A 114044-nucleotide genomic window follows, 5' to 3' on the forward strand; every position below is an offset into this window, starting at 1 on the left:
GAGCGATCGCACCACTTTACAACTCAAATCAACTTGAGTTGCGGTTCCAGAGATCAACAGCTCCTGTCCCCGGAGAACAATCGTGGCTCCAGTTTGGCGAGCTAGGGTTTTAAGATTTTCTTCTTGTAAACCAGCCAGGGCGATCGCACTCTCAGCCGTGGGTAACTGAATGGATGCAGCCTCTACCATGCGAATATCGGTGCTCCTAAAAAGGTTTTTGCGCCAGCTTGCTTAATCGTGAACCAAAGTGTTACAAAAATCGTTTTTGAATCACAAAAAGACGCCTGAACCGAATGCAATCTTGGTTGGCAGGCGTCTACTCACTTTAATATTTTGCTACCCCTTGAAACCACTGTAAAAGCGTATATTTGCTATCTACATCGGGGTTTAATTTACATCTCATGCACTTAAGGGCGACGCTTACGGGAAGCTTCGGACTTGTGCTTACGACGAAGACTAGGCTTCTCGTAACGTTCGCGACGTTTAACTTCAGATAAAATTCCTGCTTTCTGAATCTTCTTCTTGAAGCGTCTTAACGCTGATTCAATGGATTCATTTTCACCTAGACGCACTTCTGCCACTCGCTGTGCTCACCTCCTTGCTTTGGATTTTAGGATAGGGCTGTGTTTTAGCAACCGCACTTTAAGCAGGCGGAAGCCCTGCTCACGTTCCTAATTTATACCTTATTGAGTCCGTAGTTTAGGAGCAGATTTGGGGGGTGCAGAGCGAGGAGGCTGAGACTTTGAGCTAGACTCCGGCTCCGCTGCTTCGTCTCGGTTACCTACTGGGTCACCGCCAAAAACATCTAAGTAGATGGCTTGGCCCGAAGATTGAGCCGCAGCTTCTAAAACAGTCCGAATGGCCTGGATGTTACGTCCACCGCGACCAAATACACGCCCTTTATCCGAGCTATCAAAAGCTAACCGAATCCAAATTTTGGGTCGGCTAGCAGATAGCTCACAGTCTACTTTTAAGGACTCCGGCGACTCCAGAAAAGGTTGAATGAGGAACCGCACCAATTCAACATAGTTGGGGCTAGCAGAGCGAGGCGGAGTTGAGTGACCCAACCCCTCTCGACTGGATGACTCAGGCATTGACCTGTTCGAAGACATTGGCCTTTCTAAGAATGCTGCGTACCGTTTCGGTAGGCTGAGCTCCTTCTTGGAGCCGCTTGACGATCGCGTCAACTTTTAGACGCACTTCATCCGTTCTGGGATTATAAAAGCCCAACTCTTCCAGGGGACGACCATCCCGGCGAGTGGTGCTATGCATTGCCACAATCCGGTAACTGACTTCACGCTTTTTGCCGTATCGCTTCAACCGCAGTTTGATCATGCTTGAAGGGTTTGCTCCTAGGGAATTACAAGTTTTAAAGCTAATAGCTATGAGCTTTTAGCGATTGCCTATCAGGCTTTACACAATAAGCACTATTGAATTGATCATCATACCATTTGCCTGGACTCACCCGCTACTGCGCTCAAATTATTTGAGACTGTTAAGGACGGCTGGGTGACTTAAGTGCTAACGCGCGAAAGGCTCATCGCTCATAGTTAGTTGCCCAATGCTAATTGCTACAGATTGCCAAAGCCTTTTTTCTTTTTCTCCTTCTTTTTCTTGGTAGGAGCTCCCCCAGGATAGCCACGCCAACCGGGTTGTGGGGGTTGGTTGCCACCATAACCCGGTCCGCCACCGAACGGTCCCCCACCAAACATCCCAGGCATGGGAAGTTGGCCCTGTCCCAGCTGTTGCATCAGCGATCGCATCTTCTGGAAATCGGCCACTAACTTGGCTACATCCGATTCGGCATAACCCGCACCACGAGCAATACGACGACGGCGGCCAGGAGAACCTGCCAACAAATCAGGGTCTTTGCGCTCCTCAGGCGTCATGGAGTTGATCATCGACTCAGCCCGCTTCAGTTGAGTCTCTCCTTGCTGGAGTTGCTCGCTGCTCAGCTTGTTCATGCCTGGGATCAGCTTCATGATGCCACCCAAGGAACCCATGTTTTTCAACAAGCGGGTTTGCTTGAGGAAGTCAGTGAAGTCGAATTTGGCCGAGAGGATTTTCTCCTGCATTTTCTCGGCATCGGCCAGATCCACGGCTTCCTGGGCTTTTTCTACCAGGGTGAGTACGTCTCCCATGCCCAGAATTCGGGAAGCCATCCGGTCTGGATAGAAGGGTTGCAACGCATCAACTTTCTCCCCCACCCCAATAAACTTAATGGGCTGACCAGAGATGCGGCGAACTGAGAGGGCCGCCCCACCCCGGGTGTCGCCATCCATCTTGGTGAGAATTGCCCCAGTAATGCCAATTTGGTCGTGGAAGGTGCGAGTCAAGCTGGCGGCTTCTTGCCCTGTCATGGCATCTACGACCAACAGCGTCTCATGAGGCTGAATGGTTTCTTTGATGCGCGCCAACTCCGACATCATGTTTTGGTCGATTTGCAGACGACCCGCAGTGTCGATAATGACAGTATTAATTCCTTCTGCCCTGGCTCGTTCTACTCCTTGGCGAGCAATTTCAACGGGGTCAGCATCTTTGCCCAGTTCAAACACGGGCACTTCGATCTGTTTACCCAAGGTGACGAGCTGGTCGATCGCGGCAGGGCGGTAAACATCGGTAGCGACCAAGAGAGTGCTGCGATTCTCTTTACGCAGATGCAAAGCCAGTTTAGCGGTCGCAGTGGTTTTACCCGTTCCTTGCAGACCTGCCATCAAAATCACGGTGGGCGCTGGGCTAGCTTCTGCCAGGGGAATATTGGTTTCCCCCATCACGGATACCAACTCGTCGTAAACCAGTTTGATGAACTGCTGGTCAGGCCGAACGCCAGCGACCACCTCTTCGCCTAGGGCTTTGGTCTGCACCTCTGCAACAAAATCTTTCACCACTTGGAGGTTGACGTCCGCCTCCAAGAGAGCGCGACGAACTTCCCGCAGGGCTTCCTGAACGTTCGATTCAGAAATTTTGTCTTGACCCCGCAGGGTTTTCCAGGCAGATTCTAAGCGTTCAGCGAGCGCGTCAAACATAACTTAATGACTGTCAGATAATGAGTCTTCAATCCAGAGGTGCGTTTAGAAGCAAACTGTTGCTTTCCCACTTATCCAGATTAATCGTTTTCGCTCCAGGTCGGGTGGAGAATTCGTCGGAAATACTATTGCCATGCTTTAGACCGGCAATTTTCATCTTTGCATGCGGGGTTCTACAGCCGCGATCGCGGGCTTAATTTGGCAGGATCAGCAACATGGCTGATAAATATCCTTGACTCCGGGCTTATAGCCCTGAATTAAATGGGAAAAACTAGGTATTAGGTCACTAAAAAGCTGGTGGGTTTACGGGAGAACTCAGCGATCGCCAGTGATGCTCTAACCGAGCATGAGCAGCTTGGTGGCCCTACGGTTTATTCAGGTGATCTCCTTGCGTCAAGTTCAAGCCCACTTTCTCAAGCTTCTAAGTTTATTTCTATTGAGTATGCTGCTGTGCGTTGCTTGCTACAGCTCTACTTCAGTCACACCACAGCCGAATCAAACGCCGCTAAAAGTGGGTTATAGTCTGTGGCCTGGGTACTTCCCGATGGTAATTGCCCAAGAGAAAGGGTTTTTTGCTGAGCAAGGCGTGAACGTTGAACCTGTTTATTCTGAAAACTATTTAGAGCCGATCTCTAACTTCAGTGCAGGCCAAACCGATGGGGTGACACTGGCAATGGGTAGCTTAATGGGCATCATCGGGCAAAACCCAGATATTCAAATGGTCATGCTCACCGATCAGTCTGCGGGTTCTGATGCTTTAGTGGTTCAGCCTGAAATTACCAGTGCGAAAGACCTGAAGGGCAAGCGAATTGGAGCCAAGCTGGGGGATTTTGGCGAGTTGTTTGTCAGGCAGTTAATGGAAGCTCACAACCTGACATCCGATGATTTTACTCTGGTGAATATGGAAGGAGAGTCAGTACCCGCTCGACTGCAAAGCGGCGATATTCAAGCAGGACACACCTGGGACCCTTATGCCACCCAAGCCGTTCGAGCGGGTGCTCATACTCTGTTTACTAGTAAGCAAACACCAGGCTTGATTCCCAGTGGCATTGTGTTTCACAGCTCAGTGATTCGCGATCGCCCCCAAGAGCTAAAAGCCTTTATGAAGGCTTGGTTTCAGGCTCAGGACTACTGGCTAACGCATCCTCAAGAAGGAGCGGCCTTAATTGCCCAAGCGCTCAAACTCAAGACAGCAGATGTCTCCACCGCAGGGGTGCAGTTGATGACGCTACCCAAAAATCTCAAAGCACTGACCCCCGGTACCACCACCGAGTCTCTTTACTACACAGCTCAGTTGTATGCTGACTTCTTTATTCGTACTGGTGGATTGAGTACTGCCCCCGAAGTTGAGAAGTTAATTGTTCCCTCATTTGTGCAGGCGCTCAGTCAGGAACAGCCATAATGAACTTCCTCAAATTCTCCACACTGCGTAGCAAACTCATTTTTTCGCTTTTGGGTGTCGCACTATTGCCGATCTTAATCTTGGCCCTGCTGAACCAGCGATCGACCCAAAAAGCTCTAACTAATAATGCTAACTTGGCTCTCTTGGGCGCTGCTTCCCAAACGGCCCTGAGCCTAGATTCGTTCATCAAAACCAATCTTGATGCAGTCCGAGTTGAAGCCCAGCTCCCTATTCTAGCCAAGTACCTGAGTCTGCCTGCTGTACAAAGAACAGCCATGCGGACCGAGGTGGAAACTACCCTGCTCGCCTTAGGCCGTAAAGATACGCTCAACATCTTGTCCTATGCCTTACTCGACGCACAGGGGCAAAATGTGATTGACACCTACACAGTCAATATAGGCAATAGCGAAACAGACCGTCCCTACTTCCAGCAACCATTCAAAACTGGTTTGCCTTACGTTTCGCCCATCCAATATTCAGCCAGTGATAGAGTAGCCAGCTTATATTTCACAAGTCCCATCCGTAATGCGCTAGGCAAGACGATCGGCATTTTACGAGTGCGGTACAACGCCAATGCCATTCAAAGATTAGTCGCGCAAAACAGTGCTCTAGTGGCGGGTGGCAAAGGCTCGTTTGCGATCTTGTTAGACGAAAATCAAGTTCGTTTAGCGCAGGGGTATGCTCCGGAGTTGGTTTTTAAGTCGGTTACGCCGCTGCCTGCGGCAAAAGTCAAAGCGCTACAAGCAGCGGGGCGATTACCCCAGGGAACTCCAGCAGAGCTAGCGACTAATTTGCCAGCGTTTGAGCAGGGACTTAAGAATACTAATCAATCTGCTTTTTTTACAACTCCTTTAGTCGTTAATAGTGATGAGTTAAATTCAGCGGCGGTGACGAAGTTAAAAACTCAACCTTGGTCGGTCGTCTTTGTTGAGTCACAGAGTTTGTTTCTAGGGCCTATCCAAGCTCAAATCCGGGCAACTCTGTTGTTGGCGATCGCGATCGCAGTTTTAGTCGCAGCCGCTGCCATTACCCTCAGCGAATTGCTCACAAAACCCCTAATTGGGCTGACTAGCATCGTTACCAGCTTTACAGCGGGTGACCTGAAAGCTCGTAGTACCATCCAGACCGAAGACGAAATTGGGGTGCTAGCAGGTAGCTTCAACCAAATGGCTGAGCAGGTGGGTAAGCTACTGCAAAATTTGGAGGAACGGACGCAAGAGCTAGAAGTGAGCCAACAGGTGACGGGGGCTGTCACCGAGCTGTCGCGGGTCGTCTTGGACCCCAAACGCTTGTTACGAGAAGCGATCGCTCTGATGCAAAGTCGTTTCAACTTGCACTACATCCAAATCTACTTACTTAACCCTGATAAACAAGTTTTGTATAAGGAAGTTGAGTCTAGCCAGGAAGATATTACAAGACTGGGGCAACCGACTCGAATTGCTTTAGATGATGATGAAAGTTTGATTGCCACTGCCGCTCGCACCCAAGAGATTATTTGTGTGGATCAGGCGCACTCTAACCCTGAGGTAAAAGGCGTCTACTCAGCAACTTTAGGCTCTGAAGTTGTGGTGCCTTTGGTGACTCGTGGCTCTTTGCTAGGCGTGCTCAACATTGAGGATAAGCAGAGCGATCGCTTCAGCCCAATGGATTTAGAAACCTTCAATACCTTGGCGGGCCAAATTGCCACTGCTCTGGATAATGCACGTTTATTTGCGGAAGTGCAGAAGACTAGCACCGAACTGCAGGAGAAGGCGCAAGAGCTAGAACAGACGCTACGAGAACTGCAACAAACCCAAGCCCAAGTGGTACAAAGCGAGAAAATGTCCAGCTTAGGCCAGCTTGTGGCAGGCATAGCCCATGAAATTAACAACCCCGTGAATTTCATCTACGGCAACCTCAACTACGCTGGAGAATACATTCAAGACCTGACTGGGGTATTGAAGCTTTATCAGCGACAGTTCCCGCATCCTACTCCTGAAATTGCTGAGGAAATAGAAGCAATTGACCTTGATTTCTTGCTAGCAGACTTGCCCAAACTTCTCGCTTCCATGAAAGTAGGCGCAGACCGGATTCAGAAGATTGTCTTGTCTCTGCGGAACTTCTCCCGCATGGACGAAGCCGAGATGAAAGCGGTGGACATCCACGAAGGGATTGATAGCACCTTAATGATTTTGCAGAATCGGCTCAAAGCCAAGAGCGATCGCCCTGAGATTGCAGTGGTCAAAGATTATGGGAACTTGCCCTTGGTCGAGTGTTATGCGGGGCAACTCAACCAAGTCTTTATGAACTTGCTCAGCAATGCGATCGATGCTTTAGAGGATAGCCAAACTCCAGCTTCTGAACCTCCGCAAACCCCAACGATTGCAATTCATACCCGCCAGCTAGGCTCCCAATCCGTTGAAATTCGGATTGCTGACAATGGTCCTGGCATTGCTAAAGCTGATCAACGGCGATTATTTGACCCCTTCTTTACGACCAAACCTATCGGCAAAGGAACAGGATTGGGGTTGTCAATTAGTTACCAGATTGTGACTGATAAACATGGGGGAGTACTGCACTGTAACTCTGCCCCAGGAAAAGGCACCGAGTTTTTGATTGAAATTCCTTTGCGCCAAACCTAGGCATGGCTTTTGGTTTGTGGGCGATCGCGATACTACGACCAAGATTTGTCAGACTGCTCTATCTGGTCCTTGGCTTTACTCTCAATGGTCTTGAGGGTCTGTAGGATGAGCATTTCATCCAAATAAGTGGGTGGATTCAGATTATCAGAGGGAGCGCTAACCCGATCTGTAATGGCGCTCTGAACTTTGTCGTCAATATTTTGAGAAACAACTTTGATTTTGTGGGAAAGACGCTCGTAGAGTTTTTTGACTGAAGGGGACTCAGAAAACATAGCAAGTAAGTTTTATTTTTAAATGTAAACTTGCTACTGGTCTAGAGCCCTGTCCCTTTGGTCATAAAGAACACTCAGAAGGCTATGCTGACAGAATTATTTTTAAGTAGTTAACAAAATTCATTGACTAGCAGTTCGCAGCCTTGGAGACCTAAGCTGGGAGTGCTGCGATAAGCCGCGCTAGGAACCCAGATACGTACAGTGCGGTTGGTAGCAATGTAGTAAAGGTAATCAACTTCCGGGCGATAGGTGAGCCCTACGCGTAGATGGGAGAAGTCATCCTCACACATTTCATACCCAAATCTCACGACCAACTGAGCCACTAAACACTCTGGCGTATCACAGTATTCTCCAGAGCTGTCTCTTTCCTGCCAAAATTTTGCTAAGAAAGGCTGAAGCCGAGGCAAAATTTTCGTGGGAGTTCCTTCTCTACTGGCGTAGATGATTGCTGGATTACCTTCTACGATGATGTGACAGGGTGTAGCCATGTGGTTGAACTCCTGATAGTTCGGCGTTGAACTGCTTATATACAGAGCTGCAAATGAACCTAGCATCGCAGTTTTGCCAAGTTCAGTCTGCCCATTGATGAACAATTGGCACCATTACTTACCAAGTTCCTATTGTTTCTCGTCCCTTTGGTATGTCGGAAGGAGTGGTTCAAGTGAACGCAGCCGAACAGGCCCTCGATCTTGAAACCGCCAGCAAAATCGCCACGGTGGTTAATTTATTTAAGCTAAAGTTTCCTGATGCCAGAGCGGATCTCAAGCCTTGGGCGAATGATTCCGATACCAGGGACTTAGTAGACCCGGACTCAATTGACATTGGGTTTCACTTTCCGGGGCGCAGTCGTTTGTTTCAAAGTCGCAGTATTTTGGTGCAAATCCGGTTGTATCAAGACCCGCTGACGAAAATCCGGCGAGCGATCGGGGTGGAAGCAGTCGGGTTCGACCATAAAGGTAAACAGTGGCGGCTTTCGACGATAGAAAACTGGGCGTTTGAAGGAACGACTCAGCCTGTGCCCGAAATTGCTCAAGAACTAAAAGGATTTTGCCGCGAGATCTTAGAACTGTTCAACTATTCCAGCTAAAACTGGTAGCTACAGAAAAAGGCTGAACTACCAAGAATTAGGTAATTCAGCCTCTGATAAGTTATTGAGTTATTGGGTTTAGCTAACTAGAAAAGCCTTAAGCAACGCCAGCAGGGATTCTGTCGGCTGATTTGACTTGACTTAAGAGCTTGTGCAGCGTTTCGCCTTCAATCACTTCTGTTTCGAGGAGTTGAGTGGCGATCGCCTCCAATAAGTCTCGGTTTTGGTTCAAGATGTCGAGGGCATGTTGATGAGCCGTTTCGACAATGTCCTTAACTTCGCGATCGATCTCTTCGGCCACTTTTTCGCTCACCATGCGGCGAGGATTCATGCCCTCGCCCCCTAGGAACATGCCCTGTTGACCTTTGTCATAGGCGAGCGGCCCAAGTACTTTGCTCATACCGTAGGTTGTGACCATGCGCTCTGCCAAATCGGTAGCGCGTTGAAGGTCATTAGAAGCGCCTGTGGTGATGCTGCCAAAGATAATCTCTTCAGCGGAGCGACCTCCCAGCAACGTGGCAATTTGACCGCGCAGTTCTCCTTCATCCATCAAGAACCGATCTTCAGTAGGAAGCTGCAAGGTGTAACCCAGCGCTGCCATACCGCGTGGAATAATCGAGATTTTTTCCACTCGACCACTGCCAGGAATAAGAGCACCGACTAAAGCGTGACCGACTTCGTGGTAGGCCACGATCTTTTTCTCTTTTTCGTTGAGGACGCGGCTCTTTTTCTCTAAGCCTGCTACCACCCGCTCGATCGCTTCTGCAAAATCTTCTTGCGCTACAGCTTGGCGATTTTGGCGAGCCGCGAGGAGAGCAGCTTCGTTGACCAAGTTGGCTAAGTCAGCGCCCGCAAAGCCAGGAGTGCGAGTGGCGATCGCTCGCAAATTCACATCTGGTCCTAGCTTCACTTTCTGGGCGTGGATTCTGAGAATTTCTTCGCGACCCGATAAGTCTGGGCGATCGACCAACACTTGACGGTCGAAACGGCCTGGGCGTAGCAACGCTGGATCTAAGCTCTCAGGACGGTTGGTTGCCGCTAGCACGATCACAGTCGCGCCACCCGCCGCAAAGCCATCCATTTCAGTGAGCAACTGGTTGAGGGTTTGCTCGCGCTCGTCGTTGCCACCGTAGAAACCACCAGAGGCACGGGACTTACCGATCGCGTCTAATTCATCAATAAAGATGATGCAAGGCGCTTGTTTCTTGGCTTGCTCAAACAAGTCGCGGACACGGGAAGATCCGACACCCACAAACATTTCAACAAACTCAGAACCAGAGATGCTGAAGAAAGGCACACCTGCTTCACCTGCAACTGCCTTCGCCAACAGAGTTTTACCCGTACCCGGAGGGCCGACGAGCAACACACCTTTAGGAATTCGAGCACCAATTTGCAGGAAGCGATCGGGAGTCTTGAGGAAGTCCACAATCTCAACCAGTTCAGTTTTGGCTTCTTCTACGCCTGCCACATCCGCAAATGTGATTTTGGCAGACTCACCTTCCACATAAACTTTGGCCTTGCTCTTGCCAATGGACAGCACGCCGCCTTGAGAGCCACCACCACTCCGAGCAATAAAGAACTGCCAGATGCCGATGAAGATTAGCGGGGGAATCACCCAACTGACGAGGGTGCCGATCCAGCCATTCTTAGGTGGTGGAGTCGCACCAAACTCAACTCCTTTTTCTTCTAAAAGCTTAGGTAAGTTGAGGTCAAAGATGGGCGTAGTGCTGAGAACTTGACCCTGTTGGTCACCTTCTCCTTTCAACTGATAGCGAATTTCGTTTTGGCCTACAGAGGCTCTAGCGACTTCTTGTTCATCAACTTGATGAATGAACAAGCTGTATGGAACTCGGGGTACTTGGGAGGCAAATAAAGTCGGGAAAAATAGATTTACCAACAAAAATAAGCCTGATAGCAATAGCAAGATATTGCCAATTTGGCGAGAACGGGGAGCTTGAGGCTGATCTTTTTTAATTGGCATTTCTGAAAGCTCTTGAATTCTCTTAAAGCAATTGCTTGAATTCTAGAAGTCAAAGAGCGTTCGGGTAAACCTGCTGAAGGGGTGGTTATCCGCTATACCGTTTCCATCCAGTCGAATACGCGATTGAGCTGGTCAAGGGTGATCAACCCATACTGCCAAAGAATCATCGGTAGCTGGCTCATATCTTGCTCCCGATGGCGTAACCCAATAGCGATCGCAGCGGCGGGTACTGCCAACTCCTCTCGCAGAAATTTAATCAATCGGGCCAATCTTCTAGTTTCCATAACGGTTTTTGCGATTTTTTGTTAAAGGATGTGAAGAAAAATATTAAGTATTGAAAAGTATTTTTCAGAATTGATGGCTGAATTATACAAGAAACAGTTGCCTTTCAGGAGCACAAAGGCAGAGGGGATCTCCGTACTTCAGCTCCGATATTTGCTTGAACTGCAATGTACTGTAGCAGCTATAGCCCTCGACTCTTCCTCAAGATCAGTCCTATTCCCATCCAAGAGACAGAACTGAGAAATTAAGGTTCCTGTATCAAATTTGTAAACAGGTCTCTCATTTTTCATTAGTGAGGAGTGAGGGGAGCGGAGTGAGGAGATAGAAAGGATGAAGGATGAAAGAGAACAAAAGAATCGAAACGCTCACACTTAGCCTCGTTTGGAGGGGGTCTGGGGGACGCAACCGTCCCTCAGCGGGAGTTTGAGGGCAAGTGCCCTCAAGGGCTTGGTTCTCAAGTGTCTCACTAAGATTTAGCTCGCTTGCTTCGTCAGCAATCCTTCATCCCACAAACCTCACCCCACCATCTAGCCTAGAGATAACCCGACCCGGTGAGGTGCCATTATGGCTCATTTGCAGCAGCGCCACCCCCAAAATATCAACGGTGATTTTTATGTTGATACAACTTGTATTGACTGCGATACCTGCCGTTGGATGACCCCGGAAGTGTTTCATCGCGAAGATGAGCAGTCAGTAGTCTATCACCAGCCTGTTGATGAAACTGAGCGATTGCGGGCCATGCAAGCCCTGCTCTCTTGCCCCACCTCATCCATTGGCACCGTAGAGAAGCCCACAGATATTAAAACCGCTCAGCATAGCTTGCCAATCCAGTTAGAAGACAATGTCTACCACTGTGGCTACCACGCAGAAAGCTCATATGGGGCTGCTAGTTACTTAATTCAGCGACCCGAAGGCAATGTGTTGGTAGACTCTCCCCGGTTTGCGCCGCCATTGGTAAAGCGACTGGAAGAACTCGGTGGCGTGCGTTATCTCTACCTAACCCATCGAGATGATGTGGCCGACCATCGTAAGTTTCATGACCACTTTGGCTGCGATCGCATCTTGCACCAAGATGAAATTAATCATGGGACGCAGGATGTAGAAATCCAGCTCAAGGGTGCGGAACCTGTGCAATTAGCTCCTGATTTGTTGATTATTCCTGTGCCAGGGCATACGAAAGGTCATACCGTTCTGCTCTATGACCATAGGTTTTTGTTCACAGGCGATCATCTAGCTTGGTCTGAGTCCCGGCAGCAGTTAGTAGCCTTTAGAGATGTGTGCTGGTACTCCTGGCCAGAACTGGTGAAATCGATGCACAAGTTAGCTAAATATGACTTTGAGTGGGTGTTGCCTGGGCATGGTCGTCGCTACCACAGCGATCGCGCCACCATGCAGCAGCAGATGCAAAAATGTTTAGCTTGGATGGATACGGTCTAATGCACCATCATTCCTGACATTTCTGGGGCTGGGACAGAGCATAACTGGTCGAGATGAGTGGCAGGCATCGTTAAGTACAGGACATCTCCCGTTTGAAGGCAGGTGTTGAGTAAGTCCCAACCATGCACTCTGCGTTGCCCAGTTTCCAAATACAACGGGACGAAATCCGCATCCATAGCGGCATCTTTAACAACTCGGTGGCAAAAAGGATGTCCAGCCGTAATCAAGGTTGACAACGCTACCCACAGACTATGCCCTGTCATGCCGTTGCCTAGAATTCTGCCTCCCAGCGCCGCAGCGGCAAAGGTGGGAGCTACCAGTTCTGTGGGACTGAGGACGGCTTCAAAGCCAAATACTTGATGGGCCATCCGGGCAAACGTGGGATCTTGGTAACGCACGATCGCAGTACTTTTGGGAGTTAGACCCTTAGCAGTGAGGGCAATTTCTAAATTGGCAGTATCGTTGCTAGTCACGGCTAGTAAGGCAGAGGCATGAGCCAGGTTAGCTGCCTTAAGCGTAGTCGGTAAACTAGCATCGCCTAAAATGACTGGCACCTTCAAGGCTCTAGCAATGCTTAAAAACCGACAGTTGGCATCCTGCTCAATCGCCACTACGTCATAGCCACAACTCCGCAAGTGCTGCACAATCTGAATTCCAACTCCGCCTAAGCCACAGACAATGTAGTGATGATGAGCTGGAACTTGCACCGTATCCCAAAACTGGCGAAAGCGAGTGCCCAACACAAAGTCATTGAGTAGGGCATAGCAAATCCCAATCACTCCCGCTCCTAATAACATCATTAACGCGGTAAAAACTTTAATGCTGTTAGGAGCCTGCTCTATAACTTGCTCTTCACCACCAGCTCCTGTAATCATGCCGACGGAGAAGTAGAGGGCATCAATGATGGAGGTATGGCGATTGAAACAAACATAGGTGAGTGTGGCAATCAAAATCGTCACTAGCAAAACCAAGGTGACGACAACCATTGACTGACCGTAGCGCTGAAATTGGCGTAAGTTATTCACCAGCTTAGTGCCACGCTGCCGCCAGGATCGTCGCACCGCTTGAACGCTAGCATTCGGCTGACTGCCAATAATTAAGCGATCGCCGACTTGCAAAACTTGTCCTCGAATGACCGCAGAGACTAAGTCCATCCGTTTGTCGGCCGGCAGGTAATAGATCAACATGCGCGATCGCTCATCCCACAGCTCGCTGAGTTTGCGGCCTTGCCAAGGATGGTATTCATCAATGTATTCTTCGTGAATCGGCCAAGTCTGGTTAAACAATCGCAACTGCCCGATGGCTCGGCTGCCCAACGCGGCAAAGGCAAACACAGGAGCCGCTAAAGCTGCCACACTGAGGCTGACATGATGCGTAAGCGTGTGGTCAAGGCGATCGCCCAAACTAGTGTTGAACAAGCGATTGATCACGCGAATGTGAGGATTCAAGACTCTAGCTTGCATCAAAATGGCCAGATTCAAAGCATCATCCGAGCTGGCAATTACCAGCGTATGCGCCTGTTCAATGCCCGCAGCCATCAGAGTTGGCGTGGCCTTTAAGTCCCCGACAATCACATCTGGGTCGGCGAAGCTCAGGGGTTGATCATGAATCCCAATAACTGGGATGCCCTGTTGCCGCAACAAAGAGAAAATTTGATAGCCAGTTCGACCCAGACCACAAACAATAATGCGAGATTCCATAGCGAACCCGGAGCTTGGCAAAGCTGTCTGAGTTCCTATTCTTGGCTAGGACCAGCCGTAGGACTGTAGCTGAAAGTACGGGTTTACAAAACGTTGATTTGTCAGCTTCTTGAGGCTTGGAACGTTTCGTCTTGGCACGCTTTATTGAGGTGTGGTAGTGATGTAGCCGTTCTTTTGCAGGAAATCTCTTAAGTCAATGAAATATTGGCGGCGATCATCGTATGGATAAGCCTGCTGCACCAACTGCCACCCCTCTTGTCCTTGACCGAGCAAGTGCTTATCTGCCAAATAAGCCGCTAAAAACCCTCGAGTGGCGCTGGCTCCAAGGTCTTTGCTAAAGGTGTAGTTTTGCCAATGTTGCACGGCATCTTCATAGATCAATTTAGGGTAGCTGCGGGTTACATTCTGCATCTGCGATCGCCGATATTGCCAAATCTGGATCGGCAGCCCAGAAGCCGCGTGAGCGGTAAATTGAGCATCGAAGCGAGGGTCACCACTGACAAACTCAGGCAAATTATCTTGATCTAAATCTTCGAGCCGATAGCTAGGACTGCCCCAAAATTGCTTGACGTTCCGATAGGCGTTTTGGGTGGCATTGTAGCCATAAATATAAGAAGACGTGCAGCAGTAAGCGCCACCACTGAATAAATCCACCACGACTTCTGGTTCCTGATCGCCATCCAGATCCCGCACTTCCAGATTAGAAAAGCGCTGCAATTCTTCGTCTACTGGTATCGCTGCTTCTAGAACTGTCTGACCGCTGCGACTAATTTGAATCCGAAAATTGTCAGCTAAAGGCTCACGGGGTCGATAGGTCAGTTGCACCCGGACATTTCCCTCCTCAGCAGTCTTGGTCTCCGTCGAAAATTGCTGAGTGTTGGCAATATATTGCGTTGGCACCAATCCAGGCTGAAGCGCTTGACATAAAAATGTGGCTATTTCCGCCCGACTAGCGAAGCGGGTAGGCTCTAGCTGCTGAATTTTAGGATAATTAACGACCAAATTCTTCTCGGTGGCGGCTGCTACGGCGTTGCGCGCATAGTCTGGGATTGCTCCCGCATCTGCATAAGCCGCATTTAGAACTGCTGTTGTTGGCTGTGTTGCCGCATATTTTAAGCCACTCGCTAGCGCCACGAGAGCCTGGACACGGGGAATTGATTGAGTCGGGATAAACTTGCGATCGGGATATCCGGAAAGAAACCCCCGGCGATAAGCTTCCTGAATGGCAGCAGCAGCCCAATAGTTGCTTGGGACATCGACAAATCCGATGGCCTCTCTGACTTGCGGTTGATTTGGAAAACCTTGACGCAAGAGCGCTGCAAACTCTGCTCGTGTCACCGGGTCAGCCGGACGAAACCGACCATCTGGATATCCCTTAATGATCTGCCGTTGCGCTAATTCTCCAATGCAAGCAGCAGCCCAATTGTTTGGCTGTACATCACTAAAACCAGTTGTTTGGGCGATCGCACTAGACAGGCCACTAAATGGTGCGATCGCATTTACTGCTACCCCTAAAGCAGCAACTAAACTCAACCCAACTGGCTTTCTTGCAACAACCACACCAATCTCCTTGCCAAGCTAGTCACACAGGTATTCTAGGTTAGGTGGAGACTTTGAAAGTAGCAATTTTCCAGGGAGCAATCTGGGTGGATTGCAGCGTTCCTGATGAGTTCTCCGGTTCGATCGCTTGCTCCAAAAGATTGACGGGATGAGCGATCGCTAAGCCTAAATCACTTTTTAGCCTTAACTCGGCGGGTTGGCCGTGGCACTCGTAGCACCGCAAGATCCACTGTTGCGGATGATCTTCGGATTGCTTGAAAGCGCTCAAAATCAGGTTTTCAGATTGCAGATCTAAAAACTGGCCTTCAGTGGGCAATGTGGTTGCTGGAGAGTTTAGCGATCGCTCAGTTTCTAACCAAATCGCTTGCAAAGGAATGTTTAGCTCATAACCCTGGCGAACGGTTTGGGCAGTTTGCCAAGTTCCCGCATGAGGGTAAAGGGTATAGGTAAACTGATGCTGTCCGCGATCGGCTTCCGGATCGGGCCAAGTTGCCCCCCGCAGCAAGGTGAGTCGGAGTTGATTCGGTTGGGCATCGTAGCCGTATTTGCAATCATTCAGCAGGCTCACCCCATAGTCATCAGTACTCAAATCAGCCCAGTGGAGGGCGGGTACTTCCCACTTGGCTTTATCTCTTGGTTCTGTGGGGTTGGTGGGGCGGGCGATCGCGCCATAAGGGATTTCGTAAGTGGCCTGCTCTGATGCCACGGTCAAGGGAAAAGCGGCTTTCACCATCACATGCCGTTCTTGCCAGTCAACCTGGGTGACAATCTTGACTACCGGAGCGTCGGCTGGCAGCATATAATCTTGGCAAAATTCTGACTGGCCCAGTTGCCGTATCACTCGCACTCGCTGTAATAATGTGCCGCGATCGAGCCACTGGATTGATTTCAGCTTGGTGGATGGTAATAGGTGTTGGGCATAGTTGGGGTCAATATTCCAAGCATCCCAGTATTGCCCCTGGTCCTGAAAAGCCTGGAGTTGATTGCCTGCGCCATCTAGCACTTCTCGCTGCTGAACTTTGTCCCAAACACTCTTTAGATCGCCTGTTTGTGGATTAACGGTTACGCGCAGAGCTGCATTCTCTAAAACCCATTCGTCAGCGGGCAAAGCAGCTATAGAAAGTTCGGCGATGGCTTGCGGACTTAAGTAGAAAACGCAATATCCCACGCTAGGCACTTCTTTCGCCCAGAACAGTAGAGTTGGCGTTGATTCGCCTTGCTCGTTATAGGTTGTGACCTGGCAAGGCACCGCTTTACCCACTGAGTTGTGTACTTGCCATCCTGATTCGGTGCCCGATGGAATTGGAATCGAAACCACTTGCGATCGCGACCAATTCAAGGAATTAAACACCACAATTGGTCGGGCATCAAAGTGCGGCGGTTCAGGTAGTTGAATGGAAGCGGCGATCGCTTGCAAGCTTGCCTGTAGTACCTCTTGCCCAGTCTGCTCTGCTTCCTGCCAAAGCTGGTTAGCATCGACAAATACTTCTGGAATCGACGACCCTGGCAGAATGTCGTGGAATTGATTAAATAGCACTTTCTTCCACGCTGCCTCTATCTCTGCTTTCGGGTACGCAACGCCAGCCGTCAGCGTTGCCAATGAGGCAAACAATTCTGCTTGGTAAAGCAACTGTTCACAGCGCCGATTCCAGTGCTTCTGCTGTGCGTGCGTCGTGTAGCAGCCTCGGTGGAATTCGAGGTAAAGTTCGTCGTTCCAGGTGGGGCTCCTCTCCCCTCTCCCCTCACTCCTCACCTTCACCAAATACTCCTCTGCCGTTGCAAACTTCAACTGCGGCAAGAAGGGTGAGGTTTGCCAGCGTCGGGCCATTTCTAGCATGTCTCGCGTCGGGCCACCGCCATGATCTCCCACCCCTGGTAGCCACAGCGTTTCGAGATTGCCTGTTTTGGCTTCCCACATCGAGGCGTGCTGGGTCATTTTGATCGGGTCCATGCCTTCGCCAATCGAAGCGGACATCAAGCTGAAAATTTCGGTGCCGTCCGGCGATCGCCACCAAAAGGCTTCGTAGGGGAATTGTGTGGTGTCGTTCCAACGCAGCTTTTGGGTGACGAAGTACTCAATCCTGCCTTGCCTTAAGATTTGGGGCAACTGCCAGCAAAAGCCAAAGGTATCGGGTAGCCAAGCAACTGGGCTAGTTTGACCGAACTTTTCTTGGGTGTAGCGCTGTCCGTACAGCACTTGACGCACAATCGATTCCCCACTGACCACATTGAGTTCTGGTTCCACCCATAAGCCACCCAAAGTTTCCCATCGTCCCGCTGCTACTTGCGCTTGAATAGCAGCAAACAACGCAGGGCGGTTGGTTTCGATCCAGTCGTAGAGCGCCGGAGTGGAATGACAGAAAATCAGCTCTGGAAAGTCTTGCTGGAGTTGCAACACCGACTTGAAGGTGCGCTCAGCGGCTTCCCAGGTTTCACTCATAGGCCATAACCAAGCCAAATCTAAATGCGCATGACCCAACAAGCAAATTTGGCGTTGCTTGATCCAATCACTGTACGGCTGCAAGGTTTGGCGGAGTTGCTGCAAGGATGGGTCAAATGGGCTGGGTGAGCGATCGCTCTGGCTAAGAGTGGTCCAATCCAGCTCTGCGATCGCGGTTGCCAAATCTGCTAATTTCTCCGGCGCAAAAGCGGTGAGGTACTGCTGGAGAACTGCAAGTTCATCAGCGACGAAGCTTGGTTCCACGCGATCGCCCAAGGCTGCGGAACTGGATGTTGCTGAGCCAGATGCCACCTCATAGAGGCAAAGCGATCGCACCAAGGCTCCATCATCATGCCCTGGGCTAACCAAGCGCAGAGCTACGGTGATGGTTTCTCCAAGTTGGGCCGCAGCACTTAACAAAATCCGGGCCGAGCAGTCAAACAAATCACCTTCTTGCACCAACTGCCCATTAACAAAAATCTGGGCAGATTCAGCCCACCAAGTCAGGGCCAAACGCAAAACTAGCCCCTCCAACGGGTAGCCTTGCAAGTCAGCAGGAATCACCAAGCTCTGACCTAGCCACAAGACCTGTCGTCCTTGGGACCAAGCAACATGCTCTCTGGCATTGAGAGTTACCGAAGGCCAAGACTGCCAGTACTGCGGTTGATTGGCCTCAGCGATCGCTAAATCCTCCTCGCACAGATGCCAGCCTGTCTGGACGTTAAGCTGCGTGAGTTGCCGAAGTTGAGTAATTGCCTCAGAGATTTGGGCTTGGAGTTTCGCTGGGTCAGCCATCTTTAGATAGAATCAGGTCACTAGCTGTACAGCCTGATTCACGCTGAAGTCGCTACGCCGTGGCAGCCTGTACACCATCCTCACTTTACAGCAGCCGCCCCGCTGACAACTGCCATGTCCTCCGCCTCTTCTGGTCGCTATCAAAGTCGGTTGTTCAACTTTTTCTCTCGGCAATCGCGTGAGCTTGTAGATCAGTGCGATCGCGCCTTCCGACATGCCAAAGTCGCGACGGTTTGGGGAGCGCAAATTTTGCTTTACCCGATCTACGCTATGTTTCAAGCCACCCGCTTGGTGGGTAAGCAGATTCAAACCTCGGTTGAGACTGAACGACCCTCTTTAGATGCAGCCCAGGCAGTGGCAAGCGATGCAAGCTCAGAACCACCGTCAGCGAACCAAGTGGTTTGTAACGTCTTACAGGTGGTCGAAACGTTTGCCTTACCAGAAGTTGTAGTGCCCCCAATCGCAGCTAATGGCAGTTTAGCGGTTTCTCGGGGCCAGGCTGTGGTGCGCTCCAGCCAATCATCCGCTGCTGCAACCCTCGGTGCAACCAAGACTTCAGTCGCACTAGGCCAGCAGTCAGCGATCGCAATTCAAGGGGTGGCTACAGCTCTAGAAACTCGAACCTTGGTTTTAGTCACCTGCCAAAACCAGATTCTGAATATTTTGACGCTGGAGCAACAACAACAGCTCTACCAACGCATTGTTTGGGAAGTCAGCCACTATCAACGCTACTTACAGATATTGGTTCGCCAGCGATCGCGCTCCCCGCTCCCGCTTCCCAGCGACGACTCCAAAGTTTTACCGCCAGTTCAGTTAGTGCGGCAGATGATGGCTTGGGTACAAACTGGGCCTGTGGCGATCGCGCTCAACTGGTTTCAAGAATCGACTGCGGTAGCCCAGCCCATCCACTTAGAGGAGCCATACTTTAGTAGTTCTGCGACTTTCACGGCTGGAATCTTGCCTATTCCACCCATTCCCTACGAAGCGCTAGCGCCTCTCGACCAAGCGATCGCTCAGCTAGAGGCTCACTCCTTACCGCCAGTGCTGACACTGACTGATGCGTTGGTGCAACGAGGGCAAGGGCTACTCAGCACGGTACGAGCCAAGTTAGTCTCGCTCCCCACGTTCAACCGCTCTACTGCGGACCCTGAGATGGCTCCCCAAGTTGCGGGGGCACCCATGCCACTACAAAGTTTGCTGCGGGCGGCAGTTGACTACTTCTTTGGCGATCGTCATCTAGGCTTATCAGGAACAGGCAATCCATCTCACCCAACCCAAATGGCTGGAGATCAGGCCAACCGCGATCGCTTGTTGACGGGCGACTATGACTGGCACCCCGATCCTTGGTTGAGCTATGAGGATGTTTTCGGTCAGACCTCAAGTGCTACCCGCGATCGCCCCCCGGCTGCCCCGAATGCTTTATCAGAAGCTTTACCCGAACAGGCGATCGTTTCCCCCGCTCCTTTGTCACCAGCACTGCAAGTGCCCATGACGACAGCTAAGAATTTATGGGCCAGGCTGATCAACCGATTTTGGCATCGTGATGCACGAGCTGATGGTGGCGCGATCGTGACAACTCTCGGCTCATCCCAGGATTTAGTTCCTCAATCTGCTCAGACAACTGCAGTGACTCCGTTGCAGAACCGTGGTTTTGGGGCAACTTACAGCACCCCTACGTCAGCGGGATTGCCTCATGTAGGCTCTGGCACAACTGCAACCAGGGATCAGCTCACCGCTAGTAACTTAGCTATGTCCGGTGCGGAGCTAGCGGCTCGTTCTGAAGATTACGGCGAACTCAGCAATACCTGGATTGAGGCAGAAGCCACTACACTTGGTTACGTCAAGCATCCTCTAGAGCGGATTCTCGGCTGGCTCGATCGCGCCATGCTTTGGCTCGAAGAAGTCATGCTCTTAGCAGGGCAATGGTTACAACAGTTGTGGCGCAAGTAGTCTTGGCTCTGATGAAAGTAATTACATTTACCTAGTTGTAGGAAGGCCCCAAAAAGACTTAATGTAACCAAGCAGTCCCTGCTGTAAATCGGTTAGTCTCAACCGCTGGGAACGTCTAGTCAGGAATGGCGTCAAAGCTGACTGAAGCCTGGAGCCAGACTGAGGATTACTAAGACGGCTGAGTAGACTCAAAATTGAGGCAGCATTCCGATATGATTAGAGAGACTTGTCTCTCAAGGTCTTGGTATGGCAACCCTCAAGATTGTGGTCTATATCGTCGTTACACTCTTTATCTGCTTATTTGTGTTTGGATTTCTATCCAGCGATCCTACTCGCAACCCTGGTCGGCGGGATTTGGAATAAGCAGCTACTGATTCATTCCTCAGGCCATAGAATTGCCTCTGAGACGGTTGAGGTAACGTGTCCGGGCTGTCTTGTCGGAATCATTCTGCTAAAGTATGCCCTACCCGGTCCTACCCCCTGAGCCGCCCGCTATTATCAATTCCTTGCCGCCTGAGGAACACAAATCCTCAGTGACGGTTGCAGCGACGGTACTTGAGCCTGCATTCCATGCATCAGAAAACGTTTCTGAAGCTGCTCAGTCTGTCGTGGTAGGGACCTTAAGCGCCCCTACCCCACCAGAAACTTTTGCTCCTGAAAATTCTGCCGCTGATGAGCCTTCCGATGAGCTTGCTTTGCCTGCGGTATTAGCAGCCGAACCTGAGATAGCAGCTCCTCAAGCTCTCCCGCCTGCTGCGGAAAGTCATGCTGAGTCGGCTGCGGCCTTAGGCTCGCCTCAAGTTGTTGAGATTGGAGATACCTCGGTTGCAGCTTCAGAGACCAATTCATTCGCTGAACCTGTCCAATCTGCTAACCATCGCCACTCTGACGTTCACATCAACGCTACAGCTCCTGCGCTGCCGCCTCGCTACACTAACAGCGTTGCAGCTAAGCAACCTACGGCGATCGCAACCTTCATTCCTAGCCTCACGGCTTCATCTAGTCCCCGTTCTACCGCTAGGTCGGGCTCTGCGGCGATCGCACCCACTCGCCCGCTTAAGGCTCCAGTGTCTAGCTCAGCACCCTCTACCGTGGCGACCGTTCCGCCTGCGCCATCCGGTTGGTCGATTGTGGCTACGCCTCCTGCGAGCAATAGCAAGCCGAGTTCTGCCCCCAAGCTGCCCTCCTTGAGTCCGGCAAAACCAACACCTCCTCCAGTCACCCCCGCTGAGCAGCCCCCCGTTCAACCTGTCAGAGAGCGACCTACTCCTCAGCCAGCTCTAGAAACGGCTCCTGAGGTTACTCCTGCGACTGCTCCAAGCACCCCAGCCACTCCGCCTGCTCGCCCTCAGCCTACTGTTTCTCCATCGAATACGCCGACATCGGATACGCCGACATTAGTCATACCAGAATCCACACCGCCAGCCGTGCCACCCCAATCGGTACCTGTGGTCACGCCTCCCAGCCCTGGTACGCAGCCTAGCGCTGACCCTGCCACCAGTGGCGTGATCGAACTCAGTGCCGATCGCCAGGAATATGACGAACAGCGGCGGGTGTTTACGGCTGAAGGTAACGTTTTGATGCGATTTCGAGGAGCCGTCCTCGATACCGAGCGCCTCCAAGTCAATATTCCGAATCGTCTGGCAGTCGCTGAAGGTGACGTAGCGCTCACTCGTGGCGAACAAGTTCTACGCGGCGATCGCTTTGAGTACAACTTTGTGCAAAACACAGGCACGATCGCAGGGGCGAGGGGTGAGATTTTCTTGCCGTCGGCAAGCACCGATTTTGCCCCCACATTACCAACGGATGTGAGTGCTGGCGTCACCTATGACCGCCCGTTGAGCGATCGCGTTACCGCAGCTCAGCCGACTCAAAATGTTTTTAGCCCTGGGGGAATCAATGTAGGAACAGGTGTGGGTCAAGATGCACCCACTGCGGTTCAGGGAGGCTCCGTGCGGCGGCTGCGGTTTGAGGCGGGGCAAATCGCCTTCAACCCGAGAGGTTGGCAAGCCCAGAATGTCCGAATTACCAATGACCCGTTCTCGCCCCCCGAATTGGAGTTACGCGCGGATGAGGCGACACTGACTAACCTTTCTCCACTCCGGGATGAAGTGAGAGCCAAACGGCCTCGGCTAGTGTTTGACCAACGCTTCTCTCTACCGCTGCTGCGATCGCGGGTGATACTCGATCGCCGGGAACGCGATCCTGCTCTACTACAGTTTGGCTACGACGAGGAAGATCGAGGTGGCTTGTTTGTCCAAAGTACGTTTGAGCCGATTTCCAGCGAGAAGATTCGCTTTAGCGTCACGCCTCAGTTCTTTATTCAAAAAGCCCTGACAGATAGTAATGGGGCTATCTTTGATCCTTCTGTCTATGGCTTAAAAACCAAGTTGACGGCTAATCTCAGCCCTCGCACCACGCTGACCAGCTCCGTAACACTGAACAGCTTAGATCCCAGCGATTTTGATGAAGAAGCACGAGCTAATGTGCGTTTGCGTCAACTCCAAGTCGCAGGCAACCACACCTTAGCGCTTGACTATAGCTACCGCGATCGCCTCTTCAATGGCTCTTTGGGTTATCAGGATGTGCAGAGTAGCTTGGGTGCCTTCTTGATTTCTCCGGTGGTGCCTTTAGGAAATACCGGAATCAGCCTGAGCTACCAAGCGGGAGCCCAATTTGTCACGGCTGACAGCGATCGCCTGGATTTACTTGATGCCAATCGCAGTAACAATCGGTTGAGCTTGGGACGTTTTGAGGCCAGCGCTGCTCTGAATAAAGGATTCTCCCTTTGGCAAGGCAAAGCTTTACCGCCCACTGCTACCGAAGGTCTACGATATACTCCCGCTCCGGTAGTGCCTTATTTGCAACTATTTACTGGAGTCAGAGGGGTTGCCAACGGCTATACCAGTGGCGACAGCCAAACGACTCTAACTGGCACCATTGGGTTGCAAGGACAGGTAGGTCATTTTTCTCGGCGCTTCTTTGACTACACAGGTTTCAATCTCAGCTACTCGCAAAGTGCGATTGGCGGTCAATCTCCCTTCTTATTCGATCGAGTCGTGGATGATAAAGTCGTCTCCGCTGGGATTTTGCAGCAGATTTACGGCCCATTCCGCCTCGGATTTCAAACCGCAATCAATGTGGATACAGGCAATGAAATTAGTACGGATTACATCTTAGAATACAGCCGCCGCACCTATGGAGTGACGGCACGCTACAACCCAGTTTTATCGATTGGTTCCATTGGCTTACGCATCAGTGACTTCAACTGGAGCGGCGGAACAGAACCCTTTGCGGGCACTGGTATCCGCCCCGTAGAGGGGGGTGTGGTGCGGCCCACCAACGACTAATCCTCCTTAAGTCATTTGAATCTAAGGGCGATTTGCGGTTTAATGGCAAAATCCGTCGCTACTCCAGTCTGCTAACTTTTGTAGACTGCGTTGGGGCCGAAGATCCGTTGTCAATCAGCTTAGACCTAGGTCCCACCCTCCTGCGAAAAGCGATCGCAGTTTGCCTAAGCTAATTTGAAAGGGGGATGCAGTAAACAATTGAGATGACAGAATCAGTAAAAGACTCTGTGAGCGCAAATGCAGCGGCTCTGCTGATTCACTACAGCTTTGACCTCAATGGCTACACTGCTGATGAATTAGTGGCTGCTTGGACAGGTATCTATCAACCGCTTTGGATACGCTCAGCCGTCATTGAAGCCTTGTATCAAGGGCGTTACAAGGGGATTTCGGTTGAGCAAATCTTGGCGTTGTGGCTACGTCGAGGGCAACCGCTTTATCATTTCAACCATGAATTTGAACGCATTGTTTGCAGTAAATTCCCGCAGGTGCTAGTGCCCAAACCTGCTACTGCAAGGGAAATTGTGGCTTTGCCACCCCCCAGGTTTCCGCCCCAGTCTCACTGGCGCTACTTGCTGCCCGCAGCGGTCACCCAGACTGACAACCTATCTACGGCTCCGGTTAAGGTAGCGGCGACCGAGTTGCCCTCCATCGCAATCTCCTCGCCACCGCTCCAAAATGAAGGACTAAACCTTGCGTCTGTCGCTGGGGAGGAGCAACCAGACCAGGTTGGGGCTACTAGGTTAGAAAACGCTTCCGAACCAACCGTGGCTGCGTCAGCTTCCAACTCAAGCTATGCCCCAATGGATGCTGTGGCCGCAGAGCCGATATCAATGGCGCTAGAGCCGAGCATCGATGAATCTGAAGTTGTTGCAGAATCCAACGCTCTATCTAACCCGACATTACCCCTAACTTCCAGCTCCAGCCTGGCTGAAATGGCAGTTGAGTCAGACATGGCTTCGGATGGAGCCCTAGAATCTGTTCTAGAAGAAGCCGATCGCCTACTCTCTGACTTGTCAATCACAGGCAGCGAAGCTTCTGGTTCAGAGATGACTCAAGCAGGCCAAGCAAAGCCCGAACCGATTCACCAGTTTGTACCGCCTCCGGAATCCTCTGAGTTCTATAGCAAGCTCAAGGCCGTGGCCCAACCCCAAGAAAACTCCCTCGTTCTATCCGAACCCTTAAGTCCTAGCGAAACCAAGAGTCAGCGGGTCTGAAAAATGTTTGAGCTTGCCCTACATCATGCCTAGATGAGGGCATTTACTAATTAACCCGCGATCGCCCTTAACCCATTAAGTATTAGTGGTAGAGCTGGCAGCTTCGGCCTGAGGTTGCGTGCCACCCATGCGAATTTCTGAGCAGAAAGTGGCCATGCTGAAACCACCAAAGCGCTTTAGGATGCTGTTACGCAAGCGTAAGTTGGGACTGGCGAACCACAGGCGCTCTTCAGAGTACATAGATTCATACTCGGTAATCAGCGTTAGGGCTTCGTCGTCGCCCATTTTGTAACGACCTGCGACAGGAGCCTTTTCGGCATAGCCCATTTCGCGCAACAACTTGCCTTCCTTGGGGTTTTCTGGATCAGCGATTGGAACCAACACTGTGGAGCCAGTGTGTTTTTCTTCGTCCCATTCCATCGTGCCGTTCCAGGTGACGCGAGCACCACAGAGAGCCAGCGTGGGATCAATTTCATATTGTTCGCACAGCTTTACCACTTCGGGGTTATCGCTGGGCAACATCTCAATCACAATATCTGATTTGCCACTTTCTGATTGCTTAAAAGCCAAGTGGTGACTGGTGCGCTGGGAAAACCACTTGCCAGCACTCTGCTGGAAAAACTCCACAATATTCATGAATTAAACGATCCTATTGCCCACAATTTCTAATCGTCATCTTTACTAAGTTTAAGGTGCAAAACGAAGAAATTTTATCAACCACCACTTGATTGCTGTAGTGCTGTTGGTGTGCCTACCACTGTTGCCACGAGACCCCGCTTAGCTCAACGGTTCCCCATTTGAGGACCGAATCGTGATGTCACCCGTGGCCTGAAAAATTACTTGAAACCGCGCTAAGGTGGCTACCTCAGACCCATATTTTTCTTGATTTGCCTGACCTGCCTGACCTGCTGGCTCTATCTCAGCTAAAGCTGGGAGTGGGGTTTGCTCTGCGTAGTCAAATGCTGCTTGGTTTACAGGCTGATACATCGCGATCGCGCCTTCTGCCGTCACATCTACGAGGTAAATCAGATCTTGATCTCCAGCCATCTCAGCAATAGTCGTTTGATGCAACTGGGCTTGTAGCTGTTGAGCCAGCGATCGCAACAGGGCTAAATCGGTAACTTCTGCTGTGGCCTGGAACTCAGCATCACTAGACTGACGACGGGCAGAACTACCTTTTTGCCGGAGGCTACAGAGTGCGATCGCGGGCAGCAATCCTTGAAGAGTTAAGGCTGGAATTAGTGCCACGTAGGGCGGTCCTGGCAATCCTACTGCAATTCCTGTCGGGGTCTGCCCTAGCATGACCAAAAACAGCAAGCTAGAGAGCACAAACGTAACCGGAGGAACGAATAGCCAAAGCCAAGCAGACCTGGCATCACGTCGTAAGACAAAGCCTTGCGCTAACCCCAACCAAACATAGGCTAGGCGGCTCAGGACAAGCCCTAGCTTAGCTTGCCACCCGAATCCGACCGCTTGGGCGATGAGTCCACCCATGCCCGTCGCTACGATCCAGAGATGAGTCAGTCCATATTGACGTAAAATCACCCACTGAGCCAGCCCCAAGACAAAGCTGGATATGGCCCAATCTGTATACCGCCAAATTGCGGCAGCAAAATCGCTGAGTGTGTCTACCGCGATCGCCCCCGCAACGCCACGCTTAAAAGCCAGCTCTACCAAACCAACCAGGACAGTTGCTAGCGTCAACCCGCAGATAAAACTCAGTCGCTTAGCAGGTGGAATCAGAAAAGGCTGCGGCGCGGGCGGGGCTAGTGCTGGAGGGACTGATGAGCTAGGGTCAAATTGCATAAGTTTTGTAACGGTAAGCCAAGCAAAACAAGCATTGACACCATCCTGCCCGATCTTGTCACCATTGCCTGGTTAATTCCCGTCGCTTTCTCAAACTCACAGCGAGAAAGGGGGATCGGGGAATGATAAGCTAACAAATGCATTTAAGAAATGAATGGTGAATCTTCAATGGCCGGATCGACCCAAATTCCTTATCTGTTGCGGGCTGCTCGTGGAGAAGTTCTAGATCGGCCACCCGTGTGGATGATGCGACAAGCGGGTCGCTACATGAAGGTGTATCGAGACTTGCGCGACAAATATCCCTCTTTCCGGGAGCGCTCCGAGAATCCTGATCTGGCAATTGAAATCTCCTTACAACCTTTCCGGGCATTTCGGCCCGATGGCGTGATTCTGTTTTCTGATATTTTGACGCCGCTACCCGGTATTGGCATTCCGTTCGACATCGTGGAGAGCCGGGGACCAATTATCGATCCGCCAATTCGTAGCCTAGAGCAGATCAACAATCTGCATGAGATCGACCCAGAAGCGTCGATGCCCTTTATTCGCACGATTCTGCAAACCCTGCGCCAAGAAGTTGGCAATGAAGCAGCGGTACTCGGCTTTGTCGGCGCACCTTGGACCTTAGCCGCTTACTCGATCGAAGGGAAAAGCTCTAAAGATTACACCATCATCAAGGGTATGGCGTTCAGCGAGCCAGAAATGCTGCATAAATTCCTGGCTAAGATTGCAGATGCGATCGCTACCTATGCGTGCTACCAAATTGAATGTGGGGCGCAGGTAATCCAAATGTTTGATTCTTGGGCAGGTCAGCTTAGCCCCCAAGACTTTGATGCCTTTGCCGTCCCTTACCAAAAGCAGGTGTTTGCCAAGATCAAGGCAGTGCATCCTGATGTGCCTCTGATTCTCTACATCAATGGCAGTGCTGGAGTGCTGGAGCGGATGGCACAAACTGGCGCTGATTTCGTCAGTGTGGACTGGACAGTCGATCTAGCCGAAGCTCGTCAGCGTCTCGGCGCTAACATTGGTGTGCAAGGGAATATTGACCCCTGTGTGCTGTTTGGTTCTAAAGACTTCATCCGCGATCGCATTCTAGATACAGTGCGCAAAGCGGGCAATCGTCGCCACATTCTCAACCTTGGTCATGGGGTGCTGCAAGGCACTCCTGAAGAAAATGTGGCTCACTTCTTTGAAACTGCAAAGCAAGTTGACAAACTCTTGGCAGTTCATGCGTAGGTGGTAGACAGGTAATAATTTTGAGTGGTGTACTACTCAAAATTATTACCTGTCTAGAACTACCCATGCGTAATGGGAGCTGGGGTCTCGGCTCCACTCCTTAACTCTCTATTCATTCATACCTCCATGCTCCCCAAGCGAATTTTCATGACGGGTGCCAGTGGCTGCATTGGTCACTACATCGCGGAAGCTTTGATTCAGTCCACTGAGCATGAATTACATCTGCTGGTTAGAGACCCTGCAAAGCTGAAGTTTGACTACCAAGCTCGTCCTGGGATTCACATCATTAAGGCTAATATGCGGGATGTTGACCGCATGGAAGACTTATTGGCATCAATGGATGTAGCGATTTTGGTGGCTACTGCTTGGGGGAATGCTCAAGAAACCTATGATGTAAACGTTTTAAAGACGTTGCGGTTGATGAGCTTGCTCGATCCAGAGCGCTGCGAACAAGTAATTTACTTCTCAACTGCCAGTATTCTCGATCGCAAAAACCACTTGCTCAAAGAAGCAGGGCAACTGGGAACCGACTACATTAGCTCGAAGTACTCTTGTTTTCAGCAGATATCAAAGCTGGCGATCGCTCCTAAAGTTACTACTTTGTTCCCTACCTTGGTGTTTGGTGGGGATGAGCATAAGCCTTACTCAGCCGTAACATCTGGGATTCCAGAGGTTGTCAAGTGGATTGATTTAATTCGCTTCCTCAAAGCTGATGGTAGTTTCCACTTCGTTCACGGGCGTGATATTGCCCAAGTGGTGCAGCATCTAGTAGAGCATCCGCCAGAACTAGGCCAACCACGGCAGTTGGTGCTGGGAAATGCGCGGGTGACGGTGAACGAAGCGATAGATACAGTTTGTGATTATCTAGGAAAGAAAATTCAGTTCCAGATTCCGCTGTCACCTGTGCTGGCTGATGTGCTGATTGCAGTATTTCGGATTCAGATGGCAGCTTGGGACCGTTTCTGTTTGAAGTATCGGCATTTCACCTACGAGAATGTGGTGAATCCGGTGACGTTCAATTTGCCGACTTATTGCGCCACATTTCGAGATGTGTTGAAGGTTAGTGGGGTGCCTGGCCAGGGTGGGGTGAGGGCTGCTGAAGCTAAAGAACGGGCGATCGCTGAGTAGCTATTCTTTCAAACTTCGCTGAATCAACATCTTTGGGAAATCCGAACCCTTGGGGGCACTCGCCCCCAAACCCCCGCTAAGGGACGGCTGCGTCCCTCAGACTCCCTCCAGAAGAATCTGAGGGTAGGCGTTTCGATACTTTGGCTTTTCTCTTGCTACAGCTAATTTCTTGTCCTTTAGGGCTACCTGTCGCTCCTAGAATCACTCAAGACATACGTTTTTGAGTTGCGTCTGTTAAACTCCAGTACAAGTGATATAGGAAGTTCCTTGATCTTTGGTCGAAGGAATACACTTTTTATCGCGAGGATTGGCTTGTTTCGCGTCGAGTTGATTCAGTCAATCGTTGTTCATTGACTGAAAGCTTTTATCGTGAGAGTTTTCAGGATAGATAGACATATCAATATATCTGGGAACAGGCCGTCATTTAGATAAGAGGCTAACAATTAATGCGAGTTTTACTTCTCTACCCCCTTTTTCCTCGGTCGTTTTGGTCTTTTGATAAGGCTCTAGAACTGATTGGGCGCAAGGTTTCGCTGCCTCCGCTGGGAATGATTACGGTTGCTGCGATCCTGCCTCAAGAGTGGGAGTTTCGCCTGGTGGACCGTAATGTGCGGCTGGAGACGGAAGCTGACTGGGATTGGGCAGAGTTGGTGATTATCTCTGGCATGATTGTCCAAAAGCCAGATATGTTGAATTTGATCCAGCAGGCTAAGCAACGTGGCAAGTTAGTTGCAGTGGGTGGCCCTTATGTCACCTCTGTCCCAGATGCAGCTCAGGAAGCTGGAGCTGATTTCCTGGTATTGGATGAGGGTGAAATTACTCTTCCCATGCTGGTTGAGGCGATCGCTGAAGGCAAAACTTCGGGCGTCCTCCGGGCTGGGGAGGTAAAGCCAGATGTCACTACTTCTCCAATTCCGCGCTACGACTTGCTAGATTTCAAGGCTTATAACGAGATGTCGGTGCAATTCTCGCGCGGATGTCCATTCCAGTGCGAGTTTTGCGACATTATTGTGCTTTATGGGCGGAAGCCTCGCACCAAAACTCCAGCTCAGCTCATTGCTGAAGTGCAAACCCTTTATGACTTAGGCTGGCGGCGATCGATCTTTATGGTCGATGACAACTTTATTGGCAACAAGCGTAATGTCAAGCTGTTGCTGCGTGAACTTGGCCCCTGGATGGCAGCTCATAACTATCCCTTCCGCCTCGCTACCGAAGCCTCGATTGATCTGGCCCAAGATCAAGAACTGCTGGACTTGATGATTGCTGCCAACTTTGGTTCTGTGTTTATTGGTATTGAAACTCCTGATACCGATAGTTTGGCGCTGACTCACAAATTTCAAAACACCCGTACCTCGTTAGTGGAGTCGGTGCAAACGATTAATCGAGCGGGCCTGAATGTGATGGCTGGCTTTATCCTGGGCTTCGATGGCGAGAAACCAGGAGCGGGTCAACGCATCATCGATTTTGTCGAAGCTACCTCGATTCCCAAGGCGATGTTTGGTTTACTCCAGGCACTGCCCAACACGGCGCTCTGGAACCGACTAGAAAAAGAAGGTCGGATGTTAGAGGCAAACAAAGAAACGCAGGGCCACCAGATGGCGCTGACCAACTTTATTCCCACCCGTCCCGTAGAAGAATTGGCGCGTGAGTACCTGAGTTGTTTTTGGGAGCTATACGAACCCAGCCGTTACCTATCACGGGTTTATCGCAATTTCATTCAGCAAAAGCCATCGCCGCACAAGGTGCCATTTCGGATGTTGGAACTGGTGGAACTCCGGGCTGTTTTCACCATTTTCTGGCGGCAGGGCATTAAGCGAAGTACCCGTTGGCAGTTTTGGCGGCAGCTCTTTGCGATTCTGCGCCATAACCCCAGCGTCTTTGTGCCTTATATGAGCAATTGTGCTTTGAGTGAGCACTTCCTGGAGTATCGCCAAACCGTTCGCGACGAAATTGAAGCTCAACTAGCAGAGTACTTAGCCACTAAAGCGAAATCGCAGGCTCAAACTGCAAAGTCAGCCGTCACCGCTAATATCAATGCGATCGCCAGCTAAATCGCGAGCTAAACTGAATTCTCCACTTTCGCCCGGTTTGTGGAAGCTTCTCCGGGAAAAGTGAATAACCATCCAGCAGTTCGCCCAAGCTTTTTTGACCGGGCTCTTAACCTGTGAGGCTAAATTTAAATGCGAGTTTTACTCCTCTACCCCCTGTTTCCTAAAAGCTTTTGGTCATTTGAAAAAACTCTAGAACTGGTCGAGCGCAAAGTTTTACTACCACCTCTGGGCTTAGTCACCGTTGCGGCCCTTCTACCTCAGGAGTGGGAGTTCAAACTGGTCGATCGCAATGTCCGCGCTGTCACAGAAGACGAGTGGGCTTGGGCTGACTTGGTGATTCTCTCCGCCATGATTGTGCAGAAAGAGGATTTCTTGGCCCAAATTCAGGAAGCCAAGCGCCGAGGTAAACCCGTAGCAGTGGGTGGCCCTTACCCCACCGCATTACCAGAAGAAGCTCAAGCGGCTGACTACATGATTTTGGATGAGGGCGAGATCACTTTGCCGCTCTTTATTGAAGCGATCGCGCGTGGCGAAACCCAGGGAGTCTTTCGTTCCAATGGGGTGAAGCCAGACGTTACCACCACACCCATCCCCCGCTTCGAACTGCTCGACTTTAGCGCTTATGACAGCATGGCGGTGCAGTTCTCACGCGGTTGCCCGTTCCAGTGCGAATTCTGCGACATTATCGTTCTGTACGGACGCAAACCCCGCACTAAGGCTCCGCAACAACTCTTAGCCGAGCTGAACTACCTCTACGAACTCGGGTGGGATCGTAGCATCTTCATGGTGGACGACAACTTCATCGGCAACAAACGCAACGTGAAGTTGTTCCTCAAGGAATTGAAAACCTGGATGGAAGACCACCGCTATCCCTTCTCCTTCTTCACCGAAGCTTCGGTAGACTTGGCCCAAGACCCAGAAATGATGGAGTTGATGGTGGAGTGCAACTTCACCGCCGTCTTCTTAGGCATTGAAACCCCAGACGAAGACAGCCTAGCCCTCACCCAAAAGTTTCAAAACACCCGCGACTCTCTCAGCGAGGCCGTGGAATCCATCACCAAAGTGGGTTTGCGCGTCATGGCAGGCTTCATCATTGGCTTTGACAACGAAAAACCGGGTGCAGGCGATCGCATCGTCCAATTCGTCGAAAAAACCGCGATCCCCACCGCCCTCTTCAGCATGTTGCAAGTTCTTCCCGACACTGGCCTTTGGCACCGCCTGAAAAAAGAAGGACGCTTACGCGGCGAAGCAGGCAACATCAACCAAACCACCTTGATGAACTTTGTCCCCACCCGCCCCTTAGAAGAAATCGCCCGCGAATACATGCGCGCCTTTTCCGAGCTTTACGACCCTGAGAAATTTCTCGATCGCGTGTACCGCCACCACCTGATCATGGGATCGCCCAAATTCAAAGCCCCCGGTAAAATGCCAGCCTGGGTTGATGTTCGCGCCCTACTCACCGTCTGCTGGCGGCAAGGCGTAGTTCGCAGTACCCGCTTCCAGTTCTGGCGCAACCTTTGGAACATCTTCAAACACAACCCCAAAGTCTGGGATCGCTACCTGACCGTCTGTGCTCACAACGAGCACTTTAGCGAATATCGCCAAATCGTCTGTGACGAAATCGAAGCGCAACTCACCGAATACCTAACCGCCGAAGCAGAGGCGCAAAAAACTGTGCAGGCTGCTAGTACAGCGAATGTTGAAGCGATCGCTAGCTAAAAAAGCAGGATGCAGGCTCAGAATGAAAGAGGGGAAGCAGAAGCCAGAAGCGAAGAGCGAATAGTTTCTATAGCGCGATAGGATTGCCCAACAATCTCCCAGTTGGCATAATGCTGGAATTCCAGTCAGTACAACTGTCATGCAAGACGACCTCCTCAAGCGCGAACGTGAATTTCACGACCTGTGGGCTGCGGCCATTGACATCGAAGGAATTCAAGTTCGAGATTATTTTGAAGCCTGCACTGCTCCAGAGAATCGCTTTATCCTCAAGCACTTAGGAGATGTCAAAGGGAAATATCTACTCGACCTGGGTTGTGGGGCTGGGGAAAACAGCGTTTATTTTGCGACCAAAGGGGCACGTTGTGTTGCCGCCGATTACTCGCCAGGTATGGTAGATGTCGCGCTCAAGCTAGCAGCCAGCAACCATGTGGCAGTGGAGGGTCGCACCATTAATGCGATGGAAATTGAGTTTCCTGACAACACTTTTGACATTATCTACGCCTCTAATTTATTGCACCATATTCCCCAACCAAAAACAGTTATCCGGGAGATGTATCGAGTCCTGAAACCAGGCGGTAAAGCTTGTTTTTGGGACCCTCTGAAACACAATCCAGTGATTAATGTGTACCGTCGTATTGCGACTAAGGTGCGGACTGAGGACGAAACTCCCCTTGATATTAATATTGCCAACTTTGTTCAATCTGTATTTACAAAAACTGAATATGACACCTTTTGGTTAGCTACTCTTTGGATTTTTCTACGCTTTTATTTAGTAGAAAAAGTTGATCCGAACAAAGAGCGATATTGGAAAAAAATTATTTTGGAGCATGAACGCTTGAGACCAACTTATTTGAAGTTGGAAAAAGCAGATCAAAGCTTGAAAAAATTGCCCCTAATGAAGCGATTTGCTTGGAATATTGCAGTAGTAGCGACTAAATAACATGAATAGTTCTAAGCGACGGGCTTTATGGCAACGAGCTGGCATGTACAGCTTGCTAGGAGCGATCGCGCTGATAATGCTGTTGCCCTTGATGTGGCTGGTCAGTACCTCGCTCAAGTCTCCAACCGAGAACATTTTTCAGTTTCCACCGCAACTATGGCCGAGCCAACCCACTTGGCAAAACTTTGTTCGAGTGTGGCAAACTAATCCATTTGGTCGCTACCTATTCAACAGCACCCTGGTGGCCATACTGACAGTTACGCTGAATTTGCTGTTTTGTTCGTTGGCAGCTTATCCATTGGCGCGGCTAAATTTTCGGGGCCGAGATGCGATTTTCACCCTCGTTGTCTCAACAATCATGATTCCTTTTCAAATCGTGATGATTCCGCTGTACATCTTGACCGTACAGTTGGGGCTACGAAACACCTATCTAGGACTAATTTTTCCCGCGATCGCCTCGGCCTTTGGCATCTTCTTGTTACGGCAAGCGTTTCAGAGTGTGCCTAAAGAGCTGGAAGAAGCCGCCCGCATGGATGGCTGCTCAGAGCTGGGGTTGTGGTGGCATGTGATGCTACCCTCAATTCGCCCGGCGCTGGTGACGCTAGCAATTTTTGTATTTATCGGTTCCTGGAGCGATTTCCTCTGGCCTTTAATCGTGCTCGATCGCCCGGAATACTATACGTTGCCGCTAGGAGTTGCAACGCTAGCAGGAACGTTTTCCCTGGATTGGCGCTTGATTGCGGCGGGTTCTGTCATTTCGATCGCGCCGATTTTATTCTTCTTTTTGGTGATGCAGCACTATATTGTGCCGACTGAGGCGGGGAGTGGGATGAAGGGGTAGAATCAAACCCCTTAAGGGTACCTGCCGAGTACCTGCCCCGCACCCATGTAGGTTTCTAAGTGAAGTCTGTACTCAATGAATAGGATTCTCAATGTTCTAGCCTCTCACCTTCTTGGGGCTTAGAAGCTGGAACCTTAGTAAAGACGTGCTTGGTTGAAACCTAAATGGGTGAGGACACCTGACTCCCAAAGGCTCAGTTCTAGATCAACTTGGCAGCCCGCAGGCCAAAAAACAAACCAAGAGCCGCAGCATAGAACGAACCGAGCACTAACACGTAAGTAATTACACCAGACATTGACAATTCTCCACAAAGCCCAACAAAACTATTGAATCATTTAAAACTATTGAATCATTTAGTGGAGTAGTATTCCACCACATTGGTTTTACGGGCTAGGCAGGCTGCGCCAGCCCCACCATCCGATGTGGTGAAGTAGTAGAATACAGCCCACGGGCATTTGTTAATCGCGGCAGCACGAAACCAATGAAGTCTGTAATTCCTGTCGAATTACCACAACAGTCTTATGATATTGCGATCGCATCCGGTGGTTTGGAGCAGCTAGGAAACTGGCTCATCGGACATGGCTCACAGCCACTCAAACTCGGCAAAAAAATTCTCCTTGTTTCCAGTCCCCCGATTTTTAAGCATTACGGAACTCAAGCGATCGCCTCTCTAGAGCAAGCAGGCTTTACCGTCGCTCAGTGCATTCTGCCCGCCGGAGAACGCTACAAAACTCCTGCCTCCCTACAAAAAATCTACGATGTAGCTCTAGAAAACCGTCTAGAACGCTCCTCCACGATTCTGGCATTAGGCGGTGGCGTCATTGGCGATATGGCAGGCTTTGCCGCTGCCACATGGCTGCGGGGCATCAACTTTGTGCAAGTCCCCACGACCCTGCTCGCAATGGTCGATGCCTCCATTGGTGGCAAAACAGGGGTTAACCATCCTCAAGGCAAAAACTTGATCGGGGCATTTCATCAACCCAAGCTAGTCTTGATCGATCCTCAAACTCTAAAAACCTTGCCAGCCAGAGAATTTCGGGCAGGCATGGCCGAGGTGATCAAATACGGCATCATTTGGGATGCGGAACTGTTTGAGAAACTAGAGCAAAGCCAGCGGCTCGACCAACTGCGCTATGTTAGCGACGACCTGCTTCAAGAAATCCTAACCCGTTCCTGCCAAGCGAAGGCTCACGTCGTCAGCAAAGATGAAAAAGAATCAGGGCTAAGAGCCATCCTCAACTACGGGCACACGATTGGTCATGCTGTCGAGAGTGAGACCGAATACAAAGTAGTTAATCATGGCGAAGCAGTGGCGATCGGTATGGTAGCAGCGGGGCAAATCGCGGTAGCTTTAGGCATGTGGGAGCAAGATTCCAGCGATCGCCAACTTGCCCTGCTTGAGAAAACTGGCCTCCCCACCAAACTGCCGGGAGGATTGGATATTGAGGCGATCGCGGCTAGCTTGCTAACCGATAAAAAAGTCAAAGACGGTCGGGTGCGATTCATTCTACCCACCCAAATCGGCACCGTCACCATCACCGATGAAGTTCCAGCGGATACAATTCGGCAAGTGCTTCACGCTATGCAGTAGGGCTAACCTGAGACCTAACCTCCTAACCCCTTTCCCTTCGAGGGAAGATGAATTTAGAGGATTGAAAGCCCCTCTCCGCGTTGGGGAGGGGTCAGCAAGAATATTGACCACGCACTAATCTCAACATTTCATTCTTGAAGCAGAACGATGAGTTACTTCCGTCCTAGCGTTGATGCGATGACTGGCTACCAACCCGGTGAACAGCCAGCCCCAGGCGTCAAAGTCATTAAGCTCAACACCAACGAAAACCCCTACCCTCCCTCGGAGGCGGCCCTGCAAGTCCTGCGTGGCTTCGATGGCGAACTGTTGCGGCGTTACCCTCATCCGATGGCCGATTCGTTCCGTCACGCTGCGAGCCAAGTGTTAGGCGTCCCCCACGATTGGATTTTGGTGGGTAATGGCAGCGACGACATTCTAAATTTGCTGGTGCGGGCTTGTACAGAAGGCGATCGCAAAATCGTCTACCCTACCCCCACCTATGTCCTCTATGAAACGTTAGCGGAAATCCAAGACACGAAAGTAGTTGAGGTTCCCTACGATGAGGACTACAACCTCCCCGTCGAGCAACTGATTGCCGCGAATGGAGCGATTACCTTCATTGCTTCTCCCAACAGTCCTTCTGGAACGCTAGTTCCTTTAGATGTGCTCAGTAAGTTAGCCAGCCATTTGTCTGGAGTGCTGGCGATCGATGAAGCTTACGTCGATTTTGCCGATTACAGCGCTTTGGAACTGGTGAAAGAGCACAACAACGTGATTGTCCTCCGCACCTTCTCTAAGGGCTATTCTTTGGCAGGCTTGCGCCTCGGCTTTGGAGTCGCCAATCCAGAATTATTGTCGGGGCTAATTAAAGTCAAAGATAGTTACAACGTGGATGCGGTGGCTTGTGCAGTGGGAGCAGCAGCGATCGCGGACCAAGCGCACAAAAACGCCAGTGCCGAGCGGGTGAAAGCTTCTCGTGCCAAGTTAACCGCTGACCTCACCCAGCTAGGCTTTAACGTTGGTCCTTCACAAGCCAATTTTGTTTTGGCTCAGGCTCCCAATAACAAGGCTGGCTCTCTCTATCAAGCCCTGAAGGAACGGGGCATTTTGGTGCGCTACTTTAAGCAACCCCGCCTCGACGACAAACTGCGAATTACCGTCGGCACCGAAGAACAAAACCAAGCCCTCATTTCTGCATTGACAGAGTTATTGGCTTAGGAACCTAACCCCCTGCCCCTTCCCTACCAGGGAAGAGGAGCCAAATTCAAAGTCCCTCGCCTCTTAGGAGAGGGGTTTGGGGAGAGGTCTGCTTTTATTCGGCGATACTCACAAAAATGCTCGCGAGAGAGTCAACAATTGCTCGGCCAAAGATTCAATCAATTCTCGGTATGCCAAGCGCGATCGCCACTCCGTCGGAATTCCTGAGTCACCATAGAATGCACCTGCAAGCTGGCCATAAACAGCTCCAGTAGTATCGGCATCGTCACCTAAATTCACTGCCAGCAAACAACCTTCCCGGAATGAGTTGCTATTGTGGAATGCCCACAACGCCGCTTCTAGAGATTTCACCACATAGCCAGAGCCTTGAATTTCGGGTGGGTGTCGCTGCTTGAAGGAACCTCTGGCAATCTCAGCGATTTCAGGAACGAGCGAATTAGCCTCCCAGGAACCTGAAATCGGGCTGTAGTGGTCTGCAAGCAATTCTTCTTTGCTGGCTCCTTGAACCGCACCTACGATCAGTGCGCCTAAATAACGGCAGGCATCAATCGTCGTGGGGGCGGCGTGAGTGGTGCGAGAACTTTCAGCGGATTTGGCGATCGCCTCCTCTGGCTGCGCGGCATAAAACAATGGCACCGGAGCTAACCGCATAATTGAGCCATTGCCCGCAGATCGGGGATTGGTGGAACCGCAGTATGAATTTCCTGTGGCGACAAATTCTTCTAGGGCGGCGCGAGTGGCGTTGCCAATGTCGAAACAGCGTCCGGTGCTGCTGAGATAGCCTTCGCGATACCAACGGTTATATTTTTCTAGTTGATGTTTGGGATCAAAGCCTTGGCACTCGATCAGGCTTTCAGCTAAGCAAAGCGCCATTGAGGTGTCATCAGTCCATTGTCCGGGCTGGAGGTTGAAAGGACCACCGCCGACCAGATCAGTGATAGGAGTAAATGAACCTGGCGATTCAAATTCTAGTGTGGTGCCAACTGCATCCCCTGTGGCTAGTCCTAACAAGGCTCCTCGATAGCGCTCAATGAGTTTCACTATTCCTCCACTCGATAACCCAATTCTGCGAGGCGAGTGCGTGATTGCCGCCACTTCGGTTGGACTTTCACAAACAACTCTAGGTACACTTTGCCGGCGATCAACTTCTGCATTTGCTCACGGGCGGCACTGCCGATCGCCTTCAGCATACTGCCGCCTTTACCGATAATGATGCCTTTTTGTGATTGGCGTTCGACATGGATGGTTGCCAGCAAGCGGGTGATCGTTGGTTCTTCTTCAACTCGATCAATGGAGATCGCCACTGAGTGCGGCACTTCTTCACGAGTGAGGAGCAAAATTTGCTCGCGGATCAGCTCGCCCATAATGAATCGCTCTGGCTGATCGGTGACCAGATCTGGCGGGTAGTAGTAAGGGCCAGGTTCCAAGCGATCGCCCAACAAAGTTTGCAGCGGTTCTAACCCTTCCCCGGTCAGGGCTGAAAATTTCGCGATCGGCCAACCGTAAGGTTCTGCTAAGGCCCGATAGCTAGCGTCTAGTGCTTCTGTCGCGGCGGGTTGTTGATCACTTTTGTTCAGGCCCAAAATCACTGGAGTTTCGGTTTTGCTCATTAGCTCGGCAATGTAGCGATCGCCTCCGCCCGCATCGACTGAACTATCGACCACAAACAGCACTACATCGACTGAGTGAATGGCAATTTGAGCATTTTTGACCAACACTTCGCCGAGTTGATGGTGGGGTTTGTGAATGCCAGGAGTATCCACAAAAATAAACTGTGTATCTGGTGTGGTCAGAATGCCCAAGAGCCGATTGCGCGTGGTTTGAGCCACAGGCGACGTAATGGCAATCTTTTGCCCCACCAAATAATTCATTAAGGTTGATTTGCCGACATTGGGACGGCCAATGATGCCCACAAAGCCTGATTTAAAGCCTTCTGGTGCAACTGGAATGCTCCACTGATCCGATAGGTCTGACATAGGTATGATTTTTGCCTGCGCCTGTTCACCGTTTGCTGATTTGCCAAGAAGCGCAATATTGTCATAGTAACGTTGCCAGCGCTAGTCCTATTCGCCTGAATGCGACCGAGCGATCGCTATATCCCAAGCAACCATGCAGCTTGTACATCAGTGGGTGAAGTAGATGTAAGCAAACCTAAAGCCAACCTGGAATTCTTTAGAAACGCCACCGCTTAGCAGTACTGTACAGCCTGACCTTATTTGTCGTTGAGGCGACGGCGGGCGATATGGGACAAAAGCGGATTGGGATTCTGACCAGTGGAGGCGATTGTGCTGGACTCAACGCTGCCATCCGAGCGGTGGTGTGTCGAGCGGTGGGTACCTACGACTGGGAAGTACTAGGGATTCGGCAAGCGACCCAAGGACTCATGCACAGCCCACCCCAGGCAATTCGCTTAGAACTGGAAAATGTTGACTCTCTGCGGGTTGCGGGTGGCACCATGCTCGGCACGACTAACCAAGGTGATCCCTTTGCTTTTCCTATGTCCGACGGCACCCGTTGCGATCGCTCAGAAGACATTATTGCTGGCTACCATCAATTGGGTCTGGATGCGATCATCGGCATCGGAGGTGATGGCAGCATGGCAATTCTGCGGCGCATTGCCGAACAAGGCAAACTGAATTTAGTGGCGATCCCCAAAACGATTGACAACGATGTCGGGGTGACGGAGCACTCGATTGGTTTTGACACCGCCGTCAATACCGCAACCGAAGCCCTCGATCGCCTGCACTTTACCGCCGCTAGTCATAGCCGCGTCATGATTCTGGAAGTGATGGGGCGAGATGCAGGCCATATCGCCATTACCGCCGGGATTGCTGGGGGTGCTGATGTGATCCTAATCCCCGAAATTTCCTACACCATCGCTAATATCTGCCACAAAATCAAAGAACGCCAAGAACAAGGGAAAAACTATTTGCTGGTGATCGTGTCGGAAGCGGTGCGGACGGAGGCAGGAGACCCAGTGGTGATCACCAATCGCTTGGGTCAATGTCGCTATGGAGGAATCGGCGACTACTTAGCCGATCGCATTTGTGCCTGTAGTGGCGCTGAAACTCGCGTGACAGTGCTGGGTCATGTGCAACGGGGCGGAACGCCTTCGCCGCTCGATCGCCTGGTCGCGTCGGCCTTTGGCGTGGCTGCGGTCGATCTAATTGCTGAGGAGAAATATGACCACATGGTCACTTGGCAAAATCGTCAGGTCGTCAGTGTCCCCATTCCTGAGGCGATCGCCCAATACCAAGCCGTTGATCCTAGTGGCACCTTAGTCAAAACCGCTCGTGGCTTAGGTATTTACTTAGGCGATTAAAAAAAGCCCTTTTTCCAAGGTGGAGAAGGGCTTTAATCTCTCCCCTTCTCTATAGGGAAGGGGTTGGAGGTTAGGTAATCGTTAGCGTTTCGCCTTGAACGAATCTAACCACTCTCTGGTTTGTTGAGCTGCAATGTCTCGACCACCCAGACCAAAGGCCAGTGCGATCGCCACGGCAACGGCTCCTAGCAACAGACCAAACGCCAAGTTGACAATATTCGGCGCAATACCCATTTGTTGCAGGGCCATGGCGGAAATAAAAGCAATAATGGCAATCCGAGCGGTTTGCGCCAAAACTCTTGCTTGAGCGTTGCCAGAGCTTGCGATCAAGTTGAAGGCCAAGTTCGCCAAGTAAAGACCAATGGCGAACACCACCAAACCAGACAAGATGCGGCCAAAGACCACTAGCAACCCAGTCACAATCAGGGTGAGACCTGCAAAGTTGAGGACATTTGTCGCTGCCACCGTGGCAAACAACAATATGCCAACCAACGTCACAATCCCAATCACTTCCGAAGGAGTGCGAGTTCTAGGAGTAGTGGGGCTAACTTGACCCAACTCTTGAATCACAGGGGATTCATCTGTCGGACGAACTGGAGGTGCTGAGTAGGGAGTTGGTTGTAGCCCTAGCCAGTAGAAGATGTTGTTGAAACCCAGGCTGGTCAGAATATTAGTGACCAGATCAGCTACAAACTTCCCAATCACATAAGCGATCGCCAGAATCAAGGCTGCCGTGAAGATCTGGGGGATAGCATTGAGGATCTGAGTCAGCATCGAAATGGCTGGCTGAGAAATCGCATCAATCCGCAGCGCATTCAGAGCCGCGATCGCCGTTGGGATCAAGATTAAAACATAGACAATCGTGCCAATAATCCAAGACAGCGATTGGCCACCAGTCCCAGTCGTGCCTCTCAACCCAAACCGCGTCCCAATGCGATCGGTTCCTGCCGCTGCCAGCAGATTCGTCACGATCCGGCGAACCACCTGAGCAATCAGCCAACCCGCTGCTCCAATCAAAACTGCGGCCAAGATATTGGGCAGGATCGCCAAAATCTCATTCAACAGTTGTTGTACAGGTTGCAACGTCCCCTGCAACTCCAGCGTGTTTAAGATCGCTGGGAGAAACAGCAGAAAGATAAACCAGTACAACGCATTGCCAATCGTTTCGCTCAACGAAAATGGCGGATCAGACGGCGGCGGTGCAATCGGTCGAGTGGCACCAGGTGCATCCGGGGCATCCGAGCTAGCGGGTGGTTCATTGATCTGTTCACCCAACCGTTGATCTAAGCCAAATGCATGGAGTCCCTGCGTCACAATCAGCTTGACCACCGTTGCCAGCGCCCAAGCGATCGCCAGCAAAATCCCAGCCCCTGCCAGCTTAGGCAGGAAGCGCAAAATTTGGTCGAGGAAGGTGTTTAAAGGTTGAGAAACAGCGGTTAGGTTGAGCGCCTGTAAAAAGGCCACAACCGTAAACACGACGATTAGCCAAAAAACAGCGTCTCCTACCCATTTTTCTACGTTGGGTGGTCGCGCTCCTGGTTGGTGGCGGATGACACGCGCGGCTAGTTTATTGTCTATGTCGGTGCGGTTCAACAAGCCCCGAACCACTGCTGCGACCAGCGCCGCAATGAGCAGCCCCACCACTAAAATCAGCAGGGCTTTGATTAAAGCTGGAATTGAAGTGCCCAAACTCAGGCCAATTCCCTGGAGGAAACTGTCTGCACCCGTGGGGTAAACCCCTGGGTCCGCTTGTGGTGCTGTAGTTGTCGCTGGGGGAGAAGTCGCTGGAGCCTGTGCCAATAGGAGGTTAAGTTGCGGTATTGGTACAGATGTGTTGACGATTTGTGTAAATTCTTGCCAAGTTCTAATCATAATTCCTGAGCTAGCTTTAGCCCCTCAGTCCAGTAAGAACACGACTTTTGCACGATAGATTCATTTGTGAGAATTAGCTTACGTAGCACCCCACGTTTCTACTGTCATCCAGCTAGCAAAGTACAAGCTGAGCGACGTAGAACTAAACATTGATAAAGTAAGCTCCAATTCTGGCTTTTTCATCTATCTATATGGAGAATTAAGACGTAAAAAGCTAGGATTCGTTGATTTTTAACGATTATTCAAGACTTAACCCAAAAACCTTAGGCAAAGGTGAGTTTGATAGGCAATCTTTACGCTGACAACAACCAACCGTGAACTAATTTAGTGAACTAGTTCGATGAAACGGTTGTGCGTGCTGAAGCAGGTGGGTTCTCGCTAGAGTAGACGAGTCAACAGTTGCTGGAGCCAATCGGTGGCTTGCTTCTTCTGAATGTTTAAGTCGTTTAGTAATAGCGGTAGGATGCGTTCTATTCCCACCCTGAAAAAGACCAATCAGCGCCGAATGCCATTTCAGCAAAGTTTCGAGCAGTCTGTTCAAATCAACGCCAGTGCCACCGCTGTAGAGCGATGCATTACAGATCTCAGCTTGATGCACCGTTGGCTCAATCCTGCTCTGCGCTGCGAACCCGTAGGCGAGTGGAGTACGGACGTTGGTAGCCGTAGCCGTTTTGTGATTCAGATTCCTTTCCTACAGCCTAGTTTGAGTAGCGTAGTTGCTGCTCGCGAACCTGGTTTAGTAGTTTGGGAGTTCGACGGTTTTTTTCATGGCCGCGATCGCTGGGAGTGTAATCCGAATGATCGGGGTACCTACTTGCTCAATCGTTTTGAGTTCGAAATCCCTAACGCCTTGATACGATTTGGCTTCAGCACCTTTGCCGCCACTTGGACTCAAGAAGACATGCAGGCGCAACTCCGACGCCTAAAACGGGTCGCAGAAGAGCTGCACCAAAAATTGCATACTTAGGCCTTAGGCGAGATCCAATGGAGCTAGACTGTACCTGACTAAACGATTAACTCAGTAATCTATTAAAGCGAGTACACCTGGCCATCAATCAGCAGGCGAGTAATGCCCTTCGCTTGCAAATAGACGCTAACTTTCGGTAGCACTCTGCCATCAGGAACTTTGATAACTCGCTGATTGCGCTTAGAGAAGCGACGAGCAATTCGGTGATTGTCAAAGATGGGCAAGGTTTTCGCTTGAACATCTTCGCTAGGAATCTGTCCTAAGTCTCCAAACTCCCGGAGGGGTCGAGTAATCAATTCCGCCATTCGATCTACAACTAAGTAGAAAGTTTTGGGAATCGAGGCATCCGCTAACGGCAAAACTCGTACAAACGCTTGAGTTTGAAGCTGACCTCCCATGAAGGCATCAGCATCATCTAAATCATCGTCATCGTCATCGTCGTCATCCTCGTCATCCAGATCATCGAGGTCATCGTCATCGAGGTCGTCATCAAGATCATCGTCGTCTAAGTCAACCAACTCAGCAGCCTGCGCTTGTAGATCCGCCGACAAGCTTGCTTCTGTAAACCCTAGACTCGGCTCAGCTTCCACTGGCGCTACCGCGACTTTTATGGGTGGCGCTTTCGTTGGTTTTTTCTCAACTTCCGGCGCAACCGAAGGAACTTCTAAAAGCTGTAGCTGCGCCTCTACTACTTCCGGTGGTTCAGAAGCAGGCTCAGACTCGTTTGTTGATATTTCATCAACAGCACCAGAACGCTTACGCTGTCGTCGCGTAATCGGTGGTGCGATCGCTGGCTTTGGCGTTGAAGTGGCAACTGCTTCTACCGTTTTTACAGGCGCTACTTCTGGAGCTACTTCTACGGCTACTTCTACAGCTTCTACCGAGATTTTAGGCTGAGCGATCGCGGTTTCACTCACCTCTATAAACTCTTCTACAGCTACTTCTACTTCTGTGGTTACTTCTACGGCTTCTACTGGGATGTCTGGTTGAGCGATTGCAGCTTCACTCACCTCTATAGGCTCTTGAACAGGCTCCTGAAGAGGCTCTTCTACAGGCGCTGTTTCAAATTCCTCAAAGGCTAGTTCCGCAGCAAATTCTGCAAAGCCTGCTTGAGGACGAGCTGCTCGCTTTTGTTGCACGAGTGCTTCATATTCATGTTCAGGCAACAGACTCTTTAAAACACGGCTAATTGTCGTGTTGCTGACTCCATAGCGCTCTGCCAGGGTCGAAGTTGTCTCTCCTGGATGCCGATACAGATGCAAGATGTTTTGTTTATCCGACTCAGACAGTTTTCTTGGAGTCATGCCACCGCTTCAGAAAGAAAAATCACTGGCTAAATTGTTTAGCCATCAACATTAAAAGAGGAAGGAATATTTTGCTCTCCAACGGAGCGATCGCTTAGCTAGAAAAGATTCGCCCTCTCGGTGCCAACCTAGCAAAGCTGAGTGTGCTGTTCATGACAGAACTAGCTTCATCTATTCTATGTCGTACCTTGACGACAGAGGGAGATAAATTCTAGATGCGATCGCCACCATTCTACGTCCGGATTGATTGGAAGCTGTGCTTAAGCTCGTCTTCGGCCTCCGGTTCGTCGCGATCGGGTAGATAAGTCATGTTCTAGCGCTGCCCCAATGCCAAATAGCACCCCGCTAAACACCCAGAATACTTCCGGCAAGCTACCTGTTTGGTAATCGGGGATGTGTTTTTGAGCATATCCGAGCCAAATATCAGCAATGTAAAGCGAGAAGGCTGCAGCTGCAATCATGCGCCAAGATTGCGAAAAACGCCCACCCCAAAACGCCAGTAGCAAGACGGTGGCAATGATCAGCAAAGCCAAGTCACTGACGACATAGAACCAGCCCAAGATAGTTTCTAAAGGAGCTAACGTCTCCTCTACGCTCGTTACCCAAGCAGGTACATCCTTCTGATCGGTTGTGGCTGGCGTTGACGAAGTGGCTGGAGCAGGAGTTGACGCTGGGGGGGCTGCGGATTGACCTGGCTTTAGCGCAGGTGCCTTCACCGCTTTGGGTGGTGCAGCAGTTTTTGGAGCTGGGGCGGTTTGCGCGATCGCAGGCGGCATCAGGAATGATTGAGCCGTTTGGGTAGGTGCAGCGATCAGCCAAGCCAACAATCCACCAATGACTGCGATCGCGCCAACGACTATCCACTGCCAATTCTCTAAGTTCAAGCGTCTAGAGAGCACCGCTAACAGCATGCCCCAACCGAGGAAGAGATAAGTCGCTACAAAAAATAAGTCACCAGGCGACACCGTAGGATCTTGCTTCAGGCCCAGTTCCCAATAGCCCAACACCAAGTTGCCCAGGAAATAAGACAGCATGCCCAGTCCAATCCCTAGCCAGACATTGCGACCACTCACGATTTGGGGACTGCGCCAATTTCTCAGGCACAGTACCGCCGCTCCCAGATAGGCCACCTCTTCAAAAATATAAGTCCCAATTGCATACCAAGCTGGGCGCTCTTCTCCGGGTGCTGAAGTGCTGAACAGTAAGAAGAAGAGGAGGGCTAACACAGCCCAACTCACCGCACTGAGAACAATCGTTTGGACTGACAGGAGGGATTTAGGGCTAACGGACTTATTTGAAGGGCTGCTCATGGAAGGTCAAAACCGGGTAACTGGCAATTGAATAATGGAAAGGGCAGCAATACGAGATTGTCTGCAAGCGTCGCACATCCCTGTCGGTTATGGGACTGTGATCAAACATTCTTAAGGCTATTGCCACAATTTCCCTACCGGAGACTGGCCCAGCCATTGCAGAAATTGACCACGGTCTCCAGCAGACATATCCTGCAAAGCCTCTAAAGCCCGCTCTGCAAACGTAGCATTGCCGAAATAGGCTTTGCCAAGGCGATGCAGCTCCTGCATCAGTGTATTGAGATGATGCTCTTGCCAAGGTGGAAGTTGCAAGGCACTCACAGGGTCCATAGTCAGCAAATAATTGATTGCTTCTGGGGATTCTGCTTGGGGGAACCGCCACTGGCGCAAAACTTCCGTAATATCTTTTTGGAATAGGCCTGCTTGTCGGCTCCCTAGCAAGTCTTCAATGTCGATGTAGAGAGCTTGCAAAATTAGCAGGCCTGCTTGAGTAAAGAAAGAGGCGGTCGCATCTCCCGCAATAGCGCCCTCGCTTGCCAATTGTTCTATGCGAACTTTGCCCCAGACACTATATCGCTCTGGTTCTTCTAGCAGCACACAAGCTTTGCCACGGTTGTCAGTAAGGTCTCGCCAAAAGGCTTTTGCCTCTTCTTCTTGACTGGCATTAAAGACACTAATCAAGCGAAAGGTTTGCCCCTGATAATGGAGAATCAGAATCTGTTGATCCCGCTTGGGATGCTGAACGCTTGATATTTCAACATCCTGTCTTTTTAGAATAAACATGACGCTGCCAATTGACTCCTATCCGGGTCGGGGATGCTGTGCGGGGAATAACCGAGCAACTCTTTTGATATACAGCATGCTAGTGCAGAAATGATGGCTTACAGGCGATGCATTTCTTAGTCACGACATCCTACTATGCCAATGTCATAGCGGCCAAGGTCATAGGTGGCGATCGCGTTGCTTAACACACTACCTCAGTCAACGCTTCATTATCTGGTTTTTAGCGTACATTTACTATCAATCCGTTTGATGGGGTAACACCTAGAACGGTTAAGCTGCTCGACTCTAGCTTTCCCTTAAAATACAGATAAAATTTACGTGAGCTGGTGTATTTAGATCAAGCTTTGTTCTAAGCGATTAGCTGAGCATTTAAATTAAGGTTCACGAGGTGCCCTACGACCCAACCGTGACTCCTTCTGATACTATTGCTTTAGGGCTGTCAGAAACTTACAGTCTAAAGTTGTGGCGAACGCCAAACTTGATCATTGCTAGCTCCAGTAGCTCAGTGGATAGAGCATCTGCCTTCTAAGCAGATGGTCGTAGGTTCGAATCCTACCTGGGGCGCTTTTAATCAACTTCTCTGCGTCTTGTAAGAAGGCGCAAAAGGCCACAGTGGGCGATCGCTCTTTGAGCCTTTGATGCGGTTTTCTAGCTAGATATTCGTAGGGGCAAACGGCCGTTCGCCCCTACAGCCAATCATTTGTAGCCCGATTTTTAGGGATTGGTATAAACCATAAAGGGAGATGCCTGCGCGACGTACAAAAAACTATCAGCAAAAAAGTTGCGGCAGAAACAAATTTCCTCTGCCGCAACTTTTTAATATTTAGCTAAAGAGCCCGTGACGAGGATTGAACTCGTGACCTCACCCTTACCAAGGGTGTGCTCTACCACTGAGCCACACGGGCATTAATGAACGCACAAGATCAAGAACTTGGTTTGTGCGTTCCGTGGATGGGCCGGGCTGGATTTGAACCAGCGTAGGCGTAGCCAGCGGATTTACAGTCCGCCCCCATTAACCACTCGGGCACCGACCCGTTCACCCACGGAAACCTATATTAACACAACGATTTGGGAAATCAAGTACTTCCTAAAAAAAATCCGTAGACTGTAGCCGAACTAGAATGCCTAGAGTTCATCGAGATAGACGTTATTCATTCTCTGCCATTGCTCTAAGAACTAGAACGGTTGCCGGAAAGGAGACCTAGCCTTTTAGCTGCTTTAGAGCGGGCGGGAAAGTCGCTTTCGTCGTAAATTTCCCCTACCAACTGCTCCAGAATATCTTCCAAGGTTACTAAGCCTACTGTGCCACCATACTCGTCAACTACAATGGCAATGTGAAACTGTTGTTGCAGCATCTCTTTGAGCAGATCGGTGACTCGCTTACTCTCAGGAATGTAAACAGGCGGGTCCATCGCTTCTGTAACTAGGCCATTATCCTGCCCTGCTTTTCGCAGTTGTTTCAACTGTTGCAGAGCCCGCTTTAGATGCACAATGCCAACAATTTCATCTTTCGACTCTTCTTGGACTGGGATGCGTGAATATCCCGTCTCTAGGCAAAAATTGACCAAGTCTTGTAGCGTGGCTGCTTGAGAAATCGTTTGCATGTCCACACGCGGCTTAACCACATCTCGTGCCGTGACGCGATCGAGCATTAAAGCTTTATTGAGGAGTTGATGTTTGTGGAGGTCGAGTTGACCTTTGCCGCCCAAGATCTCGATCATCAGTTGCAAATCTTGAAGTGATTCTCCTTGCTGGGCAGAACTTCCCTGGAACAAGCGCACCACACTCTGAGCGATCGCCTCAAAAAAATAAATGATGGGCAGCAAAATCACTGAGAGCCAGTAAATAGGTCGAACGGCCAAGATAAATACTGGCATCACATTATTAATAGCGATGGATTTTGGCGTAATCTCGCCAAAAATTAGTACCAGGAAAGTGACAACGGCGGTAGCGACCCCAATTCCCGCATTTCCTAGCCAAATGGCAAATAGATTGCTGGTGAGAATTGCAGAGAAGTTGTTGACTAAGTTATTACCCACCAGCAGGGTGGTAATAAAGCGAGCCCGTTTCTCCAGAACTAAGCGAAAAAGGCGGTCGGGGTCGCCTTGCTCTTTGATTAAAGCTCGTAACTTCAAGTTATCAAGGGCAGTAATCGCTGTTTCAGACCCGGAAAAGCAGGCTGATAAAAGCAGCATGACTATCAAAATGGCTAGGTCGAATTGCACATTCCCTAAGAGGGGACCAGGTTCGGCGATCGCCAAGGGATGAGTTGGAGCAAACAAAACAATCACAAGTTGCCCTAAGGCGAAGTATGAATCAAAGATTTCTAAAGCAAAGGAGGAGACTATTTAGTTGATGATAACCTCCTCCTTTCTCTCCCCTGCATTAAAATTGCGCGATGAGCCTGGGCGATCGCTTCTAGCGGTTCTTGTCTAGTTTGTGCTTAACTGACCCTTGGCTAAATTAGCTCTCCGGTTTCTTGCAAGGAGTGCAAACGGCGATAAATTCCTGCTTGTTGCAGAAGTTCATCATGGCTACCCATTTCCACAATGCAGCCTTGATCGAGGACTACAATTTTGTCTGCCTCTCGCACTGTGCTCAGACGGTGAGCAATGATGATGGTGGTGCGGGTGCCGAGAATCGATCGCATAGCCAGTTGAATGGCTCGCTCCGATTCGTAGTCGAGGCTAGAGGTAGCTTCGTCAAAGACCAAGACATCTGGTTCAGCCAAGAGGGCACGGGCAATGCCTAAGCGCTGTCGCTGACCGCCAGAGAGCCGCATACCTCGCTCTCCCACGATTGTTTTGTAACGCTGCGGTAATTGCTGGATAAATTCTTCGCACTGAGCGATGCGACAAGCTTCTTGTACTTGTTCAAAACTGGCTTGGTGATTGCCGTAAAGCAGATTGTCGAGCAAGGTGCCATTAAAAACATCTACTTCTTGATGCACGATCGCCAACCGTTTTCGGTACTGAGTCACATCCAATGTGCTGATGTTCTCCCCATCCATCAACACAGAGCCTTGGCTCGGCTCGAAGTAGCGAAAGAGTAGCTTGACCAAAGTGGATTTGCCAGAACCAGAGCGACCGACTAGCGCCACGGTTTGATAGGGTTCGATCAACAAGTTAATGTCTTGTAGCACAGGGCGATCGCGATGATAGCCAAAGGTGAGATGGGAAAACTCCACTTTGCCTGTAAATGAGTAAGCCGCATCTTGCTCGGACGGGGGCTGCAAACTGCCTGCATCAGACCCAACGGGTAACTGCATAAACTCATGGAATCGCAGCATGGAGGCATAACGCCGCGCAAAGGTCTCGGCCAAGTTACTAATCGGTTCTAGCTCTGAGTAAGCCATGCTAGAAACGGTCAGCAGAGTGACAAAGTGCCCTAGAGAAATTTTGCCGCCTACCGTTGCCACTAGCGTAAAAGCCAGAATAAAGAACACGCAGCTTTGCACTACTAGGCGCTGCCAAGTTCCCAAACGGGTATAACCCTCGTGAATGCGGTACTCCACCACTTTTAGCTCTCGGTCTAAGCGTTGCGACTGTCGCTTTAGCTCGGTTGCTTCTGTAGCAAATGCCTTCACCGTTTTGATGTTGGTGATTACTTCTGAAGTTCGGCTTTCTGTGTTCTCCTGGTAGCGATCGAGAATTTCTTCTCGCTGAATCAGTCGTCCTAGATGAGCAAACGTGAAGCTGAGAATGAAAATAAACGAGACCAAGAAGGCGATCGCAATGCGCCACTCAATCAGCCAAATGACCACAAAGATGCCCAGCACCCGAAACAACTTAGGAATTAGTTGACCAGCGATTTCTGGGTAGCTCCAGGTATGGTTTGCCAAACCTCTTGCGACTCGACCCGCAATGCGGCCTGGGTTGTTTTCGTCATAAAACTCTAACGGCAGCGTCAGAATTTTTTCCAGTACCCCCCTAGAGTGATCGCGACGGCTACGGAGCGCAATATCCCAATGGAACCAACTACCAATCCAAGGCTGGATGGGTGCTCGTACCACTGTAATGATGAAGATGACACCCAACAGCACTGCTAACTCTAGGAAGCGCTGGTTAGGTAGGCGCACTAAGCTGGCGACAAGCGCCACTAGATCTTGCATAAAGGGATCTAGCGGTTCCTGCGAGAGCACATTCAAAATTTGGCCGATCGCGTAGGGCACTCCAAGATCAATAATTTCGAAGGCACTGGAGGCAGTGATACTAAAGGCGGCTGTAGGCCAATAGCGACGGTAATAGCCGAGGACATCCCGGAAGGTGGCCATGACTTTTCCTAGAGAAACTGCAAAATGATTTTTCAGAGCCTTAATTTTATGAACAAGCTCTGAAAAAGTCGTACGAATAAGCTGAGCAATGATTTACTCAGCTACTTAGTCCAAAGGCTAAAAAACTGTGAGGGCAAGTAAGCAGCGCGACGATGAGATGATTCACTTGAACCTACGGATTGTAGCATGATATGTAGTATGTTGTAATCCCTGGAGGCGACCGCAACTCTTGGTGATTCAAGTAGAGATTCAGGCATCTCAGAATTTTCTGGTCTATGCTGGGTCTGTTTAAACTTGGCTCACTTAAAATCATTCGTGTTGCAAATAGAACTTTCCACCGTGAACATTGCAGGACTGCTTTTGGCAGGGCTCGTGGGGCTGATCATTCTATTGGAACTTGGCTTGCGCTTACTCTTTGGTTTTGGTAAGCCGTTGATTTATCTCGCCGATCCAGACATTGGTTATCTGCTAACGCCGAACCAACAAACTCGTCGCTTTGGCAATCGCATCGCCATTAACCAATATTCCATGCGGAGTCCCGCGATCGCCCCCAGTGCTGCACCCTCCACGCTGCGAATCTTGCTCTTAGGTGATTCCGTGGCCAATGGTGGTTGGTGGACTGACCAAACCAAAATCATTTCCGAAATTTTGCAGCAGCAACTAAAGTCAGACTTGCAGGGCACCCGTTGGCAGCAGGTAGAAGTATTGAATGCTTCGGCTAACTCTTGGGGGCCGCGCAATGAATTGGCTTACCTCCAACGCTTTGGCAGCTTTGAGGCTCAAGTCGTTGTGCTGTTGCTGAACACGGATGATCTGTTTGCTACAGCTCCCAGTTCACTGCAAGTGGGCAACGATATCAATTACCCAGACCGCAAACCGCCTTTAGCCTTGGCAGAAGTCTTGCGGCGCTACCTCTTTCCACCTGCGCCCAATCCAGATTTCAAAGCGAAGTTCAAAGCCGTCCAAGCAGAATCTGGCGATCGCGTGGGGTTTAACTTAACGGCGATTCAACAGATTCACAGCTTAGTTCAAAGCCAGGGTGGGCAATTATTGCTGGCTATGACACCTTTATTACGAGAAACCACCGCCAAAGGTGGTCCCCGTGATTACGAACAAAAGGCTCGGCAACGCCTGTTAGACTTCACCGAGCGTGAACAGATTATCTACGTTGATTTCCTACCCAGCTTTAATGCTGTAGCCCAACCAGAAACGCTCTACCGAGATCACATTCACCTCAGCCCAACCGGAAATCAACTCGTGAGTGCAACGATGCAGCGATCGCTCCAACAAACAATTCTGGACCGCTCAACTTCCCAAACTTCCAGCGACTCAGAATCGTAAAAACTCGCGATCGTCTCTAGTTCTACTCCCCGTACTCCGTGCCCCCTCTACAGGAGTTGCAACTAAACAGGCACAGCCGAGGAGGGGGAAAGCTCCAGTTCTAACTCCTGGGTTTGCCAAACTTGACCATCTAAAGCCATTTGCTCAATCAAGCTCGCTAAACGCAAGGCTTTTAGGGCTTGTTCGCCTCCGACAGAAGGTTGGTTGCCGCCCCGGACACAAGCGACAAAGTGCTCCAACTCAGCATGTAGCGGCTCGATATTGCTGGTGTATACCTTCTCGATCAAACCATCTTGGCGGTACAGCACCTGACCGTAATCGGTCATGTAGTCAGCGGTGGTCTGGCGGTGAATGGAAATATCGTTACTGAGGAAATCTGCTTCGGTGAGCGAGTTTTTGCAATGGGCAGCAATTCGCCGGATTTTGCGGTGGGTGACTTTGCTAGAGGTTAAAGTTGCGACGATGCCGTTAGCAAAACCTAGTGTGGCTGTGACGTAATCGAGGTAGCCAGAGTCAGAGGCGCGACTGCCACTCGCCGTCAGCTTAGTCACTGGAGAACCTGCCAACTCAAGCAGCAAGTCGATGTCATGGATCATCAAGTCCAGCACGACCGACACGTCATTGGCGCGGTTTGAGTAAGGACTCATCCGGTGTGCTTCTAGGGCCAGCAGCTCCTCGGTTTTGAGCACCTTGCTGAGTTCTTGGAAGGCTGGGTTAAACCGCTCAATATGCCCCACTTGCAAGATGCAGTGAGAGTCTGCCGCCGCATTCACTAAAGACTCAGCTTCTGCAATACTGGCCGCGATCGGCTTTTCGATCAGCACATGCACGCCTGCCTGTAAACAGGCCATACCCACGGCATGGTGGAGTCGGGTGGGCACAGCCACACAAACTGCATCTACGTGCTGGAGCAAGTCGTGGTAGTCCTCGAAAAACCTTACTCGGTATTTACTGGCTGTGTCTAAGCCTCGCTCCACGTTGACATCGGACACACCGATCAGTTCTACATCTTTTAGCAAACTCAAGACGCGAGTATGATGCTGTCCCATGTTGCCAACCCCAATCACCCCCACACGAATGGGTTCTGGCTGGTTGCGTTGCGAACCGACATTCGAATGCGTCGATGACATGTTGTTCTGCACTCCTATACCTCCACCACCACAGGGATCAAGCAGATTGGCTACACTGAGCCGCCTCAAACCATCCAGATAGTAGCACAGCGGCTCTCTTTATGAAGAATTCCAAAGTTTAATCTAGGTTCCTGAAACTCAGGTAAAGTTTTGCTCAAATCGTGCCTTTCTATCGGGCATAGTAGAATTTGGCAATCCCTGGCTATCTCTAAAGGCACGAATGCACGCTTTTCTTCGCTCAAAGTGGCTGTATCCAGTGAAACAACGATCGCTCCTGGTAGCCTGGGCGATGCTTTTGAGCTTGCTGCCTGGAGTTGGCACGATCGCTACTACTCATATCGCTACTGCCAACCCAGTTCCGCAAGCCACTACCAGTGCCAGGGTAGAGCAACGGCAAAAACAGGTCCGCTTAGTCCAGCCAGAAAACTACGACCTCAACCGCTACCCCGTCACCGATGCGAATGAGCGGCATTGGCGCACAGTGCTTTGGGCTACGGCGCTGAGAGAACCGCAACCAGTCGAGGTAGCCCAGGCGTTGCAGGGAATTTTGGCTCTAACCAGTCGCCCCAAGCTCTCGCAGCCCCAAATGCGTACCGTAGATATGGCCATGCAGGTAGGAACGCAGATGTATCTGCACTTCCCGGCTCGGTACGGTAGTTTAGAGTTGGCATTTCGCCAAACAGTTGAGCGCAGCCCTGACCCGCAGTGGGTAGCAATGGCGCTATCTGCTCTGGCTCAGGGAGACTCAGCTCCAGAAGAGTTGCAATCACTCAGCGATCGCGTGCGGCAACGTTTTCCTCGGTGGTCGCAGGATGTGGGGCTGCAAACAACTTTACGAGACGTAGCGGAGCACGTTAATCCTCCTGCCATGCCGCCGTTACGAGATTTGTTGCAGTGGACGATCGCGCCCCAACAACCTCATCTGTATGTGCTCTGTCCTCGCGATCGCGGCTTACTCTGCCGTGCCGTTTTGAAAGATCAATCGGGGCAATTTGTGCAGCAGTCTGGTCAGCTTTGGTCGGTGCCTCTGCTGTCGCGATCGCTCCATGATTTAGCTTGGAACTTTGAACGCGGGGAAACGCCACAAGGGATTTACCGGATTGAAGGCGTGGTGCCGCAACCAGATTTTGATTTTTTTGGCGCTTATGGTCAGTTTGCTTTAGTAAAATTGTTCGTGCCCTTCGAGTCAGGTGTGCGATCCTTTCTTCCTGGTCAGAAAGGACGATTCGCGGGTACGTTAGCTGCTTATCAAGCTTTACTGCCACCTGCTTGGCGCAATTATTTTCCCATTCAGCAAACTTACTGGGCTGGGAAAGCAGGGCGATCGCTGTTCCGGATTCATGGCAGTGGGGAAGCGACTAATTTCTTCAGCGGCAAGGAACGCTATCCTGCGAGTGCTGATTGGAACCCAACGATTGGTTGCCTATCTGCTTTAGAGACCTATGACGAGTCTGGTCGTTTACAACAAGCTGATATGCCCAAGATTTTGGCTGCCCTAACCGCAACAGGCGGCAAAAACTTCTCCGGTTATATGGTCGTGGTTGAGGTTCCTGATACCACGCAAATCTCCTCAACCGCAGCGATCGCCGCAGTGGTCAACGAAAGTACCAGCCCCAAGACGAGGAGATGATTTCCTTCATCTAGCAATCTGAATCTAGAGATTGCTGTAACTTGTCATAACCCTCAAAAATTACTTCCGCCAGAGCTACTGATGCTGAATATAGTTGAGATGGTTGAATGCGAGGTGCGGAGATTGACTGTGAAAGCTGTAATTTTGTTGTCGGGAGGGTTAGACTCCTCTACCGTGCTGTATCAAGCCAAAGCCGATAGCTGCGATTGTTATGCTATCTCCTTTGACTACCAACAACGACATCGTCGCGAGCTGGAATCGGCTGCTGCGATCGCCCAGGTTGCAGGCGCAATCCAGCATCAGGTAGTGAGTTTTGATCTGCGTCTTTGGGGCGGCTCTGCTCTCACGGATGACAGCATTGCAGTACCGAGCGATCGCTCCTTAGTAGAGATGGCCTCTCACATTCCTGTCACCTACGTGCCTGCCCGCAACACCATTTTCTTGAGCTTTGCCCTGGCTTACGCCGAAGCTATAGAGGCAGAACGAGTTTACATCGGGGTGAACAGCTTAGATTATTCTGGCTATCCAGATTGCCGCCCCGACTATATTCAAGCTATGCAAGAAGTTTTTCGTTTGGGCACGAAGCAAGGGCGCGAAGGACAACCGATTCAAATTGTCTCACCTCTGATTGAGCTGAAAAAGACTGAAATCATCCAGTTAGGCGATCGCTTGGGAGTGCCTTGGGAAAAAACTTGGTCCTGCTACACGGGTGAAGCAGCAGCTTGTGGCATCTGCGATTCTTGTCGCCTGCGTTTAGCGGCTTTTTCCGAACTGGGACAAGTTGATCCACTTCCCTACAAAACTCAATTGTCTTGATCGAAACCAAACTCTTGACTGGAAGCATCTGAGTTTGGTTTATCTACCTGACGACTGGAACGGGGCGTTTCGTTTGCTGCCGTCTCTGAAGCCGCGATCGCTTCATTCAGCTCCTCCAAGAATTGCTCCGTTTCCGGTTCTTCTAACCGCCGAATCCGAATTTGGTCCAGGCGAGGGCCTTCAGCCGAGAGCACAGACAACTCCAGGCCCTTGTACAGCAGCACCTCACCTTCCGTAGGAATTTTCTGCATTTGATCAATCAAAAAGCCGCCCAAGGTTTGGTAATCATCTGTGAGCGGCAAGCTCAGATTCAGAAGTTCATTTACTTCTTCGAGGTCCATCTGAGCCTGGACTAAAAACGTCTGGTCCTCTAAGATCTGCACCGTTAAGTCTTCACTGCTCTCAGATTCAGGCGTTTCACCAATAATCTCAGCCACCAAATCGGTTAAGGTGACCAGACCAGAAGTGCCACCAAACTCATCCACCACCATCACCATCATTTGCCGCGATCGCTGCATCATAGTCAACAGCTCGCTCAACAGCATGTACTCAGGGACAAATCGCGCCGGATGAATCCAAGGCTCAATTTTAGTTTCAGGAGTGAGCAATCCCTGAGCCATCGGTTCGGCTAATTCCTTGAAGGAAAGAATGCCGCGAATGTCATCCAAGGACTCTCCCATGACCGGATAATAAGAATGCCTCGATGCAGCGACTTCTTCTAGGACTGCTTGAAAGGTGGCATCGCAGGAAATAGCGGCAATGCTGGTTCGAGGCACCATTGCTTCTTCCGCCAAGACTTCACCAAACTCAAACACATTGTTGAGCAGTTCCCGTTCCTCAGCCTCTAACCCCGTTGACTCTGACGAAGTGGCAATGATCAGTTGCAACTCCTCTGGGGTGACTTGGTTATACCAACCTTGACCAGTGTATTGAATCCCTACAAGCTTCAGTAGCCAACGAGTCGATTGATTTAGAACCCAGATAAAAGGATTAAAGAAGCGCGCGATCGCCAAGCTTGGTGGACCTAGAAATCGAGCAAGTTGTTCTGAATAAAGCAACGCTACCGACTTCGGACACAACTCTCCCAATACGATTTGCAAATAAGCAATCAGTAGAAAAGCGACTGGCACCGCAAAAGAATGAGCTAGCGTTTGGCGCAGGGCCGCAGGGACAGGTAATTGAGCTAACCAATCTGCCATTAAAACGGCCATTGTGCTCTCGCCAATCCAACCTAAGGCCAAGCTAGACAAAGTAATGCCGAGTTGGGTAGTGGAGAGTAGGCGATCGATACTTCTTTGCAGATCCTGGACCGTCTTAGCCTGCACATCCCCTGCACCTACCAGTTGATTGATGCGCGATCGCCGGACAGAGACAATCGAAAACTCAGCCGTAACAAAAAAGCCATTAATTGCAATTAGCAACAAAACTGCCAACAAGCGTAGCAGGGCCTCTCGCCCTGTGACAGGTAGGGGATTACTCGTCGCCAGCGCAAAGACAATAGGGGCAATCATCTGTAAAACCGGACCAACGGGCTATAGCGACTCCAAAACTTACCTGGTAATTGGAATACTAGATAGCTTCAGCTGTAGTTTTTGCTCTGGGTAGTCAGTTAAAGTCATCGAGAGCTTGTCAGCTCCGTCCAACAAAGACATGGGGACACTTACAGTACCAGAAAATGGACCACTAGCGGGGGGTAACTCTTCCGGCAACCCTTCAGCGGTAGCACTCAAAGCTCGCCCCCGCTGATCCGTTATATTCAAAAAGCTGTAAAGAAACCGCACATTTTGCTTCCCCTCGTTCCGCATCTTGACGTTGAGCAGCAAAGAACCACCTTGTTTCTGTACGGTATCGACTTCTAAGCTGACATCTTGATCTCGACCTACAACCGGGAATCCAGGCTGGGCGATCGCAGTCTTAGAGTCTGAGTCAGAGCTAGCCCCATCACTCAACGCTTTATTGCGGTCTTTGTTAGCAGGGGCATCGTCAGCCTTGTCCTTGCCCTCAATGCGACCTTTAACCCGTTTCAAGATGTCCTCTTCCTTGAGAATCATCACCTCTTCTCGGCGCAGTGGCTTATTTTTATCTCGACCTACCAACTTGCTTGTTGGTCGGACATCGGGTTGAGTAATTCCCCTGAGGGCTTGACGACCAAGCGCAAATCCCCAAGCAGCACTAACTAAGCCTGCTCCAAACATCAAAGTCAGCAGAACTAGAGTAAGTGCCACATTTGCATTTAATTTCATTGCTAATGATGGGGGTACGTGATTACAAAATTGATGCCACTGAAAAAATACGTTAGAAGAAGTAAAACAAGATGCGAATTGAGAGAAAGATTATTTCATAACATAATATGGATAGAAGATACCAAAGGATTCGGTACAGAAGGTTAGGTATCAGGATACAATCAAAAAGCTTAACCAGGGTTGGCCGAGCGGTTGAGGCAGCGAACTCATAATTCGCGATAGGCAGGTTCGACCCCTGCACCCTGGATTAACAAATAAATCCTATTTCTAAACCCATTGCAACTACTTGGGTATGAATTTCTAATGGGTTGAGGTTGCAGCCGTTTCGAGGGAGATTCAGCAGCATCGTCTGTGTTATTGCCGAATCTCCCTTGCCAAACCCTATAGCTTAGCGAGGAGGTAGTGTTTCAAACTGTAACTCGCCACCCTGAGGAAGAGCATCGGAAGTCAGGCGGTTGACGTAGATAGTCGGGTTGACCAGTACCGATGTAGTGTACGGATTTGGTAAGTCTGGAGTGCGAACCAAAGGGCCATCAGAAGCTTGTTGCTCTAACGCATCTCGATACAGAATATTAACGAGGCGGGCGTCCCGTGCAATCCGATTCTCAGCGAAAGAGTTACGAACAATTGACCCTTGACCTAGAATCGTATTCGTCTGGTTGAGTAATCCTTGCTCTCGAAAAAAGTTACCTGAATTGGTATAGAGAACTCGATTAAAAGCATCGTTAAGCTTTTCTGTGCTAATGCGATCGCTAACTGTTACCTGCTCTTGTGCCATTGCGGCAGAGGTAAAGACTGTGGACGCTGTAGCAAGCACTAATAGACTAACTAGACCTTTAAACCTCATACCCATAGCACTACTCCTCAATTTTTCGATTAAATACTAACTCACCCTTGAGTTTAAGATCATTAGCTACAGACCTTGGTGATCTGCTGCATCTTACGGTTCTTCAACTTTACCTGCTCTTACCATGACTGACGGAATTTTAGTGCAAACTCGCGAGTTTTCTCCACTAGTCACTGCTGATTTACCCCAGGTGCGTCAGCAGTTGTTAGATCTCCTATGTGAAGTTGCTTACAAAGAAGGCAATTTCACCCTTTCTTCAGGGCAGCAGAGTTCGTATTACATCAATGGCAAGCAGGTGACGCTTCACCCCTATGGAGCGGTTGGCGTGGGTCGAATTTTGCTTTCGTTGCTACCAGAGAATGCCCAAGCTGTAGCAGGATTAACGCTAGGCGCAGACCCAATTGTGACCGCAGTGAGTGTGGTCGCAGCCTACGAGGGACGGGTGATCGCGCCGCTGATTATTCGTAAGGAGGCCAAAGGGCATGGCACTCAAGCTTATATTGAAGGCTTAACCCTACCTGCTAATAGTTCTGTCGTAGTTTTAGAAGATGTAGTAACGACGGGTGGCTCAGCCATGAAAGCTGTGGAGCGGCTACGTGATGCGGGCTATGTCGTTGAAGAAGTAATCTCTCTGGTCGACCGCCAGCAGGGGGGAGGGGAGCTATACGAGTGCGAAGGCTTAAAGTTCCAAGCGGTATTTACAATCCAAGACCTCCAAGCCCACTGGAAACAATTGCAGGCATAACCGTAGGGGTGCTCCTTGTAGGTACCCTCTTCACATCAATATTGCTGCAAAGAAAAAGGGCAGGTCTCGTGCCTGCCCCTACGTGAGACGTAATGTATTGAACAGGCCAATTAGCCTTGGGTCACGGGTTCTTTGGCGAGGAACTTCTCTAGCTCGGTGAGCGCGTCCGCATCGACCTTGGTCTGCATGGGGCAGAACTTAGGCCCACACATGGAGCAGAACTCAGCGGTTTTGTAAATGTCAGCGGGGAGAGTTTCGTCGTGGTACTCTTTGGCTCGCTCTGGGTCAAGCGACAACTCAAACTGGCGGTTCCAGTCGAAGTTGTAGCGAGCTTTGGAAAGTTCGTCATCGCGATCGCGAGCACCCGGACGATGACGGGCAATATCGGCTGCGTGAGCCGCAATCTTGTAGGCAATCAAGCCATTCCGCACATCTTCAGCGTTGGGCAAGCCCAAATGCTCTTTGGGGGTGACGTAGCAGAGCATGGCTGTGCCGTACCAACCCGCCATTGCTGCCCCGATCGCGGAGGTGATGTGGTCGTAACCAGGGGCAATATCGGTAACGAGAGGGCCAAGTACATAGAAGGGCGCTTCTGAGCACTCTTCCATTTGTTTGCGCACGTTGAACTCAATTTGATCCATTGGTACGTGACCAGGACCTTCTACCATCACCTGGACATCATGCTCCCAAGCTTTCCGAGTCAGTTGGCCTAGGGTTTTGAGTTCAGCTAGCTGTGCTTCATCGGAGGCATCGTGGGCGCAACCGGGACGCAGCGAGTCACCCAAGCTAAAGGAGACATCGTATCGCTTGAAAATCTCAATGATGTCGTCGAAGTGAGTGTAGAGGGGATTCTGCTTGTGGTGCGCCAACATCCACCGAGCCAAGATACCGCCACCACGCGACACAATTCCCGTAATCCGATTTCTCACCAAGGGCAAGTGCTCAATCAGAATTCCGGCGTGAATCGTCATGTAGTCCACACCCTGCTGGGCGTGCTTCTCGATGATGTGCAGGAAATCATCGGGGGTGAGCTGCTCAATATTGCCGTGGACCGATTCCAATGCTTGGTAGATGGGAACGGTACCAATGGGTACGGGCGAAGCATTGATAATGGCGGTGCGAATCTGATCTAAGTTGCCGCCCCCGGTGGACAAGTCCATGACGGTATCAGCGCCATATTTCACTGCTAGGTGCAGCTTGGCAACTTCTTCGTCCATGTTGGAAGAGTTGGGCGATGCACCAATATTGGCGTTGACTTTGCACTTGGAAGCAATGCCGATCGCCATTGGTTCGAGGTTGGTGTGGTTGATGTTCGCCGGAATAATCATCCGACCCCGTGCCACTTCATCCCGAATTAGGTCTGCTGGAAGATTTTCGCGCTGGGCGACGTAGTTCATTTCTTCCGTGATCATTCCCTGACGGGCAAAGTGCATTTGAGACACATTGCTTTGCCCGCGACGCTTCGCGACCCATTCTGTCCGCATATTAAGTTCCTCGATAAACAGCTTCCCTCCGCTGGTATTACCCAGGTTCAGGTTCTAAGGGTCTGATCTCAGCCTGTCGCTCCAGGCACCCCTAGCTTGGTTAACGATTGTATCACTTGGGTCTGGGACGGATCGCCGAGTTCTCAAATCTACGAAAACCTCAGTGTTTTGTAATCAAGTGCGATCGCCACTCATTTTTTGTCAACCTATTTTGGTTGAGCCTCTACGACTTATTTGAGGTTAAGTATAATCTTCTACTAAATTTATTTTTGGCATGTTGTATAAAGCAGTAGTCATCTCTACCTACGGGTAGATGATTTCGTGAAAGCTTTGGGATCAAAAACATAAATATTTGTTATTCTCAGTACATTCCAAATTTTCTAAGTGTAAAAAGTTTTGGAATCGCCCTAGACCCTTAGCACGATCGCGACCCTTATAGCGTCTATTTGTCCTCGGCCCCTGAAAGCCACTTCAGCGTGATTGCTACCCCCTGAAACCGCATGAAGTGATATTTGCTTTTTAGTCGTTGCAACCGAGAGCCAATCAGTACCGGAGTCAGCGCGATCGCTAGAGGACAACTCCAGCTACCTGTAAGCCAAAATCACAATGAAGAAAGGACTTTGGAGCCTGCTACTTGCGCTACTACTCCTACTTTGGTCATTTTCGTTACCAACCTTTGCATCTCCAGATCCGGGGCTGATTCAAGCTCAAAACAATACTTCTGAGAGCCTTGCTCAGGGCAATTGCCCTAGGCAGCTCCAAAGTCCGATCGCTCCAGAACCATTGTCAGCAGCCATTAGCATCAATCCTGAAGTTTTGCCTCGCATTGGCGTAGCTCGAATTCGCTCTGGCATTCTCCCCGGTGTTGTCATTGGCGGGCATCACGAAGGCGTTCTCAAAATTCTGCAACAGCACTACACCGCTTCTGGACAGTTGGATGAACAGCTAGAAGATGCAGCTTTACAAGCGATCGAGGATGAATTGGTGGATGCTGGCTACAAAGTGGGCAGATCAGAGCAGCATTCATTGTTTGATGAGCAACTGATGGAAGAATCTGAACCCGTTAGATTCTTAGTGGGGGGCAAGATTACCAAAGTAGAACTGAATTCTTACAGTTCTTTCTTCAACAATAGAACGGCAGACCAAAGAACGATTCAGTGGGAAATCTTCGATCGCGACACCAACAAAGTGATTGTGCGACAGGCAACCACAGGTCAAGCTGAAGCTGAGGGCATTGATAATCCTGCGGCCACCTATGAAGCAATTCGAGCCAGCTTTAAGACCCTCCTTGCTCAACCCAGTTTCACAACCTCACTCCAGCAGGCTGTGGGACGAGATTTAGCCCCAACTTCCGCCAAAACTTACCAAATTGCGGCTCTGCCTAGCTCGCAACTACCGCTTTCTACAGAGCAAATTGCTAGCCATACAATTCCTTCTGTAGTTTGGATTCGTACGCCTACGGGACGCGGTACAGGTTTTGTGATTGACTCATCGGGTTTGATTTTGACCAATCAACATGTCGTAGGTTCCTCGTTCTCAGTCAAAGTAAAGCTGTACGATGGCTCCACCCAAACGGGACGAGTGCTGAAGCGCAACGCAGCCTTTGATGTCGCGTTGGTCAAACTTGAAGGGGAGGTTAGCAATATTCCCGCCTTGCCGATCGCGGATCTTAGCGCTGTTAAGGTGGGAGAAGAAGTAGTAGCGATCGGCAATCCCATTGCTTATTCCAACACGGTGACCAAAGGCATTGTCAGTGGCATTCGGAGCATCGGCAACCGAGACCTAATTCAAACAGATGTAGCCATTAACCCTGGCAATAGTGGTGGTCCGCTCCTCAACCAGCAGGGAGCAGTGATCGGGATTGTGACCGAAAAAATGGTGAGTCGAGGCATTGAAGGCCTGGGCTTTGCCCTCCCGATCAGCGAATCCTTGCAGAATTTAGATGTGTTTGTGAAACCATCGAGATCTATAGGTTCTATGGCTATGTAGGGCTGTGGCTGAGTAATCTAGCTGAGCCCGATTGCTGCCCTATCGCTACCCGATTGCTGCCTGCCTTTCTACCGCTGCCAAGTGATCGGCACATGAGGTTGAGAGGGCCAATTAGCAGAGGGTCTGGTTTGGGTTTCTTCGTCTAAGACTTTGACCACTCGGTTGTAGATGTCTTCTGCTTGCTGAAGCGAGTTGCCGATGCTAGTAACTCCCACTTTGCCAAACTCAGACAACGCTCCCATCAGGTGAAACACAGTCCCCGTTTCGGTACTGCTGTCAAAGTGCAGCTGATGGTGAGCAATGATGTCCATCAGGTCGTTGGGGAGCAACCCGCGATAGCGTTCTTTTTGCAGGTTGTCGGTGGCCATGTAATACTTAGGTCGTCCTTGTTGGCTGTAGAACAAGCCACTAGAGAGGTCATAGCGACCGTTGGTAAGAAACTTGAGGGTCATGAAGGGGTGAGTCGTTCCCCCTTTACGCAGATTGATCTCGATCGCCTGCAAATCCCATTGGGTTTGTTCAGTTTTGGGGTCGTGATGTGGCACCGCGAGAAAATCAACCCCGAATCGCTCTAAAACCCCTTTCGCCGCTAAATTCTTGCCTACTTGCCGTCCTAGCTCTTGCAGTTTTAAGCGGTAAGACTCATCGGCGGGAAAGCTGCAACCTAGATAAATTTGTCCATCAGGGCCACCGAGAATTTGGTCATGGGTCGAGAGAATTTCCACTTCACCCGTAGGCGTAATACGACCTTGCACACTGGGCGATCGCTTTTCCTCCCCTTCAATAAATGCTTCAGCGATCGCTCCTAGTTCTGGAATGCGGCTACTAAAGTTGCTCCAGACTTCAGACTTTGCTTGAAAGCTCATGCCCTCAAAGCGATCGCGGATAGCACTTACTCTTTCTGCGTGAGTTGCCTGTCCCGGAGCCAAGCTAAGAATGGGTCGAAGATCTAGCAGGGCATTGCCTTCACCTGAAAAACCCTCATTCAGCTTGATTACCATCCGCTTTAAGAGAGGTTGGCGCTCCCACAACTCTGCTGCCACCTCGGCAAGTTCATCTACGCTCCGTACTAACTCACTGCCATCCGGGCAAGGAACCCCAGATTCCGCAAAGATTTGGCGGCTGCCGCTTTTTGTCCCCCAGTACAACAAATCTGGATCAAGGGCATACAGGGGTACATTAAGCTGACAAGACAAATCCCGCTCCAAGGGGCTGGAGTTGTAGCAGATCATAAAGGTCTTGTCGGGCCGCAATGCCTGCCGAATCCGCTCCATCAAGCGCGGACGCTCCAAAATCTTCTGAGTCAGTGAAGTGGACGCAGAATCGTAGGTCGAAAACAGCAACAGGCGATCGCGAGCATGGGAGAAGGGAATCCCAGGCAGCAGTTGTAGATAGTAATCAATAATGCTGGGATGCAGCGGCTGCGACGTGACATAGATCAAACGAGTCCGGGGGTTACGCAACCGAATGAGTGAGAACAACAACCGCTCTTCGTAGTGGTGTACCCCTTGAATCTTTAGCAACTCTCGCTGATCTAAGCTGAGGGAGGGAATGACAATAATATCCGCATCGCTGGGATCAAACGATTCTATCGCCTGCCAGCGATCGGACAACAAAGCCTGTAGATGACGAAACTGCTCTGCCTGCTCAGAGGAGGAAAAATCAAGAGTTTGCATGAGCTTCTAAGGCTTGCCCTGCCTCAGCGATTCTTACACCTGCGATTTTAGCTGGATAAGGCAAATTACACCTCTATCAATCGACTGGCAGAAGTGATGAAACGCTAAAATTTATAGCTCAGAACCCGGACGACAGAACCTTCTGAGGGCAGATCACCCGGTTTGATGGTGATGGCATCATTTTGCACTTGGCGAATATTAGCGCCCTCCATCAAGGCCAGAAACTCATCTACAGAAGTTAAGTCGCAGCTTGCGCCATCGGCAGCAGCCGTACGGTAATGAGTCGGAATAATTACCTTCGGATTTAGAATCTGCACTGCCTGCTTAGCTTCCTGTGGATTGTAAGCTTTAGGGCCACCCCCGACTGGAATCAGCAACACATCAGGCCGACCCATCAGAATTTTTTGCTCAATGGAAATGGGAGCCGCTGCTCCACCAAGATGCATAACGGTGATGCCGCCTTGCTGCCAACGCCAAGCCACATTAGTACCAAAGCGCTTTCCTCCCCGGCGATCGTGGTCAATGCTAATGCCCTGGAGCTGAAGACCCGCTACCTGATAAGCCCCTGGTTGATACAACAGCTTGGGGTTGCCGGAAAGCTCCTCAACGGCTCCTTCATCCAAAAGTTGACTGCTGATCAACACTAAATCCGCACTCACTTTTGGGCTGCGATAGCCTGCTGTGCAACCCAGTTGTCGAAACGGATTAGTCAGGATGCGCTGGCCGCTACCTGTAAATAAGAATGCGGTATGCCCTAGCCACTTAATTGACAAGCCATTGCTGGTTTGGGCTTGATAAGCTTCAAAACCAGAAGCTAAACCTAGGCCCCCAGCAGCCAACAAACCCGCCTGCGCGTAGCGCATGAACTGTCGCCGTTTCATCTTTCTCCTCACGTCCCCGGTGTTTGCATCTAAATCGCAATCAGCAATCAACTATTAGCGATTAGTGGGTAAGCTTAACGCTACTGTTTGAGCAGGATCAAGGATTAGTGATCCTCAATTCGCCTCCGTAAATAGGCTACAAGATTTTCTGGTCTTAACTGCTAAGCCTTAGTGGCTAAGCGCTAATTGGCGATCGCCAACTGACAACAGAAAGTTCCGCAATAACTGCTTACCCGAGTTAGTCAGAATACTCTCTGGATGAAACTGGACGCCTTCAATGTGAGGATAGTTCCGATGCCGCACCCCCATAATCGTGCCATCATCCACCCAGGCTGTGACTTCTAGCGTATCTGGACAGGTTTGTGGCTCAATCACCAAGCTATGATATCGGGTTGCTGTCAAGGGATTTTCTAAGTCCCGAAAAACTCCGATCCCTGTGTGATGAACTTGCGAAGTTTTGCCGTGCATCAACTCTGGGGCGCGGACGATATTGCCGCCAAACACTTGACCAATACTTTGATGGCCTAAGCAAACTCCCAAAATAGGTAGGGTGGGGCCTAACTGACGAATCAGATCTAGCGAAACGCCTGCATCCTCTGGGCGACCTGGCCCTGGAGAAATCACCACCGCATCAGGTTGGAGTTGCTGCACTTGCTCTAGAGAAATTTTGTCATTGCGGTAGACTTGGACTTCAGCCGCGACACGCAATTCGGCACCAAGTTCACCTAGGTACTGCACCAAGTTGTAGGTAAAACTGTCGTAGTTATCAATAACAAGAATCAAGATTGACTCCTAGGAGTAAGAACTAGGGATGCATTAGCTAACCAACTGCCGCTGGTTTTGCTGATCTCTAGCGTAAAGTAGATTGCAGCAAGGTTAGGAGTGGCGGCAACAGAAGGGAACCCGCGACCAAAATGGCAGCGATCGCCGAAATCAGTACCGCGCCTGCCGCACAGTCTTTGGCAATTTTAGCGAGCTCATGGTAGGACTGCTTCACCGTTAGGTCAACCACCGACTCCAAGGCTGTATTGAGCAGTTCCATCGCCAGTACAGCTCCGATCGTCAAGCTAATGATTGACATCTCCACTGCACTCAGCCGTAAAAAAGCACCCAAGCCGATCGCTAGACTGCCGACGATGACATGGATTCTAAAGTTGCGTTGGGTGCGGAAGGCGTAGCTCAAACCCGCCCAAGCATATTTGAAACTAATCCACAAATTAGCAGCAACCCGCCAGGATAGATCCCGATTCGGTTTGGCAATTACCTTATCACTCACTTTGTTAGAGGTTTGAGTTGAGAGATCTGGGGACATAGGCAGGGAAGCACAGGTGTTAGTGGAGTTGGGCAACAGGCTCTCCTTTGGAGTAGCAGTCTATCCTGTTCTAGTAGCAAAACCAACCACTTGCAACAGAGTTTCTTGCTGACTTAACATTCGCACCAAACTGTCATCGTCAGGATGGTCCCAGCCTAAGAGATGCAATAAGCCGTGAGCAGCTAGCCAGGCTAATTCGTAAGTCACTTCATGCCCTTGTTGTTCTGCTTGGCGCTGAGCAGTATCTACAGAAATTACAATGTCTCCTAGGTACAGAGGTAGCGATCGCATCTCCTCTGACTGTGGGCTGTCTACTTCTAGGGCGGCAAATGCTAGCACATCGGTTGGCCGATCGATTTGGCGATACTGAGCATTCAGAGTTTGGATTTCAGCATCATCAGTCAATCTCAAACTCAATTCATAAGCTTGGTCTAGCTCCAGCGGAATTTGATCTGCTTGATCTATCTGGCTCAAAGCTTCCAGCCAACTCTGAAACCAAATGTCCCACTTTTCAATCGCAATGGGGTTGTTGGCGATCGCCCCAGTTTGATTCGCTTCCGGGTGATCCAGTTCTGGCAATTTGGACTCTAGGTCGGCACTTTCAGGCTCAGGAGATGAGTAGAAGCAATCCTGAACACTCACTTCAACTTGCACGCTTGAGTCTCCCCATCAATCCCAATCAGTGGATAAAAATTCTTTAGCGGGTCAGATAAGCCAAACCAATCAGAACGGCGAATAAACCAACGGTGGTCAAGGTGAAGTGCCACAAGGACTTACCCCGTTTGCGGACCATGTTACGCATGGCTAATTTGACGTAACTAGGCTTCGGAGAAGTTTCCACTTCCGGTGATGCGTTGTCAATTCCAGCATCAGTAGCGGGCGGAATACTAGGTTCGGCAGGCAAAGGATCTGAATTCATAGGGCTCGTCAAAGCAATGTGTGCCAGTTCAAGTGACTGTTGACTGTAAAACTAGGGGTGACCTGTAAAACAGCCACCAGCCTATTGCCTAAATGTAACAATTTGTTTGCAGATTGATCACAATCATCGTTACTCAGGCAACAACTCCTAACTAAGCACTTTGCCTCTACTGGGACAATTCCTGCACAAAAGGCGCGATCGCTTGAACAAATTCGGTAGTTGTTTCGTAGGGCATGACATTGCGACCTGTCATCTTGAGGCTACGGCCTTGAGGCAGATGGGCGAGGTAGTCAGCAATGCGTTGCTCGGGAGTTTCCTGTTTGCCAGAGCGGCTAATGCTGGAGGCAGTTTCCCCGACGACAACTAATGTGGGTTGCTGAATTTTGGCGATCGCCTCCTCGTAATTTTGCCGCCAAAAGCCCGCAAGGAAAGCAAACACCGCATGACGACTGGCGGGATCTTGAGCGCCTTGTACTAGCATATCTACCCATTCTTGATCCACCGCTTCAGTGCGATCGAACAGTTGTTTGGTAGAGAACGATCGCAAAAACTGAGGACGGCGAGCATACCGGAAGAAGGCTGCCCCCAGGGGAGAGTCAAAGAGATTCCAGGAGAGTCGTCGCTGCCAAGACTTAGAAGCTTTAGTCATCACAGGCCAAGCGGGTGGGCCAGAGAGGACTAACCCACGAATTAAATTTGTCTCTTTTTGCAGTTGGGTAAGGGCGATCGCAACTGGAAATAAAGCTCCCTGCACCACGACAATTACAGGCTTCTGAACCACCGTCTGCAAAAAGCATTGCAACTGTTCTGCCCAATCTTCAGGGGTATAGGCAATACGAGGCATATCGCTTTCGCCGCAGCCCAACAAATCAGGGTTGTAGATCAGGTTACGGTTTCCTGCTTGATACCACTCTTGACAAAAGCGCTGCCAAAAATGCCGTGACAATCCCACTCCAATGGGCTGAATTAATAACAGAGGTGTTCCGGTTACTGTAGATGAATCAGTGGGAGTTTGCACCTCGTAAGCGCAACGATATCCTTTCCAGGTATAAAACTGCGTGGGAGAGACAGTCTGGTTTCCAGGGGCTGAAGTTTGAGATTGCATAAAAGATTTTGTAGGGGGCTTGAAGCCCTCTCCGCGTCGGGGAGGGTTGGGAGGGGTAATTCTTCACGCATTTTAGGATCAATATCCGCTCAACAAACCTCGTTGCTTAGCTCGGCGTTCGGCTTGCCAAAATAGCAGCACTCCAACTATTAGATATACAGCTCCGTTGATGAAGGCGATCGCCAACTCGTTCCAATCTAGGGCTTGCCCTTCAGCCATCAGTTCTCGCAGCACTCCAGCCCCAGCGGTCATCGGCAGAATTCTTGATAACATTTGCAGTGAACCTGTCCAATTTTCAGTGGGGGTTGAAATCAGGAACAATAGGGCAAATTGAAAAATGCCTAACACCTGCTGTACCCGCTTGAGTAGGAGTGCCAAGGCTCCGAGCGCGAAGGATAAACCATAGGCTCCAAGCAGAATGGTGCTGAGCGGTAAAAATAAACTGAAGCTGAAATTGAGCCGACTGCCTGTGATTGCCATGATGATCAGCAGCCCTACAAGAGTCAGGAATAAGCGGAGAGTGAGACTTGCGATCGCCCGCATCAAGAAGACTCGTGAGGCTCCGAAGGGAGATAGGAATAACTGCTCTAGCGTCCCGGTTTGGGCTTCTGCCTGTAAACCAACGGCGATGTCGTTCATGATGAAGATCAACAGCGTCCACAGCACATATCCAATGACTATCGCATCTAAGCGATCGCCAAACTGGACGGTAGGCCCAGCAATGTAACGGGCACTAGCAAACAGCCCGTAGAAGACCAATGTGGTGATCAAGAGTCCGGCAATCGCGTCGGCAGGGTAACGAATGAACTGAATCCAACTCCGCCGTAGCTCGGCCCAAAACAAATTAAGCATCTCGCCCCTCCCGCACCAGTTTCAAAAAGATGCCTGTCAAATCAGCTTGGTCTTTCTTCACCCGCAGAATCGGCAAGGGCTGCAAAATAGCAAACACCTGATACAACGTTTCAGCACCCTGAACATATACGGTTTGTTCAGTTTCAACGACTGCACCCAAGGCTGCGATCGCCTGACTCTGCTTGGCATCCAATGGGCTTTCAAGTTCAATGGTGTAAGCAGAACCGGAGAACTGCCGAATTAGCTCACGAGTGGGTTCCTCAGCAATGATTTCGCCTGCTTGAATAATCGCTACGCGATCGGAAAGCTGTTCGGCAATGTCAAGTTGGTGGGTGGTGAGCAGAATGGCCCGTCCCTCCTGAGCAATCTCCCGCACCAAAGCTTTGACGTTTTCTGTGGCTTCTACGTCGAGGCCAAGGGTGGGTTCATCCAACAGTAAAAGTTGCGGTTGATGCACCAGAGCTACGGCGATCGCGAGTTTTTGCTGCATCCCTCGTGACAATGCTTGCACTGGAGTCCGGCGTTTGTCCATTAAGCCAAAGCGTTCTAGCAGCGATCGCCCATACCGTTTCGCCTGACGTTGATCCAGCCCCCGCAACATACCAAAGTATTCCAGATTCTCTTCCGGGCTGAGCCGCCAGTAGACATTACGATTGCCTTCCAAAACTGCACCCAGCAGCTTTAAGGCACGCGGGTCGCGGTGGGGGTCACTGCCAGCAATTTTGACATAGCCAGTGTCAGGACGAATCAAGCCCGCAATCATCTTGATCGTGGTGGTTTTGCCTGCTCCGTTTGGCCCTAAGAACGCGAGAACTTCTCCGGTTTTGATGGTTAAGGAAACATCGCGCACGGCTTGAATCTGTTTACCGCGATCGCGATAGGTTTTGCTCAGGTTGTAGGCTTCGAGTGCAATCATGTCGCTTACACTAACCAACCTGTCTCGTCGCGTTCGTGGCGTTCGTGCCGAGCTTGGGCAAACGCTAGTCGTTGTTGAGCGGATTGTTTTTCGCACCACCAGCGCAAACCTTCAGCAATGGCGCGATCGCGATCGCGGGTCAGTTGGTCTACCTGCTGCACCAACGCTGCATCTAAGGTGACAGAAATCATCTGCTGTGAAGAATCCACCGGGGACATGGTCGAGAATGCCAATAAGGGTCAGGGTTTGCGATCGCTTTGTTACTATATCAACCCAAACTGTCTACCTGAGTCAGCTTGCTCAGGGCAGATAAGCCCAGTTCATAACTCAAATGCTTGAACCTCAGTACAGGAATGTAGCAATCGGCATAAGGGTATGCCCGACAACCCCCTTTATCGGTAGTAAGTCCTTTTAGATCGCCCTAAGCTCTCCTAAATATTAAAGCTGCTTTCCACATTTCAAGGGGGACTAAGGGGGAGTTACAAGTGATTAATGTTACCTTGAGCTACTTCTGAGACATTCTATTAGAAGTGGGCAGAATAAAATGTACCTATACCCTGCTTAGTTTATGGCTAGTCAGAACGTGCAATGTCAGATTTAACTAACATTGAAAAGCTTAAGTTAAAAAAACTGCTCGTAATGAATCGTGGTTGTGTACTTGATTTTTCAGAATTTGATTTCCAGGAATTCATTCTACAAAGACTATCTATTGATATATACGATGAAAAATATAGTTATCGTGCTGGCTCAAACGCAAAGCGCTTAAGACGCTTTTGGGCAGTAGAACCCAACCCTATAGTAGGTGAACTTATAGAGAGGTTATTAGAATATTGGAGAGCAAAAAGTTTAATAAACAAAAAAGCTATTACTCCTGAAGATGAGATTCTATTCAATGAATGCCAGAAGATTGTTAAAAGGCTAAGAGGAGATATTGAAAGAACGAAGATTGAAGAGATTAAAGAACAGGAAAAATTCTCTCTAGCTCGATCCAAGATTTTGATTGAATTTGATAAATTTGCAAGCATGGAAAAGGTAGGAGACAAGAAGCAAAGGGGATTTTTGCTTGAAGACTTGCTAAACCGTATTTTTTCACTCCATGAAATTCCAGCACGGATGAGTTTTGAGAGAAATGAAGGTGGAGATCAGATAGACGGATCCTTTGAGCTTGATGGCTGGTACTGTTTAGTTGAATGCATATGGACTCAAAACCTAACAGATATAAGACAGCTTGACAGCCTTTATGGAGACATAAATCGTTCTGGTTGGCTGACAATAGGGCTGTTCTTATCAATTAACGGCTGGTCAAAGAATGTAGCTTCTTTGCTAAAGCAAAAGAATTATCAATCCATCATCTTAATGGATGGGCATGATTTGCGAGCCGTTCTGGTCGAACATAACAACTTGCATTTGAAAGACCTACTTCTAAAGAAGTTAGAGCGCTTAATGTTAGACGGAGAGCCTTTCTATAGTGCAACGTTGCTATTGCAGGATGTCTAAAAAGACTAAGCCATGATACTCAATAGCTAAGCTTCAAACTCCTAGTTTTAAGAGATTATGACCCTAAAATCGCATTTCGTCACGATCGCGAAATATAACGCTTGGGCGAATGCCAGACTCTACAAAATGGCTCATGAATTGCCCGATGAAGCTTATCGTCAAAACGTGGGTGCATACTTTGGCAGCTTGCAAGGAACCCTCAACCACATCCTCACCGCCGATCGCATTTGGATGCGTCGTATGACTGGGACTGGAGAGCATCCTGATAAATTAAACGCGATCGCCTTTGATGACTTGCCTTCCCTCCAAGCCGCCAGAGAAGCCGAAGACGATCGCATTCTGCAATTTATTGAAGGATTAACTGAAGCAGACCTTAATCAAGAGTTGAGCTATCACACGCTCGACGGAGCAGCTCACCGTCAACCTCTGGGCGAAATTCTCTCTCACTTCTTTAATCACCAGACTCACCATCGTGGTCAAGCTCATGCCATCCTCACCATCCTCGGTGTTGCTGAGCCCGTATCCCTTGACCTTTTAATGATGTTCCGAGAGGCTAAGGGTTCGTAAAGCGATCGCCATGCATAAAGCCAGCAGCATGAGATGAGCAGAAATAAACCCAGCTTCTGGTTGGTTAGAACGTGTCCATCGCCATTTATAGTGGAATTGCAGTCAATTCTTAAGCGATTGTGAAAGCAATTACTCTCCTCGGCTCCACTGGCTCGATTGGTACGCAAACGCTAGACATTGTTTCCCAATATCCCGATCAATTTCAGATTGTTGGGTTAGCGGCTGGAGGGAATGTCGAACTACTGGCGCAACAGATTCGGCAATTTAAGCCAGAAATCGTGGCCCTTTGTGACGAGGAGAAACTGCCAGAGCTGAAAGAGGCGATCGCAGACCTCGACCCCCAACCAATTCTACTCACGGGAGAGGCGGGAATTGTCGAGGTGGCACGCTATGGCGACTCAGAAGCCGTAGTTACTGGAATTGTTGGCTGTGCAGGTTTGTTACCCACGATCGCGGCTATTGAAGCCGGAAAAGATATTGCCCTCGCTAACAAAGAAACTCTGATTGCAGGTGGCCCAGTTGTGCTGCCCTTAGTCGAGAAACATGGCATCAAACTGTTGCCTGCCGACTCCGAGCACTCGGCTATTTTCCAGTGCTTACAAGGAGTTCCCAAAGGTGGACTGCGGCGAATTCTGCTGACCGCTTCCGGTGGTGCATTCCGCGATTGGCCTGTGGAGAAACTGCCCCAGGTGACAGTGGCTGATGCGCTTAAGCATCCCAACTGGTCAATGGGTCGGAAGATTACGGTAGACTCGGCCACCCTCATGAACAAGGGATTGGAAGTCATCGAAGCGCACTACCTCTTCGGCATGGACTACGACGACATCGAAATCGTCATCCATCCCCAGAGCATTATTCACTCACTAATTGAGCTGCAAGATACCTCTGTCTTGGCGCAGCTGGGTTGGCCCGATATGCGCCTACCTCTGCTCTACGCTCTGTCTTGGCCCGATCGCATCTACACCAACTGGGAACGCCTCGATTTAGTGAAAGCAGGCGACCTCACCTTCCGCGCTCCCGATCACCAGAAGTATCCTTGTATGCAGTTGGCTTATGCTGCGGGTCGTGCGGGTGGCTCGATGCCAGCGGTTCTCAACGCTGCAAATGAGCAAGCAGTAGCCCTGTTCCTCGACGAAAAGGTTCGCTTCTTAGATATCCCTCGCCTAATCGAAACCGCTTGCGATCGCTACCAAACCCAAAACTCAGCGACTCCAACCTTAGAAGACATTGTGGCGGCTGACCAATGGGCTAGACAAGCCGTTCTGCAAGCAACAGAAGAACTCAACCAAGGCGATCGCCTGATTTCTCTGCGCTAACATCGACTCATTCCAGTCATTTTCTTGGCACTTCAGTTATGCAGCGCCCAACCCATCAACATGTTCCACAAATTCTAGGAATGATCGTGTTATTGGGTGCGTTTCTGACTGGCTGTGCCACATCTAGCTCTCTCGCCGATGCAGCAAACTTAAATCACCAAGCTGAACAGTTTTATCAAGCTGGATTGGTTCGGTTGGAAGAGAAGGACTATCCAGGAGCCCTTGAAAACTGGGATAAAGCGATCGCGGCTGATTCTAGCTACAGTAATGCTTATTATCACCGAGGCTTAGTACATCGCTTGGCTGGGGACTACGCCAGTGCTTTGCAAGACTATAACAAAGCGATCCAACTTAACCCTGTCTCGATGATTGCCTATGACAATCGTGGTTTTGTGCGCTCAGAGTTAGGAGATAAGCAAGGGGCGATCGCTGACTATAGCCAAGCAGTTCGGCTCAATCCTAAGTTTGCTCCTGCCTACCACAGTCGCGGCAAGATTCTCTTAGAGCTGAACGATTACTCAAGTGCTATGCAAGACTTTAACCAGGCAATCCAGCAAGATTCGAGCTTTGGTCAGGCTTATTACTATCGAGGTAAAACGTATCTGAGTTTAGGCAATCGCGCTAAGGCACTGACAGATTTGCAACAGGCGGTCAAGTTACTGACTCTGCCTGAACACCAGTCGGATCGGCAAACAGCGATCGCCGCGATTCAACAGTTGCAGAAACCGTTAAAGTAGAAGCCGATTTCCTGCGACTAAGTCATTGCTGGAGGTGAGATGATGGGTGGAGAACTAATCCTGCTTCTAGTTGCCCTTATCGTAGCGGCGCTAGTTTTTACGGCTTTAATCAACCTTGTCAAAACCACAGTCAAAACGGCCATCTTGGTCGCTTTAGTGATTTTGGCTCTGCAACTGCTCTTTGGTATTGGTTTCCAAGAAGTATGGAATCAAGTGCTCCAAATTGTTCAGGCTGTTTGGCAGTTCCTGTTTGGCAGCTAATTGCAAGCCTGTTAGCTCACACCTACCAATCGAGCCAAGGCATCTTTGACAGCGGGCGGCAGTCTCCGCATAATTTTGCCTTTTTCCCGATCAACCGCTACCAAGATCACCCGCGCTGTCAGGTACAGTTCCGCGCCGTCCGGAGATTGAATCTGGTAATCCCAGTTGATTCGCACTCCATCCACATCGGCCATCCGAGCTTTCACGAGCGCCGACATCCCCAGGCGGAGGGAGCGATGATAGCGCACTGACAGATCTACTACAGGCAAGTCACAACCCAGCGCGACCAAGTCAGCATAATCAATGCCGATCGCGCGTAGGCATTCAATCCGAGCTTCTTCCATCCAAGCTACATAGGCACCGTGCCAAACGGCTCCAGCATAGTCAGTATGGTTAGGATGAACCCGCACCGGGTACTCAAACCAACTTCCCGATGCGAACAACGGTGGGCTTTGAATGGCTCCCGAAGTAGGGACTTGAGGTTGTATTTGTTTACTTTCCGACACGTTGCGATCGCCTAAAAAATCTAAGTTTTACATTAATTTCTAAACTAATTTTTACACTAGTTGTTCACATTATTTAAGTTTGCCTAGACCCAATTTTGCTGAATTAATTCAAACCGTCGATTTTTACTTCCCTCCCAAGACAAAAACTGACTTGGATTACTACAAAACCTTTACACAGATACTTTTGGCCTAATAATCGTGACATTTCTTAACAAGAAGTTGGAATCACAAATCTTTAAGAGAATAGGACCATTCACTATCCGTAGATATGATGATCTTGTAAGAAGAAGGCTAAAGTTTTTGAGCCATTCGATCATTCAACTTAATGAATGATTAAAAGGTGTTACCAATCACTGAACTGTTCAGGCATCAATTTAAGAAACTAGACAATTTTGTTGGGCACGAGGCGAAACCATGATTGAGAGAATTCTGCTAGCTGACTCCGGAAATGGACACTCTGAAGAGATGCTCAAGGCTTTAATGGCCATTCCGTCCATGCAACGGGCATCCGTTACAGTTCTCCACGTAGTGCAGCCCCAAATTACGGCTGAAGCAATGGCTGCAAAGCGAGAGCAAGGCCAGCAGCTCTTAGAGGCGGCTATACAATCCCTGCACCTTGATTCGGGCAACGTTACGACAATTTTACGGGAAGGCAATCCTAAGGATGAAGTCTGCCGCGTCGCTGATGAGATTGATGCCGATCTCGTGATTATGGGTTCCCGTGGCCTCAAGCGCCTAGAGGCAATTTTAGAAGACTCTGTCAGCCAGTATGTGTTCCAAGCTTCTTCTCGTCCCATGTTGTTCGTCAAGGACGACATTTATGTAAAGCAAATCCATCGCGTCATGGTAGCCATGGATAACTCTGACTCGGCTAAAAAGTCACTCGACTTAGCGACCTTCTTGTTGCGCGATGTGAAGGGCGGACAATTGCTCCTAACTCACGTTAATCCCAAGAAAGAAAGATCTGGTGTGACCATGCACAATCCAGAGCAAGATCCTGTCTTGGCCCCTGCTGTAGCAGCGGCGAAAAAGTGGGGCATTGCTTACCGTTGCATTTCCACCAGCGGTAAGCCCGGAGAAGAAATTTGTCGCTTAGCCGAAGAGATGAGCGTTGACCTGTTGATGTTAGGCTCTCCCGATCGCCGTCCTGCAATTGGCAAAGGCTTGCCTGATCTCGATCGCCTGCTAGGCGGTTCCCTATCCGATTACGTGCGGGTTTATGCCAATTGCCCTGTGTTGCTAGAGCGTACAGTCGGCTAAATTTGCAGTTAATTGAGTTGAGTCAACCAACCTGGGCTAGAGGCAGGCACTCCTGAAATCTAGTCCAGGTTGTTGCTTTGTGAAGCAAAACTTCTGAGCGGTTTTGCAGACGCTACTCTAGAGCCAAGCCTGTTTTAGAGGGTGAAACGTGGCAGAGAGAGTCAGAGCCGCTCGAAATCGTACCCTGACGTTGACAGAAGCGGAGCGATCGCATTACCAATCCCAACTGTTGCAGTTAAGTGGTCCAGTTACCGCTGATGTGCTGCTTAACCAAACCATCTGCCAAGACTTATTCCAAGTTTTGGACTGGTTGCCAGAGCAATTTGTGGATTTATTGGTGGTTGATCCTCCCTATAACCTCACCAAGCAGTTCAATCAGCAATGGGTGAAGCAGCGATCGCTAGAAGAGTACAGTGATTGGGTAGATAGCTGGTTGTCTCGCCTAGTACGAGTACTCAAGCCCACAGCTTCGGTTTATCTCTGTGGGGACTGGCAATCTTCTCTCGCCCTTTATGCGATCGCCTCGCGCTATCTCACAGTCCGCAATCGCATCACCTGGGAACGCGAAAAAGGTCGAGGAGCCAAAGCCAATTGGAAAAACTGCGCCGAAGATATTTGGTTTTGTACCGTCTCAAAAGACTACTACTTCGATGCTGAGTCCGTGCAACTGAAGCGCCAAGTTCGCGCTCCCTATACAGATAGTGGGGGCCAGCCTAAAGATTGGCAAAATACCTCAGAGGGCAACTTTCGGTTGACCGCAGCCTCCAATCTCTGGACCGACATGACCGTGCCCTTCTGGTCTATGCCCGAAAACACTGACCATCCCACCCAAAAACCAGAGAAGCTAATTGCCAAAATTATCTTGGCTAGCTCACCCGTGGGTGCTGTGGTTCTCGATCCATTTCTTGGCTCTGGAACGACTTCTGTGGTCGCTAAGAAGTTGGAGCGGCAGTTTGTAGGAATTGAGTTGGATGAATATTATGCTTGCTTGGCGGCTAAACGTTTGGCTCTAGCAGAGAGCGATCGCCACATTCAGGGCTACTGCGATCGCGTGTTCTGGGAGCGCAACAGCCTACCCCACCAAAGAACTTTGCTCAAACGGAGAGTTTGAGCGCAGCCATAGCAAAAGCGCCACACTCTATAACAAGTTGGCGCTTAGCAGTATCAATCCAATTCAGTTGATCGGAAGCGTAAATTAACCCAAGTTTTGCAGCCGTCGAGAGGAAAGTAAAAGCACAACCCAAACGTCTCTACGATCTCTCAAGCAAACTATTTGTCTTGGTCTGCTGATTGTCGGCTGGCAGTTTGGATATAGAGAATCAGCAAAAATACTGCTGGAACCAACACAAACAGAATACTTGCGACAAAGCCTAATTCATTAACTTCCATTACCCAGCCTCAAATTCATTTCAAAGTTACTAACAGGCCCAGCTCACTCAAGTAAACAAGTTGCCGCCACTGGCAATGCTGTTGTTAGAACTGGGCTTTGTAAAGAGCCTTCAGTGCTCTGTCTATCTTGTATCACAGATGGGTCGCCTGCCAACACCTACCCTCAATCTCTCCTTAAGAGCTTTTAGGCTTAGTGTTCACGCTCACAGGCCCATTTACGAGAGCTTGGCAAGCTAATCGATAGTTATCAGGCTTCTTTTTGAGTTTGCGATCTTCCACCTCAGTGCGAGGAGAGAGATGATCTAGCCCTTCTACAACCTCGACAATACAGGTACCACATTGGCCATACCCGCCGCAGTTCGTCATCTTACCAATGAAGGTATAAATATCAATCCCATTCTCGATCGCCTTAAATCTCAGGTTGGCTCCATCCGCTGCGATGATCTCTTTATTCTCTTTAATGAACTTAATATTTCCCATACCCGATACCCGTTCCCCTCTTTATCCCTTCGTTACATTCACCCATCATCACAAAAGCCGCTCCATCCAAGTGGCATGGGCATTGCAGCAAAAATGTATCAGCTTAGCCACTCAAGGTTCAAGAAATGCAAAGTCTCTCTCAGAATCAAAGCTTCCCGTTTCTAAGCTAACAAATGACTTGCTGCTGATCTGACCCAGGAGGCCCATTCTGCCAGCTCTTAGTTAGAAACCGGAAGATGTCAGGATCTTGAAGGCTGTTACAAGTCACGAAGGACTATTGCGGAACCATCAACTTTGCTTGCATTAGGCTCTAACACTGGTTACACTTCTTTATACATTTCATCTTTATAAGCGCATTGTCAAACTGCTTAAGCTGTCTTGTTTAGAGGCAATTTTGGTAGACAGTGCTAAACGGCAAAAGAGTTACAGCGGTTCTAGATCTGGTAGGTTTATCAGTATCCGGCACCTTAACAAAATGCTGAAAGAAGCGTTGAAGTAGGAATATCTAGAGGAGGAGCGTAGTCAATGGGACTACCCTGGTACCGAGTACACACAGTCGTTCTGAATGACCCAGGGCGACTGATTTCTGTACACCTAATGCATACTGCACTTGTGGCAGGCTGGGCCGGTTCAATGGCGTTATATGAACTGGCTATTTTCGATCCTAGCGATGCTGTCCTGAATCCCATGTGGCGTCAGGGCATGTTTGTTCTACCCTTTATGGCTCGCTTGGGCGTCACCCAATCCTGGGGTGGCTGGAGCATTGCAGGTGAAGCGGCAGCCAATCCTGGTATCTGGTCATTTGAAGGTGTTGCAGCTGCTCACATTATCCTTTCCGGTCTGCTATTCCTCGCTGCCTGCTGGCACTGGGTTTATTGGGATCTAGAACTGTTCAGAGATCCTCGGACTGGTGAACCTGCCCTCGACTTGCCAAAAATGTTTGGCATTCATTTGTTCTTGTCTGGTCTACTCTGCTTTGGCTTTGGTGCATTCCATTTGTCAGGCTTGTTTGGACCTGGAATGTGGGTTTCCGACCCCTATGGCTTAACAGGTAGTGTCCAGCCTGTAGCTCCAGAGTGGGGACCTGCTGGATTTAACCCCTTTAACCCTGGTGGTATTGTGGCTCACCACATTGCTGCTGGAACGGTTGGAATTATTGCTGGTTTATTCCACCTCAGTGTTCGTCCTCCAGAGCGTCTTTACAGAGCGCTGCGGATGGGTAACATCGAGACTGTACTCTCTAGCAGTATTGCGGCTGTTTTCTTCGCTGCCTTTGTGGTCGCAGGTACGATGTGGTATGGCAATGCTGCCACCCCCATTGAGCTGTTTGGGCCAACTCGTTATCAGTGGGACCAAGGTTACTTCCATCAAGAAATCAACCGTCGTGTTGAAGCCAGCGTTGCTGGAGGCGGCAGTCTCGAAACAGCTTGGTCAGAGATTCCTGAGAAGCTAGCGTTCTACGACTATGTGGGCAACAACCCTGCGAAGGGTGGTTTGTTCCGTACAGGTCCGATGAATAAAGGTGATGGAATCGCTCAGACTTGGCTAGGACACCCTGTCTTCACGGACTCTGAAGGTCGCGAGCTGTTTGTGCGCCGTATCCCTAACTTCTTTGAGAACTTCCCAGTTGTCTTGACTGACAGCGAAGGTGTAGTTCGGGCAGATATCCCATTCCGTCGGGCTGAATCTAAATACAGCTTTGAGCAGACTGGTGTAACTGTCAGCTTCTACGGTGGTGAATTGGATGGTCAAACATTCAATGATCCTGCGACTGTGAAGCGTTATGCTCGTGCGGCTCAATTGGGTGAGCCCTTCCAGTTCGATCGCGAAACTCTAAACTCTGACGGGGTATTCCGGACTAGCCCTCGTGGTTGGTTCACCTTCGGACATGCCGTCTTTGCGCTCTTGTTCTTCTTCGGTCACATCTGGCACGGCTCTCGGACTCTATTCCGCGACGTGTTTGCTGGGGTTGAGGCTGACCTTGAGGAGCAAGTTGAGTGGGGTCTGTTCCAGAAAGTGGGTGACAAGAGCACTCGCCGGAAGGAAGCTGTCTAAGACTCTGGAGAAATTGCTGAGAATGGTCTAACGACGTCTCAACCTATAGAGGTTAATTCGTTAGGCCGTTCTTCTCCTTCTGTTGATAAACTAATAGTTAGCTAGATTGCTCAGGAATTTTTGACATGGAAGCCGTTGCTTACATTTTGATTTTGACTTTGGCGATCGGAGTGCTGTTCTTTGCGATCGCCTTCCGTGAGCCACCCCGGATCGGTAAATAGCTTCAGATTTCAGTAAAATTACATTACTGGTGTAAAATTCTCCCAGAAGCAACAATTCAAAGTTTTTGATGACCTGAGCCTCGGCGCTGTTCTTAGAGAGTTTTACTTCTCTGCCTCTGAACAGGTTGCAATTGAAGCGGCTCAGGTTTTCACCTTTGATTCTTTTCCTGCTCAAAGGATTAGGTAAGTATGCGGTGTCCCTTCTGCCAACACCCTGATAATCGCGTTCTTGAGTCTCGTTCTGCGGAGGCGAGTCAAAGTGTGCGGCGGCGGCGGGAATGCTTGAAGTGTGGTCGCCGTTTTACGACATACGAACGCATTGAGTATGTGCCGATCGCAATCATTAAACGAGATGGCGATCGCGAATCATTTGACCGTTCCAAACTGCTCAGAGGAATTGTGCGGGCTTGCGAGAAAACGGGCATCGGCTCAGACCGACTAGAAGCTTTAGTCGACGAAATTGAAGCTGAACTACAGCAAAGAGCAGTACGCGAAGTGCCGAGCACCGAGATTGGTGAATTAGTATTGCAGCGCCTACAGTTTCTGAGTGAAGTTGCTTATATTCGATTTGCCTCAGTCTATCGTCAATTTCGAGGGATTCGAGACTTCATTGATACGCTCAATCACCTGCAAGGATGTCTCAATCAAGGAGAGGGCGCTAGTGAGGCTGCTGAGAGCAGCATTGATGTTGTAGCTGGCGCTGAGGCAGGATCTGAGCAAGAAACACCCGCTGCCTTTATGACCCATTCCTAAGCTTATTCCTAAGAATTATAAAACTGTTATAGAAATTCATAAAAACCCCTCTAAAGATATTAGCGGGGGAAGCTATTGCGTTATGATAGTTCTTCTGAACCCACAAACCATCTAGAGCAGATCTCCTACAATAGTGCTTGGGGGGGATACAGGTGTAGGCTGCACATTAGTAAACGTGCGTGTACATCGATAGGAGACGAAACTACCAAATAGATTAGACACTGGGAAACAATTAGCATGGTCAATCAGGAAACAACGGCTAAGGACATTGGCTTTACACACGACGATTTTGCAGCCCTACTCGACAAATACGATTATCATTTCAGCCCTGGCGATGTGGTCGCCGGCACAGTATTCAGCTTAGAACCGAGGGGCGCTCTGATTGACATCGGTGCTAAGACGGCTGCCTATATTCCCATTCAGGAAATGTCAATTAACCGCATTGACGCTCCCGAAGAAGTATTGCAGTCGAACGAAACTCGCGAATTTTTCATTTTGACGGATGAGAATGAAGACGGACAGTTAACTCTGTCTATTCGTCGAATTGAATACATGCGAGCTTGGGAGCGGGTCCGTCAGTTGCAAGCAGAAGATGCGACGGTTCGTTCTAGCGTATTTGCGACCAACCGGGGTGGCGCGCTGGTCAGAATTGAAGGATTGCGCGGCTTTATTCCTGGTTCTCACATCAGTACTCGTAAGCCTAAAGAAGAGCTGGTTGGCGAAGAGCTACCCTTAAAATTCTTAGAAGTAGACGAAGATCGTAACCGCCTAGTCCTCAGTCATCGTCGGGCGCTGGTTGAGCGTAAGATGAACCGCCTGGAAGTTGGTGAGGTGGTGATCGGTACCGTGCGCGGTATTAAGCCTTATGGTGCATTTATTGATATCGGTGGCGTGAGCGGTCTGTTGCACATCTCTGAAATTTCTCACGATCACATTGACACCCCCCACAGCGTTTTCAACGTCAATGATGAAGTGAAGGTCATGATCATTGACTTGGATGCTGAGCGTGGTCGGATTTCTCTCTCTACTAAGCAGCTGGAACCAGAACCCGGCGACATGGTAAAGAATCCTCAGGTTGTCTATGAAAAGGCAGAGGAAATGGCTGCTAAGTATCGTGAGCAGCTCCGAGCGCAGCAAGAGGGCGTGACCATCGAAGAGGTTCCTGCCGCAGTTGAGGAAGTCGAGGAAGAAGTGGTGGAAGCAGCAGCTCCTGAAGAAGTGGTAGAAGAGCAACCTTCAGCTGTAGAAATCTAGACTTTCAACGACTAGATTTCAGTTCCTGGGCTAGTGCTGCTACAGATCGTTTTTCTCTGTGAGCTAGCGATCAATTATCTAAGTGTTTTTGAATGAAGAGGGGCTGACTCCTCTTCATTTTTATTGCCTTTATTTTGTTGCTTTAATAAGTTCGCAGGAGGGATAGATTTGGCGATCGTTCGCTGCCAGCACTTAACCTTCACCAATATTGAAGCGGTGATTTTCGACAAGGATGGGACGCTGGCGAATTCAGAATCTTTTTTGATCAAGTTAGGTCAGATGCGATCGCACCTGCTAAATCTAGAAGTCCTAGGCATAGAAGCATCGCTGTTGAGAATGTTTGGTTTAGTAGGCGATCGCCTCAATCCTGCTGGCGCTTTAGCAGTGGGCAGTCGTCGCGAGAATGAAATTGCTGCTGCCGCTTATGTTGCGGCCACGGGTCGAGATTGGGTGCAGTCGTTAGCGATCGCTCAGACAGCCTTCAAAGCAGCAGATCAGCATTTTCAGCGTAAGGCTGACTACACAGCCGCTTATCCAGGTGCATTGCCTTGCTTGCGATCGCTCAAAACCTTTAGCGTGAAGACGGCTATTCTTTCCTCAGATAGCACCGATAATGTCGAAGATTTTGCTCAAAGGTATGAGTTAGAGCCGTATTTTGATCTACTAATGGGCACTGAATTAGGGCTCACGAAACCTGACCCCAGATTGCTTCAGCAGGCTTGCGCAGCGTTGGAGGTAGACCCTGCGGCAACGCTGGTGGTGGGTGATTCCAGTGCGGATTTGGTGATGGCGAAAGCAGCGGGAGCAGCAGGTGGGATTGGGGCAACCTGGGGATGGGCTGAGTCCTTCGATTTACCAGATGCAGATGTAGCGATCGCGCGGTGGGAAGAAATTGAAGTATTGAGCGCAGAATAAAAATTGCTTGCAAACCATTGATCTCCGTCAGAGAAGCACTTTGCCTATGGGAGCCTAGGTCGGGGGCTACGAGCATGACCACAAGTGGTATAATTCCGGAACTTAACCCCTGAGCGCTAGTCCGTTTAGCTAAAGAGAGGATATTTCCTTGTCTCGTCGCTACCTTTTTACATCTGAATCAGTTACCGAAGGCCACCCCGATAAGATTTGCGACCAAATCTCTGACACCATCTTAGATGCCCTCTTGGCTCAAGATCCCACTAGCCGAGTTGCGGCTGAAGTGGTTGTCAATACAGGTTTGGTTTTGATTACTGGCGAAATTACTTCCAGAGCCAACGTCAACTACATTGAGCTAGCTCGCCAGAAAATTGCCGAGATTGGCTACACAGGTGCCGAGAACGGCTTCTGTTCCAATAGTTGCTCCGTCTTAGTAGCTTTAGATCGGCAATCCCCCGACATCGCTCAGGGTGTGAACGCGGCACAGGAGCGCCGCGAAGAGTCCAGCACAGAAGACCTGGATGTCACCGGAGCAGGCGACCAAGGCATTATGTTTGGTTTTGCTTGCAACGAAACACCAGAACTGATGCCCTTGCCGATCAGTCTGGCTCACCGAATTGCCCGTCGCTTAGCAAGCGTTAGAAAAACGGGGCAACTGTCTTACTTACGCCCAGACGGTAAAACTCAAGTCACGGTCGCTTACGAAGATGGCCGTCCGGTTGGCATCGATACTATTTTAATCTCTACGCAGCATACAGCTACCATCGGTGACATTACTGATGAGGTTGCGGTGCAAGCCAAGATCAAGGAAGATTTGTGGTCTTTGGTCGTAGAACCAATCTTTGCAGATATTTCTGTGGAACCCGATGAGAACACGCGCTTCCTCGTAAATCCTACAGGCAAGTTTGTCATTGGTGGCCCTCAGGGTGACTCTGGTCTGACGGGACGCAAAATTATTGTGGATACCTATGGAGGTTACTCTCGTCACGGTGGCGGCGCTTTCTCTGGAAAAGATCCCACTAAAGTAGATCGCAGTGCTGCTTATGCTTGCCGTTATGTCGCTAAAAACATTGTGGCGGCTGGACTAGCGGAGAAGTGTGAAGTGCAGTTAAGCTATGCCATTGGTGTGGCTCGCCCAGTCAGCATCATGCTGGAGACTTTTGGTACGGGCAAGGTAGATGATGAGAAACTCCTAGAGCTAGTGCAAGAGCACTTTGAGTTGCGTCCAGCGGGTATCATCAAAGCCTTTAATTTGCAAAAACTCCCTGCTGAGCGGGGTGGTCGCTTCTACCAAGATGTGGCTGCTTATGGTCATTTGGGCCGCACTGACCTAGAGTTGCCTTGGGAGAAAACCGATAAGGCAGAGCTACTAAAGGAAGCTCTGACCCTGTCTAGCGCTTTAGCTTAGTCCTAAGTTACCTATCAAGCGATCGCCACTCTTTATTGGGTCGCGATCGCTTTGTCTTTTCAGCATTCAGGGTTCTAGCCTCAGAAGTGTTAATAACGGACTTGTAGCGTTACAATCGCTGCAACTTCCTGCTCTCCACCAATTATGGGCGTAGGCACTTTGCTGTTTTGAGTTAATTCTCCAGCGATCGCCATTGGCATCGGTGGGGGCATTTGGTTACCACCCATTACTTGAACGTTGACGATTTCTCGTTGTTGGAGATCTAAAGCACCTAACGCGGCACTCACTTGAGTTTTAGCTTTGTCGGTGGCTTCTCGAATTGCATCTTGCTGCGCTGTGGCGATCGCTTCGTCAGAGGCAGCAAAGGAAACGCTATCAATCCGGGTTGCGCCTGCTTTGACAGCATCATCTAGTAAGGTGCCAACTTTGTCTGTCGGCATGCGAAAGCTGACCATGTTTGCCCCCGAGTAGCCTTTGATGCTCTGTTCTCCATCTTTATAGCTGTATTGAGGACTGAGCCGAATGCCAGTGGTTTCTAGCTTTTCGACTTGGCGAGACTGGAGGAGCTCAACCACAGCTTGCGATCGCTGAGCCACTTGTTGTTGCACAGCCTCAGCCGTCTGATTCTGGACTTCCACTCCCAGTTGAACTTGAGTGAGCGTCGTCGGAATATTGACTTCACCTTTACCCGAAACCATTAAGGTTCTAGTGAGTGGGCTGGTGTTTGACGGAGCTTGGCAAGCGCCTAGTCCGATGACACCCAATAACAGGAATGCAGCTTTTAAATAGTGATTTCTGGTGCTAATAAAACGACTTAGATGGGCACAGTTCATATATCCTCAACACTTAAATCGAGCGGATATATCTACTGTGTCACTGGCGTCCTTGGGCAGGGTGGCAAGTTACAGTTTTGGAAACCTCAGATTTTGGGGTTCAGTTTTTGCGAAATCCAGCTAGCGGCTCCACTGACTAAGGCTCCTGCCATCAGAATTCCTAGCGCTGGGGTAAATACGGGGTCCCAGAGCTTGTACCACAAATCTAAGCCTAGAGGAACGCCCGCAGAACGGCCTATCACTGCGATCGCGAGCCAGAAGAAGCTAAATAAAACTAAAAATAAATCAGCAACAAGCGCTAGATTAATCCACTTTAAAAGGTTGTCTTTCATCAATTGTTTAGGCTGAGAGCCACAAAAAATAGATTACAAAAAAAGATGGCCGTACTTGCAATGAGTACAGCCACAATTGTAGAAGCAGAATTGATAATTTTGAAATTAACTATCTAAAAAGTCTGCTTAGTCCAGATCGTTCATTGCTTCTCCGGGAATGCTCAGATCGTCTGGATCTACATAGTGGCAAACTGCATCATCAATACAAATCAAAGCCCAGCCTGATTGATCCATCCCAACCAGCCTGTAAGAAGTTTCTTGAACAAAAAATCCTTTGTGATTCCGAGTTTCTGGCTTAACAGCGACATTCTCAATGATCATGGCGGCCTAACTCCGTGAATGTTAAAAATGAACCAGCGATAAAGCTAAAAGCTCAGCTTATCGCTTAGTTCATAAAATCTTATCATTAGATTTTCGGATTTATCGTTAAGTTGTTTGAGTAATTGTTGAGCGATATAAATAGACAGAGAGTTTTATATCTCTAAACGCTCAGTTCATTACCACATGCAGCTCCTAGGCCTCGAATAGCCACTGCTGAACTCGCTGCAAACTCTTCCAATCGGGTTTTCTGCTTAATCCTTCTTCAAGATTTTGTTTAACTTCGTCCTCTAATTCTTTAGCCACCATCATGATCTGTTGAGCTAACTCAATATGATCACGGACGCCTTTTTTGGAGGTTTCCAGCATGGCGATCGCTAAATTTACTTGGGCTTGCGGATCTTGCGAATTGAGTTTGACGGCTTTTTGCGCTGCATTGTAAGCCTGGGTAGGTTTGTTATCTAAGAGATACAGCCAAGCTAAGCAAGTCCAAGCAGGGCTACTTTTGCGGGCCCGCTCGCAAATATCTTTGAACACAGGAATTAAGGTGTCTGGGCCTTCTCCTGCCTTGTAGCGTTCAATGCTTGCATCAAAGAGATCTTCAATGGTCTGAGTCATATCAGTTCAAAACTTGAATGGTTGAGATGGCAGCAATAAATTAAACCATGCTGAGGGGAGCATGGTTCGTAGTTTTGGACTAATTTTGGGCTACGGTTCTAAACTCAAAGCTGGCTAATTAAGCTGAGAATGACTTCCCGCAACCACAAGTCTGAGAAGCGTTGGGATTGGTGAATTGGAAGCCACCGCCAATTAAGGCATCATTGTAGTCCAGCACTAAACCATATAAGTAGAGCAAACTCTTGCGATCGCAGATGACTTTGAAACCGTCATAGTCAAACACGTCATCGTCTTCACGAATATCCTTGGGGTCAGCAAAATCCATCAGGTAGGACATGCCAGAACAACCGCCATTGCGCACTCCTACCCGCAGGCAGAGATCTTTACCTTGCTTTTCTCGCAGCGCGAGCACTTGGCGGAGGCCATTTTCCGTTAGCAAAATTCCTTGTTGAGACTGAGTTGCTTGTGTCATTGCTCGGTGTGACTCCTTATGCTTCTTAAAACGTAGATTGCTTCAGCTTTTCAGTCTATTTTCTGAAGGGTATTTCAGCTAAATTGGTTGTACCAGCCAAACCCCTCAAACTCGCTGTGATGGTTCTACTCTAGATCTTAACCTCGATAGCCGATTGCTCGAACGCGATTGCAGCTGAGCGATTGCAAACTAGCCATGTCTGCTGTGCTTTTCCCTTGTGTTCTTAATGGCTTAGGTTAAGCCAGATTTAGTACGATAAATTCTCTAGCAGAAGTTTTTTGCGTAGGTCGCTGGCATTGCCATTGGCGCTGCAAGGCTGACTGGGCAACAGCCCCTGAATTTTGCTTGCTTCTCAGCTCTGCCCGACGAGCCCCACGTTTCAGCTTTAATATGGCTACCATTGAGCTTTCCCCTTTGTCCTAGCCTTCTATAATCACTGGTTCGGTCTATGACTACTCTGACTCCCCCCACCTGTCGTCGCCTGCAAAACTTGCAACAAATTCCTAGTGTTTGGGAGGGCGATCGCCGTCCATTGACCGATAGCGCAGCGGCAAGTGTTGGGGCAGAGCTGAAAGGGGAAGGGGAATGCATTCTCTGGGTAGACGGTTCGCAGGCAGTGGTGCGAGCGATGGATATTGTGCCCTTAGAAACAGGTGCAGAGGCGGTGGTTCGAGCCCTTTTGCAAGCAATGGAGCATCCTCATAGCCCTGCCTTACCAGGTCGTCCGCAAAAGATTGTGGTGCGCGATCGCGAACTTCAGTTTTTCCTCCGGGGTGTTCTCCAAAATCTGGACATTGTGATTGATTATGTGCCAGACCTACCCCTGATTGATGAAATCTTTAAGGGCTTTCAAGAAGCTGCTAGCGTCCGCCCGCCTCAACTGCCTCCGGCTTATGCCAAAGCCTTGACTGAGAAAGCTTATGAGCTTTGGGACGGTGAGCCTTGGGAAATTTTAGGCGAGCATCAAATTTTAGCCATCGAGATTAATCAATGGGATGTGGAGACCCTCTATGCTTGCGTCATGGGCATGATGGGCATGGAATATGGCATTCTGCTCTATCGTTCGTTGGATTCCCTGAAGCAATTTCGTCAACAGATCCTAAACCAAGACTCAAGCGATCACATGGAATCTGCGTTCCTAAAGCAAGATTGCATGTTTATCACCTTCGAGCAGACGGAAGATGAAACTGACGACGAAACGCTTGATTTGTCAGAATTGCCACCTTCGGAAGTACAACCTAGCTTTGGCAATTTGCACCCACTGGAGCGCATGCGATCGTATTTGTATGAGGAAGAAGCGATCGCCTGTTCAATTGCCGCAGAAGCGCTCCATCGCTTTTTTCGGCAGCATGGCAAAAAACTATCGCTCGAACACTTCCCGGCTATTAGTAGCCGCTACCGCATTCCGTTGGCTGAACTAGGCATAAAATCCAAGCAATCACAGATTTCCGTCCAAGTTTCTACCTTGCCCGATGTTGCTGCTGAATTAGCGGCATTGACGGATGACGAAGACGAGGATTTAGACTTTCCGGTGCTGCGCGATGATTTGGTGCCCAAGGATTGTCTACGCTGGCTAGAAATTTTGCCCTGGGAAACTGTCGAACTCTTGAGAAAAGACTCAGGCTTTTATCAACTCGCTGATACCCGCGCTGAAGCAGTAGGTGAAGGTCTCCCTGTTGTGTTCATTCAAACCTCGCAGCCCAAAGCCAAAGCTTTGATCCAAGGTCTAGAAGCGGCAGGCGGCCTAAACGCTATTTGTTTTAACCCTGGTGAAGATCCGTTTGCGGGGACAACTTACGACTTAGGGGTTCTGCAAACTAACAACGGAGATCTGCATTTATTTGAAGAGTTTATTGAGGAGAATGCTGCTTACACAGCCGCTCGCAAAAAATGGGAGCGAGTTTGTAAAAAAACGAAAAGCTGTTGCGGCTTAGTGATTGCTAAAGGAGTAACTGGGGCTTCCCGTGGCAAACCACCCGTCAAAGACATGCTGGCGTTGATGGAAGCGCGATCGCTCTCCGCCGAAGAACTAGGCATTGGCCCAATGGAGCTGAAGTTAGAGATCGATTGGGTCTGAACCTCACTTGCTCACTCTGTCTTAAAATATGTAAAGCAATTATCAGGAAAGGCAGAATGCGAGTTGCGATCGTTGGGGCGGGGCTTGCTGGCATGGCCGCAGCCGTCGATTTAGTCGATGCAGGGCATGAAGTAGAGATTTTTGAGTCTCGTCCGTTTGTGGGTGGCAAAGTTGGCAGTTGGGTAGACGCTGACGGCAACCACATCGAGATGGGCCTGCATGTGTTCTTCTTTAACTACGCCAATCTGTTTGCGTTGATGAAAAAGGTTGGCGCATTTGAGAATTTGCTGCCCAAGCAACACACGCATACCTTCGTCAATCGCGGCGGTGTAGTGAAGGAACTCGATTTCCGCTTTCCCATCGGTGCCCCCTTCAACGGTCTGAAAGCCTTCTTTACCACAGGGCAGTTGTCGCTCCTCGATAAACTGCAAAATGCGATCGCCCTCGGCACCAGCCCGATGATTCGCGGCTTGATCGACTACGAAGGTGGCATGAAACAAATTCGGGCGCTCGATCGCGTCAGTTTTGCTGAGTGGTTCCGCAGTCATGGTGGCTCGAATGGTAGCCTGAAGCGGATGTGGAACCCGATCGCCTACGCCTTGGGTTTCATCGACACGGAAAACATCTCGGCTCGCTGCATGCTGACGATCTTCCAGATGTTCGCCACCAAAACCGAAGCCTCCAAGCTGAACATGCTCAAAGGCTCTCCGCACGAGTATTTGCTCAAGCCGATTGTGAATTATTTAGAATCGCGCGGCACTAAGATTCACACCCGTCGCGGTGTCCGCAAAGTCCTGTTTGAAGACGCAGGTGATCAAACCAAAGTCACTGGGTTAGTGATTGCTAACGGTGACACCGAAGAAACCGTTACTGCGGATGCTTACCTCTGTGCCTGTGATGTACCGGGGGTGCAACGCCTCCTACCTTCCGAATGGCGGCAATGGTCCGAGTTCGACAATATCTACAAGCTCGATGCGGTTCCTGTAGCGACGGTTCAACTGCGGTTTGATGGTTGGGTGACGGAACTACAAGACCCCCAAGCTCGTAAACAATTAGAGCACGCTGCCGGAATTGATAACCTGCTCTACACGGCTGATGCAGACTTTTCTTGCTTCTCCGATTTGGCGCTGTCTAGTCCTGCCGATTACTACCGTCCGGGGCAAGGGTCATTGTTGCAGTTGGTGTTGACTCCGGGCGATCCGTTTATTAAACAGAGTAACGAGGCGATCGCTCAGCATGTCCTCAAGCAAGTGCATGACCTGTTCCCCTCTTCGCGAGAACTGAACATGACCTGGTATAGTGTCGTCAAACTGGCGCAATCGCTGTACCGCGAAGCTCCAGGCATGGACCCCTACCGTCCTCCCCAAAAAACCCCGATCGCCAACTTCTTCCTGGCAGGGAGCTACACCCAGCAAGACTACATCGATAGCATGGAAGGAGCCACACTGTCCGGGGGACAAGCCGCTAAAGCAATTTTGGCTAGTTTTTCTCAAGTGACTGAGAACCGCCAACCTATCGCAGTTAACGCTTAACTCACTAACCCCCTTAATAAGGGGGGTTGGGGGGATCTAACTCACCTTCATCAGCGAGATCCGAGCATGTCTGATTGGCTAGAACATAGCGTCCAAGTTGAAGTCGATGTCCCCATTGAGTTGGCCTGGAGTCTCTGGTCTGACCTGGAGCAAATGCCCCGCTGGATGAAGTGGATTGACTCAGTGAAAGTGCAGGAGGACAACCCAGATCTGTCTCGCTGGAAGCTAGCTACAGGCGGTTGGACCTTTAGTTGGCAATCGCGCATCGTCAAAATTGTGCCGCAGCAAATTATTCAGTGGGAATCGGTGGATGGCTTGCCCAACCGAGGAGCAATTCGTTTTTACGATCGCGGTAACAGCAGCATCGTCAAACTCAGCGTTTCCTACGCCATCCCTGGCATCATTGGCAAGCTGATGGACAATCTATTCTTAGGGCGTGTGGTGGAATCCACGATCCAAGCCGATCTAGAGCGTTTCAAGCAATACGCACTGCAAGCTAAAACCCAGGTAGAAGCCTAATCGTGTCGAGCTAGCGTTAAGCAGTCGCGATCGCCCACCTCAAATTGCTTTGATTCTCTGGCCAATTGGAGGCTCTAAGATAGTTCCATTCCTATCTCTACTATTTCTACTGAGTAGAGGGACTTAAAAATGGAGCGTTCAATATGAGTATGACAAAAGGCAAAGCCGCAATTTTGAGTGGTGCGATCGCGACACTTGGCCTGTTTACCGTAGCGGTAAGCTCTGCATCAGCGGCTGAGCAAAACCAAACTCCCACGAAAGTAACGGCTGCTGACAAGATGAGTGAGTCAATCACTCAAAAACCGATGAATCAACCCGCTGTTCGGCAACAGCCAACACAAAAGCCAACCATGCAGCCAGCTAACGAGGGTGGCTGTAGCTGTTGTAAAAACATGATGGGTGGCAACATGTCAGGCATGATGAATCACAACAAAAAAGACATGATGCAACCCATGCCAGGAATGATGAGAATGCCGAGTACAGCTAAGTAAATAGCTAAAATTTTGATGGCGTGGGCAAGATGTCCGCGCTCCAAGTGCTACCTACGCTGTAGCTTTACCGACTAGGCGACGGTAGATGCAACAAAGATAGAACACAGGATTTGCCACCTAACTGGATGGGGAGCGCCTCTACATAACAGTGAAGCGGGCCACAGCCAAAGTCTAGGGCTTCTGTACCTGTTTGAGGCTGTCCACTGTGAAACGCTTCAGCAATGAGGGAGTCGTGGCGGATTGACTTGTTTTTGGGAATGAAGCCGCTGCTCCAACCTTGAGCCTTGGCCCGCCACCACACGCGCAGTTTCTTTTTAGGTTGTGGTTTGGTTGGCAGACAACCTTCTGCTTCCCGACGACGTAGAGCCCGGTGCCACATTACTACCGCGTAGGCTCCAGATTCGTGTTGCACCATGCGGAGTAAAGTGGCGAGCAACGAGGTTTGGTAGAGATTTGCCAGAATTTGTCCGGTGCGGAGGGAAAAGCCGAGACTGCGAAGTTGGGGCAAAAACGAAGACGTAGGCATCAACAACTCGGCGGCTCCGCGATCGCACAACTGCTCTTTTTGCTCAGCCTGCCAGGGTCGTTGAGTGTTGGTGCCTTGCAATAACCGCTCCTGAGCGTCAAACAACAACTCCATCAGCTCATGGCCTTCGGTGAAGCGCTGCCGCACTAAAGGGTCATCTTCTTTAATCAGAATTAAACCTGCATCACTATCCACCAGAATGCCTTGCTGATCGGCTAGCGGTGCCCGCAGAGGCGTAGGCATGCCAAATTCTTGGTAGATGCGTAAGAGATCGATCGGCGGTTCATCACTCAGCCCTGCTGATTGCCGCAAAAATTCGACATAGCGGAACACATCCTGCTCAGTTTGCAGCAGCCCATGACGGGACAGGAAAGCTTGTCCAGGATGCCTGTACTGCATGGAACCGTTTTGCCTCACTCACTGGATTAATGGCGAATCTATTTACCAACGGTCATTTTAATCACGTTATAGAGCAATTCCCATTTTTCCGGGGTCGTGGGTTGCTGACCTCGGTACTTGAGCCGCGCCAACATTAACACATCATCCGGGGGGAGGTCTGCGGTTTTGGCAAACTCCGCCAAGCTGGACGGCAAATCTGCCATTGCCTCCAAGGTTCCCGTTTGTTCTTGCTTCAACCCCAATACCGAGGTGAGGCGTTCCATCACTTGCCAGGAAAGATTAGTGGCCTGCCCGCGCTCGATTTGCGACAGGTAGTTGCGGGAAATTCCTACCTGCTGTGCCAGTTCTTCCTGGCTGAGTTTTTCTTCTCGGCGGCGATCGCGCACCTTCTTACCAAAGTCATCGGTTTCCATTGCATTGACAGTTAGGACAAGTTTTTGACAACTATAGTTTGCAAATTTAGTCTGCTGGCTTTACATTTTCCGAAGTAAATGCCATAATAGTGTTCAGGAAATGTAAACCACAGTTTGCAATCCTGATTTCACTTTAACAGAAATCCCTCCGAAACATTCCCCGCCGCGAGTTCGAGTTGGTTCCAAACAAGTTCTTTCCAGATTCAGTGATTCAAGTTCTAGTTCTAGGAGATGTTTCATGACCTCAGGTGTTGTCAAAGATAGCAAAGCCAAGATTTTAGAAGCATTTCAACAGATTTTGGCGGAGCGGCAAACCGTAAGTCCAAGGTCGCCACCAAGGAAGAAGAAGCTGAGCGATCGCGCACCATTGCCACCGACGATTACGAAGCCAAACAACGCCAAATTGAGCGAGAACTTCAGGAAACAGCTCAGGCCAAAGAAAAAGATTGGTCAGAACGAGAGCGGATTTTGCCAGGGAACCAAACGCAGCTAGAAACTTATCGCCAAAAAGCCGAATCTTCCCCTACAGAATTAGAGGAAGCAATTAAGAAATCTAGAGAGGAAGGTATTCGCGAAGCTAATCAAGGCGCAAAGGTCAAAGCGGATTTGTTCGAGAAAGAATGGGAAGCCACCAAGCAATCCTACGAACTGCAAATCCAATCTCTCGAAGCTAAAAGCCAAAAACAAACGCAATAAATCACCGAAATTTCCAATCAACTTCAAGCTGCAATGCGTCAGGCTCAAGACCTGGCCATGCGTGCCTTTGAAAGCTCCCCCAATCGCATGAGTGCCTAAATATTACGCACCGTAGGGGCGAAGCATTCGACCACAATTCTTTGATCGTTGAGTTAATGCTGCTATCGAATGCTTCGCCCCTACAAAGATTTCTCCACAAGCCATCAATTTTGGTGCAATTCATGAAGCAATTACTTTGCGGTCATACCTCACATCGCAATGAGGCGATCGTAGAACATACCTTTTATGTCAGTGATGAACACCGCACTTATACCTGGAATGGTCAATCTCCTTTAGATGTTCGCATTGATGCTGTGATTGACGTAGCATCTGCCTACATTCATCAAATGAGCCACCAAAAACCTAAATTTCAAAAACTAGAGCTTTCCTCTCAAGTGCTGAGGAATGGTGAAAAGTATTACTACTTTCTCGTGATGTTTGAGCCTCCCTGGTGGGACGATCCAGACGCAGAGATTGCTGGAATCACAGAGGCGATCGTGACGCTAGATTACAAAGTCATTGAGCCAGAAATTCATCATTTCACAACTGAAGCAGAGTACCAACGACATCGAGTTCTGCAACGGTTACAACATCAACTCGGAAGCCTGGAACCAGCCTTAGAAGAGCAAATTTCTCGCCTTTCTACCAACATACTTTGGAGTTTAGACACAGCTCTCTGGGATTTCAATAGTGAGGCTGATTTGACAAATTGGTTGGAAACTCACACTTCACAGAGCCGTAAGCGCAATAAATGAGCGTTGGCGATCGCACGAAAAACAGTGGACCGAGCAAGAAACCGCGATCGCTCAATATAAGAAACAATTTGCCGAGTTGAAGGAAAAGGTGGAAGGCTTCCCCAAAGAGTTGGAGGCGGCGATCAAACGCGCCAAGGAAGAAAGCAAGGGCATTGCTCATCACCAAGCCAAGGTCAAAGCAGATTTGTATGCCAAAGACGTAGAAGGGAACAAGCGCAACTATGAATTACGCATCCAATTCCTACAGGAGACCCTACAAAATTAGGAGACCCGGATTCATGCGCTCTCATGACAGCTTAGTGCTGCCCTCAAACAGGTTCAGGATTTGGCAGTTAAAGCGATCGAAGGGGCCGCTAATGTCAGTTCCTTCCAAGCCATGCGCGAAATCGCGATCGAGCAAGCCAAGACTCAGACCAAGAACAAGTAACCACATCTCAACGTTCTATACGCTGTTGCTCCGTTGTTTGCGATCGCTCTCTAGCCAGTTTCCCGCTTCCTAACCCTGCGTCAACTCAGTGATTCAATGGGTCAGCTGGGATATTGATCTAGAAGCATTTGCCGTCCAAACGTAGGTTATTGATCTTCTTGCAACAGTTGATACTGCACTCGCAATTCTGGTGACTCGGTAGCGGGTGCATCCTGAACCAGCAGAGGCGTGGTTTCAACTACCGCACCGGACGAGCGATCGAGAATTACATCTACGCGATCGCCTACGGTCCAATTTCTCGGTAGTGGTTCTATCGCTAGATCTGCTTGGGGGCTAGAAGTGGTATTAGTGTTGGAGCCAGTGGATGAAACTAACGGTCGAGGCGATCGCCCAACGGGGAAATCTTGGCTGATGCTACGACCTTGAACACCGCGTAGTGATTCTCCGGAGAGCGTAAAGTTACCAGTCGCCAGTTGCCTAGGAGTTTGGGCAGAAGCCGCAGGCAAGAAGCTTAGGGTGAGTAAACTTGCTCCCAAAATGGCGAAACCCCTGGGAATCATGATTCTTGATCTCCTGATTAGTACTGTTACCAATCAGGATAAGCAGCAAAGAGTATTCCTACGTCTCTCAGGAGAGGCAAGTGATTGTTAGCTTGGCATCGCCCCAAGGGAATAATTTCTCTACAAAAAGAATTTACCAGCTAGGATCGGAGAATAGTTGAATGGTGAGTTGCGATTGCCCTGGCGGAACGGCTGAGATGCAACTCCGTATCGTTTCCCCGCCTTCAATTTCTACCTCACAGGCGTGGCAAGACCCCATCAGGCACCCCGTGGGAATGTCAACGCCCGCTCTGTCAGCCACTTCCAGTAATGATTCTCCTGGCTCTGCCTCAATCGTGACATCGTCTGGTAGAAAGCGAATGCAAACACTCATGACAAAACCCTAAAATAAAGCTAAATCTAACGGCATTCTGACGAGCCAGCCTTTACTGTATAGCTTAAGGACAAATGGGTACGTTGCACCCAAAGGGTTAGGGACATTTAGCGCACCTTGAATAGAGGGTGCGCTTATTTTTTTAGCTTGCTCAGAGAAAGGCTGACTGTGCCTCTCTAGGGAAGAATGGGGCCTAAATCCAAGTGTGATTCAACCTGAGTAGCCAGAGCATCTAAAAGGGCTTCTCGTTGTTCTCGGTAATTGGAAATTCCGGTTGGCAAAGACTTCAGACCGCGTTGCTGTCGGAGGCGATTTAGCCAAGCTCGCCGCCAGGGGCCATTGTCGAACAAGCCATGCAGATAGGTGCCCCATACAGACAAGCTCTTGTCCACTACTCCCAAATTGGCATCTTCAAATAACAACTGTACCCCTTCCCCTTCCATCACCTGGGTTCGGCCTTGATGGATTTCATAACCCGAAACAGGCAGTCCAGTTTGAGGAAAGTTGGAACTGACTAGACGCTGGCGAGCTACTTTTTGCCCTGTAATCACGGTTTTGAGGGGTAACAGCCCCAGGCCCTTATAGCGACCTTCATGCCCCTCCAGCCCTTCGGGGTCTGCCAAAATTTTACCCAGCATTTGGAAGCCACCGCAGACTCCGAGGACGGTGCCACCGGCTGCAGCATAGTTCTGAATTTCTTCGGCCATGCCAGTTTTTTGCAGAGTCAGCAAGTCAGCGATCGTGGCTTTAGAGCCAGGAATAATCACCGCATCTGGATAGCCTAAAGAATCTTTTGGACCCACGTACTTCACGGTGACGGTTGATTCTGACTCCAGTGGGTCAAAGTCAGTAAAGTTAGAAATCCGAGGCAGGCGGACCACGGCGATTGTTAGATCACGATTGCTCTGGCTGGTACGACGCTCGAACAAATCTAGTGAATCTTCGGCTGGGAAACCAGAGTCTTCCATCCACGGAATCACACCGATGACAGGAATGCCTGTGCGCTCTTGCAGCCAATCGATCCCGGATTGCAGGAGCGATCGCTGACCGCGAAACTTATTGATGACAATGCCGCGAATTAAGGCTCGTTCGTCAGGCTCTAGGAGTTCTAAAGTGCCGATGATATGGGCAAAAGCGCCACCGCGATCGATATCCACGACTAAAATGGTGGACGCATTCAAGTGTTTTGCCACCCGCATATTAGTCAAGTCGCGGTGCTTGAGGTTGATCTCGGCAGGACTGCCTGCTCCTTCGCACACCACTAAGTCAAATTCTTCGCCCAGCCGGCGCAACGATTCTTCGATCGCCTGCCAGCCTGGTTCAAAATAATGCTCGTAATAGTCGGCTGCACTGACTTTGCCTACTGCTCTGCCTTTGAGAATCACCTGGGAAGTCATATCTCCCTGAGGCTTGAGCAAAATTGGGTTCATCTCAATGCGAGGGCTGACCCCTGCGGCCCAAGCTTGTACGGCTTGAGCGTAGCCAATTTCCCCTCCGCTTGAGGTTACGTAAGCGTTAAGAGCCATGTTCTGGCCCTTAAAAGGAGTGACCCGCCAACCGCGACGGCTCAGAATTCGGCACAAAGCCGCAGTCAGTAGCGATTTTCCAGCGTGGGACGTAGTGCCCACGATCATAATGGCTTTCATCCGAGGTCCTCGCTGGCTATCCCATTTCAATCATTCATCAGCACCGACTAAATAGGTAGTCTTACCCAACGGTTCAAGGCGTTATAGAGGTGGTCCCATAGCGTTGCACTAGGCCAATTTCCTCCTTGCAGTTGCCACTGCTCTACGATTTGCCGACCGAGGGGCGTGAGCCGAAAACTATCCGTCAAACCCTGACCATCTACTTCTCGCCGTAGCACTCCCACTTGGATTAACCATAGCAAAGCACTCTCAGCCTTCAATTCTGATAGTGGCTGGCGCGTGTATCGCTGCTGTACTCCAGTGAACCCCGCGATCGCCTGTAGGGAGACGCTTTGCTGGTGCATGGTGACAAACAAGTAGCCCCGAAATGGAGCACAACGCATGGCCTGCTTAGCTCGCTTGACGGTTCGGCTGGGATAGTGAATGGTTCTAGAACGGTTGGGATTGACTACAGTCATTGAGAAGCACAAGGATGTTGAGTCAAAGATCAAGCTGTAACGCAGCTAACTGAAATTACAGTTGCTTGCATTATCTCCTAATCTTAGATTCTCAGCGATATCGCCACCAGTCCGGAAGGTCTGTCAGATTGCCTTCAGGTTTCGCGATCGCGAAACTTTGTATTTTTCAATACACAATTGCTTTTGAGCTGTTGCTAGAACTATCACAACAATTTAATTGCTTCTAGGGTTCCGGTTTTAGTTTTGATGGCTCAAACGTCTGGTCCGAGAGAGGCAACCAGTCTTTAGTATTTCGGCAATTTGTTTGTAGAAATACTAGCTGGTCACACGGCGGGAAAAAAGCCCGGGAGGTACGTAGCAGAGTTGAACTGCTATGGCTCTCCTGGGCTTTTGTGTTGCAATTTTCTCTGTTTTTTAATCCACTCGCATCGCCACAAACCATGACTGAAGATTCGCTTTTTCGTAGTCCTAATGGCGACTCACCACAGCGCCAAACTGAAGCCAATCGTGCCCTAGAACTGGAGACACAGTTGCCCCTGACTGGCTGGCAACAAGAAGTCTCTAGAGGCTTGGAGTATGGCTTAGAAGCGGCTGAAAGCATTCGCGATCGCACCATCCCCACTTTCTCTCGCGGAGAATTGCCGCACTATGCAGGCATCAATACTTTTCTCAAAGCGCCTTACTTAGAAGATGTGAGAAGAGTTGGGGAATATGATGTCGCGATCGTGGGAGTGCCCCATGATTCGGGTACTACGTATCGCCCCGGAACTCGCTTTGGTCCCCAAGGAATTCGCCGGATTTCAGCACTTTATACCCCTTACAACTTTGAGCTAGGCATTGACCTAAGAGAGCAAATTACACTCTGTGACGTGGGGGATATTTTCACAATTCCGGCGAATAACGAGAAATCATTTGATCAGATTTCTAAGGGCATTGCCCACGTTTTTAGTTCGGGTGCTTTTCCCATCATCATGGGCGGCGATCATTCAATTGGTTATCCTACTGTTCGTGGCATCTGTCGACACCTAGGCGATAAAAAAGTTGGCATTATTCACTTCGATCGCCATGTGGATACCCAAGAGACTGACCTAGACGAGCGCATGCATACCTGTCCTTGGTTCCATGCCAACAACATCAAGAACGCGCCCCCCAAAAACTTGGTGCAGTTAGGCATTGGAGGCTGGCAAGTGCCTCGGCAAGGCGTGAAAGTTTGCCGTGAGCGCAATACCAACATCTTGACCGTCACAGACATTATGGAAATGGGCCTAGATGCAGCCGTAGAGTTTGCTCTAGAGCGGGCTATGGATGGCACCGACTGCGTGTACATTAGCTTTGACATTGACTGCATTGACGCTGGGTTTGTCCCTGGTACAGGCTGGCCCGAACCCGGCGGTCTCATGCCTCGCGAAGCCCTCTATCTCCTCGGCAAAATTGTCCAGCGTGCCCCCGTTTGCGGTCTTGAAATCGTAGAAGTTTCGCCTCCCTACGACATCAGCGACATCACCTCTCTAATGGCGACTCGCGTCATTTGCGACACAATGGCTCATTTAGTCTTGTCAGGCCAACTACCCCGCAAAGAAAAGCCGAGTTTCATTCACCCAGAAGCCACCCCAGAATTAGTCGCAGAGTGGAGCTGAAGGATGCACGAAACTGATATGACCAAGGCCCTGATCCTCACGGTCAAAGACTGGTGGGAAGCGCAACCAGAGCAACCTAAGGTGAGCCGAGTTCACCTGACTGTGGGCAAATGTACTTGTGTAGAACCCGTCAGCTTGCAATTTGCCTTTGAGGTGCAGACGCGCAACACCTTTCTCGAAGGCGCAAAACTGGCGATCGCAGAAACTCCTCTAATTGCCTTTTGTCACAGTTGCCAAGCAGAATACGCCCCTGAGATTGGCCTGCAATATGCCTGCCCCCAATGCCAATCCCCAATGGAAGACATCCGCTCTGGCCGCGAACTCAAAATCGATCGCATTGAATACTCTGCTGATACTGCTGACGCTGCTAATTCTGACCCAGCTAACGCAGCGATCGCCTAACCCTTCCTTCTGACCTCTCACTCCTCACCCCATTACCTCTCACTGAAACTCATGCACCAAACCTTCGACGCTGCCCTCGGCATTAACCTACTCCACGCCAACCAAGCTGGAGCCGACCATAATCGGGCACATTTTGATCAGTGGGGTATTACTTGCTTCAATCTCATGAGCAGTCCTGGCGCTGGAAAAACAGCTTTGCTGGAGCGCACTCTAGCTGCTCTGACCAGTGAGATAAAAATTGCAGTGATTGAAGGCGACATGACGACCGAACTAGATGCCGATCGCTTGCGGCAGTATGGGGTTCTGGTCATTGCCATCAACACCGGACGCTCGTGCCATCTCGACTCCAAGATGGTAGCGGGTGGTTTGCATCAGCTCTCTCAGCACTACAACCCCAATGAGTTCGATTTGGTTTTGGTGGAAAACGTGGGGAATCTAGTTTGCCCAGCCGAGTTTGAAGTGGGAGAACATGCCAAGGTCGCGTTGCTCAGCCTCACCGAAGGTGAAGATAAGCCACTGAAATATCCGGTGATGTTCCAAGAAGCTGACTGCTTGCTGATTACCAAGATGGATTTAGCGCCCTACTTGGAAGTGGATATTCAGCAAATTGTGGCAAATGTACGGCAGATGAATCCTCACGCCACAATCATTCCGGTTTCCACCAAAACTGGGGAAGGCTTGGAGGCCTGGTTTGAGTGGGTACGCACCCAAGTTGCGCTCCCTAAACCCAGTGTCAGTGATTCGGAAAATGTAGAGCTAGCTGCTACTCATTAGCATCGAATTTAGCCTTGGATGAGGCGATCGCGTCACTTCAAGTCAACTGTAGGCACTCCCTGTGGAGCCTGAACGAGTTAAGCAGCGCGATAAAACTGGTTTACGTGCAACACTACTTCACCGTGCTCAGGTACCCAAGCTAGCCACTCATCTTCAGACTGCTGACAAATTAGCAAAGCTTCGTCATAGCTAAAAGTGCTGGGAGGCTGGAGCAAATGCACCCAAGTAGAAGCTTCGGCTTCGGTAGGGGCAGGAGCCAGACCAGGGAGCCAGCAAAAGTTAGCAGTCTGAGCAAAAGCAGTTTGAGAATATTGCAGTTGAGCTTTCATAAGTCAGTTTCCTTAATTTGAGTCTTAGCCTGGGCCTTAGTCTGAGATTGAGTAGCAACTGCTAAATCAACTGGCAAATTGCTATCAGTCAAGCGACTTTCCTGCTAAGAACTAAAAAATATTTCTGTAACAAAGACTACAGAATATCAAAGTACTTGATCAAGCGCCTGAAGTATAACTTTACGTTTTACGGCTCAGTCTCAAGTAGTAGGCAGCGATCGCCCCCTTCTGGAATCACTCCCGCTAGGGCTGTAAAAAGCTCGGTAAGTTACAATCTGGAACTGAACCTAGAAACTAGAAGGAAGCCGAATCTATGCCTTTATCTGTTGGCGATACTGCCCCCGCATTTACAGCCAAAGACACCAACGGTAATACTGTTTCGCTGTCTGACTTTGCAGGCAAGGCGGTTGTGCTGTACTTCTACCCCAAAGACGACACGCCCGGTTGCACCAAAGAAGCTTGCAGCTTCCGAGACAACTACAGCCAGTATCAAGGCAAAGACATTGTGGTGCTGGGTGTCAGCATTGATGACGAAGCTTCCCACCAGCAGTTCACAGAGAAGTTTAATCTTCCCTTCCCTCTCCTCGCCGATGTCAACGGTGCCATCACGAAAGCCTACGATGTCGATGGGGGTGGTTATGCCAAGCGTGTCACCTATGTCATTGGCAGCAACGGCACCATCAGCAACGTCTACACCACTGTGAAGACCGACACCCATGCAACTGATATTTTGGCTGACTTGGGTGTATAGCCCCTAGCACTGCGTTAGTGATTTTTGATTAGTACTGTTTAATTTCATTTATGTTGTTAAGTCCCAAGGTTGCCATCATCTTGGGACTTTTCTTTTCAGCCTTCTGCCAGATGGGTGTCAGAGAAGCAGGAAGTAGCTTAGCGCTAGAAGTACCTGACCTAATTTTCGGCATGTGGCGGAAAGTATTCCATTCCAACTGTAGTTGCCCTGAGTGCTTTGCCTCTGCCCCCTGCCTTGAGTGAGCAATCAGAAGCATAGCCATTCAAAATTCAAGTTGAAGGGTGCCACTTCCATAGGATGAAGTCGCCACTCTAGATAGAAGACTAGAAGAAAGAGTCATCCATCGACTAAGGACACTATGACTAACCCCCAAGCCCAAAATCCGCCCAGTACTCCAGCAGTGGCTTCTGCACCACCCGCACTCACCTACAGTGGCCCCAGAGAAGTTCTGATCAATCAGGCCGTGGTTCTCAAGGGAACTTATGACCCACTACGAATTGCCAAAGTCTCACTCGCCGCAGAGGACAAGTATCCCTTGGAAGTGATGGTGGATGCTCAAAAACGCACTTGGCAGGTGAACTTAAACCAAGGCTTTAAGGCAGCGGGCTCTCGCTGGTTAAAACTCAAAGGCACCGACAGCGTTGGCAAGCTGGTTGACGATGAAGTGATTTACCTGACTGTCAGCACCGACCCGATGACGGTAGGTCAGTCGCTAACCTTAAAAGTCTTGCGAGATACCTTATTTAAGTTTCGTGCCATCGACTCAGCTCGCCTCAACGCTCAGCAGAAGGTAGCTGTAAAGGCAGGCCAAACTTTCAAGGTTAGTCGCTATGGCTCAGTGGATGGACATCTTAAAGTGGTGCTTGACCCGCCCATTGCCCCGATTGGAGAATTTGGCTATTTCTTTGAGGAGCATGTGCAGCTCAGCAAGGGAGCACAGGTTTTCAAGTTTAATATCAGCGATGTTCCTAACACACCTTTAAGCGCTCAGGTTCTGGTTACGCAAACCACCTTAATTAAGGCTCAGCCTGCTGACTCTGCCTCATTAGCAGCCAACCAAAGAGCTGAGTTGTTACAGGGCCAAACTTTACAAATCACTGGATACGCTGCGATCAAAGGTCACTTCCGGGTATCTCTGGCTGCTCCGATTCAGGGTTTTGGGCAAACAGGCTATATCTATTGGGAGCACATTCAGATCAAGCACAACAATAAAGTTGTGTCTTTTGACCCAGACGCCCTCACAGCCACGGTGCTCAAAACCACTGTGTTCAAAAAACGTCCGGTTGATTCCGCCAGTCTGCAAGCTTCAGAAAAGTTCGCGCTAACGGCAGGCAGTGTTTACGGGGTGGCAGGTTACGCGATCGCCGATGGTCATATCAAAGCCTCCCTTACCGAAGAATTGCCTCAGTTTGGCAACACGGGTTATCTCTTCCCTGACTTTATCCAGATGAAGCGGGGCACCAAGCCTTTCAACCCGATGCCTCCCCAGGTGGAACTGAATGTTCCTTACTTTTCCCAACGGGACAATCCGCGCTATTCCTGGGCGACTTGCAACGTCACCTCGATCGCGATGATTTTTTACTATTACGGACGGCGATCGCAAGGCGGCCAATTAGAGGATGAACTCTTGCAATGGTGTCTCAACCGCTACGGCCAAGGATCGCAAACCGATAATGCGGTTCTCTCAGAAATGATTAAGGCCTATGGCTTCAAAACCAGCTTTAGCACCACTCGCAACTGGGCAGCCGTAAAGGACGAACTAATCAATGGTCGCCCAGTAGTGATGGGGGGAGACTTCACACCGACTGGCCATATTGTTTGCGTGGTAGGTTACACGGCGCAAGGCTTCATCGTAAACGACCCCTGGGGCGATGCTCTATCTGGTTACTATGACACCGAAGGCCGTAAGCTGCTTTACCCCTACAGCTACATGGATCGAGTCGCAGGCCCAGATGGCAATGTTTGGGCACATTTCATTGCTCGGTAATTTATAGCGATTGGTGGTTGTTTGTTAGCGGTTGAATTTGGCTAACTGCTAATCCATAACCGCCATCGCTCCCCAAGCTAAAATCTGGGTACTGTTCAGCGATCGGAGTCAGCGATGCCTCGGTACAACCCCTACACCCTGCAAATGCAAATTACGCGCATGTTTGAGCAGGGTCAATCGCTCTTTGCCACCATGAAGGTGCAAGATTGGCTACGGGAGCGCAACGAAGATCCTGCTGCCTACGAGATTTTGTTTCACCAAAAACCTGCCCCTCCAGGTTCCCAGAAAGTTTTAGTCATCGAAATTGAGCTAAAACGACGCGACGGTCAACCTGTAGATGAGTGGCTGCAACAACAAGTTAACGAACATGGCTAATTGACCTAGCCTGAAGAGGCGATCGCTAATGATCGCCGAGATTGTTACGCTCAGGAGAGACAGTCATGGCACAGACAATTCGAGCTGAAATTAAGTCAACTCAAGGGAGAAGTAGTTACCTATGATGGATAGATAAACGCTTCAGTTTTCATCCCCATGCAATTCATTGATCAAGCAGAAATTCAAGTTCAGGCGGGTAACGGCGGTGATGGCTTAGTCGCCTTCCGGCGTGAAAAGTATGTACCCGCAGGGGGGCCTTCTGGTGGCAACGGTGGTAGAGGCGGCTCCGTGATTCTGAAGGCAGACTCGAACTTGCAAACCCTGCTTGATTTTAGATACGCACACATCTTTAAGGCGGAAGATGGCGAGCGAGGTGGCCCCAACAACCGGACAGGGGCATCAGGGGATGACAGAATCATTGAAGTTCCTTGCGGCACAATGATTTATGATGCCGTAACGGATGAAATAGTGGGCGACTTGATTACACCTGGGCAAACCTTTTGCATTGCTCAAGGTGGAAAAGGCGGGCTGGGTAATAAGCACTTCCTCAGCAACCATAACCGCGCTCCTGAAAGGGCCTTGCCTGGATTACCTGGCGAGTCCCGCTTGCTGCGACTAGAGTTAAAACTCTTGGCGGAAGTAGGAATTATTGGCTTACCCAATGCGGGCAAGTCTACTTTGATTTCGGTGTTATCTGCTGCCCGACCCAAAATTGCCGACTATCCCTTTACGACCTTGGTGCCCAATTTAGGTGTAGTGCGTAAACCAACGGGAGATGGCACAGTGTTTGCCGATATTCCTGGCTTAATTGAAGGAGCGCATCTGGGTACGGGTTTGGGTCACGACTTCCTGCGCCACATTGAGCGGACTCGTCTTTTACTCCACCTCATTGACGCAACTTCTGAAGATCCGATCGCGACTTATCACGTCATTCAAGATGAGTTGCAAGCTTATGGCCGGGGGCTCAGCGATCGCCCGCAGATTATTGCCCTCAATAAGATGGATGCCATCCAGAATCAGGAGGAAGCTGCACAAACCTTGGAGGCTGTAGCAGCCCACTTAAGAGAACTTAGTCAAGTCCCTGTTTTTCTGATTTCAGCCGTAGCGCGCATCGGTCTAGAGCCTTTGCTGCAAGAGATTTGGCAGACTCTAGACCAAATGGCGGCGGAGGAAGCAGCAAGTCTCTCGGACGATCTCCCCCCGGATCTGGCTGAAGATCTGTCCCAAAGTCTCTCGGAAAGTCTTATTGCTGATTAAACCCTGGTGGTTGGTTAAAAGTGCTGGGGGCAGCAGGAGCCATGGGACGGCCTTGACCTGGGACATTGGCGGGATTGCCCAGTGGCATATTTCCTGCTGGGCTGGGCATACCCACTCCAGGACTCGGAGCCGTAGTGGACCCCGGCAGAGTGTTCGCAGCTCCCCCCGATTGGCTGAGATTGTTGTAGGTGACGCGGGAAATTTGGCGAATTAACTCTGAAGCTTGCCCGTCGTTGAAGGGACGTTTGACTAAAGCGGTAATGACGTATCGTTTACCGTTGGGCATGTCAATTAAACCGACATCTCCAATCAGCGAACCAATATCTCCAGTTTTATGGGCAATGGTGGCACCTTCTCCTAGACCGCGGGGCAGCAAGGTATCGGTTACGGTGCGCCGCATAATGTCAAGCATGCGATCGCGCGATCGCATCGACACCAAATCCCCTTGATTCACCCAGGCCATCAAGGTAGCTAAATCCCTAGGGCTGGTGGTATTGGTGCCTTGTAAGTCAGGTAGGGGGTTGTTAATTACCGTCGCTGTGAGGCCCCAAGATTGAAAGCGTCGGTTGAGAGCCGCAACCCCACCCAAGCGAGCAATTAGCATGTTGGTTGCTGTATTGTCGCTAATCGTGATCATTCGGGATGCAGTGTCTAGGGCACTAAATTTTGTCCCTGGAGGTTGATACTGCATATCGCCTGACCCAGAGCCAATCAACTCAGGCTTCATCGTCAGAAGCTCGTCTAGGCGAATTTTGCCAGCATCCACATCTTGAAAGAAGGCTACTAAGACTGGAACTTTGATTGTGCTAGCTGCTGGAAAGACGGCAGTTCCATTCAGGTCTACATAGGTCGTCGTATCCAGATCGATCAGAAACACGCCTGGGGTTAAACCAGAGGTTTGTCTGGTTAACCCTTGAATCTCAGCTTTCAGAGAGGCAGCTTCTTGGCTTAACTTCAACGGCATCGGAAGTTTAGCTGAGTTACCCACTTTTGCCTGTTGCTCAGTTTGGCTCTTAGCGTTGATAGCCGTTTGAGAGGCTCCAGCCATAAAGCGGCTGGGGTCTAGAGTAGAGAGCAAAGTGCCAGCAATGACCCCAATGCCTAAGCCCAAAATCAACAGGCGAGTGCCATACAGCAAAGGAGATACTGACCGCCGAAGCTGCGATCGCTGAGCGGCTTTACGCTTCAACTCAGCAATTGACTGAGCTGTAGGTTGAGGGCGGTGCAGTTTAGGACTGCGTTGTCGGGTCCGTTTGCCCGATCGAGTTCTGGAACCCGATGAATTGCCTGGAATGGGGCTGCTAACTTGAGTTTGTCGCTCCGAGAGTGGAGAATTTTTCGCACTTACTCCTCTGGTTGCTTCTTTGGTTGCTGCTTTGGGGGTGAGTGGCAGTAAGCGATCGCGCCAAAGACTATCGTCGATTGAGTTAGGATCTCGCGGTCCGGGGAGACGCTGAGCATTGTTAGACGTGCGTAAACCGCTTTCTCTGGCTGAACGGCGGGTTGTAGGTGCGATCGCGCTACTTCTTGATGGCGATACGATCAGTTGCCCGTTTGTCCTAGCGGGGGGCAGTAAACGCCGCTCTGGTTGGCCTGACAACAGTTGCTTTAAGTTGAGCCGTAAGTGTGACTGAGATCCCGCTCGATGGCTAGCCCGCTGCTGCGATTGCGTGGGAGCCTTAGGCATGGTGCCCTGAGCGGAAAGCAAATTTTCGGGTTGGCTAGGCAGTCTTTTCACAACTTCTTGTTGCTGCGATGCCTGCAACATTTGGCGACGACGGTGCCGACGGCTCATAGTGCTACCTTGATCTGTCATTAGCGAGCCTCCCGACACAACACATTAAACTGTACACCTCTAGCCACACCAATCCCCTCATTTCTCATTGCGGGCGTTGAGCAACGCTGCCGTTAGGTTAATCGTATTTGCGGTTAATTGCACAAATTTGGATGAATTTTAACCTTGTTCGGCTGCAACTGCACCTCATGACTCGCGATCGCCTCCTCTTGTCTAGGTTGTGCCTATGTCTAAGAGGACTCCAAGAAAGCCTTCGGCTCATACCTCTTCGTACTTCTGACTTTGCTGAAGCGCCCACTCCATTTGACTGAGAATACCCCGCAACATCGCTACTTCAGCAGCCGAGAGCTCAGCTCGATTAAATAATCGCCTAAACTTCTCCATGCGACTGGTTGCAGTATGCGGGTAAAGATAACCAATTTTCAAGAGCAAAGTTTCTAACTGTTGGTAATACCCTTCCAAGGATTCTAGGGGAGCCATCACTGGGGTGGTTGAGGATTCAGGCGTTGCTAGGGCCGTTGGTTTGGGGGCGATTGGCGGGATTCCAGTGAGTTCTGCGCTGATCTGAATAGATTGATATAGCTCATAACAACAAACTGCTACTGCTTGAGCTAAGTTCAGCGACGGATACGTTGGGCTGGAGGGAATGCGAATGAAGCGCTGTGCATAGTTCAGTTCCTCGTTACTCAGCCCGCGATCCTCTGGCCCAAAAATTAAGGCTGATTGCCAAGTATCCGTTAGTGTTGCGTCTGAGCTGTTTTCCGGCTCTGTTTCCTCAACTTCCCTAACTCCGGGTAATAGCCAAGGGAGAGCGGTTCGGGGATGCTCCAACTCAGTTTCTAAGGTGCGACTCCGGGCTGTGGTTGCGATCGCCCGCTGGCATCCTTGGAGAGCAGTCGGCAAATTCGGGACTACGTGAGCTGTGGTGAGAAGATCTACTGCATGAACGGCCATCTGGCGTGCTTCTGGCCCTAGGGGATCGCAATGCGGATTAACTAACACCAACTGTTGCAGACCCATATTTTTCATCACACGGGCGATCGCACCTATGTTGAGCGGACCTGCGGGTTCCACCAAGACAATTCGAACTTTGGTTAAGGCACTTTCAGACATGTAAAACCAGGAATAGAGGGTAAGCAGCCAAGGTTTTAGTAGACTAAGCCTGGAGTTATAGGTTATTTCCTAAAACAGCCTAATCTACAACCGTACCCTACGGCTCACCGTTTGATTTCTAGATGCTTTGACTATGGGACGTGCTCGCTCTAAATCCGATTTACCGACTAAAATTTGTCCGGTTTGCCAACGTCCCTTTACCTGGAGAAAGAAGTGGGAAGGCTGCTGGGATGAAGTCAAATACTGTTCAGAGCGATGTCGCCGTCGTCGTAGCCATGCTCAGTCGCTAGATCCATAGATCGGGGAGTTGTCGGGTGGGATTGCGATCGCGCCAGTTTCGCCAGTTTGAGCCAGTTGAGTCTTATCTAATTTAATAAAGGTGCTAGTTATGTCACGGGTGCAGCCAAAGCTAATTATTCATGGAGGGGCAGGTAGCTCCTTGAAAGGTAAGGGGGGAGCAGACGCATTACGACAAATTCTTTACGGCATCGTGGAAGAAGTTTATGGCCTCCTCAATCAAGGAGCCAGCGCGCAAACCGCTGTGGTTCGGGGTTGCCAGCTTCTAGAGAACCATCCCCGTTTTAATGCTGGCACTGGCTCGGTGCTGCAATCCGATGGTCAAATTCGCATGAGTGCAGCGCTCATGGATGGCGCAACTCAACGCTTTAGTGGTGTGATTAACGTTTCTCGGGTAAAAAATCCAATCAATCTGGCTGAAACTTTACAAAGCGCTGCCGATCGCGTGCTTTCTGATTACGGCGCTGCTGAGTTACTGCGTGAACTGCAAATTCCTCCTCATGAGCCTTTAACGGAACTACGGCTACAAGAGTGGATTCAGGAGCGGCAAGGCAACTTTTCCAAAACAATGGCGGGTGTCGTCGCAGAGGAACTTGTTGCCGATAGCAATGCGGGGCGCGGCACGATTGGAGTGGTCGCGCTCGACAACCAAGGTCATCTAGTAGCTGGCACCTCAACCGGGGGCAAAGGTTTCGAGCGCGTGGGCCGAGTCAGCGATTCTGCCATGCCTGCGGGCAACTACGCCACCACTCATGCAGCGATTAGCTGTACTGGCATTGGGGAAGACATTATTGACGAGTGCCTCGCCGCGCGGATTGTAGTTCGCGTCACTGATGGCTTACCGCTACAAGCTGCCTTTGAGCGCTCCTTTACTGAGTCTCAGCAAAATCAGCGCGACTTGGGTGCCATTGGGATTGATGCCAGTGGTGCGATCGCCTGGGGTAAAACCAGTGATGTTCTCTTGGCTGCCTATCACAACGGCGATCGCATCGGCGACACCTTAGAATTAGCGTCTGGAATGGTGGTAGGTACGATGTAAAGAGAGGCGAGGAGTAAGGAGTAGGAGGAAAGATGAAGGAAGTCAAGACTTCAGACTCCTCACCCCTCACTCCTTACTCCTCACTTTCAGCCTGCGGTTTCATCCGCCAACCTGCTCTCGTTACTTGACGGGCACGGGCAATCACCAAGGAGCCATCGGAGACATCTTTGGTCACGACGGAACCTGCTGCCACAGTAACATCTGCCCCTAAGGTAACGGGAGCTACTAGTACGCTATTGGAGCCTGTCTTGGTGCGATCGCCAATCACGGTCGGATGCTTGTTCACTCCGTCGTAGTTGGCGGTAATCGTTCCCGCACCAATATTCACTCGTTCACCTAGAGTCGCGTTACCGATGTAAGACAGGTGAGCTATGTTGGTGCGATCGCCCACAGTACTGCTCTTGATCTCGACAAAGTTACCAATACGGCAGCCAGAGCCTACTTCCACCTGGCCCCGGAGATGAGCATAAGGACCAATCCGAGCCCCAGATTTCACGGTGCTGTCCGTCACGACTGAGTAGAGCGCTGTTACATTCTCACCAATCTCGCTGTTCTCAATCAAGCTACCAGGTCCAATACGAGCGCCTGCACGAATGGTGGTTTTGCCGCGCAAGTGGGTTTGGGGTTCAATCACTACATCCGGTTCAATCTGTACGGTTTCATCGATGGTGATGCTGTCTGGATCTACCAATGTGACTCCGGCAGCCATCCAATCGTCTTTTACCCTGGCCTGCAAAATCTCATAAGCGCCCGCCAACTGCTTACGATCATTGATGCCCAAAATTTCTTGATAATCTTCTACATCTACCGACATGACTGGCTCTAGGAAGCTTACGGTGTCTGTCAGGTAGTACTCTTGTTGGTCGTTGTTTGCTTTGAGCTGGGGCAGTATCCGCTCTAGGTCAGGCCACCGGAAGCAGTAGACTCCCGCATTGATGCGATGATTTTGCTTCTGGGCAGGACTACAGTCTCGGTCTTCTACAATTTGCTTCACAATGTTTTGGCTATCGCAGAAAACCCGCCCATATCCTTTAGGATTGGGCAGTTGAGCCGTCAAAATTGTGGCAGCATTTTGGTACTGCTGATGTGTTTTTAACAACTGTTGCAATGTTTCTGGCCGCAGAAGTGGCACATCTCCATTCAGCACCAGCAAGTCATCTTGGAACCCTGCTAGATGAGGCAACAGCTGCTGAATTGCATGCCCTGTGCCCTTTTGCTCTGCCTGTTCAACAAACTCGACATCGCTAAAAGATGCTAAAGCTTCCTGGACAAGATGCCCTTGATAGCCGACGATGATGATTCGTCGAGATGGCTCAATATCAGACAAACTATTCAGAACCCGTTCCACCAGCGATCGCCCACCCAGACCATGCAAAACCTTGGGTAGGTTCGACTTCATGCGTGTTCCACGTCCAGCCGCTAAAATTGCTACCGCTACCATTCCCTTCAGATTCCATCTGTTCCACCGGAGTATACCGCGGTTCTACACGATTAACTCACAGGTGATTCTACAGGGTGAGCAACCACTTCAGTCCGAGGCACTGAGAGCAACGGCTTAATCTCACTTTGGTGGATAAAATCCTGAAACTGCTGCACTAACTTGGGATTCCGCCAGCCTCTGTCTCTCTCCTCCAGCAAAATAGCGAGAGCTTCTTCTGGGGTATAAGCTCGCTTGTAAGGTCGCTCGTGAGTCAGGGCATCGTAGATATCAATCAATTGAAAGACCTGCACCAGCAAGGGAATGTCGTCACCCACCAGCCCATCTGGGTAGCCTGAGCCGTTCCAGCGCTCATGGTGATTACGGATAATTGGCAACACACCCCGCATCGTTCTCAGGGGCTGACAGATTCGTTCTCCAATCAGCACATGCTGCTTCATCACTTCCCATTCTTCGGAGGTAAAGCCCGCTGTTTTGAGCAAGACGGCATCTGGAATTCCAACTTTTCCGATGTCGTGCAGGTACCCGCCCCACATCAGGTCTCGCACCTCACTCCGAGATAGATTTAGGTATTCTCCAAAGGCTTTAACCCGCATCACTAGCCGTTCGCAGTGGTCGCCAGTATTAGGGTCGCGGCTCTCTACAGTGCGAGCAATGGAAAAAAGGACTTGCTCTGCGTGGTCTAAGTCTTCGTTCAGGCGCTTCTGACCCACCAAAGATTTCACACGAGCCGATAGTTCTAATTGGTCAAATGGCTTTGTGAGAAAATCATCCCCCCCTGCCTCAATCCCTTTTAGACGAGCTCGTCGATCGTTTAGGGCGGTAATAAAAATAACTGGGGTGAGTCGGGTTTGCTCATCTTGTTTTAAGCGACGACAGACTTCAAAGCCATCCATTCCTGGCATCATTACATCCAGGAGAATCAAGTCAGGATTGCCTTCAGTGACACAAGTCAAAGCTGCTGGGCCACTGTCTGCTTCTAAAACGTCATATCCTTCCACTGAGAGCAGGGCCACAGCAGTCATCCGACTTGCTGGGTGGTCATCTACGACCAGAATTTTAGGTCGTTCTAGGTCAAGACCGTTCACTGGAAACCTCATGTTAAAGGGGGTAGATAAACCCAGTCAAGTTAAGCGGGTGAGCATTTAGGAGTCAGCTTAATATCTGGGATTCAATTTCTGTGCTGAACCCTACCGAAATTAGATGTCTATCCGCTTGTGAAGAGTTTATAAATTGATCGGGTGGAATGCCATGCTTATCAGTATGTGCAATTGTCCCGATCGGGAAATCGGGCTTTTTACGGAGATTAAATTAAGATTTAACGAGTTTAGTGAGTTGAGCAGTGCAGTAAAGTTTTTTGCCGATAACCGACAACTCTAAGGTCAAAGTTCTTACTGATTTTGCTTCAAC

The 114044-nt window shown here is 50.0% G+C and carries 113 protein-coding genes, 4 tRNA genes and 2 riboswitches (1 of these 119 cut by a window edge); of the genes, 56 read left to right on the top strand and 61 right to left on the bottom strand.

Features of this window, described 5'->3' with window-relative positions; all coding sequences use genetic code 11:
* From H6F90_RS23930 to ffh, 5 genes are all read right to left on the bottom strand, one after another.
* Positions 1-189: the 5' end (the start) of a PhoH family protein gene (locus H6F90_RS23930; RefSeq protein WP_190433953.1), read on the bottom strand. It extends 765 nt beyond the left edge of the window; 189 of the gene's 954 nt are visible here — the first part of the coding sequence; the start codon lies at positions 187-189; its stop codon lies beyond the left edge, outside the window.
* A gap of 218 nt (positions 190-407) precedes the next feature.
* Positions 408-581 carry a 30S ribosomal protein S21 gene (rpsU, locus tag H6F90_RS23935; protein WP_190433951.1) on the bottom strand — a complete coding sequence of 58 codons (174 nt, stop codon included), beginning with the start codon at positions 579-581 and terminating at the stop codon, positions 408-410.
* Between the two features lie 102 nt (positions 582-683).
* Positions 684-1094, bottom strand: a complete 411-nt coding sequence (locus tag H6F90_RS23940) for a KH domain-containing protein (protein ID WP_242024613.1) — start codon at positions 1092-1094, stop codon at positions 684-686.
* The gene (gene rpsP / locus H6F90_RS23945) at positions 1087-1335 is read right to left on the bottom strand and encodes a 30S ribosomal protein S16 (RefSeq protein ID WP_190433947.1); all 249 of its coding nucleotides are present in this window, start codon (positions 1333-1335) and stop codon (positions 1087-1089) included. Before rpsP ends, H6F90_RS23940 begins: the two co-directional genes overlap by 8 nt.
* 236 nt (positions 1336-1571) lie before the next feature.
* A complete protein-coding gene (gene ffh, locus H6F90_RS23950; RefSeq protein WP_190554604.1) occupies positions 1572-3026 on the bottom strand; it encodes a signal recognition particle protein in 1455 nt (484 codons plus the stop codon).
* A gap of 346 nt (positions 3027-3372) precedes the next feature.
* On the opposite strand from ffh, the gene H6F90_RS23955 reads away from it, so the two are divergent.
* Positions 3373-4428: an ABC transporter substrate-binding protein gene (locus H6F90_RS23955; protein ID WP_190554605.1), complete on the top strand. Its 1056-nt coding sequence runs from the start codon at positions 3373-3375 to the stop codon at positions 4426-4428.
* Positions 4428-7049, top strand: coding sequence for an ATP-binding protein (locus tag H6F90_RS23960; protein WP_190554606.1), 2622 nt, complete (start codon positions 4428-4430; stop codon positions 7047-7049). The genes H6F90_RS23955 and H6F90_RS23960 overlap by 1 nt, the downstream gene beginning before the upstream one ends.
* A gap of 32 nt (positions 7050-7081) precedes the next feature.
* Here the strand turns inward: H6F90_RS23960 and H6F90_RS23965 are convergent, their stop codons facing one another.
* Both H6F90_RS23965 and H6F90_RS23970 read right to left on the bottom strand, forming a co-directional pair.
* A complete protein-coding gene (locus H6F90_RS23965; RefSeq protein WP_190554607.1) occupies positions 7082-7321 on the bottom strand; it encodes a hypothetical protein in 240 nt (79 codons plus the stop codon).
* Between the two features lie 110 nt (positions 7322-7431).
* The gene (locus H6F90_RS23970) at positions 7432-7809 is read right to left on the bottom strand and encodes a histidine kinase (RefSeq protein ID WP_190433938.1); all 378 of its coding nucleotides are present in this window, start codon (positions 7807-7809) and stop codon (positions 7432-7434) included.
* 173 nt (positions 7810-7982) lie between these two features.
* On the opposite strand from H6F90_RS23970, the gene H6F90_RS23975 reads away from it, so the two are divergent.
* The gene (locus H6F90_RS23975; RefSeq protein ID WP_190434343.1) at positions 7983-8408 is read left to right on the top strand and encodes a hypothetical protein; all 426 of its coding nucleotides are present in this window, start codon (positions 7983-7985) and stop codon (positions 8406-8408) included.
* A gap of 97 nt (positions 8409-8505) precedes the next feature.
* On the opposite strand, the gene ftsH4 is transcribed toward H6F90_RS23975, so the two are convergent.
* Together ftsH4 and H6F90_RS23985 are read right to left on the bottom strand one after the other, a co-directional pair.
* Entirely contained in the window at positions 8506-10389 is a 1884-nt protein-coding gene (gene ftsH4 / locus H6F90_RS23980; protein ID WP_190554608.1) for an ATP-dependent zinc metalloprotease FtsH4, read from the bottom strand.
* A 92-nt stretch (positions 10390-10481) separates the two neighbouring features.
* Positions 10482-10673 carry a DUF2949 domain-containing protein gene (locus H6F90_RS23985; RefSeq protein WP_190433933.1) on the bottom strand — a complete coding sequence of 64 codons (192 nt, stop codon included), beginning with the start codon at positions 10671-10673 and terminating at the stop codon, positions 10482-10484.
* 562 nt (positions 10674-11235) lie between these two features.
* Between H6F90_RS23985 and H6F90_RS23990 the strand changes: the two genes are divergently transcribed.
* Positions 11236-12108, top strand: coding sequence for an MBL fold metallo-hydrolase (locus H6F90_RS23990; protein WP_190554609.1), 873 nt, complete (start codon positions 11236-11238; stop codon positions 12106-12108).
* On the opposite strand, the gene H6F90_RS23995 is transcribed toward H6F90_RS23990, so the two are convergent.
* The 3 genes from H6F90_RS23995 to H6F90_RS24005 form a co-directional block, all read right to left on the bottom strand.
* A complete protein-coding gene (locus tag H6F90_RS23995) occupies positions 12105-13808 on the bottom strand; it encodes a TrkA family potassium uptake protein (RefSeq protein WP_190554610.1) in 1704 nt (567 codons plus the stop codon). The two genes, H6F90_RS23990 and H6F90_RS23995, sit on opposite strands and share 4 nt — an antisense overlap.
* A gap of 141 nt (positions 13809-13949) precedes the next feature.
* The gene (locus H6F90_RS24000) at positions 13950-15368 is read right to left on the bottom strand and encodes an S-layer homology domain-containing protein (protein WP_370588080.1); all 1419 of its coding nucleotides are present in this window, start codon (positions 15366-15368) and stop codon (positions 13950-13952) included.
* 40 nt (positions 15369-15408) lie between these two features.
* Positions 15409-18603, bottom strand: coding sequence for an alpha-mannosidase (locus tag H6F90_RS24005; RefSeq protein ID WP_190554611.1), 3195 nt, complete (start codon positions 18601-18603; stop codon positions 15409-15411).
* A gap of 114 nt (positions 18604-18717) precedes the next feature.
* On the opposite strand from H6F90_RS24005, the gene H6F90_RS24010 reads away from it, so the two are divergent.
* The 4 genes from H6F90_RS24010 to H6F90_RS30230 all read left to right on the top strand — a co-directional run bounded on the left by H6F90_RS24010 (position 18718) and on the right by H6F90_RS30230 (position 25117).
* Complete coding sequence (locus H6F90_RS24010) at positions 18718-20553, top strand: hypothetical protein (protein ID WP_190554612.1); 1836 nt, start codon at positions 18718-18720, stop codon at positions 20551-20553.
* Between the two features lie 246 nt (positions 20554-20799).
* Positions 20800-20916: a photosystem II reaction center protein I gene (locus H6F90_RS24015; protein WP_190433921.1), complete on the top strand. Its 117-nt coding sequence runs from the start codon at positions 20800-20802 to the stop codon at positions 20914-20916.
* Positions 20917-21011: 95 nt separating this feature from the next.
* Positions 21012-23903 (top strand): DUF3769 domain-containing protein, encoded by a 2892-nt coding sequence (locus tag H6F90_RS24020; protein ID WP_190554613.1) that lies wholly within the window; start codon positions 21012-21014, stop codon positions 23901-23903.
* A gap of 203 nt (positions 23904-24106) precedes the next feature.
* Positions 24107-25117: a hypothetical protein gene (locus tag H6F90_RS30230; protein ID WP_199296130.1), complete on the top strand. Its 1011-nt coding sequence runs from the start codon at positions 24107-24109 to the stop codon at positions 25115-25117.
* 75 nt (positions 25118-25192) lie between these two features.
* On the opposite strand, the gene H6F90_RS24030 is transcribed toward H6F90_RS30230, so the two are convergent.
* Together H6F90_RS24030 and H6F90_RS24035 are read right to left on the bottom strand one after the other, a co-directional pair.
* A complete protein-coding gene (locus H6F90_RS24030) occupies positions 25193-25753 on the bottom strand; it encodes a phycobiliprotein lyase (RefSeq protein ID WP_190433917.1) in 561 nt (186 codons plus the stop codon).
* Between the two features lie 141 nt (positions 25754-25894).
* Entirely contained in the window at positions 25895-26923 is a 1029-nt protein-coding gene (locus H6F90_RS24035) for a hypothetical protein (protein WP_190554614.1), read from the bottom strand.
* A 168-nt stretch (positions 26924-27091) separates the two neighbouring features.
* Between H6F90_RS24035 and hemE the strand changes: the two genes are divergently transcribed.
* From hemE to H6F90_RS24065, 6 genes are all read left to right on the top strand, one after another.
* Entirely contained in the window at positions 27092-28156 is a 1065-nt protein-coding gene (hemE, locus tag H6F90_RS24040; RefSeq protein ID WP_190554615.1) for a uroporphyrinogen decarboxylase, read from the top strand.
* Positions 28157-28282: 126 nt separating this feature from the next.
* Complete coding sequence (locus H6F90_RS24045; RefSeq protein WP_190554616.1) at positions 28283-29284, top strand: NAD(P)-dependent oxidoreductase; 1002 nt, start codon at positions 28283-28285, stop codon at positions 29282-29284.
* 446 nt (positions 29285-29730) lie between these two features.
* Positions 29731-31335 carry a B12-binding domain-containing radical SAM protein gene (locus H6F90_RS24050; protein ID WP_190554617.1) on the top strand — a complete coding sequence of 535 codons (1605 nt, stop codon included), beginning with the start codon at positions 29731-29733 and terminating at the stop codon, positions 31333-31335.
* 129 nt (positions 31336-31464) lie between these two features.
* Positions 31465-33054 (top strand): B12-binding domain-containing radical SAM protein, encoded by a 1590-nt coding sequence (locus H6F90_RS24055; protein WP_190554618.1) that lies wholly within the window; start codon positions 31465-31467, stop codon positions 33052-33054.
* Between the two features lie 139 nt (positions 33055-33193).
* Positions 33194-33994 carry a class I SAM-dependent methyltransferase gene (locus tag H6F90_RS24060; protein ID WP_190433906.1) on the top strand — a complete coding sequence of 267 codons (801 nt, stop codon included), beginning with the start codon at positions 33194-33196 and terminating at the stop codon, positions 33992-33994.
* Between the two features lies 1 nt (position 33995).
* Positions 33996-34835, top strand: coding sequence for a carbohydrate ABC transporter permease (locus H6F90_RS24065; protein ID WP_190554619.1), 840 nt, complete (start codon positions 33996-33998; stop codon positions 34833-34835).
* 199 nt (positions 34836-35034) lie between these two features.
* Here the strand turns inward: H6F90_RS24065 and H6F90_RS24070 are convergent, their stop codons facing one another.
* A complete protein-coding gene (locus tag H6F90_RS24070) occupies positions 35035-35130 on the bottom strand; it encodes a cytochrome b6-f complex subunit PetL (RefSeq protein ID WP_190433902.1) in 96 nt (31 codons plus the stop codon).
* Between the two features lie 186 nt (positions 35131-35316).
* Here H6F90_RS24070 and aroB point away from each other — a divergent pair, with 186 nt between their 5' ends.
* Together aroB and hisC are read left to right on the top strand one after the other, a co-directional pair.
* Positions 35317-36426: a 3-dehydroquinate synthase gene (aroB, locus tag H6F90_RS24075; protein WP_190554620.1), complete on the top strand. Its 1110-nt coding sequence runs from the start codon at positions 35317-35319 to the stop codon at positions 36424-36426.
* Between the two features lie 147 nt (positions 36427-36573).
* Positions 36574-37623, top strand: a complete 1050-nt coding sequence (gene hisC / locus H6F90_RS24080) for a histidinol-phosphate transaminase (RefSeq protein WP_190554621.1) — start codon at positions 36574-36576, stop codon at positions 37621-37623.
* 108 nt (positions 37624-37731) lie between these two features.
* On the opposite strand, the gene H6F90_RS24085 is transcribed toward hisC, so the two are convergent.
* Together H6F90_RS24085 and era are read right to left on the bottom strand one after the other, a co-directional pair.
* The gene (locus H6F90_RS24085) at positions 37732-38664 is read right to left on the bottom strand and encodes an ADP-ribosylglycohydrolase family protein (protein ID WP_190554622.1); all 933 of its coding nucleotides are present in this window, start codon (positions 38662-38664) and stop codon (positions 37732-37734) included.
* A complete protein-coding gene (gene era / locus H6F90_RS24090; RefSeq protein ID WP_190554623.1) occupies positions 38664-39599 on the bottom strand; it encodes a GTPase Era in 936 nt (311 codons plus the stop codon). Before era ends, H6F90_RS24085 begins: the two co-directional genes overlap by 1 nt.
* An 11-nt stretch (positions 39600-39610) precedes the next feature.
* On the opposite strand from era, the gene H6F90_RS24095 reads away from it, so the two are divergent.
* Both H6F90_RS24095 and H6F90_RS24100 read left to right on the top strand, forming a co-directional pair.
* Positions 39611-39757, top strand: a complete 147-nt coding sequence (locus H6F90_RS24095; protein ID WP_190554624.1) for a hypothetical protein — start codon at positions 39611-39613, stop codon at positions 39755-39757.
* Between the two features lie 108 nt (positions 39758-39865).
* Positions 39866-40945: an ATP-dependent 6-phosphofructokinase gene (locus H6F90_RS24100; RefSeq protein ID WP_190554625.1), complete on the top strand. Its 1080-nt coding sequence runs from the start codon at positions 39866-39868 to the stop codon at positions 40943-40945.
* 81 nt (positions 40946-41026) lie between these two features.
* Here H6F90_RS24100 and H6F90_RS24105 read toward each other — a convergent pair whose 3' ends face one another.
* On the bottom strand, positions 41027-42817 hold the full coding sequence (locus H6F90_RS24105) for a mechanosensitive ion channel (RefSeq protein WP_190554626.1): 1791 nt from the start codon (positions 42815-42817) through the stop codon (positions 41027-41029).
* A 505-nt stretch (positions 42818-43322) separates the two neighbouring features.
* On the opposite strand from H6F90_RS24105, the gene H6F90_RS24110 reads away from it, so the two are divergent.
* Positions 43323-43784, top strand: coding sequence for an SRPBCC family protein (locus H6F90_RS24110; RefSeq protein ID WP_190554627.1), 462 nt, complete (start codon positions 43323-43325; stop codon positions 43782-43784).
* Between the two features lie 62 nt (positions 43785-43846).
* On the opposite strand, the gene H6F90_RS24115 is transcribed toward H6F90_RS24110, so the two are convergent.
* The 3 genes from H6F90_RS24115 to H6F90_RS24125 all read right to left on the bottom strand — a co-directional run bounded on the left by H6F90_RS24115 (position 43847) and on the right by H6F90_RS24125 (position 47181).
* Positions 43847-45088: a transposase gene (locus H6F90_RS24115; RefSeq protein ID WP_190554628.1), complete on the bottom strand. Its 1242-nt coding sequence runs from the start codon at positions 45086-45088 to the stop codon at positions 43847-43849.
* A 260-nt stretch (positions 45089-45348) separates the two neighbouring features.
* Complete coding sequence (locus H6F90_RS24120) at positions 45349-46398, bottom strand: hypothetical protein (protein WP_190554629.1); 1050 nt, start codon at positions 46396-46398, stop codon at positions 45349-45351.
* 117 nt (positions 46399-46515) lie between these two features.
* Entirely contained in the window at positions 46516-47181 is a 666-nt protein-coding gene (locus H6F90_RS24125; RefSeq protein ID WP_190554630.1) for an Npun_F0813 family protein, read from the bottom strand.
* Positions 47182-47672: 491 nt separating this feature from the next.
* On the opposite strand from H6F90_RS24125, the gene H6F90_RS24130 reads away from it, so the two are divergent.
* Positions 47673-47745 (top strand) — tRNA-Arg (locus tag H6F90_RS24130).
* A gap of 269 nt (positions 47746-48014) precedes the next feature.
* Here H6F90_RS24130 and H6F90_RS24135 read toward each other — a convergent pair.
* From H6F90_RS24135 to H6F90_RS24150, 4 genes are all read right to left on the bottom strand, one after another.
* Positions 48015-48086, bottom strand: a tRNA-Thr gene (locus H6F90_RS24135).
* 47 nt (positions 48087-48133) lie between these two features.
* Positions 48134-48215, bottom strand: a tRNA-Tyr gene (locus tag H6F90_RS24140).
* Between the two features lie 135 nt (positions 48216-48350).
* Positions 48351-49472 (bottom strand): hemolysin family protein, encoded by a 1122-nt coding sequence (locus H6F90_RS24145; protein ID WP_370588082.1) that lies wholly within the window; start codon positions 49470-49472, stop codon positions 48351-48353.
* Between the two features lie 167 nt (positions 49473-49639).
* The gene (locus tag H6F90_RS24150; protein ID WP_190554631.1) at positions 49640-51454 is read right to left on the bottom strand and encodes an ABC transporter ATP-binding protein; all 1815 of its coding nucleotides are present in this window, start codon (positions 51452-51454) and stop codon (positions 49640-49642) included.
* Positions 51455-51769: 315 nt separating this feature from the next.
* Here H6F90_RS24150 and H6F90_RS24155 point away from each other — a divergent pair, with 315 nt between their 5' ends.
* Positions 51770-52795 carry an SGNH/GDSL hydrolase family protein gene (locus tag H6F90_RS24155; protein ID WP_370588083.1) on the top strand — a complete coding sequence of 342 codons (1026 nt, stop codon included), beginning with the start codon at positions 51770-51772 and terminating at the stop codon, positions 52793-52795.
* 62 nt (positions 52796-52857) lie between these two features.
* Here H6F90_RS24155 and H6F90_RS24160 read toward each other — a convergent pair whose 3' ends face one another.
* The gene (locus H6F90_RS24160; protein ID WP_190433877.1) at positions 52858-53925 is read right to left on the bottom strand and encodes a Gfo/Idh/MocA family protein; all 1068 of its coding nucleotides are present in this window, start codon (positions 53923-53925) and stop codon (positions 52858-52860) included.
* A gap of 220 nt (positions 53926-54145) precedes the next feature.
* Here H6F90_RS24160 and H6F90_RS24165 point away from each other — a divergent pair, with 220 nt between their 5' ends.
* Positions 54146-55555 (top strand): hypothetical protein, encoded by a 1410-nt coding sequence (locus H6F90_RS24165; RefSeq protein ID WP_190554632.1) that lies wholly within the window; start codon positions 54146-54148, stop codon positions 55553-55555.
* Positions 55556-55684: 129 nt separating this feature from the next.
* Complete coding sequence (gene queC, locus H6F90_RS24170) at positions 55685-56371, top strand: 7-cyano-7-deazaguanine synthase QueC (RefSeq protein ID WP_190554633.1); 687 nt, start codon at positions 55685-55687, stop codon at positions 56369-56371.
* Here the strand turns inward: queC and H6F90_RS24175 are convergent.
* Both H6F90_RS24175 and H6F90_RS24180 read right to left on the bottom strand, forming a co-directional pair.
* Positions 56359-57882, bottom strand: coding sequence for a hemolysin family protein (locus H6F90_RS24175; protein ID WP_190554634.1), 1524 nt, complete (start codon positions 57880-57882; stop codon positions 56359-56361). The genes queC and H6F90_RS24175 overlap by 13 nt on opposite strands.
* 39 nt (positions 57883-57921) lie before the next feature.
* A complete protein-coding gene (locus tag H6F90_RS24180) occupies positions 57922-58614 on the bottom strand; it encodes a hypothetical protein (RefSeq protein ID WP_190554635.1) in 693 nt (230 codons plus the stop codon).
* Between the two features lie 174 nt (positions 58615-58788).
* Here H6F90_RS24180 and H6F90_RS24185 point away from each other — a divergent pair.
* Positions 58789-58861 (top strand) — tRNA-Ile (locus tag H6F90_RS24185).
* A gap of 141 nt (positions 58862-59002) precedes the next feature.
* Here the strand turns inward: H6F90_RS24185 and H6F90_RS24190 are convergent.
* Positions 59003-59467 (bottom strand): hypothetical protein, encoded by a 465-nt coding sequence (locus tag H6F90_RS24190; protein ID WP_190554636.1) that lies wholly within the window; start codon positions 59465-59467, stop codon positions 59003-59005.
* Between the two features lie 118 nt (positions 59468-59585).
* Between H6F90_RS24190 and pyrE the strand changes: the two genes are divergently transcribed.
* Complete coding sequence (gene pyrE, locus H6F90_RS24195; protein ID WP_190554637.1) at positions 59586-60206, top strand: orotate phosphoribosyltransferase; 621 nt, start codon at positions 59586-59588, stop codon at positions 60204-60206.
* A 110-nt stretch (positions 60207-60316) separates the two neighbouring features.
* On the opposite strand, the gene thiC is transcribed toward pyrE, so the two are convergent.
* Entirely contained in the window at positions 60317-61690 is a 1374-nt protein-coding gene (gene thiC, locus H6F90_RS24200; RefSeq protein WP_190433867.1) for a phosphomethylpyrimidine synthase, read from the bottom strand.
* A gap of 6 nt (positions 61691-61696) precedes the next feature.
* A riboswitch (TPP riboswitch) is annotated at positions 61697-61793 on the bottom strand.
* Between the two features lie 503 nt (positions 61794-62296).
* On the opposite strand from thiC, the gene H6F90_RS24205 reads away from it, so the two are divergent.
* A complete protein-coding gene (locus tag H6F90_RS24205) occupies positions 62297-63679 on the top strand; it encodes a S1C family serine protease (protein ID WP_190554638.1) in 1383 nt (460 codons plus the stop codon).
* 68 nt (positions 63680-63747) lie between these two features.
* Here H6F90_RS24205 and H6F90_RS24210 read toward each other — a convergent pair whose 3' ends face one another.
* The 10 genes from H6F90_RS24210 to H6F90_RS24255 form a co-directional block, all read right to left on the bottom strand.
* On the bottom strand, positions 63748-65355 hold the full coding sequence (locus H6F90_RS24210; protein WP_190554639.1) for a peptide ligase PGM1-related protein: 1608 nt from the start codon (positions 65353-65355) through the stop codon (positions 63748-63750).
* 104 nt (positions 65356-65459) lie between these two features.
* Positions 65460-66236: an MBL fold metallo-hydrolase gene (locus H6F90_RS24215; RefSeq protein WP_190554640.1), complete on the bottom strand. Its 777-nt coding sequence runs from the start codon at positions 66234-66236 to the stop codon at positions 65460-65462.
* Between the two features lie 168 nt (positions 66237-66404).
* Complete coding sequence (locus H6F90_RS24220) at positions 66405-67019, bottom strand: aminodeoxychorismate/anthranilate synthase component II (RefSeq protein WP_190554641.1); 615 nt, start codon at positions 67017-67019, stop codon at positions 66405-66407.
* A gap of 67 nt (positions 67020-67086) precedes the next feature.
* Positions 67087-67584 (bottom strand): diacylglycerol kinase family protein, encoded by a 498-nt coding sequence (locus H6F90_RS24225; RefSeq protein WP_370588084.1) that lies wholly within the window; start codon positions 67582-67584, stop codon positions 67087-67089.
* 24 nt (positions 67585-67608) lie between these two features.
* Positions 67609-68202: an rRNA maturation RNase YbeY gene (gene ybeY, locus H6F90_RS24230; protein ID WP_190554642.1), complete on the bottom strand. Its 594-nt coding sequence runs from the start codon at positions 68200-68202 to the stop codon at positions 67609-67611.
* A 43-nt stretch (positions 68203-68245) separates the two neighbouring features.
* Positions 68246-68467, bottom strand: coding sequence for a DUF3285 domain-containing protein (locus tag H6F90_RS24235; RefSeq protein ID WP_190554643.1), 222 nt, complete (start codon positions 68465-68467; stop codon positions 68246-68248).
* A 166-nt stretch (positions 68468-68633) separates the two neighbouring features.
* Positions 68634-69572, bottom strand: a complete 939-nt coding sequence (locus tag H6F90_RS24240) for an alpha/beta fold hydrolase (protein ID WP_190554644.1) — start codon at positions 69570-69572, stop codon at positions 68634-68636.
* Positions 69573-69650: 78 nt separating this feature from the next.
* A complete protein-coding gene (locus H6F90_RS24245) occupies positions 69651-70424 on the bottom strand; it encodes an ABC transporter permease (protein WP_190554645.1) in 774 nt (257 codons plus the stop codon).
* Entirely contained in the window at positions 70417-71340 is a 924-nt protein-coding gene (locus H6F90_RS24250; protein WP_190554646.1) for an ABC transporter ATP-binding protein, read from the bottom strand. Before H6F90_RS24250 ends, H6F90_RS24245 begins: the two co-directional genes overlap by 8 nt.
* 5 nt (positions 71341-71345) lie before the next feature.
* Entirely contained in the window at positions 71346-71558 is a 213-nt protein-coding gene (locus H6F90_RS24255; RefSeq protein ID WP_190554647.1) for a hypothetical protein, read from the bottom strand.
* A gap of 370 nt (positions 71559-71928) precedes the next feature.
* Here H6F90_RS24255 and H6F90_RS24260 point away from each other — a divergent pair, with 370 nt between their 5' ends.
* The 5 genes from H6F90_RS24260 (at position 71929) to H6F90_RS24280 (ending at position 75718) form a co-directional block, all read left to right on the top strand.
* A complete protein-coding gene (locus H6F90_RS24260; RefSeq protein ID WP_190554648.1) occupies positions 71929-72837 on the top strand; it encodes a hypothetical protein in 909 nt (302 codons plus the stop codon).
* 57 nt (positions 72838-72894) lie between these two features.
* A complete protein-coding gene (locus H6F90_RS24265) occupies positions 72895-73404 on the top strand; it encodes a DinB family protein (RefSeq protein ID WP_190554649.1) in 510 nt (169 codons plus the stop codon).
* Positions 73405-73523: 119 nt separating this feature from the next.
* Entirely contained in the window at positions 73524-74720 is a 1197-nt protein-coding gene (dxr, locus tag H6F90_RS24270) for a 1-deoxy-D-xylulose-5-phosphate reductoisomerase (RefSeq protein ID WP_190554650.1), read from the top strand.
* A gap of 38 nt (positions 74721-74758) precedes the next feature.
* Positions 74759-75457, top strand: a complete 699-nt coding sequence (locus tag H6F90_RS24275) for a tetratricopeptide repeat protein (protein ID WP_190554651.1) — start codon at positions 74759-74761, stop codon at positions 75455-75457.
* Between the two features lie 39 nt (positions 75458-75496).
* Positions 75497-75718: a hypothetical protein gene (locus H6F90_RS24280; RefSeq protein ID WP_242024614.1), complete on the top strand. Its 222-nt coding sequence runs from the start codon at positions 75497-75499 to the stop codon at positions 75716-75718.
* An 11-nt stretch (positions 75719-75729) separates the two neighbouring features.
* Here the strand turns inward: H6F90_RS24280 and H6F90_RS24285 are convergent, their stop codons facing one another.
* Positions 75730-76224 (bottom strand): thioesterase family protein, encoded by a 495-nt coding sequence (locus H6F90_RS24285; RefSeq protein ID WP_190554652.1) that lies wholly within the window; start codon positions 76222-76224, stop codon positions 75730-75732.
* A gap of 414 nt (positions 76225-76638) precedes the next feature.
* Here H6F90_RS24285 and H6F90_RS24290 point away from each other — a divergent pair, with 414 nt between their 5' ends.
* Both H6F90_RS24290 and H6F90_RS24295 read left to right on the top strand, forming a co-directional pair.
* Positions 76639-77484: a universal stress protein gene (locus H6F90_RS24290; protein ID WP_190554653.1), complete on the top strand. Its 846-nt coding sequence runs from the start codon at positions 76639-76641 to the stop codon at positions 77482-77484.
* A gap of 148 nt (positions 77485-77632) precedes the next feature.
* Positions 77633-78595: a DNA methyltransferase gene (locus H6F90_RS24295; protein WP_190554654.1), complete on the top strand. Its 963-nt coding sequence runs from the start codon at positions 77633-77635 to the stop codon at positions 78593-78595.
* 158 nt (positions 78596-78753) lie between these two features.
* Here H6F90_RS24295 and psbM read toward each other — a convergent pair whose 3' ends face one another.
* A complete protein-coding gene (gene psbM / locus H6F90_RS24300; RefSeq protein WP_190433838.1) occupies positions 78754-78873 on the bottom strand; it encodes a photosystem II reaction center protein PsbM in 120 nt (39 codons plus the stop codon).
* 174 nt (positions 78874-79047) lie between these two features.
* Positions 79048-79353, bottom strand: coding sequence for a 2Fe-2S iron-sulfur cluster-binding protein (locus H6F90_RS24305; RefSeq protein WP_190433836.1), 306 nt, complete (start codon positions 79351-79353; stop codon positions 79048-79050).
* A gap of 525 nt (positions 79354-79878) precedes the next feature.
* Between H6F90_RS24305 and psbB the strand changes: the two genes are divergently transcribed.
* From psbB to metK, 6 genes are all read left to right on the top strand, one after another.
* Complete coding sequence (gene psbB, locus H6F90_RS24310; RefSeq protein ID WP_190554655.1) at positions 79879-81408, top strand: photosystem II chlorophyll-binding protein CP47; 1530 nt, start codon at positions 79879-79881, stop codon at positions 81406-81408.
* A gap of 125 nt (positions 81409-81533) precedes the next feature.
* Positions 81534-81629: a photosystem II reaction center protein T gene (locus H6F90_RS24315; protein ID WP_190433832.1), complete on the top strand. Its 96-nt coding sequence runs from the start codon at positions 81534-81536 to the stop codon at positions 81627-81629.
* Positions 81630-81818: 189 nt separating this feature from the next.
* Positions 81819-82382 carry a transcriptional regulator NrdR gene (nrdR, locus tag H6F90_RS24320; RefSeq protein WP_190554656.1) on the top strand — a complete coding sequence of 188 codons (564 nt, stop codon included), beginning with the start codon at positions 81819-81821 and terminating at the stop codon, positions 82380-82382.
* A gap of 237 nt (positions 82383-82619) precedes the next feature.
* On the top strand, positions 82620-83636 hold the full coding sequence (locus tag H6F90_RS24325; protein ID WP_190554657.1) for a 30S ribosomal protein S1: 1017 nt from the start codon (positions 82620-82622) through the stop codon (positions 83634-83636).
* A 168-nt stretch (positions 83637-83804) separates the two neighbouring features.
* A complete protein-coding gene (locus tag H6F90_RS24330; RefSeq protein WP_190554658.1) occupies positions 83805-84551 on the top strand; it encodes an HAD family hydrolase in 747 nt (248 codons plus the stop codon).
* Between the two features lie 148 nt (positions 84552-84699).
* Positions 84700-85956, top strand: a complete 1257-nt coding sequence (gene metK, locus H6F90_RS24335) for a methionine adenosyltransferase (protein WP_199296131.1) — start codon at positions 84700-84702, stop codon at positions 85954-85956.
* A gap of 89 nt (positions 85957-86045) precedes the next feature.
* Here the strand turns inward: metK and H6F90_RS24340 are convergent, their stop codons facing one another.
* From H6F90_RS24340 to H6F90_RS24365, 6 genes are all read right to left on the bottom strand, one after another.
* A complete protein-coding gene (locus H6F90_RS24340) occupies positions 86046-86654 on the bottom strand; it encodes an SIMPL domain-containing protein (RefSeq protein WP_199296132.1) in 609 nt (202 codons plus the stop codon).
* A gap of 221 nt (positions 86655-86875) precedes the next feature.
* Positions 86876-87121 carry a hypothetical protein gene (locus H6F90_RS24345; RefSeq protein ID WP_190554660.1) on the bottom strand — a complete coding sequence of 82 codons (246 nt, stop codon included), beginning with the start codon at positions 87119-87121 and terminating at the stop codon, positions 86876-86878.
* A gap of 126 nt (positions 87122-87247) precedes the next feature.
* The gene (locus H6F90_RS24350) at positions 87248-87442 is read right to left on the bottom strand and encodes a hypothetical protein (RefSeq protein ID WP_190554661.1); all 195 of its coding nucleotides are present in this window, start codon (positions 87440-87442) and stop codon (positions 87248-87250) included.
* A 192-nt stretch (positions 87443-87634) separates the two neighbouring features.
* On the bottom strand, positions 87635-88057 hold the full coding sequence (locus H6F90_RS24355; protein ID WP_190554662.1) for a hypothetical protein: 423 nt from the start codon (positions 88055-88057) through the stop codon (positions 87635-87637).
* Between the two features lie 118 nt (positions 88058-88175).
* Positions 88176-88529, bottom strand: a complete 354-nt coding sequence (locus H6F90_RS24360; protein ID WP_190433816.1) for an iron-sulfur cluster assembly accessory protein — start codon at positions 88527-88529, stop codon at positions 88176-88178.
* Positions 88530-88765: 236 nt separating this feature from the next.
* Complete coding sequence (locus tag H6F90_RS24365; protein ID WP_190554663.1) at positions 88766-88930, bottom strand: hypothetical protein; 165 nt, start codon at positions 88928-88930, stop codon at positions 88766-88768.
* 47 nt (positions 88931-88977) lie between these two features.
* On the opposite strand from H6F90_RS24365, the gene H6F90_RS24370 reads away from it, so the two are divergent.
* The 4 genes from H6F90_RS24370 (at position 88978) to H6F90_RS24385 (ending at position 93148) form a co-directional block, all read left to right on the top strand.
* Positions 88978-90606, top strand: coding sequence for a hypothetical protein (locus H6F90_RS24370; RefSeq protein WP_190554664.1), 1629 nt, complete (start codon positions 88978-88980; stop codon positions 90604-90606).
* A gap of 56 nt (positions 90607-90662) precedes the next feature.
* Positions 90663-92138: a 9,9'-di-cis-zeta-carotene desaturase gene (gene zds, locus H6F90_RS24375; protein ID WP_190554665.1), complete on the top strand. Its 1476-nt coding sequence runs from the start codon at positions 90663-90665 to the stop codon at positions 92136-92138.
* A gap of 66 nt (positions 92139-92204) precedes the next feature.
* On the top strand, positions 92205-92657 hold the full coding sequence (locus tag H6F90_RS24380) for an SRPBCC family protein (RefSeq protein WP_190554666.1): 453 nt from the start codon (positions 92205-92207) through the stop codon (positions 92655-92657).
* A gap of 143 nt (positions 92658-92800) precedes the next feature.
* Positions 92801-93148, top strand: a complete 348-nt coding sequence (locus H6F90_RS24385; protein WP_190554667.1) for a hypothetical protein — start codon at positions 92801-92803, stop codon at positions 93146-93148.
* 64 nt (positions 93149-93212) lie between these two features.
* On the opposite strand, the gene H6F90_RS24390 is transcribed toward H6F90_RS24385, so the two are convergent.
* Positions 93213-94073, bottom strand: coding sequence for an ImmA/IrrE family metallo-endopeptidase (locus H6F90_RS24390; RefSeq protein WP_190554668.1), 861 nt, complete (start codon positions 94071-94073; stop codon positions 93213-93215).
* A 38-nt stretch (positions 94074-94111) separates the two neighbouring features.
* On the bottom strand, positions 94112-94486 hold the full coding sequence (locus H6F90_RS24395; RefSeq protein ID WP_190433806.1) for a helix-turn-helix domain-containing protein: 375 nt from the start codon (positions 94484-94486) through the stop codon (positions 94112-94114).
* 238 nt (positions 94487-94724) lie between these two features.
* On the opposite strand from H6F90_RS24395, the gene H6F90_RS24400 reads away from it, so the two are divergent.
* From H6F90_RS24400 to H6F90_RS30235, 4 genes are all read left to right on the top strand, one after another.
* Positions 94725-94979: a hypothetical protein gene (locus H6F90_RS24400; protein ID WP_190554669.1), complete on the top strand. Its 255-nt coding sequence runs from the start codon at positions 94725-94727 to the stop codon at positions 94977-94979.
* Positions 94955-95182, top strand: a complete 228-nt coding sequence (locus H6F90_RS24405; protein WP_190554670.1) for a hypothetical protein — start codon at positions 94955-94957, stop codon at positions 95180-95182. The genes H6F90_RS24400 and H6F90_RS24405 overlap by 25 nt, the downstream gene beginning before the upstream one ends.
* Positions 95183-95403: 221 nt before the next feature.
* Positions 95404-95976 carry a DUF4351 domain-containing protein gene (locus H6F90_RS24410; RefSeq protein WP_190554671.1) on the top strand — a complete coding sequence of 191 codons (573 nt, stop codon included), beginning with the start codon at positions 95404-95406 and terminating at the stop codon, positions 95974-95976.
* 88 nt (positions 95977-96064) lie between these two features.
* On the top strand, positions 96065-96241 hold the full coding sequence (locus tag H6F90_RS30235; protein WP_206756203.1) for a hypothetical protein: 177 nt from the start codon (positions 96065-96067) through the stop codon (positions 96239-96241).
* A 21-nt stretch (positions 96242-96262) separates the two neighbouring features.
* Here H6F90_RS30235 and H6F90_RS30240 read toward each other — a convergent pair whose 3' ends face one another.
* From H6F90_RS30240 to H6F90_RS24435, 5 genes are all read right to left on the bottom strand, one after another.
* Positions 96263-96409: a hypothetical protein gene (locus H6F90_RS30240; RefSeq protein ID WP_199296134.1), complete on the bottom strand. Its 147-nt coding sequence runs from the start codon at positions 96407-96409 to the stop codon at positions 96263-96265.
* Between the two features lie 140 nt (positions 96410-96549).
* Complete coding sequence (locus H6F90_RS24420; RefSeq protein WP_190554672.1) at positions 96550-96963, bottom strand: hypothetical protein; 414 nt, start codon at positions 96961-96963, stop codon at positions 96550-96552.
* Positions 96964-97096: 133 nt separating this feature from the next.
* On the bottom strand, positions 97097-97336 hold the full coding sequence (locus tag H6F90_RS24425) for a 2Fe-2S iron-sulfur cluster-binding protein (protein ID WP_190554673.1): 240 nt from the start codon (positions 97334-97336) through the stop codon (positions 97097-97099).
* A gap of 176 nt (positions 97337-97512) precedes the next feature.
* Entirely contained in the window at positions 97513-98982 is a 1470-nt protein-coding gene (cobQ, locus tag H6F90_RS24430; RefSeq protein ID WP_190433795.1) for a cobyric acid synthase CobQ, read from the bottom strand.
* A gap of 47 nt (positions 98983-99029) precedes the next feature.
* Positions 99030-99440, bottom strand: coding sequence for an Npun_F0494 family protein (locus H6F90_RS24435; RefSeq protein WP_190554674.1), 411 nt, complete (start codon positions 99438-99440; stop codon positions 99030-99032).
* A 212-nt stretch (positions 99441-99652) separates the two neighbouring features.
* Positions 99653-99792: riboswitch (guanidine-I (ykkC/yxkD leader) on the top strand.
* Positions 99793-99880: 88 nt separating this feature from the next.
* On the opposite strand from H6F90_RS24435, the gene H6F90_RS24440 reads away from it, so the two are divergent.
* From H6F90_RS24440 to hypB, 3 genes are read left to right on the top strand one after another with little or no spacing between them, the layout of a single operon-like run.
* Positions 99881-101077 carry an agmatinase family protein gene (locus tag H6F90_RS24440; RefSeq protein ID WP_190554675.1) on the top strand — a complete coding sequence of 399 codons (1197 nt, stop codon included), beginning with the start codon at positions 99881-99883 and terminating at the stop codon, positions 101075-101077.
* Positions 101078-101080: 3 nt separating this feature from the next.
* Positions 101081-101479: a hydrogenase maturation nickel metallochaperone HypA gene (gene hypA, locus H6F90_RS24445; RefSeq protein WP_190554676.1), complete on the top strand. Its 399-nt coding sequence runs from the start codon at positions 101081-101083 to the stop codon at positions 101477-101479.
* Between the two features lie 51 nt (positions 101480-101530).
* Positions 101531-102253: a hydrogenase nickel incorporation protein HypB gene (gene hypB, locus H6F90_RS24450; protein ID WP_190554677.1), complete on the top strand. Its 723-nt coding sequence runs from the start codon at positions 101531-101533 to the stop codon at positions 102251-102253.
* 77 nt (positions 102254-102330) lie between these two features.
* Here hypB and H6F90_RS24455 read toward each other — a convergent pair whose 3' ends face one another.
* Positions 102331-102582 carry a hypothetical protein gene (locus H6F90_RS24455; protein WP_190554678.1) on the bottom strand — a complete coding sequence of 84 codons (252 nt, stop codon included), beginning with the start codon at positions 102580-102582 and terminating at the stop codon, positions 102331-102333.
* 313 nt (positions 102583-102895) lie between these two features.
* Between H6F90_RS24455 and H6F90_RS24460 the strand changes: the two genes are divergently transcribed.
* The 4 genes from H6F90_RS24460 to obgE all read left to right on the top strand — a co-directional run bounded on the left by H6F90_RS24460 (position 102896) and on the right by obgE (position 106952).
* Positions 102896-103333, top strand: coding sequence for a peroxiredoxin (locus H6F90_RS24460; protein WP_190554679.1), 438 nt, complete (start codon positions 102896-102898; stop codon positions 103331-103333).
* Positions 103334-103691: 358 nt separating this feature from the next.
* Positions 103692-105320 (top strand): C39 family peptidase, encoded by a 1629-nt coding sequence (locus H6F90_RS24465; RefSeq protein ID WP_190554680.1) that lies wholly within the window; start codon positions 103692-103694, stop codon positions 105318-105320.
* 114 nt (positions 105321-105434) lie between these two features.
* Positions 105435-105695, top strand: coding sequence for a hypothetical protein (locus H6F90_RS24470; protein WP_190554681.1), 261 nt, complete (start codon positions 105435-105437; stop codon positions 105693-105695).
* 156 nt (positions 105696-105851) lie between these two features.
* Positions 105852-106952 carry a GTPase ObgE gene (gene obgE, locus H6F90_RS24475; protein WP_190554682.1) on the top strand — a complete coding sequence of 367 codons (1101 nt, stop codon included), beginning with the start codon at positions 105852-105854 and terminating at the stop codon, positions 106950-106952.
* Here the strand turns inward: obgE and H6F90_RS30865 are convergent.
* Entirely contained in the window at positions 106939-108768 is a 1830-nt protein-coding gene (locus tag H6F90_RS30865) for a serine hydrolase (protein ID WP_242024615.1), read from the bottom strand. The genes obgE and H6F90_RS30865 overlap by 14 nt on opposite strands.
* A 237-nt stretch (positions 108769-109005) precedes the next feature.
* A complete protein-coding gene (locus tag H6F90_RS24485) occupies positions 109006-109860 on the bottom strand; it encodes an RNA methyltransferase (RefSeq protein WP_190554683.1) in 855 nt (284 codons plus the stop codon).
* A gap of 133 nt (positions 109861-109993) precedes the next feature.
* Between H6F90_RS24485 and H6F90_RS24490 the strand changes: the two genes are divergently transcribed.
* Entirely contained in the window at positions 109994-110158 is a 165-nt protein-coding gene (locus H6F90_RS24490; RefSeq protein ID WP_190554684.1) for a DUF2256 domain-containing protein, read from the top strand.
* A gap of 90 nt (positions 110159-110248) precedes the next feature.
* Positions 110249-111196 carry an isoaspartyl peptidase/L-asparaginase gene (locus tag H6F90_RS24495; protein ID WP_190554685.1) on the top strand — a complete coding sequence of 316 codons (948 nt, stop codon included), beginning with the start codon at positions 110249-110251 and terminating at the stop codon, positions 111194-111196.
* 73 nt (positions 111197-111269) lie between these two features.
* Here H6F90_RS24495 and glmU read toward each other — a convergent pair whose 3' ends face one another.
* Positions 111270-112637, bottom strand: coding sequence for a bifunctional UDP-N-acetylglucosamine diphosphorylase/glucosamine-1-phosphate N-acetyltransferase GlmU (gene glmU / locus H6F90_RS24500; protein ID WP_190554686.1), 1368 nt, complete (start codon positions 112635-112637; stop codon positions 111270-111272).
* A gap of 50 nt (positions 112638-112687) precedes the next feature.
* Positions 112688-113722, bottom strand: a complete 1035-nt coding sequence (locus H6F90_RS24505) for an HD domain-containing phosphohydrolase (RefSeq protein ID WP_190433776.1) — start codon at positions 113720-113722, stop codon at positions 112688-112690.
* Between the last annotated feature and the right edge of the window lie 322 nt (positions 113723-114044).

The sequence above is a fragment of the Trichocoleus sp. FACHB-591 genome (assembly GCF_014695845.1).
GTDB lineage: Bacteria > Cyanobacteriota > Cyanobacteriia > FACHB-46 > FACHB-46 > Trichocoleus.

Excerpts from the sequence above, each read along its gene's own strand:
- H6F90_RS24440 (WP_190554675.1), top strand. The coding sequence starts at position 99,881 with ATGACTGAAGATTCGCTTTTTCGTAGTCCTAATGGCGACTCACCACAG.
- H6F90_RS23955 (WP_190554605.1), top strand. The coding sequence starts at position 3,373 with ATGAGCAGCTTGGTGGCCCTACGGTTTATTCAGGTGATCTCCTTGCGT.
- H6F90_RS24360 (WP_190433816.1), bottom strand. The coding sequence starts at position 88,529 with ATGACACAAGCAACTCAGTCTCAACAAGGAATTTTGCTAACGGAAAAT.
- psbM (WP_190433838.1), bottom strand. The coding sequence starts at position 78,873 with ATGGAAGTTAATGAATTAGGCTTTGTCGCAAGTATTCTGTTTGTGTTG.
- hypB (WP_190554677.1), top strand. The coding sequence starts at position 101,531 with ATGCACCAAACCTTCGACGCTGCCCTCGGCATTAACCTACTCCACGCC.
- H6F90_RS24205 (WP_190554638.1), top strand. The coding sequence starts at position 62,297 with ATGAAGAAAGGACTTTGGAGCCTGCTACTTGCGCTACTACTCCTACTT.
- H6F90_RS30230 (WP_199296130.1), top strand. The coding sequence starts at position 24,107 with ATGACAGAATCAGTAAAAGACTCTGTGAGCGCAAATGCAGCGGCTCTG.
- H6F90_RS24110 (WP_190554627.1), top strand. The coding sequence starts at position 43,323 with ATGCCATTTCAGCAAAGTTTCGAGCAGTCTGTTCAAATCAACGCCAGT.
- H6F90_RS24385 (WP_190554667.1), top strand. The coding sequence starts at position 92,801 with ATGAGTATGACAAAAGGCAAAGCCGCAATTTTGAGTGGTGCGATCGCG.
- H6F90_RS23965 (WP_190554607.1), bottom strand. The coding sequence starts at position 7,321 with ATGTTTTCTGAGTCCCCTTCAGTCAAAAAACTCTACGAGCGTCTTTCC.
- rpsP (WP_190433947.1), bottom strand. The coding sequence starts at position 1,335 with ATGATCAAACTGCGGTTGAAGCGATACGGCAAAAAGCGTGAAGTCAGT.
- H6F90_RS24180 (WP_190554635.1), bottom strand. The coding sequence starts at position 58,614 with ATGAAATTAAATGCAAATGTGGCACTTACTCTAGTTCTGCTGACTTTG.
- H6F90_RS24010 (WP_190554612.1), top strand. The coding sequence starts at position 18,718 with ATGTCCTCCGCCTCTTCTGGTCGCTATCAAAGTCGGTTGTTCAACTTT.
- H6F90_RS24020 (WP_190554613.1), top strand. The coding sequence starts at position 21,012 with ATGCCCTACCCGGTCCTACCCCCTGAGCCGCCCGCTATTATCAATTCC.
- pyrE (WP_190554637.1), top strand. The coding sequence starts at position 59,586 with ATGACTGACGGAATTTTAGTGCAAACTCGCGAGTTTTCTCCACTAGTC.
- H6F90_RS24420 (WP_190554672.1), bottom strand. The coding sequence starts at position 96,963 with ATGATTCCCAGGGGTTTCGCCATTTTGGGAGCAAGTTTACTCACCCTA.
- H6F90_RS24165 (WP_190554632.1), top strand. The coding sequence starts at position 54,146 with ATGCACGCTTTTCTTCGCTCAAAGTGGCTGTATCCAGTGAAACAACGA.
- H6F90_RS24255 (WP_190554647.1), bottom strand. The coding sequence starts at position 71,558 with ATGTCCCCGGTGGATTCTTCACAGCAGATGATTTCTGTCACCTTAGAT.
- nrdR (WP_190554656.1), top strand. The coding sequence starts at position 81,819 with ATGCGGTGTCCCTTCTGCCAACACCCTGATAATCGCGTTCTTGAGTCT.
- H6F90_RS24115 (WP_190554628.1), bottom strand. The coding sequence starts at position 45,088 with ATGACTCCAAGAAAACTGTCTGAGTCGGATAAACAAAACATCTTGCAT.
- H6F90_RS24055 (WP_190554618.1), top strand. The coding sequence starts at position 31,465 with ATGCGAGTTTTACTCCTCTACCCCCTGTTTCCTAAAAGCTTTTGGTCA.
- H6F90_RS24150 (WP_190554631.1), bottom strand. The coding sequence starts at position 51,454 with ATGGCCACCTTCCGGGATGTCCTCGGCTATTACCGTCGCTATTGGCCT.
- H6F90_RS24005 (WP_190554611.1), bottom strand. The coding sequence starts at position 18,603 with ATGGCTGACCCAGCGAAACTCCAAGCCCAAATCTCTGAGGCAATTACT.
- H6F90_RS23985 (WP_190433933.1), bottom strand. The coding sequence starts at position 10,673 with ATGGAAACTAGAAGATTGGCCCGATTGATTAAATTTCTGCGAGAGGAG.
- H6F90_RS23970 (WP_190433938.1), bottom strand. The coding sequence starts at position 7,809 with ATGGCTACACCCTGTCACATCATCGTAGAAGGTAATCCAGCAATCATC.
- H6F90_RS23960 (WP_190554606.1), top strand. The coding sequence starts at position 4,428 with ATGAACTTCCTCAAATTCTCCACACTGCGTAGCAAACTCATTTTTTCG.
- H6F90_RS24105 (WP_190554626.1), bottom strand. The coding sequence starts at position 42,817 with ATGATTAGAACTTGGCAAGAATTTACACAAATCGTCAACACATCTGTA.
- H6F90_RS24265 (WP_190554649.1), top strand. The coding sequence starts at position 72,895 with ATGACCCTAAAATCGCATTTCGTCACGATCGCGAAATATAACGCTTGG.
- hemE (WP_190554615.1), top strand. The coding sequence starts at position 27,092 with ATGGCCGGATCGACCCAAATTCCTTATCTGTTGCGGGCTGCTCGTGGA.
- H6F90_RS24390 (WP_190554668.1), bottom strand. The coding sequence starts at position 94,073 with ATGCAGTACAGGCATCCTGGACAAGCTTTCCTGTCCCGTCATGGGCTG.
- H6F90_RS24490 (WP_190554684.1), top strand. The coding sequence starts at position 109,994 with ATGGGACGTGCTCGCTCTAAATCCGATTTACCGACTAAAATTTGTCCG.
- H6F90_RS24045 (WP_190554616.1), top strand. The coding sequence starts at position 28,283 with ATGCTCCCCAAGCGAATTTTCATGACGGGTGCCAGTGGCTGCATTGGT.
- H6F90_RS23990 (WP_190554609.1), top strand. The coding sequence starts at position 11,236 with ATGGCTCATTTGCAGCAGCGCCACCCCCAAAATATCAACGGTGATTTT.
- H6F90_RS24060 (WP_190433906.1), top strand. The coding sequence starts at position 33,194 with ATGCAAGACGACCTCCTCAAGCGCGAACGTGAATTTCACGACCTGTGG.
- H6F90_RS24190 (WP_190554636.1), bottom strand. The coding sequence starts at position 59,467 with ATGGGTATGAGGTTTAAAGGTCTAGTTAGTCTATTAGTGCTTGCTACA.
- H6F90_RS30240 (WP_199296134.1), bottom strand. The coding sequence starts at position 96,409 with ATGTGGTTACTTGTTCTTGGTCTGAGTCTTGGCTTGCTCGATCGCGAT.
- H6F90_RS24355 (WP_190554662.1), bottom strand. The coding sequence starts at position 88,057 with ATGACTCAGACCATTGAAGATCTCTTTGATGCAAGCATTGAACGCTAC.
- H6F90_RS24070 (WP_190433902.1), bottom strand. The coding sequence starts at position 35,130 with ATGTCTGGTGTAATTACTTACGTGTTAGTGCTCGGTTCGTTCTATGCT.
- H6F90_RS24035 (WP_190554614.1), bottom strand. The coding sequence starts at position 26,923 with ATGCAATTTGACCCTAGCTCATCAGTCCCTCCAGCACTAGCCCCGCCC.
- H6F90_RS23940 (WP_242024613.1), bottom strand. The coding sequence starts at position 1,094 with ATGCCTGAGTCATCCAGTCGAGAGGGGTTGGGTCACTCAACTCCGCCT.
- H6F90_RS24030 (WP_190433917.1), bottom strand. The coding sequence starts at position 25,753 with ATGAATATTGTGGAGTTTTTCCAGCAGAGTGCTGGCAAGTGGTTTTCC.
- H6F90_RS24340 (WP_199296132.1), bottom strand. The coding sequence starts at position 86,654 with ATGGTTTCGGGTAAAGGTGAAGTCAATATTCCGACGACGCTCACTCAA.
- obgE (WP_190554682.1), top strand. The coding sequence starts at position 105,852 with ATGCAATTCATTGATCAAGCAGAAATTCAAGTTCAGGCGGGTAACGGC.
- H6F90_RS24370 (WP_190554664.1), top strand. The coding sequence starts at position 88,978 with ATGACTACTCTGACTCCCCCCACCTGTCGTCGCCTGCAAAACTTGCAA.
- H6F90_RS24425 (WP_190554673.1), bottom strand. The coding sequence starts at position 97,336 with ATGAGTGTTTGCATTCGCTTTCTACCAGACGATGTCACGATTGAGGCA.
- H6F90_RS24050 (WP_190554617.1), top strand. The coding sequence starts at position 29,731 with ATGCGAGTTTTACTTCTCTACCCCCTTTTTCCTCGGTCGTTTTGGTCT.
- H6F90_RS24120 (WP_190554629.1), bottom strand. The coding sequence starts at position 46,398 with ATGAGCAGCCCTTCAAATAAGTCCGTTAGCCCTAAATCCCTCCTGTCA.
- H6F90_RS24395 (WP_190433806.1), bottom strand. The coding sequence starts at position 94,486 with ATGGAAACCGATGACTTTGGTAAGAAGGTGCGCGATCGCCGCCGAGAA.
- H6F90_RS24325 (WP_190554657.1), top strand. The coding sequence starts at position 82,620 with ATGGTCAATCAGGAAACAACGGCTAAGGACATTGGCTTTACACACGAC.
- thiC (WP_190433867.1), bottom strand. The coding sequence starts at position 61,690 with ATGCGGACAGAATGGGTCGCGAAGCGTCGCGGGCAAAGCAATGTGTCT.
- H6F90_RS24315 (WP_190433832.1), top strand. The coding sequence starts at position 81,534 with ATGGAAGCCGTTGCTTACATTTTGATTTTGACTTTGGCGATCGGAGTG.
- H6F90_RS24410 (WP_190554671.1), top strand. The coding sequence starts at position 95,404 with ATGAAGCAATTACTTTGCGGTCATACCTCACATCGCAATGAGGCGATC.
- H6F90_RS24305 (WP_190433836.1), bottom strand. The coding sequence starts at position 79,353 with ATGGGAAATATTAAGTTCATTAAAGAGAATAAAGAGATCATCGCAGCG.
- H6F90_RS24245 (WP_190554645.1), bottom strand. The coding sequence starts at position 70,424 with ATGCTTAATTTGTTTTGGGCCGAGCTACGGCGGAGTTGGATTCAGTTC.
- H6F90_RS24350 (WP_190554661.1), bottom strand. The coding sequence starts at position 87,442 with ATGATCATTGAGAATGTCGCTGTTAAGCCAGAAACTCGGAATCACAAA.
- H6F90_RS24235 (WP_190554643.1), bottom strand. The coding sequence starts at position 68,467 with ATGAATTCAGATCCTTTGCCTGCCGAACCTAGTATTCCGCCCGCTACT.
- ftsH4 (WP_190554608.1), bottom strand. The coding sequence starts at position 10,389 with ATGCCAATTAAAAAAGATCAGCCTCAAGCTCCCCGTTCTCGCCAAATT.
- H6F90_RS30865 (WP_242024615.1), bottom strand. The coding sequence starts at position 108,768 with ATGACAGATCAAGGTAGCACTATGAGCCGTCGGCACCGTCGTCGCCAA.
- H6F90_RS24470 (WP_190554681.1), top strand. The coding sequence starts at position 105,435 with ATGCCTCGGTACAACCCCTACACCCTGCAAATGCAAATTACGCGCATG.
- H6F90_RS24015 (WP_190433921.1), top strand. The coding sequence starts at position 20,800 with ATGGCAACCCTCAAGATTGTGGTCTATATCGTCGTTACACTCTTTATC.
- zds (WP_190554665.1), top strand. The coding sequence starts at position 90,663 with ATGCGAGTTGCGATCGTTGGGGCGGGGCTTGCTGGCATGGCCGCAGCC.
- H6F90_RS24290 (WP_190554653.1), top strand. The coding sequence starts at position 76,639 with ATGATTGAGAGAATTCTGCTAGCTGACTCCGGAAATGGACACTCTGAA.
- H6F90_RS24495 (WP_190554685.1), top strand. The coding sequence starts at position 110,249 with ATGTCACGGGTGCAGCCAAAGCTAATTATTCATGGAGGGGCAGGTAGC.
- glmU (WP_190554686.1), bottom strand. The coding sequence starts at position 112,637 with ATGGTAGCGGTAGCAATTTTAGCGGCTGGACGTGGAACACGCATGAAG.
- H6F90_RS24435 (WP_190554674.1), bottom strand. The coding sequence starts at position 99,440 with ATGACTGTAGTCAATCCCAACCGTTCTAGAACCATTCACTATCCCAGC.
- H6F90_RS24345 (WP_190554660.1), bottom strand. The coding sequence starts at position 87,121 with ATGAAAGACAACCTTTTAAAGTGGATTAATCTAGCGCTTGTTGCTGAT.
- H6F90_RS24160 (WP_190433877.1), bottom strand. The coding sequence starts at position 53,925 with ATGTCATCGACGCATTCGAATGTCGGTTCGCAACGCAACCAGCCAGAA.
- H6F90_RS24365 (WP_190554663.1), bottom strand. The coding sequence starts at position 88,930 with ATGGTAGCCATATTAAAGCTGAAACGTGGGGCTCGTCGGGCAGAGCTG.
- H6F90_RS23995 (WP_190554610.1), bottom strand. The coding sequence starts at position 13,808 with ATGGAATCTCGCATTATTGTTTGTGGTCTGGGTCGAACTGGCTATCAA.
- hisC (WP_190554621.1), top strand. The coding sequence starts at position 36,574 with ATGAGTTACTTCCGTCCTAGCGTTGATGCGATGACTGGCTACCAACCC.
- H6F90_RS24485 (WP_190554683.1), bottom strand. The coding sequence starts at position 109,860 with ATGTCTGAAAGTGCCTTAACCAAAGTTCGAATTGTCTTGGTGGAACCC.
- H6F90_RS24250 (WP_190554646.1), bottom strand. The coding sequence starts at position 71,340 with ATGATTGCACTCGAAGCCTACAACCTGAGCAAAACCTATCGCGATCGC.
- H6F90_RS24260 (WP_190554648.1), top strand. The coding sequence starts at position 71,929 with ATGTCAGATTTAACTAACATTGAAAAGCTTAAGTTAAAAAAACTGCTC.
- H6F90_RS24125 (WP_190554630.1), bottom strand. The coding sequence starts at position 47,181 with ATGTTTATTCTAAAAAGACAGGATGTTGAAATATCAAGCGTTCAGCAT.
- H6F90_RS24455 (WP_190554678.1), bottom strand. The coding sequence starts at position 102,582 with ATGAAAGCTCAACTGCAATATTCTCAAACTGCTTTTGCTCAGACTGCT.
- H6F90_RS24275 (WP_190554651.1), top strand. The coding sequence starts at position 74,759 with ATGCAGCGCCCAACCCATCAACATGTTCCACAAATTCTAGGAATGATC.
- era (WP_190554623.1), bottom strand. The coding sequence starts at position 39,599 with ATGTCAGACCTATCGGATCAGTGGAGCATTCCAGTTGCACCAGAAGGC.
- cobQ (WP_190433795.1), bottom strand. The coding sequence starts at position 98,982 with ATGAAAGCCATTATGATCGTGGGCACTACGTCCCACGCTGGAAAATCG.
- H6F90_RS24175 (WP_190554634.1), bottom strand. The coding sequence starts at position 57,882 with ATGATTGCCCCTATTGTCTTTGCGCTGGCGACGAGTAATCCCCTACCT.
- H6F90_RS24240 (WP_190554644.1), bottom strand. The coding sequence starts at position 69,572 with ATGCAATCTCAAACTTCAGCCCCTGGAAACCAGACTGTCTCTCCCACG.
- H6F90_RS24465 (WP_190554680.1), top strand. The coding sequence starts at position 103,692 with ATGACTAACCCCCAAGCCCAAAATCCGCCCAGTACTCCAGCAGTGGCT.
- H6F90_RS24400 (WP_190554669.1), top strand. The coding sequence starts at position 94,725 with ATGACCTCAGGTGTTGTCAAAGATAGCAAAGCCAAGATTTTAGAAGCA.
- H6F90_RS24100 (WP_190554625.1), top strand. The coding sequence starts at position 39,866 with ATGGGACAAAAGCGGATTGGGATTCTGACCAGTGGAGGCGATTGTGCT.
- H6F90_RS24280 (WP_242024614.1), top strand. The coding sequence starts at position 75,497 with ATGATGGGTGGAGAACTAATCCTGCTTCTAGTTGCCCTTATCGTAGCG.
- aroB (WP_190554620.1), top strand. The coding sequence starts at position 35,317 with ATGAAGTCTGTAATTCCTGTCGAATTACCACAACAGTCTTATGATATT.
- H6F90_RS24210 (WP_190554639.1), bottom strand. The coding sequence starts at position 65,355 with ATGCAAACTCTTGATTTTTCCTCCTCTGAGCAGGCAGAGCAGTTTCGT.
- H6F90_RS24215 (WP_190554640.1), bottom strand. The coding sequence starts at position 66,236 with ATGAAACGGCGACAGTTCATGCGCTACGCGCAGGCGGGTTTGTTGGCT.
- H6F90_RS24380 (WP_190554666.1), top strand. The coding sequence starts at position 92,205 with ATGTCTGATTGGCTAGAACATAGCGTCCAAGTTGAAGTCGATGTCCCC.
- ffh (WP_190554604.1), bottom strand. The coding sequence starts at position 3,026 with ATGTTTGACGCGCTCGCTGAACGCTTAGAATCTGCCTGGAAAACCCTG.
- H6F90_RS24460 (WP_190554679.1), top strand. The coding sequence starts at position 102,896 with ATGCCTTTATCTGTTGGCGATACTGCCCCCGCATTTACAGCCAAAGAC.
- hypA (WP_190554676.1), top strand. The coding sequence starts at position 101,081 with ATGCACGAAACTGATATGACCAAGGCCCTGATCCTCACGGTCAAAGAC.
- psbB (WP_190554655.1), top strand. The coding sequence starts at position 79,879 with ATGGGACTACCCTGGTACCGAGTACACACAGTCGTTCTGAATGACCCA.
- H6F90_RS24065 (WP_190554619.1), top strand. The coding sequence starts at position 33,996 with ATGAATAGTTCTAAGCGACGGGCTTTATGGCAACGAGCTGGCATGTAC.